Origin of the sequence: Paenibacillus sp. LBL, assembly GCF_029893715.1 — a bacterium.
In the GTDB taxonomy this organism is placed as follows: domain Bacteria; phylum Bacillota; class Bacilli; order Paenibacillales; family Paenibacillaceae; genus Paenibacillus_AQ; species Paenibacillus_AQ glucanolyticus.
This window is the reverse complement of the sequence record NZ_JARXYU010000013.1, coordinates 1-115,343: the sequence shown is the minus strand read 5'-3', so window position 1 is coordinate 115,343 and position 115,343 is coordinate 1. Positions and strand designations below refer to the sequence as shown.

Sequence of the window (115,343 nt, the reverse complement as noted above, 5' to 3'; positions counted from 1 at the left end):
ATCTCAGCTGCTGCTCATAATGGTCCTCGATCAGATGCTTCTGTACCACAGCCATTTTGTTAAACGACTGGATAAGAAAACCGAACTCGTCCTTTCGCTTGGTATCAACGTGGATGTTCAGCTCCCCGCTGCTGAGCCGCTTCATTCCGCGTGCCAATTTGAGTACAGGGGACGCAATTCCACTGTAAACCACCCACGAAATAATGATGGCCAGCAGGACGCTAAGCACGATTATCGCAACCGTGAACAAGCGCAGCTGATCGGTTTCTTTATACAGCTCACTCTTCGGCTGGACCAGCTCAAGACGCCATGTTGAATAATCCGAGTCAATGGTGACGGTCATCTCTTTGTCGGAGATCTCCTCCTCGTACACTCTGCCGGTCTCCACCACCACTTCTCCCTTTTCGTTTAACAGGGCAATCCGGCTGTTCTCCGAAGGCAGCAGCGTCTTGATAATATTCAACAGCTTGCTCTCGCTGAAAGACACGACCAGCAGGTTCGACTGCCGTTCACCGTTATATAAGTCCATGGCCCGAATCAAGGAAATGCTGTCCGTGTTGGTCATCTGACCAAAAGAGACGCCTTCCGCCACAGGGTATTCCGACATAACGTAGGAAATCCCCGTTCCGTTTCTCCGGGCAGCTTCGACGAGCCATTCCTGCTGAGTTTCGCCCATCAACCTTTTTCCTCCGTAATGGGTGGAAATAAACATGTTGGATGCCTGGTGGTACACGGTAATCTGGGACACATACCGGTTCACCGACACAAAATCCGATAACTGATCCAGGATATAAGAAAAATCCACAATCGATTGAGGTGAGAAATTGGTGCTGTTTTTATTGAGCAGCTCGTTCATTCTAAGATCACCAGAGATTAGGGAAGAGATCTCCTCCACATTTTGCAGTGCCAGATCAAAATGATTCATCGCAGACGATAAGGCCATCTCTGTCCGTTCGACGGCCTGTTCATAGAGAATGGCTCTGGACCGCTCTACCGCAAACAGGCTGATGATGACCAGCGGCAGCAGGATCAGCAGAAAATAACCGGTCAGCCGGGTTTGAATATTTTGCGAAAATCGATCCCTGATCCAGCGAAACATCGCCATCATTCCATCTCCCCCTCTCTCGCCCAACTCGTCCTCATGGTTTGGCATACCATTCATTAACTTCCTTCGTTATTTCATCTCCTCCTTCTTCCTTCCACGTCTTCACATAGTCATCGAAGGCATCCAGGGGCTCAAGTCCCATAATGATTTTCGTAAACACATCCTCCAGATTTTTAAGCTTATTGTTATACTTTGTCATGGCAGGTGTAGGGACTCCGTAGAATGCGTTGGGAATGATATGATGATTAATCATCTGCAAGTTGTTGTATAAATTGAAGTCTCCGAGCGAGTCAAGCCGTTCCTTAAACAGCAATTCATCCGGCACGTCGACCAGGGACTGGTAGATCCCGCGATATAAATGCTTGTCATGAAGCGTAAAATCCGTAACAATCTCCCCGTCCTCCCACTTCCAAATTTCATTCTCGAAGCCCAGCTTCAGCGTTTTGTAATCACTGGCGATAAAATCCAGCATCTTGATCACCTCGGCAGCATTTTCCGAGCTGGCCGGAATGACATTGTAGCCGCGGATAATATCCTTGCCTTCCACCCCTTTGAAACCGGAAGGTCCAGTCGGATATGGAAGCGGAATCCATTCTGCCTCCGGATCCTTGTTCATGTTGGCCGCAATCGGCCCCCGCGTGTCATACCATGCCGCGGAGAACAGCCCTACCGTGCCATTTTCTATTTTTTCGAATAGATTGTTCTGTAAATTCAAAGGGAATTCCCGATCCAGTAAATTCTCCTGATACAACTTGGCAAAAAATGCGAGGGTCTCCTTCGTTTCAGGCAAAATGTTTCCGTTCACAAGCTGCCCGTCCCGTTCAAACCACATATTCCGCTGCGTACCGAAAGCACCGAAAAACGGGGAGGAGCGCCCCAATTTCGAGGTAAGGGTTAACCCGATCGTATCCTGAAGGCCGTTGCCGTCCGGATCATCCAGGGTAAAGGCGCGGATGACTTCATAATATTCCTCCAGCGTTTCAGGAGGTTTCAGGCCGAGCCGATCGAGCCAATCCTTGCGCGCATACATGAGCTCTGCTCCGGTCACTTCATTCAAGCTGGGAACCGCATAGATTTTGCCGTCATATCTCACCCGATCCCACACCTCCGGCGGAATTTTCTCTCTCAGATGGGGACCATACTTGTCAATTAACTCGTCCAGCGGCATAAACGCTTTCTGTTTGACATAGTTGTCAAACCATACCGGCTCATAGGTATGAAGCATATCCGGCAAATTGCCTGAAGACATAATCACATCAAGCTTCTCGTTGTATACCTCAGGCGGCGGCAGATTAACCCCAATCTCAAGTCCGGTACGCTCTTCAATGTAATTTAAATACGGATTGTCATTCTCATCCATGCCTGCAGGGAACGTCATCCCGAGACTCGAAATGACGATGTTGATTGAAGCACTCTTCGGTTGATTTTCCGGCGGGCTGTCCTCCTCTGCAGGATTTGGACCGCTGCATCCGGCAGCAAAGAATATCAGAAATACACATAGAAGAATTAGAACGTTACCTTTTAGCAGCCTTGACCCCTCTCGACCCACTCGTTGAATAAACTCATCATTACAGGCCTTGTTCTTCGGCATATGTCCTCACTCCCTCTAACTGGTAAGCTAATACTACTATATAACGATTTTATGGTGAGTTAGATCACCTTTATAATCATTCTGTAATGAAATGCGGCTTCCTTCACCCAGGCAAAAGAAAAGAGCCGATACCCCGGTCATTCCCGAACCAGGGTACGGCTCTACATGAAGCAACAAATATGGATCCTGTCATACTCCAACTACTATTTCGGCTCCTCTTGGTCTCGAGTCTCCTCCAGCAAGGGGATTTCTTTGCGCAACTCTTCCGATTGCACTTGGATCACTTCGAACGTACGACCGCAGTGGGCACAGAATTTGGCGTTGAGCGCTGAGCTGTTGCCACAGCCTCTGCATACCTTCTCATCCGTAAGATTGGCGATGTGAAGCAGATTTTGCTCGATTTCGAAATTCAATTGATGGATCTTGGCTACATAGCTTTGGATGCTCTCCTCTTCGGGCGGCCATTGCCCCGCCTCAGTTGCAGCAAATACAACTTTTCCGATTTCCAGCAGCTGCTCATCGATATCACTCTTCTTACCGTTGTTTTGCAGCTTTAACCGATTAACTTCAACCAGGATTTTGGCTTTGTTTCCGGCGTCTGACACGCCGGCCTTAAATTTATCAAAAAAACTCAAGCTGCACTCTCCCTCTCTGTTTGACTTCTTTTTCGAGCTGTCATCATTTTATTCCTTCAGTGCGATTCTCAGAATTTTATCATGGTCCGTGTAGTTAATGCCAGCACCAAGCCCTCTTGCGAATACCTGAACAGGCACATAAGTCACGCCATCGATGACCTTGGGAGCAACTGCCACGGTCTCCGATTTACCGTTGTAATATATCGTTTTGCTTCCGATCGTAAGCGTTATTTTATGATTCCCTCTTTGCACACCAATGCTGGCAGCTTCACGATTCCAGGTGACCTTAGCCCCCATTCCCTCTGCAATTTCCCGCAGCGGCACCAAGTTGATGTTGTTATACACCAAGGGCTCACTATCAAATTTCACCAGGCCGCCGTTGACATAAACCTTAAGACCGGACTTGGCATAGGCCGGAGCAGCCGGCTTCGGCGCGGACTTAGGCGTGCTGTTTTGCGATGATTTCGCCTTGGGTGCGGATGAAGACGACTTGCTGCCGGAAGAGCTTCCTCCCCCGTTATGATAATGATACTCCCCATATGACAGCCCCCAGCGTTCACAATTGGTTCGGCAGGTGTGCCCGCCGTTGGCATCCGTTCTTCCCGGATGTGCTGATACGACCGAGCCTGATACAAGCAGTAAAGCAAGGGTACAGCATAACATTTTTTTCTTCATGACATCGTAACCCCCTGGTATAATATCCCTCCAGTACATTCTAGCATATTCCTATATAGGAGATTCATATATGTAATTACATTATATAGAAGGAAAAATTTTTCCATTCTGCTTATGCCTTCATTGTTTCACTTTCTTCCCCTGCGTTTATTCGTTACATAGAACCGATCCTTTTGAGCCAAAATATTGCCAGAAAGGAAAGTGATCCTAATGAGCAAAAAGAAACCCGAATTCGACGGACAATTCCCTGGCGTTGACCCCATTCCCGAGCCAGACCGTCCGGATCAAGCCGCAACCGACAACATCGATGATCTTGTCCTTGGTATTTTGGAGGATAAGGATGAAACGAAACTCGATATCGAACCCCAGACAGAAAATTACGATAAACTTCGGAAAAAGTAGAATTAGACAAGCTTCAATATAATGTAAAAAATATAATCGATCTGTAAAAGTGTTTGAAAATTATTTATCGTTCTCATTTTGAGAACGATTATTTTTATGTTATGATTAACATAGAAGCTTGGGACGAAGGGGGGAGTAACTGTGAACCGTTTCTTAAAAACAGCAAGAATCGTATGGATGCTGATACTTGTTTTGGTTACGGCATTTGCTCTTTACATTCCCGTCCAAGAGTATTACAGCAACGAAATTGAAGATGATCGGTACGTCTACAAGAACGACCTTCATCTGAAAGCGGCTGTTCTGAAACACTCTCAAATTCTCTCCAAACTTAAGGCAGCTGGCAACTCCTTGCCATTGTTCTTAATGTTTTCGGCCGTCCTTCTGCAGCAGGCTCCCAGAACACGTCTGCCCTATCGGCCGATTATTCCACTTCGGCTCCGGCTTTTATTATTATTCCCCATTAAATACACATCCATATTCGTTTAGTTATTCCTCCCTTTCGCATTCAAACTGACTGCGGTTTCTTAAATTCGCCAATTTTTCATCACTCATGCAGCAACACAACGAGCCTGTGCTGATTGACCTATGCACTTAGGTTTATATAAGACTGTGCAGAACATCATGAATGGATTGTTTTATTTGGCTACTCGTAATTTGGATATCCGTGTGACGTTGGTCTACCCATAACTAAAAGTGTATTTTCTTAGGAGGATTTTAACCTATGCATGTTCGCGAAACGGATTTACCCGGAATTGGAAAAAAATTTGTAATCGATACCCGTGGTGGTGATAAGCTGGTCATCATCATTCATGACGACGGTCGCCGTGAAATGTACCATTATGAATATGACGATCCGGAAGAAAGCATCTCCATGATCTCCCTGGATGATGATGAGGCTCGTCAAATTGCCGCCATCGTTGGCGGTCTGACCTATAAACCCAAGGCGCTAGAAACAATCGATATGGCGCTGGACGAATTGATTATTGAGTGGTACCGCATCGAGCCCCACTACTATGGGGCAGGCAAATCCATTGGTGATCTGGGCGTACGTCAAGCTTCAGGTGCAACCATCATTGCGGCAGTTCACAAAAACAGCAAACATATCAATCCCGGGCCTGACGTTATTATCACGCCGGATTCGACGCTTGTCGTCGTTGGCGAACGTCAACAACAGCGGCTATTTAAACAAATCTTGATGAACGGACGTGGTTGATGAATGGATCATTTGGTTTTAGAAGTCGGACTGGCGATTGCGTTGATCGCCCTGGCGGGGTTGCTATCAGCTAAACTCCGGTTTTCCGTCGTCCCTTTCTATATTCTTGTAGGGATGGCGGTAGGGCCCCACGCATTTCATTTTGGATCATTTGATTTTCGTTTTATAGAAAGTGCTCCGCTCATTGATTTCATGGGGCGGATCGGCGTACTGTTTCTTCTGTTCTACCTCGGCCTGGAATTCTCTGTCGGCCGGTTAATCAAATCAGGCAAATCCATCGTTGTCGGTGGGAGCATCTATATTGCCATTAACTTTACACTTGGACTTATGATCGGAATTTTTTCCGGATTTCCGGTGGCGGAAACACTGATTGTTGCAGGAATAACCACAATTTCATCAAGTGCTATCGTAGCCAAGGTGCTCGTTGACTTGAGAAGGACAGCTAATCCGGAGACCGAAATGATACTCGGGATTATCATGTTTGAGGATGTATTCCTGGCCGTATATATCTCTATTCTGTCCGGTCTCGTATTAAGCGGATCTTCTTCGCTGGGTGGAGTATTGATATCTGCGGTTATTGCACTCGGGTTTATGCTGCTTGTCATTATTCTGGGCCGAAAAGCCGTGCCGCTTCTGAATCGGGCGCTGAATATACGGTCTAACGAATTATTTGCACTGGTTGTTTTTGCCGCATTGTTCCTGCTGGCAGGCTTCGCTGAAACGATTCATGTTGCGGAAGCCATCGGTGCACTGCTTGTCGGGCTTGTCCTGGCAGAGACAGAGCATCGTGAACGGATTGAGCATTTGATTTTGCCATTCCGCGATTTCTTTGGCGCTATATTCTTCTTTAGCTTCGGTTTAACGATCGTACCATCCGAGCTTGGTGGAGCTGTATGGTTATCGTTGATCGCCGTTGTCATCACGCTGTTGGGTAACTTTATTGCAGGTATGCTTGCCGGACGCAGTGCCGGATTGTCTTCCAAAGCGTCCTCCAATATCGGTCTGACGATTGTCTCCCGCGGGGAATTTTCCATTATTCTCGCCAATATGGGTAAAGCCGGCGGGCTAGCTGCCTTCATTCAACCGTTTGCAGCCTTGTATGTGCTCATTCTTGCCATACTCGGACCATTGCTGACCAAGGAATCCAAGCATGTATACAACTTCTTGAACAAAATATTTAAATTTAAAGACCATAAGGAGAAGAAACCGGTTAAACCGAAGCTAAAGGATGAAAGTCTTGGCGGATAAAGGAGGGTACATTGCCTATGGTTCAAGTCCCGGTTCGTGTCACGAACGGTGCACAAGACGCCGCAAGCAAGGCAAGTACACCCAGAAGATTGATCATGGCTGCCATCGGAGGGCTGATTGCGGCGTTCGGCTTAGATCTGTTTCTTGTACCTAGCGGAATCATTGCAGGCGGTGTGACAGGAATTTCAGCACTCGCTTCGCATCTGACAGGGCTTCATACAGGCATGTTTCTATTTGCACTCAATTTACCTTTGCTCCTGCTTGTTTATTACAAGTCCAATCGGGAAAAAGCCATTGCGGCAACGATCGGGCTGCTGACCTTTTCCATATGCTCGATCCTGTTCTTCCCGATGCCTGCTCTACTGGACAGCAAGATCGGGAGTGCAGGCATTGGCGGCATTTTCCTTGGGCTTGGCATCGGGATCTGCCTTCGTTACGGGGTTGTCCTCGATACCCTTCAATTACCCAAGATGCCGCAGCAGCTATCCCATCTGCTGACCCGGTTGAAGCTGCCCCACAACCATATCTTTATCAATATCATGGTACTGACATTGGCAGGGCTGCTGCTTGGCTGGGAACATGCGATGTATTCTGCCATCGCATGCCTGATGGCGCTGGAGACGGGTCGCATTACGACCTCCCGTCTTCCGCTTAAACGGGAGGTTCGGATTGATAGTACGAGTGAAGCAGAGATCAAACACAGTATGAAAGCCATCATGGGATATGAACCCCAAACGGAGAGTTTGAATGAAGATACAGGATTTGAGAACAACTCATTAAAATCCTCCCGGCTTGTCTACCGGGTTCATATTCTGGAGATGCCCAGACTAAAAGCGATCGTGAGAAGCCTTGATCCGAATGCGGAGATTACCATCATTCAGAAGTAAGTGTTCTCTCTTCCATGGAAACAGGCCGGCTAAGGGTTTGCCCTAGCCAGCCTGTTTTTTTAGATATCAGAGAGTGTAAACTCCGAAGTTTAGGCCTTCCTGATATCACAAGAAAAACATCCCCTAACCGCGGTCAGTCTTCTGAGAAAATACGTCGATAGACGTTTTTCTTATGAATTTCGTTATTTGCGAAACTGCTGGATCAGAAACAAAATCAAGGAGCCCACCACGCTGATGACTAAGCAGGTTACAATCGGAAAATAGATTTTGACATTGGGCTTATCCACAACGATGTCGCCTGGCAGCCTGCCGACAAATCGGCCAATGACAGGCCATAGCAGCCCAATCACGATCAGGGCGCCCCCTATCCATAACAGTGCCCTTGTTACAGGATGCAAACTATTTCACCTCATTCATCAAATCAATTCATCATACGAAAGGTTTCCTTGTATCATAATGGATTTGATGGACTCGCCGCAAGGTACGCGCCTCGACTTCGACTGTGTTCTAGCCTTTCACTGCTCCGGCCGTCATCCCGTCGATAAAATACTTCTGGAAGCCCATAAACAAGATGAAGATCGGAATAATCGAGAAAAAGGAGCCCACAATCAACAAATCATAGTTGTTCCCGTAAGGGGTCAGCAGTGTCTTCAAGCCAATCGGAAGGGTATATTTGCTGTCATCGCTGAGTACCATGAACGGCCACAGGAAGTTGTTCCAGCTGTTCATCCCGTTCAGGATCGCCATGGCTGCGAAGGATGGCTTCATCACCGGCAGGATCAACCGCACATAGATCCCGTATTCCGTAGCACCGTCCACCCGCCCTGCCGCAATCATTTCTTTTGGAATCCCTCTTAAATACTGCCTGAAGAAGAAGATCGTAGCCGCGCTTGCAATCCCCGGCAGCACAATGGCCGAGTATGAGTTCATAAGGCCGAGATTGTAAGTCAGCGAATACAGTGGAAGAAGAAGAATTTCAAAAGGAACCATCATGATGAGCAGCACGCATATAAACAGGAAATTCTTGCCGATGAAATCATAAGCTGCAAAACCATACGCAACGGTTGCACTCACCAGCAAAGTTAATGTAACCTGTACCACCGTAAGCAGCAAGGAGTTGAAAAACCACATAAAATAAGAATGATTCCCTGTAAACAGATACGTGAAATTGTCCAGGTTCATTACCGACAGATCGAACTTTAAATTCAGGCCATAACGAATCAAGTCCTCACCGGGCTTAAAGGACGCGATGGTAACGGCGTAAAAGGGTACCAGGATCAGAAAACACAGTGCGGAGAACAAAATCAAGAGGATCACTTTGATCAGTGTTTCTCTTCTCATCCTCAATCCTCCTTCTTGAACATTCCTGAGAGTTTCAGCTGCGTCAGATTAATGATCATGGTAATGGCCAGAAGCACAATCCCCACAGCGGCCGCATACCCCAGATTGTTCTTCTCGATGCCTTGACGGTACAGGTAACCGACAATCGTAAGGCCGATATTTTTGGGAGAATTGTTGCCGTTCCACAGCATCATACTCTCAATAAACATAGCCAGCCCTGCATAAATGCTGATCGTTAATACATAAATCGTGGTCGGTTTCAATAATGGCATCGTGATTTTGGTAAACTTCTGAAAGGCCGAAGCCCCGTCGATGGATGCCGCCTCATAATAGTCATCCGGGATGTTCTTGAGTCCGGATAAAAAATACAGCATATTAACCCCCGTCCACCGCCATGTGGCCAGAGCCACCAAAGCAATGAAGCCGGTAACCTGTCCCTTCAGAAACTTCACCGGTTCCACCCCGAACCAGCCCAATATGCTGTTGATGAGCGACCCTTCCATCTCTCCAAACATCAGCCGGAAGATGGTACCCGCCACAACAACCGACGTCAGTGCCGGAAAGAAAAAAGACGATTTGAAAAACTCTCTTCCCCACATAAACTTGTTGTTGATCAGCACGGCAAACAGCATCGGAAACGGAATCAGAATAAGGAGTGTCAGCAGCATATAAATCGCACTGTTCATGACCGCCTTCAGAAAAATGCCGTCCCCCATCAGCTTCTCGTAATTAGCCAAGCCGATCCAATCAGCTTCCTGACCCAGCTGGATCTTCTGAAAGCTCATGCCAAATGAGCTGCCTAACGGAAGTACCCAGAACACAAGGAAAACCAGAATAAACGGCAGCACAAAAACATAAGGAGCAACCTTTTGAGAGTACAGAAATTTTTTAATCATCACTTTACTCCTTTGATAAGAGCCGCCCATCGTATGAGCAGCCCTTCGTTATGGTTACCGATGAGCCGGAATCATTTTAATTCCTGTTCGATTTGCTTCTGGGCATCGTTCAAAGCTTCTATAATGTCCTTGCCATCCTCAAAAATCTCATTAAATGTCGTTGTGCACAGGACGTTGTTGATGGTGGGCGAAGCGGAGGTCGATTTGATTAACCGGATTTCATCCCGGATCTCATTCAGAACATCAAACGGGTTGTTCACAAAATATTGGACAAACTGATTCTCAGGGTTGTGCGTGACATCCTTCATATCCCAGACATCCATATTGACCGGATCAAACCCAAGCGTGTTCCATATCTCTTTGTTGGCATCCAGCGACAATTTGGCAAACGCCAGGAAGTCTTTCGCCAGTTGAACATCCTTTGCGGTCTTGGTAACAACGGTACCGGTTCCGCCGCCGCCAACGGATCTTGGCATGCCTTCTTCAATTACCGGGATCGGTGCGATCGCTATTTTTCCTGATAAATCGGACATGTAGTTGGTGTATCTGGACATTTGCCACAGCGGCATGAAGGCGGTAGCATAATTCCCTGCATTAAACTCGCCATAAGCCTCTTCCGTATCAGGCTGACCACCGGCGATAGTCGCAATGGCATTGCTGTCCTGCAGATCCTTGAGCAGTGTCATAGCCTTGATCATGGGCTCCGAATTCACGACCGGATTGCCGGAATCGTCGGTGAGGTCGACCCCTTGCTGCGCCAACAGCATGGATGCCTGCCAGGCTGCACTTGTATCCGCCGTTCCCATATATTTGCCGGTTTTTTCATAGACCTGGATGCCGGCCTGCTTGAAGTCCTCCCAGGTCACGATATCCTGATAGTTAACACCAGCCTCCTCCAGGATTTCGGTATTATAGAAGGCCACGGAGGCTCCAACATGAGTTGGGACGCCGTAATTCACGCCATCCTTGCTGTAAAGATCAATCCGGGATTTGACGATGGTATCTCGGTATGGATCAATAACGTCATTGAGCGCTTCCAGCTGCGGAGTTCCAGCTAGAAAATCCGGGAATTTGCCTAACTCGATATCGGCAATATCAGGGGCACCCGTGCCGGACTGAACCGCGATGGATAGTTTATTGTGCATGTCGTCATATGGCATGACCGTCACGTTCAGCTTAATCTGGCGATCCGGATTCTCGGCGTTCCATTTGCCCAGCATCTTCTCAAAATGCTGTCCGTGCAGCTCAACGAATGTCCAATAGGAAAGCTCCGTGGCGCTTTCTCCCGCCCCTCCGTCCAGAACCGAGGTTTCTCCCCCTGCATTGTTCGCTTTACCGCATCCCCACAGGAACAGCGTCATGCCTAACACCATAAGCACCATTATCCATTTTTTCCTCATCATACGGGACCTCCCTCAATTTTCATTCCTATATCCTCTACACTCGAAAACAGTACTTCAGCCTTTAGTTCTTCAGTCTTCAGATCTTCAATACTTTAGTTCTTCAATACTTCAGCTCTTCAGTACTTCTGTATCCTGCTGAATAGAAAGCGCTTTCATATTGTGTGTAATTTGATATGATTTTGAGAGATGGAGCAGCCCTTGGGACCGCTCCATAAGTTAACTCAGGCCTTTTTCAAACGAATAACATTCCAGGATGCCTTGGCAAGTCGTGCCGTCACATGTCCGCTGTCAAGTTTGGCTTCTCCCCGGTTGTGGGGTTTTACCGTTTCCTCCGACGCGGTATTCACGGCCTTGAGGTCGTCATGCTCCATTACGATATGCTCGATAAGCCGGTATCCTTCAAAGCTGCGCACATCGCATTCGAGGTCCAATGCTTCCTCCAGATGACGGTTCACGGCAAAGATCGTAATCTCTTCGTCGGCTTCGTTATGAACAACCGCACTATCCAGGTACGGAACATCGGTAAAGTCCTTGGAATCATACTTCGGCGAGTCGACGATCGGCAGCAGCGATACACCCCGGCCATACTTCGAAACGTGAAGATATGGATAAAATATCGTCTGCTTCCAGGCGCGTCCCCCATTCTCTGTCATGATCGGAGCAATCACGTTCACGAGCTGCGCCAGACAAGCCATCTTCACCCGGTCTGCATGACGCAGGAACGTAATGAGCATGCTGCCCACCAGAATGGCGTCCTCGAAATTGTACACATCCTCCAGCTGAGGCGGAGCCACGCTCCAAGGATCGATCTGCCTGTCTGCATCGTTGGAATGATACCAAACATTCCATTCATCGAAGCTGAGGTACATCGTCTTTTTGCTGCGTTTCTTGGCCTTGATATAGTCGCAAGTGGACTTGACCGTATGGATAAAGTGATCCATATCCAGCGTGAGCGCCAGGTAATTGGCCGTATCGTTGTCGCGGTTACCGTAATACTGATGCAGGGATATATAGTCCACCGCCTCATACGTATGATCCAGCGTTGCGGCTTCCCATTCAGGGAATGTTGGCATGCCGGTGCTTGAGCTGCCGCACGAAACCAGTTCAATCGCGGGATCAACCAGCCGCATCGCTTTTGCCGTCTCCAGTGCAAGCCTGCCATATTCCGCAGAGGTTTTGTGTCCAATCTGCCATGGTCCGTCCATCTCGTTGCCAAGGCACCACGTTTTGATCTTGTGCGGCTGTTCATAGCCGTGACTGCGTCGCAGATCGCTCCAATATGTACCTCCAGGATGGTTCGTGTACTCCAGCAAATTTCTGGCAGCATCAATACCCCGGGTGCCCAAATTCACAGCCATCATGACCTCCGAACCAACCTCCTTGGCCCAGGAAATAAACTCGTTCGTGCCTACCTCGTTCGGTTCCAGCGTCCGCCAGGCCAGCTCCAGCCGTTTCGGCCGCTCGGTAACGGGTCCAACTCCATCCTCCCAGTTGTAACCGGAGACAAAGTTCCCGCCGGGGTACCTGATAATGGGGACATTCAGTTCCTTAATCAATTCCTTCACGTCACTTCGAAAGCCCCCTGCATCCGCCGTCTCATGACCGGGCTCGTAAATCCCTCCATACACAGCACGACCAAGGTGCTCAATGAATGAACCATAAATGCGGTTATCAACTTGCGCGATTCGAAACGACTTATCCACGATCATCCGTGCCTTCATTTTCTCAGCTGCCAAGTCCTTCACCTTCCGTCAAAATAATTATGAAACATTTTAAATAAACATGAATGAATTCGTTTTCAGATATAAAATATCATATGAGGAGTGCTATGTAAATATACAAATATAAAATGATTTATATAAATAAATAATAAATGAATTTTCAGTAGAGAATTTAGTTTATTTTTGTCGAAATTCGCTTATTTTGTTGATATCCATGCTTGTTATTTTGATATAAACCTCAAATAAAAAAAGTGTCTGCTATCAAAATGATCTTTTTCTTCACAAGATTCTCGAAGATTTGGAACACATCTTTATTTCGCGCTGATGTTGATTTATAATTATTTGAAATAAACATCATTCCCTGTACACATCGTTATTTAATCCCTTAATCGGAAGAAGGTTCGAGATAAAATGATCTACATTAAAGATTTAATGAGCGGGCTTGATATCTTTAAAGCCCTTAGCTCCGAAATTCGCATTCAAATTCTGGAGCTGCTGGCCAAGAACCAAAGCTTGAACCTGAACGATCTGGCAAATAGGCTGAACCTCAGCAACGGTGCCATCACCATGCATATCAAGAAATTGGAGGAGAGCGGTCTGATCGAGATCAACACCACAGGCGGGAAGCACGGCATACAGAAGATTTGTTACTTGAATAAAGACACACTGATGGTTGATCTTCGCAGCAAGGACATTGATAATTTGTACGAGGTGGAGATTCAGGTTGGGCATTACAGCGACTACCAAGTCATTCCGACCTGTGGATTAGCCACCAAGGACAGTATCATCGGGGATTTTGACGATCCACGCTATTTTGCAGATCCAGAGCGGATTCATTCGGAAATCATCTGGCTTACCGAAGGTTTCCTAGAATACCGGATTCCGAATTATTTGAAGTCGAACCAGTCATTCCGCGAGATCCAATTCTCGTTGGAGCTCGGTTCTGAGGCTCCGGGATATTGCGATAACTATCCATCGGATATTTTCTTTTATGTCAACGGCATCGAGATTGGCAGCTGGACAAGTCCCGGTGATTTCGGCGACAAACGCGGCACCTTCAATCCCGAATGGTGGCCGCCCCATTTGAACCAGTACGGCATGCTGAAGCTAATCCGGATCAACAAGGAAGGCAGCTTCATCGATGGATGCCGCATTTCGGACGTAGGCCTGGACCAGATTCAACTGGATTACAAGAGCGAGCTCACCTTCCGGGTTGCTGTCAACGAACGATCGGTCAACAAGCGCGGCTTAACCATTTACGGCAAACATTTCGGCAACTACAGCCAGGACCTGCTGGCGCGTGTGCTGTATGATGTGAAGGAAGAGTAAGGGTACATGATGGGGAAGTTCTGCGTAGGCAGCTTCTACTCAACATCGGACATATGAACAAAACAGCTGGATGCAGGGAAACCCTGCTCCAGCTGTTTTTCTGCCGAGGGTGGCCGGCCTCTGGCGAGAGCGGTGGACTCTGCTGTAGGTGGCTGACCTCTGGCGAGGGCGGTGGACTCTGCTGCAGATTGCCGGCCTCTGACGAGGGCGGTGGCATCTGCTGTAGGTGGCTGACCTCTGGCGAGGGCGATGGACTCTGCTGCAGATTGCCGGCCTCTGACGAGGGCGGTGGCATCTGCTGTAGGTGGCTGACCTCTGGCGAGGGCTGCTAACTCTGCTGCAACTCGTGGATTTCTCAGGGCTAACGGACTGAGAATCCGTTATTCACGCCAAATGGCGTTATTTAGAAAACTAACGGACACGAAAGTCGTTAATCTGTAGAAATTGCCGGAAATCAAACTGATTTTGTGATAATAAGGACTCCTGAGTCCGTTAAACTCGAAATCGGAGTCGATTATGAAGAATAAGAGCAATGGAGTCCGTTAACGCGCCGGGGGACGCAAAGAGAACGCAAAGAGCAGAGCTAACAAGGATCCTTGAACAGCACGCGAGCGATCGAGCTGCCTTCATCGGTCTATGACTTTCTGGAGGAGATAATATGGTGCAAACAGTGACAGGTAGAACAGTAAAATAAGGAGTATGACTAGAGGAACAGTCACAGAAAGACAGCCACAGGATGAACAACACTGGAGGGAACATAACTGAAGGAAAAGTGGCATAAGGAATAGTTACTGAAGGAACAGTTGAGGAACACAGGAGGGATAGAACACCTATAGGAGGAGCAACCACAAGTCATCGATCACAAGTCGAACTGCCTCAATTCGAACAACCACATGTCAAACTGCCTCGAGTCATACAAAACTCAAGTCGAACAACCACGAGAGTAACTGTATGATAGTATAAGAGCGACTAAACAGAACAAAAAGGGGCATCCACTAGAATGCAGATCTTTTGGACGCCCCACCTCATTAACCAAACAAACGATCTCTCATATATGGTCGCCAGCATCGAGCCTGCCCTTGACCACGCGCCGTGCGCAGTGGGAAGTTGCATCACCACGCGCAATGTGCGTACAGGGAGCCCCGTCTGCACCAATTCACACCGTACGTACAGGGAACCGTGCATACAGGAAACCGTGCATGCAGGAAGCCGTGTGCACCATGAACACACACGCACAGGGAACTGTACGCACCTCGCACAAAATGCAAACGAACAGCCAATCCCATTTCCAAGTTATACTCAGTCCAGTTAATTTCAGTACCTGTAGTCACCAGTCAATCATCCACTATCATGTTATCTCCCTATCGACTTGCCCCAACTTTTTCCTCATTTAAAGCCCTTAAAATAGTATGGCGGTCACGGAGCGCGTGCGCCTCCTTCAAGCTCTGATGAAACAGCTCCTCATCGATTCCAAGCTCCTGGAGGCTTGAAGGTCCTCCAGCCTGCTGCAGTAAGATAGCAAGCTCTTCCTTCGCAGGAACCTTTCGCAGCCATTCCTGAACTGACGTTCGGTACTGCTCCCAATCTGTAGGCTCGGCATACGGATAAACTCCGTGATCTGCCGCATCATGATAAAGGCTTGCAATCTCGCTGCAAGCCACCCCCACCTTGGCACCATGAAGGAGCGCGCGCTTGCCCAGGCGCAAATACGCCATCTCCCAATAATGGGACAGATGATGCTCCGCCCCTGAGGCGGGATGGGACTGTCCGAACAGCAGCATCGCGATGCCGGATTCAATCAAGGCCGTCATCAGAATGCGGATGCCTTCCTCCGTGCGATCACCGATGGCCTGCACATGCTTGACGCAAGCCTCCAGCGCCTGTTCTGTAATGGCGGCCACTCCTTCATCATAGGGCTCGCCTGCCGTGGTAGAAGAGAATTTCCAATCCAGCAGCGATGTATATTTGCCAAGCATATCGCCAAAACCGGCGGCAACCAGCGGCTGGGGTGCCTTAACAAGTATATCCAGGTCAGCGAATATGGCGAGGGGAGCCGTAGCCGCAAAGGTCTGCTTGATTCCCCGGACTACAATCGGCGCGCCTGCTGAAGTAAAACCATCCACAGAAGGAGCCGTAGGTACCGAAATGAACGGCTTGCCGGTCCGGTGAGCTACAAAGCGGGTAATATCATGAATCGTGCCAGATCCCACAGCGATCAGGCATCCTGTCCGCTCCGGCTCCACTTCAATAAGCAGCTGCATCAGCGAGCGTTCATCCGCCACAACGTCTCCTTGCTCATCGGGCTTGATCAGACACAGCCGGGAATTCACACCTGCTGCTTCCAGGCAGTTCATCAACGTTTGTCCGGCAGCTTCATATGTGTTCGTATCCGCTACCAAGACCGGTGACTGAAGACCCTGCCGAATCAGATACAGAGGCACATCAAGAATAACTCCCCGCTCAAGCGCCATATCATCAAGACCACGGAACGTTGGCTGGACTTCCTTCATCTGACTCATCAAACGTTTTGCGTAGTTCAGAGATTCCGTCATGCAGTTCCTCCCCTTCATTCTATCCATGTATGATCCTTGCCAATTTCTCTCGATCTATTCCCATCCTGACAGCAGAGCTGACCTTGCGAAGCTATAACCCGATAGCCATCCCCGGTATCCCACGCTCAACCCTTCCAGCTGTTTCTACCTGCCTATGGTTTATTCAGCCGACTGCTTAATCCGCTTCAGCCGTTTCATCACGTCATTTTCGCCCCGTCCAAAATAATCATGCAGCTTGCTGTACTCCCGATACAGCTGCTCGTACACTTCCACATGCTCCGGAATCGGTTTAAAGGTTTCTTCCTTCACCCGAGCCATCTTCGCGGCAGCATCGATAATCGAATCATATCCGCCCTGTGCCTGACCCGCAGCGACAGCGGCAAACATGGCAGCCCCGAGCGCCGGTGTCTGCTTGGAGTCGGCCACCACAATTTCACGGTTGGTGACATCGGCATAGATTTGCATTAAAAGGTGGTTCTTCTGCGGCAGTCCGCCGCAGGCATAGAGGACGTCCACCGGCACGCCATTCTCGTGAAAGGCGTCCACGATTTTGCGTGTACCAAACGCCGTTGCTTCCAGCAAGGCACGGTAGATTTCCTGCGGCTTCGTCAGCAGAGTCATCCCTAATATCAGCCCGGTCAGGTCTGTATCCACCAGCACCGAACGGTTGCCATTCCACCAGTCCAGCGCGAGCAGACCGGTTTGGCCCGGCTTGTAGGCAGCCGCTTCCCGCTCCAGCCACTGGTGAATGCCGATTCCGTCTGCAGCCGCAGCTTCTGTTACATACGCGGGAAGCGCTTCCTCAACGTACCATTCAAAAATATCGCCGACCGCCGATTGTCCCGCTTCATAACCGTACAATCCCGGGATAATGCCGTCTTCCACGACCCCGCACATCCCCTCAACCCGCTTCTCTTCGGTACCGAGGATCATATGACAGATCGACGTTCCCATCGCCATGACCAGCTTGCCTGGAGTAACCACACCGACAGCCGGAACCGCCGCATGAGCGTCAACGTTGCCCACTGCAACAGCGATACCGGGGGTTAAACCCATCACCTCGGCCATGGTTTCTGTAAGTCCGCCCGCTCGGCTCCCAAGGGGTCTGACCTCGCCCCGGAGCTTGGTTTCCGCCAGATTCTCCAATCTCGGATCCAGTGCTTTAAAGTAGGCCTTGCTTGGGTATCCATCCTGCTTATGCCATATCGCCTTGTAACCAGCCGTACAGCTGTTTCGGACCATATTGCCAGTCATTTGGGAAATGACCCAATCCGTCGCTTCCAGAAACATATCCGCACGTTCATATATAGCCGGCGCTTCATCGAGAATTTGCCATACCTTAGCCATCATCCACTCGGAGGAGATCTTCCCGCCGTAACGCGGCAAAAAGGATTCTCCGCGCTCAGCGGCAATGGCGTTGATCTTGTCAGCTTCGGGCTGCGCGGCATGATGCTTCCACAGCTTCACCCAGCTGTGCGGCTGATCCGCCAGCTCCGGGTGGAAGCAGAGCGGCTCGCCAAGCTCGTCAACCGGCAGCATCGTGCATGCCGTAAAATCAATGCCGATGCCAATCACATCCGCCGGATCAATACCGGATTGTTCAATGACAGCAGGCACGGAGACCTTCAGAACCTCCAGATAATCCCCCGGATGCTGAAGCGCCCAGTCATACTCAAGTTTCTGTCTGGAACCCGGCAAAAACTCATCGATGACATGATGCCGATATGGCGTAACATGATCCGCGACTTCCTGCCCGTCTGCCAGATTAACCAATACCGCACGTCCGGACTGCGTCCCGTAATCGACGCCAATGGTATACTTTTTCCCCATCTCATTTCCCCCCACAGATGAAATCATGAATGATGATGACCATGACAAATTTTACTTTTGACCGTAATAGGCATTAATCCCATGCTTCCGCAAAAAGTGACGATCCAGCAAATTCTGATCCATCGGTTCAATAGCAGGGTTGATTTGCTGCATGCGAGCCGCAATCTTCGCGCACTCTTCCAGAACCACTGCATTATGCACCGCATTATGGGCATCCTTGCCCCATACAAACGGCGCATGAGAATGGACAAGCACGCCGGGCACCCGATTCGGATCCAGATCCGCGAAACGCTCCACGATGACGTTGCCCGTCTCCCGTTCGTAAGCCCCTTCGATCTCTTCACGGGTCATGGGACGCGTAACCGGAATCTCCCCGTAAAAATAGTCGGCGTGCGTTGTTCCATAGGCAGGAAGCGCGCGTCCGGCTTGGGCCCAGCTCGTTCCCCATGGCGAGTGGGTGTGCACAATCCCGCCAATCTCTTTAAAATTCTGATAGAGCACCAGATGAGTCGGCGTATCGGAGGAAGGCCGTAAATCGCCTTCAACTACGTTTCCCTTCAGATCGAGCACGACCATGTCATCGATTGTCAGCTCTTCATAAGGCACGCCGCTGGGTTTAATAACAAACATCCCGCGTTCCCGATCAATGCCGCTTACATTCCCCCATGAAAATGTGACAAGTCCGTACTTCGGAAGCTCCAGATTTGCCTCCAGCACCTGCTGCTTTAAATTCTCCAGCATGAACAATCTCTCCTCTCTATATTTGAAAAATATAGTTGTACGTACAAGTTGGCATGCAGGGGTCCGTCTTTCCGGACCTCAAATCTTCTATAATGACCTACTGTTTTTTCACTGATTCTCTCTCCACCAGCTCAGGCTCATAAATCGTATCGGAAATTTCCGTTTGATTCTCGATCATACTGATCAATTGTCTCGCGGCGGTGATCCCCATCTCCGTCTTTGGATGAGTCATCGTTGTCAGTTTCACACCGGAAGCAATCGCAAGTGTCGAATCATCGAAGCCGACCATGGATACATCCTGTGGAACCTGTAGTCCGCATTGCCCCGCGGCCTCCACCAGAGACACGGCCAGCTCATCGTTGTAACATACGAGCCCTGTCGGGCGCTGCTCATCCGACTGCTTCAGCAGTTGTACGGCCTGATCGTAAGGGAAGCTCCCCTTCTGCTCGGTTGTGTAGGTAACCACCCGCTCCGGCGATACGGGAATGCCCGCCTCTCGATGTGCCTGCAAGAAGCCTTTTAGCCGATTCACGCCCTGAAGATCGTCCCGCTTGAAAAACCCGGCAATCGCCGTGTGTCCGTTCTCGATCAAATGGCACGCTGCCTTGTAACCGCCTAGTTCATCATCAAGCTTGAGGCAAGGACAATCCAGCTCCCGATACTTCTCGTTAATCATCAGAAACGGAATTCCCTTCTCCTGCAAGGATAAGAAATACGACAGGTTTGGATTGCCTTCCGCACTCTTGGTCGGTTCAATAATCAGCCCGCTAAGCGGCTGGCTGGTCATAAGCTGAAGGCTGTCCATCTCCTTATCCTTGTTATTATCCGTGCTGGAGAGCAGCAGGCGATATCCCTTGCTTCGCAACTCGGCTTCGGCTCCCCGGACAATATGCGGAAAGATGTAATCCGAGATGTACGTCGTAATGATCCCGATCGTCTTGACCTGCTCGCTCTCCCGGCGCTCCGGATTTCTTGCAAACGTTCCTTTGCCCTGTATCCGTTCCAGCCAACCTTCCTTCTCAAGCTCGCCGAAGGTCTGGCGTACCGTCTGCCGGCTTACGCCGAACTGATCCGCAATTTCATGCTCCGAAGGGACCTGTTTACCCACCTGAAGCCGGCCCGATTCAAACCAGGAGAGCAGTTCGTTTTTTAATACAATATATTTGGGTATCCGTCTATTATTCATCATTCACCTCTAGCCTCACGCACTCATTATGTTAGGATTTGGAGTAATCCCAAGTTATCTCGCTATTGTAACACAGGCCAGGCGAATGCCGACAGAACCAGTTACCGCAGGCGATAGGCCGCTTCGCTCCAGCGGAGCTCATTCTTAAACCGCTGCAAGGTGGTATCCTTGTCAATAATAACCGCTTCAATACCCGCCATATCGGCCCAATCGCTCAGATGCTCAGACGTCATTGCATAAGAGAGGACGGTGTGATGCGCCCCGCCAGCCAATATCCATGCTTCTGCAGACTCGCGAAGGGATGGCTGCGGCTTCCATAACACGCGGGCCACGGGCAGCTTCGGCATCGGCTGCTCTACCTTGACGCCATCGACCACGTTCACGAGAAGTCTGAAGCGATGTCCGAGATCAATCAGCGAAGCGTTGACTGCCGGACCGTCCTGGCCGTTGAACACAAGACGGGCCGGGTCTCCCTTTCCTCCAATTCCGAGCGGATGAACCTCCAGCGTCGGCTGATCCAGGGCGATGGTCGGGCATACCTCCAGCATATGAGATCCAAGAATCATATGGTTTCCCGGCTCGAAGTGATAGGTGTAATCCTCCATGAAGGAAGTGCTTTTATTGCCCGCAAGGACCTTGAGTACGCGCGTCAAAGCCGCTGTCTTCCAGTCCCCTTCGCCGCCGAAGCCGTAGCCGGATTCCATCAGCCGTTGAACGGCCAGTCCCGGAAGCTGCTTCATGCCGTGCAGATCCTCAAAGGTCGTCGTAAATGCGCCAAACCCGCCCTCTTCCAGGAAACGGCGCAGTGCAATCTCGATCCGGGCTTGATACGCAATGGAATCACGCACATGCCCCTCGCTAAGCCCTTCTTTTGCTATCGAATACCGCTCTGCATATTCATTCAGGAGCGCCTTTACATCCTCATCTCCCACTTCATTCATGGATTGCACAAGATCGCCAATGCCGTAACCGTTGACGGACCAGCCAAGCTTAATTTGGGCCTCCACCTTATCTCCTTCGGTTACCGCGACCTGGCGCATATTGTCACCGAAACGCGCCACTTTCAGCCTGCGGCTTTCGGCATAAGCCGCGGCCGTCCGCATCCAGCCGGCGATGCTGTCACGAACTTCCCCATCTTCCCAATGACCCACAACCACCTTGCGGGCAATGCCGAGACGGGCACCGATATGACCATATTCACGATCACCGTGGGCGGACTGGTTCAAGTTCATAAAGTCCATGTCAATCGATTCCCAAGGAATATCCCGGTTGAATTGGGTATGGAAATGAAGGAGCGGCTTTTGAAGTTGGGATAGGCCTGCAATCCACATCTTGGCCGGAGAGAACGTGTGCATCCAGGTCATTATGCCTGCACAGGACTCATCGTTGTTGGCCTCCAGAATCAGATTGTATATTTCATCCGGTGTCGTTACGATCGGTTTGAACAGAATAGGGTACGAAAATACAGGATCTTTCCCCATCTCCGTTGCCACAATGCGGGAATGCTCAGCTACCTGCTCCAGCGTTTCAGGACCATACAAGTGCTGGCTTCCGGTAACAAACCAAAAAGAATGCGGTTTCAATTTCATGATTAGAACGCCTCCTGAATGAATGCTTTGTCACTATCTTGTACATACCTATGATTAAATTATTTGTTTTATGATAAATTGTACGTACAAGTAGAATCACTCACATTCTACCCCCGCTCCTGAAAAATAGCAAGACGAAAATAAAAAAAGAACTGTCCCATAGGCTGAAAATGCCGGCCTATATGACAGCCCCTGCTCCCTCCCTCAAACTGCATGTTCCCGGTCGCGATAACCTAAGATTCAAGCAGCTCTATACCGTCAAATAATGCTCGAACTGCTCCATGTCAATGGCATCTTGAACGCCTTCGGCTACAACCGTGCCTTTATCCATGACATAAATATAATCCGCTACGCTCCGCACAAACTCGATGCTCTGCTCCACCAGGATAACCGACGTTTCTCCTTTGGCTTTGATCCCGCGGATCACGTCTTGAATTTCCTCCACGATGGACGGCTGAATGCCCTCCGTCGGCTCGTCAAGCAGCAGCACCTTGGGCCGAGAGGCCAGCGCCCTTGCAAAGGCGAGCTGCTGCTGCTGTCCGCCGCTCAAATCTCCGCCCTGACGATGGTACATTTGCGGCAGTACGGGAAACAAGGCTAACACATCCTCCGGAAAAACCTTGCTCCTGGGCACGCATGGCTCAAGCCCGAGCAGCAAATTCTCTTTCACGGTGAGCTGAGGGAATATCTCGCGCCCTTGCGGGACATACCCGATGCCTCCACGCGCTCTTTTGACAGAATCCCAGCCGGTAACCTCCTGTTCTCCCAGACTCATCCGCCCCTGACGGATCTTCAGCTGTCCGGTTAAAGTGCGCATAAGCGTAGTCTTTCCAACGCCGTTGCGTCCGATCAGACATACAACCTTCGCCGGGTCGACTACCATGGATACGCCGCGCAGGACGGCGCTCTCTCCATAACCCGATTCAATGCCCTGCAGCTTGAGCATTGGCCTCCCTCCTTTTGCCCAGATACACCTCGGCAACCATCGGATCGCGCTGAATTTCCGCCATGGAGCCTTCCTTCAGCAGTTTCCCTTCATGCATCACCGTAACCTTCGCGGCAAAAGAACGAACGAAATCCATATCATGCTCAACCACAACAACGGAACATGCCTTGGCGATATCCTGAAGAAGCATTCCTGTCTTCATCGTCTCCTCATCCGTCATTCCGGCTACCGGCTCATCCAGCAGCAGCAATCGCGGCTTCTGAAGCAGCAGCATGCCGATTTCCAGCCACTGCTTCTCCCCATGCGACAGAGAACCTGCCCGAACATGGAGCCGATCAGGAAGCCCGATCTGCTCCAGGACCTTCTTCATCTCGAACGTGGTGCATCGATTTCTCCTTACCTTAAGCGCCCGAAACACACTTCGATCGGGATCGACCGTCAGTTCCAGATTCTCTTTAACACTCAAGTTTGCAAAAATCGAGGGTGCCTGGAATTTCCGCCCGACACCGAGACCTGCAATTTCATAATCCCGCTTTTTAGTAATGTCCAGGCCGTCCCCCAGCAGCACGCGTCCGGCAGCAGGCCTTGTCTTCCCGCAGATCACATCCAGCATCGTGGTTTTTCCAGCACCGTTTGGGCCGATAAGAAAATGCAGTTCATTCTTGCGAAGCGCCAGATTCATGCCGTTTACCGCCACGAACCCGCCAAAAGTCACCGTGATATCCTCTGCGGACAACACGATTGGTGAAATGCCGATTTCTCTCACTTCTCCACGGACTGGGACGGAAAAATCAACCTTCTTTGCGTACGGCTGCATGGACAGTACCTCCTCTTCGGGATAATGACGAAACCACCTTGCTCCATACTCCTGCCAATCCTTTTGGCATCACCACAACCACAATGACAAACAAAGCGCCCAATACGAGCAGCCAGCCTTCCGGGTAGGCTTCGCTGATCCCGGTTTTGGCCGAATTCAGCAGCACTGTACCGATAATCGCGCCGATAAGTGTCCCCCTCCCGCCCAGAGCCACCCATAATACCATTTCAATGGACGGGACAATCCCCATCATGGAAGGGGATATAATGCCTACCTGAAGTACAAACAGCATTCCGGCAAGCCCGGCAAGCCCGCCCGAGACGGCAAAAGCAAACGTCTTGTAACGGGAAGGGTCAAATCCGAGAAACCGCACCCGGTTCTCTCCATCCCTTGACGCTTCCAGCACCTGACCCACGCGGCTGCTCACAATCCTTCTGCACAGCACATATGCCCCTGCCAAAGCAGCCAGCGTGATGAAATACAATCCGATTTTGGTTGACGGCGTGTTCAGGTTAAAGCCCAGAATCGAAGGGTATCCCGTCAGTCCGTTCGTGCCCCCCGTCCACTCCTGCTTGCCTACAAACAGCGTGACTACAATCATGACCAGAGCCTGGGTCAGAATCGTAAAGTACACGCCCACGATCCGGTTGCGGAACGTAAAGAAACCGAGAATCAAAGCGAGCAGCGCCGGAAGCAGCATCGCGAGTATCAGGGCAGCGGGAAACGACCGGAAGGGTTCCCAGAACCAGGGCAGTCCCTCCACACCGCTCCAGCTCATAAAATCGGGCAGGGACGTCCCGCTGGCCTCGAGCTTAAGATACATCGCCATAGCATAAGCGCCAAGTCCGAAGAACACGCCGTGTCCAAGACTTAGAATACCGCCATATCCCCAGATCAGATCAAGTCCGACCGCCAGAATCGCCAAAGCCAGAAATTTTGTCAACAACCCCAAGCGAAAAGGGGTCATGAACAAAGGAGCCATACACATGAGAAGCAGCAGAACACTCCACAGAATCCGTTTTGTCCGGCTGCCGGGATTTCCTGTCAACCATTTCAGCACCATACCATCCCCTCCTCTCTAATCCAGACTGCGCGTTCGAAGTGCAACAAGCCCGCGAGGCTTCCACTGCAGGAAAGCCACGATTAAGGCGAACACCAGCACTTTGCCGATGGAAGCCGAAGTGTAGGTCTCAAACAGCGTATTAAACATACCGATTCCCAGCGCCCCGGCAACCGTTCCGATCAATTTTCCAACACCGCCAAGCACGACCACCATAAAGGCATCCACGATGTAGTAGGTTCCAATAGACGGACCGATGGGTCCGAGTAGCGTCAATGCGCAGCCGGCAATACCCGCGATACCCGAGCCAATCGCGAACGTGAGACCATCCACACGCCGGGTTGAAATGCCAAGGCATCCCGCCATGTTCCGGTTCTGCATCACCGCTCTCATCCGCCTGCCCTGAACCGTTCGATAAATATAGAGATACATTGCCGTCAGCACCAAGGCCACCAATACAATAATGAACAACCGTTTATAAGGAAGCACGATGTTTGAAGTGATCGCAAGCCCTCCGTTCAGCCAGGATGGGCTGGTTACGGCCACGTTCGGAGCGCCGAAGATGAACCTTGCGATCTGCTGCAGCATCATCCCGACACCCCATGTAGCCAGCAAACTATCCAGCGGCCTTCCGTACAGGTGCCGAATCAGAATCATCTCAAGCAGCCAACCGATGAGGGCAGCAACCACAAAGGAAACCAGCAGCGCCGCTATGAAATAAGTATCAAACCAGGATTTCGGCATATACGCGGTAAACAAGCCCTGGGTGACATACGTGGAATAGGCGCCGATCATGATCAGCTCGCCATGGGCCATATTAATAACATTCATCAATCCGAACGTCACCGCCAAGCCAAGTGCAATCAATAATAAAATCGAGCTGACACTCAATCCGTTGAACACCTGCAGGATTGTCATTTCCATTTCGGGAGCCTCCTTTCACGAAAAGGCCCGGGAGCCTTTTCGTGCCTACTGCTTTATTCTCCGCTTAACCCCTTCGCCCAATCGTACGTTTTCAGATACGGATCGGGTTTAACAGGTTCTCCCGAGTTCCAGAGCTCTTTAAACTGACCATCTGCCTGCACTTCGCCAATGCGCACCGTTTTGTAGATGTGCTGATTGTCGCCGTCAATAGTGACTTTGCCTTCCGGTGCAGCAAACTCGATGCCTTTAGCCGCTTCCTTGACCTTGGCTACCTCTGTTGAACCGGCCTTCTCTACCGCAGCCTTCCATAAGTACACAGCGGTATATCCCGCTTCGATCGGATCGGCTGTAACCCGGTCGGAACCATACTTCGCTTTGTATTTATCAACAAAGGCTTTGTTCTCCGGCGTATCCGTAGACTGATAATAGTTCCAAGCTGCCAGATGCCCCTCAAGAATGTCAGCGCCTATTCCGCGAATTTCCTCCTCCGCCACGCTTACGGACAACGTGGTCATATCCTTGGAAGTGATGCCCGCATCCTTCAGCTGCTTGAAGAATGCCACGTTACTGTCGCCATTCAGCGTGTTATAGACGATATCGGGTTTCGCCTCTTTGATCTTGGCAATAATCGTACTGAAATCGGTATGACCCAGCGGTGTATATTCCTCTCCCGCAAGCTCCCCTCCCTCTGCAGTCAGCTGTGCCTTGATAATTTTGTTGGCCGTCCTCGGGAACACATAATCCGATCCGAGCAGGAACATTTTGCTGCCCCGATTCTCAAGCAGCCAGGATACCGAAGGCACGATTTGCTGATTGGTTGTTGCACCTGTATAGAAAATGTTAGGGGAAGATTCTAACCCTTCATATTGGACCGGATAAAATAAAAGACCGTTGTTTTGTTCGAAAACAGGGAGCATCGCTTTACGGCTGGCGGAGGTCCACCCTCCGAACACGGCAGCAACCTTATCCTGCTGCAGCAGTTTGCCCGCCTTCTCGGCGAAGGTCGGCCAATCCGAGGCACCGTCCTCGATCACAGGTTCGATCTGCTTGCCCAGCACACCGCCTGCCGCATTAATTTCTTCGATCGCAAGCATTTCGGCATCCTTGACGGATACCTCGCTGATCGCCATCGTTCCGCTTAGGGAGTGAAGAATGCCGACCTTGATTGAATCACCTTTGGCTTCGATTGGCGCGCTGCCGTTATCCGCTCCGGCATTCGGAGCAGCTTCCTTTTCCGTAACACAGCCTGACATCAAAATGGCGCATAATACAAAAGAGGCCCATCCCTTTACAATTACGCTCTGTTTCTTCATACGCTCCCAACTCCCTTTTTCTGTTTCCGAACATTCTGTCTGCATCTTCTTATCTCTGTTCGTTAATCCACATTATAGTTGCCTTATATTTCCTGTGTCAATAATACTCACATAAATTTATTTATTTTTTTCGTTTTTAGTAAAATCGTCGCAATTTTTCAATATTAAATGTTAATTAACATAACATGAAATCAAAATTACAAATCGAATGATCGTCAATTTTTAATTTATGTAATATATTATTACACAAAAATAAAACAGCCTTTTCTTAAAAAGGCTGTGGTGTAGAGACTATCTATAAAGGTTGTTTATGTTTTTGACTATCGGATGGTCTTCCTGTTCGTAATTGAGATAGGTACCCGATCCGGATAATCCGTAATGATTCCGTCTACGTTAATCTGAAGCACATACGGAATTTGCAGCATATCCCGAATGGTCCAGACAAAGGTTTTCATCCCGGATTGATGGATCTTTTGAACTAATCCCTTGGTGACAAGCCTCATCGAGACATTCACGTATTCCGCGTAAGCTTTCATATCCTGCATTCGCTCTCTGGACAACTCGCCTGAACTGGTGATGACCACACCAAGCGGAATATCTGGCATCAGTCTATGAAACCGGAGCAGCGCATCCGTGTCTGCCGACTGGACAACAACCATTTCCTTATATCGCTGAGGTCCGTTAGCACCCTTCATAACCTTTTTCAGCCCATCTGCAACCCCCTGCTCAATGCCTGGGTACAAATCAGGCGATTTCAATTCGATCAGCAGCCCGATTCGTCCCCCGAAATGCTCAAGCACCTCCGACAGTGTCGGAATCAATTCGCCTTTGTATTCCGATCCGTACCATGAGCCGGCATCCAGCTGCCGCAGCTCCTGAAAGGTTAAATCCCCCACATTTCCTTGACCGTTCGTCGTCCGATCAACCGTCGTATCGTGGATGACCACCATTTCTCCGTCCTTGCTCATCTGGACGTCCAGCTCCAGCATGTCTGCTCCCATATCAAAAGCTTTGGCAAAGGAGGCCATCGTATTTTCAGGAGCGGCGCCCGACGCCCCCCGATGAGCGATATTGATCCAGGACTGATTGGCGTCACCCTCGGACCCGATCCAGGCTGCCTGTTCTCTTATGTCATGCAAAGGATAATTCGGCACATCGGCAGATATTCGGAAACCGGTAACCATGAGCGCAGCCGTCATGATAACGATCATTTTTTTCATATGCTATCAATCTCCTATTGGATCGAACCCTGCTGATTCATAATAGATACCTAGCTTACACTCAAGCTGAACCAGCTTTCGTTATCACTTCTGATGCTAATTCTTCCCTATACAGCCGAATTTCAGTCAGCCCGACTTCCCCTTACAGATAGATCGTGCAGAGCCTGGAGGGAATCATTTTTGTGCAATTAATATTTTTGGTATTGTAATATGAACGTAAATGGAGTAATTTGTACTTATATGAACATTATTTGATTTATTTACAATAGAATAACGAGGAGATGAATGATAATGGAAAGACGTTATGCCTCACACCCTAATGAAGTGAAACAATTTGACACGGACCGGCTCCGCAAGGAATTCCATATTCCCGCCCTGTTCACACCTGACAAGCTGGAGCTTGTCCTTACCCATGAAGACCGTTTGATTATTGGCGGTGCTGCTCCGGTTCGGGAACCCATCACACTGGAAACCGACCTTAAAGAGCTGGGCGTTTCCTCTTTCCTGGAGCGTCGTGAGCTTGGCATTATTAATATTGGCGAACATGGAACCGTACGGGTGGACGGCACGGAGCACGAGCTCAGCAACAAAGAATGTCTCTACGTTGGCATGGGGGCGGAAAAAGTCATTTTCACAAGCACGGATCCTGAACATCCTGCCAAATTCTATTTGAACTCGGCTCCGGCGCATCAAACCTTCCCGACTGCCAAAGCTACCCTTGAAGAAGCCGATTCCAGCGCATTGGGCGATATCAAAAACTCCAATGATCGTGTCATCTATCGGTTTATTCACCAAAAAGGCATTCAGAGCGCCCAGCTCGTGATGGGTATGACCCTGCTGAAGGAAGGAAATATGTGGAACACCATGCCTGCCCATACCCACCCAAGACGCATGGAGGCCTATCTGTATTTTGATTTGCCGGAAGATGCGGTTGTCATCCATCTCATGGGTCAGCCAAACGAGACACGGCACATCGTGATGCGCAATGAACAAGCCGTGATTTCGCCAAGCTGGTCTATCCACAGCGGAGTAGGCACAAGCAATTACACCTTTATCTGGGGTATGGCCGGAGATAATAAAAGATATGATGATATGGACCCCGTGTCCATGAAGGATTTAAAATAGAGGGGATTCATCATTAAGCTACGGAAGAGTTGAGATTCATATGAACCCGTTACGACGCTATGAAAAAATAATGGAATTCCTTCTCACCCACAAAGAAGTGACTGTCGCGGATTTGAGCCAGCAGCTGCAAGTGACAGGGAAAACAATTCGCGAGGATCTGACCAAGCTGGAGGAACAAGGCCTTATCGTTCGTGTGCACGGCGGAGCTGTCCTCGCCCACAGCGATCAGTTTGGCATCCTGCCATCCAAAGAGCCGCTGGCAAAGAATCGGGACGAAAAGACCGAGATTGCGCTAAAAGCACTGGCCCATATCAACATCGGCGACATCATTGCGCTGGATGGAGGCAGCACCACACTAGAGATTGCCCGCAGACTGGATGATGTGCCCTTAACAGTCATCACGAACGATGTGTACATCATCAGTGAGCTGGCCACCAAGAACAACATCCGACTTGTGGTTCCAGGCGGCTACCGGGTAAGGAACATGCTTGCAGGTCCTGAAGGCGTATCGTATGTGAAGCAGTTGAACATTCAAAAAGCCTTTATCTCGGCCACCGGCGTTCATCTTGATCATGGATTGTCCATTTACACCGGGGATCTGATCCCCTTCAAGCGTGCTTTAATCGAAACCGCGCTTTCGGTTTATGCCGTTGTTGACCACCATAAATTCGGTCAAACCGCACTGAGGACCTTTTCCACCCTTCAGGAAATAAGCGGCATCATTACCGATACAGGCCTGCCCTCCGATACGATAAAACAATATGATGCAGCGGGTGTCACCATGCTGTAACTCGCTTGCTTGAAAGGAAACACTCGAGCAAGCCACTTAATTTCAACCTTATGAATTGAACAAAATGAGAGGGGATGCTGTGCATGAACAGGTTTGATTTATCTGGCAAAACCGCAATCGTAACCGGATCTGCTCGCGGTCTTGGGCAAGGAATCGCGATTGCCCTTGCCGAAGCCGGTGCGGATATCGTCGCCGTGTCCATGAATGCGAGCGCGGAAACAATTGAGGCGATCACATCTTTTGGCAGAAAGGCTTCTGAGATCAGGGTGGACTTAAGTGACCAGAGCCAACTGCAGCATACCTTCGACCAAGCGCTGGAGCTGACGGGACACGTGGATATTCTGGTGAACAACGCCGGCATTATCCGCCGGACGCCGGCCAAGGATCATGCTGCCCAAGATTGGCTCGATGTAATGGATCTGAATCTGAACACCGTATTTATGCTGTCCCAACTGGCAGGCAGACATATGATTGAGCGCGGCAGCGGTAAAATCATCAATATTTGCTCCATGCTTTCCTATCAAGGCGGAATCAACGTACCCGGCTACACCGCAAGCAAACATGGTGTCGCCGGTTTGACCAAAGCGCTGGCTAACGAATGGGCGGCCAGCGGCATCCAGGTCAACGGGATTGCCCCGGGATACATTGAAACCGATAACACGGCAGCTATCCGCCAAGACGAGGACCGCCGCGCTTCCATAACGGATCGCATCCCAGCCGGTCGCTGGGGTAAACCTGAGGATATCGGCGGACCTGCTGTCTTCCTAGCTTCCGCCGCTTCGGATTACATGAATGGACATGTGCTTTGCGTTGACGGCGGATGGATGGCCCGCTAACATCAATACACGGTTCAACCTGAACCTGACGTTATCATAAAGCTCCTACTGTACGGACGTTTATAAGGTTACGCCTTCTGCTGCTATTATGCGCAGAGATAGCGTAACCTCTTTTTTTTGTAATTGCCCCCTCTCTTTAAATGATTCAACTCTCCCGATCCTCACTAAAGTCCTGACATTTCACGAATATACGAACCATCCTTTGGGACATGCTAACTTTACGATATGGGCCTCGAAGGACCTTGAATAAAGAAAGGATGGTTTGGGCGTCATGCGCGGAACAAAATCGATACAACGTATCCGTTTGCTCTCCCTGTTCACACTGATCGGTTCCATTATGCTTGCCGGATGTACGGTCAACAGCAACGACCGGGTGCCAACCCCGAATATGGGTGTAAATCCGTACCGGGTGAACACCGGCTACCTGCTTCGGAATGCCGTGGAGCGCGGAACCTTGCGAATTGCGACAGAACGGGATTATCCCCCCTTCAGCTACCATGGAACAGGTGGAAGACTAACCGGGTTTGATGTGGAGGTTGCCGAAGAGGTTGCACGTCATATGGAATTAAAGGCAGAATTTGTGGAAACCGAGTGGAAGAATCTGCTGCCGGGTTTAACGGAAGGCAAATATGATGCGGTATTTAACCAAATCGAAGACCGCCCCGACCGGAGGGCACTTTATGATTTCTCCGTAGCTTATCTGTCCTCTACTCCGGTTCTGCTCGTGCGTTCAGACGAAGATCAGGTCCGTACCTTCCCGGACATTAAGGGAAAGCGCGTTGGTCTGAACCCAACAGGAACCTATAATGATATTGCCAAGAAACATGGGGCGATAATCGTTCCGGTCAAATATATATATGACGCAGCCCGTATGCTTGCAAGAAGCGAGCTTGACGCCATAATTTCAGACCCGCTGTCTGTGACCAACCTGAAGCAGCAGTTTCCGGATATGCCGGTTACTACCGTTCAATCGGCCAACCAGGCGTTCGAGGTCTCTGCCGCCTTCGTAAAAGGCAATCCGGATCTCGTAGCCGCCGTTGATAACGCTCTGGCTACCATGCAGCAGGACGGAACCTATCTGACCATATGGAACAAATACTTTGGAGATGCTCCATCAAGTTACAAAGGCATTCATGATCGCAAGAATAAGTAAAAATGGCTAGTGAATCTTGAGGACAACCATGCACCACTTTCAAAATTGTCATCTCACCAAAAATAAGACGCCTGCTCCGCTGGTTACCAGCAAAACAGGCGTCTTTTTATCGTGCATATTAGGATTCTTCGGTTGTCTCTTCCGCATTCGCTTCCTCAGTACCTGCGTCCTCGGTCTCTGCAGCCTCCACAGCGCGGGGCACGATGACACTTGCCAGCACTTCCTCCTCCGATGCGTGTAAGGTAATGCCCTTCGGCACTTTGATATCCGCAACGGTGAGTTTGTCCCCAATCTCCAGAGCGGATACATCCACTTCAAGGGTCGAAGGCAAATCACCCGGCAATCCTTCTACGTCTATCGCATTCAGCTGGGTTTGCAGAATACCGCCCGACTTGGTGCCGACAGCAGTCCCCTGAAAATCCACTCCAATGCTGACGCGAACCGGCTTGTTCATCGAGATCCGCAGGAAGTCCACATGGGAGACATTGCCGCGTCTCTTCTGAATGTCCTTAATCAACACCGGGATTTTACCGGAGCCTGGAATATCAAGCTGGAACACCTCTGAGCGGCCCGTATGGAACAGCTTGGACGTATCTTTGAAATCAACAGCTACAGGGATGCTTTCCTCACCCGCACCGTATACGACACCGGGAATTCCACCATTCTCACGAAGCACACGGCGAGAAGCCCGCGTAAATTCATTTCGAACATCGGCTTTGAGTTGAACGTTGTTTCCTTTTGACATGAGTGACATCCTCCTTTATCGAAAACAAAGTCTATCTCATTATTACCCTATTTAGCTGCTAACTAATCATGCAAAAAAGATGTTTTGCAATTCAAGTCAGAGGGTAATACATGGTACCCCTTTTGAAAATATAAAAACGGGAGCCCCCTCTTCAAAAATGAAAAGGAGGCTCCTTATTTTTTGCGCTGAAGATGTTTCAACTGGCCATATCCCGCTGACCTTTGTTGAATCCTTCGTCCTTCCCGCTTCGAAGTGAAAACCGGACTTCCACTTCATCTGGCGGAATATCGATAAACCAGTCATTCTCACCTTCCCGATCCTCCCAATCGTTAAGCCTGACGATGCAGCCGACCCGCTTGGTTCCGGAAGCGACATGGAAGACCACCCGGGCTTTACCGCTGCTGCCCTGGGTAAACAGCACGCTGCCATCCTGTACACCCGTTCCCCATACCCATACGTTCCAGCCATCATACGCCTGGTCACGTCTCTCGTACTCAACCTCAACGGTGACGAGCCCCTTCTTCATTTCGGTTCTATCCTCATATAAAACCATCAGGGATAGTCCTGGCACGGTGACGGCCCCTTGATCCGACGTCTCAATCGTCTCGGTTCCTGCATGTTGTTCATTCACAACGATATTCCAGCGATACAGGGTCGGCGGGAGATCAACCGACATTTCATGTTCATTCCCGTTAACGACAACCACGATCTGGCTCCAGCTGTCACCTGCAGCACTATTCATGAGCCGATAGGCGATAATCCGGTCGCTGCTGCGCAGCACCTCCATATGCTCTTCGATCTCTTCTCTTGTGGTCATACGAAATGCCGGGTGGGCTTTCCGCAGGGCGATAAGACCCTTGTAATAGTCAAAGACGGGTCTGAAGCGTTGTTTGTTGCTCCAGCGGATCGCATTAATGGCGTCCCCGCTGCGGTAGCTGTTATGATCGCCGAATTTCGTGCGAAGCAGCTCATCACCGGCATGCAGCAGGGGAATCCCTTGGGAGAGAAGCACGATGCCATTAGCCAGCAAGCTGCGGCGAACAGGCACTGCCCGCATCACATCTTCATCCGATACACCGGCATATGGATTTGAAGCAGCCGTTGCCTGCCATACATCGCCGCCGTCTGGCAGCTTCCCGTCCATCAGATGCAGCAGACCCGCCTGCTGCTCCATCCCTTCTGCAATTAAGATTTTGTCCCACAGGTTTAAATTATCGTGAACTGTGACGTAATTAACCGTCTCGCTCGGATGAAGGGCAAAATCATGGATGGACCCCATCATCCCTTCCACAACAGCCCCTTCATACCACGGCTCGCCAGTAGCAAACCCCCGGCCCCGCCCGTCATTGTCGCCCTTGATGGCATGCCGGAAATGATCATTGAATACAGCAAAGCCTTGATCACGCTGACTTCCCTTGACGGTCTGCTCCGTCAGCGGGCTCATTCCCCCTGTCCAGGGCTCACCATAAAACAGAAGAGAGTTATCCACCTCATGACGCAGCTCGCTTACAATCTCTCTCATCGTAGTGGTATCGATCAAAGCCATCAGGTCAAACCGAAATCCGTCGATATGAAATTCTTCGGCCCAGTATCTTAGAGAATCCTTAATATATTTGCGCACCATCGGTTTCTCCGTGGCCAGCTCATTCCCTACGCCGGAGCCATTCGACAGGGCACCGCTTACGTCCTTCCGGTAGAAATACCCCGGAGCCAATCGTTCAAAGGGACCATCATCCACTGTATACGTATGATTGTAAACCACATCCATCACGACACGGATTCCCCTCGAATGCAGAGCCAGGACCATTTCCTTCAGCTCCCGAATGCGCGAGGCAGGATCTGTGGGGTCTGTGGCATACGATCCTTCAGGCACATTGTAATTCTGCGGATCGTATCCCCAGTTATACTCTCGACTCAAATGGCCTGTTGCATATCCATCCAGCTCGTTAACCGTTCTAAAATCAAATATCGGCAGCAGGTGCACATGCGTTACGCCCAATTCTTCAAGATGGTCCAGCCCAACCGCGTTCCCGCCCATATCCCGCAGGCCGCCCTCTGTAAAAGCCTTATACTTTCCTCTATATTTCATTCCCGAATCGGCATGGATCGAGAAATCGCGTACATGCAGTTCGTAGAGCACCGAATCCGTAGGCTTAAGCAGCTCGGGTCTAACATCCAGCTCCCAGCCTGGAGGATTGCTTTTTGCCAGATCAATTACAGCGCCGCGGCTGCCATTAGCCGAGACGGCTGTTGCATAAGGGTCAACGGCATAACGGACAGCACCGTCCGTTGACTCGATTTTGAACATGTAATAGGTTCCATGCAGATCCCCGTTCACTTTAGTCGACCATACACCTTCATCATTCCGGTCCATACCGTATAAGGTACCGCCCTCGTGATCTGTCACGAACCCCTGAGGATCATACTCTCCTGCACCTTCATACAAAGCCAGCGACACATGAACCGCATCCGGAGCCCACACCAAAAAGGCAGTCCCTTCTCTGCGATAAATCGCTCCCAGCTTCAGACTCGTGCAGCTCTTGATCATGTCCATACTCATCATCACCGTCACTTTTAAGTAGATTTACTTCCTAGTATGGGCGCCTGAATCATAAGACAGACCTCTAGCACATGAATTTTAGAACGCTTTCATATATCATGGTATGCCAAAAGCCCTGATTTGGTTTGGGTTTGAAGCCAAGTCACTATATATTTAGGCTATTATACTAGCAATTATGCCAGCTGTCTTTCTTTTGATCAAAAAAAACATCTGCCCAATGGACAGATGTTATCAAGGTCATATTTTTAAACGTGGAAAAAGTTTTGTAGAGTCCCTGGAGAAAACCCGGTTGCTTCATCAGGTGTTCCAAATTCTTCGATCGTCCGCCTTATTCGGCTGCAGCCTCTATGGATTCGACCAGAGATACAACTTCCTCTGCGGTACCCATCTCGAGCGCTTTGGCTGCGAGGGCCTGCATATCGCCGCGGGACAGCTTCCCGATCTGGCTTCGCGCTGGCAGAATGGATGTGGCGCTCATGCTGAACTCATCCAGACCCAGACCGAGCAGAATCGGAATCGCTGTAGAGTCACCAGCCATTTCGCCGCACATCCCAACCCAGCGACCCTCGCGATGAGCGGCATCGATGACCATTTTGACCAATCGCAGAATCGCCGGATTGTATGGCTGGTACAGATAGGCCACCCGTTCATTCATGCGGTCAGCCGCCATCGTATACTGAATAAGGTCATTGGTTCCGATGCTGAAGAAATCAACCTCTTTGGCAAACTGATCGGCCAGCACGGCGGTGGATGGAATCTCCACCATGATCCCCAGCTGAATCTCCTCGGATACCGGAGTGCCTTCGCTCACAAGCTTGGCCTTCTCTTCTTCCAAAAGAGCTTTCGCTTCACGGAATTCACTCAGTGTCGCTATCATTGGAAACATGATGCGCAGGTTGCCGTGGACGCTCGCACGCAGCAGCGCGCGCAGCTGTGTTCTGAAGATATCCTGACGGTCCAGGCACAGCCTTACGGCGCGGAATCCGAGGAACGGGTTCATTTCCTTCGGCAGATCCAGATATGGCAGCTCCTTGTCCCCGCCGATATCGAGGGTACGGACAACAACCGGTTTGCCTTCCATTTTTTCCAAAACCGATTTATAAGCGACATATTGGATCTCTTCCGAAGGAAGTTTGTCTCTGCCCATGTACAAGAACTCGGTGCGGTACAGTCCTACTGCTTCCCCGCCATTATCCAGTACGCCAGCTACGTCATTCGGTGTCCCGATGTTGGCAGCCAGCTCCACATGGATTCCGTCCTTGGACACGGTCGGTTCAGAGCGAAGTTTCTTCCACTCCTCGATCTGTTTGGCGTAGGCTTCCTGCTTCGCACGGTATTGCTCCAAGATAGCTTCAGTGGGATTAATAATGACATCCCCTTCAAGTCCATCAACGATGATCCAATCCCCGTTTTGAACCGAGGAGAGCACGTTCTTCGTTCCGACAACGGCCGGAATTTCAAGGGAACGGGCCATGATGGCCGAATGCGAGGTACGTCCGCCGATATTCGTAGTGAATCCCTTAACGTACTTGCGGTTCAGCTGTGCCGTATCCGACGGAGTCAGGTCTTCTGCAACCACGATGACTTCTTCGCTGATCTCCGAAGGGCTGACATAATTCAGTCCCAGCAGATGCTTGAGAATCCGTTTGGTTACATCGCGCATATCGGCCGCCCGCTCCTGCAAATAGGCACTCTTCATGTTCTCGAACATTTGAATGAATTGGGTAGCCGTTTCATTCAATGCAAACTCAGCATTAACCGATTCGGAAGCGATTTTTGCCTTGACCGGCTCAATCAGTTCCGGATCATTCAGGATGAGAAGGTGAGATTCGAAAATCTCCGCCTTCTTCTCCCCGAGCTCCTGAAGTGTGCGGGCTTTGATCGCCTCGAGCTCAGCCTGAGACTGAGCCAGTGCTGCATCCAGCTTCGCGAGCTCGGCATCCGTATCCGTCACTTGCTTTTCGGTGACGGAATAGTCAGGATGCTCAAGTGTAAACGCCCGTGCAATCGCGATGCCCGCAGATGCCGCGATTCCTTTCAGATTATTCATGAACCTCTCCTAACCCTTCGTTCACCATCACTTCTTGAAGTGCTGTAAGCGCCTCGCTCTCATTGCCGCCTTCTGTGATCAGTGTCAAAGTGTCACCTTGCTCCAGTCCAAGAGACAGAACGCCCAGAATGGATTTCAGTGTTACTTTTTTGCCGTTAGCTTCAGCGAATGAATTCGTGTCTTGAAATTTATTAGCTGTGTTTACCAATGCCGTTGCCGGGCGTGCGTGGATTCCATCTTCGTCAATAATTCTGAATGTTTGTTGCATGTTCATCATCCTACTTTCGTAAAGTTATTTTTATGATTCCTTAATATCCATGTTGGGCTAAGGTTTCGTTATGGTTATGATTCCTTGTTCGCCACGTTTTACTTCACCCGTCTTGTTCAGCTTCACAGAAGCACCTTCCGGCAGATTTGAGAAAATAATAGGAGAAATAATCGATTTTGCATTCTCCTTCACATATTCCAGATCCACCTGCATGATTGGTTGGCCCGCGGATACCGAATCGCCTTCCTGTACAAGAACTTCAAATCCCTGCCCCTTCAGCTTAACCGTGTTGACACCGATATGGACAAGGACTTCTTTGCCGCCATCGGACATAATGCCGACAGCGTGCTTACTAGGGAACACATTAAATACCGTTCCTTTCACAGGAGAAGCAATGGTTCCGTTGTGAGGAATAACCGCAAACCCATCCCCGGTCATGCGTTCTGCGAACACAGGGTCAGGCACGTGGGAGATATCCACCAACTCTCCGTCGACAGGGGATACAACTTCCTCCATCACAAGCGTCTCGCCATCCTGAGTCGCCTGGAATTCCTCACTGGCTGCCGGCATGCTTTCTGCTGGGGCTGCTTGAGGTGCCGAGGACGGTGTTATTCCGGACATAATGTCCTGAATTTGCGACTTAATCGTATCGGAACGGGTTCCAAATATCGCCTGGATATTATTCCCCACCTCCAGCACGCCTGACGCACCGAGCTGCTTCAGCCTAGCCTTGTCAACACTGCCCTTCTCCTTCACCTCAACGCGGAGACGGGTAATACATGCATCCAGATGCGCGATGTTCGACTGGCCTCCAAGTGCAGTCAGAATGTGAAGCGGCAGATCATCTCTACTGCTTCCTCCTGCTGACCCGGATCCGGACTCCGCAGCCGATGCAGATGCTTCCTCCCGGCCCGGTGTTCTCAGATTGAATTTCCGAATGACAAAACGGAACCCAAAGTAATAGATCACTGCCATGATAACACCAACGATGAGCACATTCCACCATGGCGTCCGATTCGGAATGACACCGAATATCATGTAATCGATCAGGCCGCCGGAGAAGGTCATGCCAATCTTCGTGTCCAGAATATGCATCGTCATGAAGGAAAGACCCGCAAACAGAGCATGCACGGCGAACAGGATCGGCGCCACAAACAGGAATGAGAACTCAAGCGGCTCCGTGATTCCTGTCAAGAAAGAGGTCAGTGCAGCAGACCCCATAATACCTGCTACAAGCTTTTTGTTCTCTGGTCTTGCTTCATGATAGATGGCCAGGGCGGCCGCAGGAAGACCAAACATCATAAACGGATATTTCCCCGTCATGAATGTACCCGCGGTAAACTCCACGCCGTCCCGAAGCTGAGCCATGAATATATTCTGATCACCGCGTACCATTTGACCTGCCTGGTTCACATATTCACCGAACTCAAACCAGAATGGGGAGTAAAAAATGTGGTGCAGACCGAATGGAATCAATCCGCGTTCCACTACGCCGAACACAAAAGCGGACAGCGTCAAATTTTGCTCCAGCATGAAATGGGATGCCGTGTTAAGCGCCGACTGAATCGGTGGCCATATAAACACCATCAACAGACCAAGCAACACCGAGGTTGCGGCTGTCATAATCGGGACAAACCGTTTGCCTGCAAAAAAGCCCAGATATGACGGAAGCTCTATTTTGTAAAATCGTCGGTACATGCTTGCAGCCAATATACCGACGATGATCCCGCCAAATACTCCGGTTGCCAGTGTCGGAATGCCCAGTACGCTGGCATATTCGTAATTCGTGCCGATCATCGATGGCGTCACGCCAATGACACTTCCCATGGTTACGTTCATAACCAGGTAACCGATGATGGCGGCAAGTCCGGCCACCCCTTCTCCGCCGGCTAAGCCGACGGCAACGCCGACTGCGAACAGCAGAGACAAATTCGTGAACACGATTTGACCCGCGTTCATCATGACTGTTGCAGCCGCTTGCACCCAAGCTGCGTTCAGCCATGGAGCATACTGCAGGAAATCGGGGTTAACCAGCATATTTCCAAGACCCAGCAAAAGTCCGGCCGCCGGCAATATTGCCACTGGCAGCATCAGAGCTTTACCGACCCTTTGCAGTACGCCAAAAAGCCGTTTGAACATGAAGTTTCTCACCCTCTGTCTAGTTGTTGTCACAAGCGAATGTAAAAGGCACAGTAAAACAAACAAACCAAAAAAGGCATGAGTAACCACGGGAAATGGTGGTCTAATCTCATGGATTAGATTACCCAAAAATGGGTAATTACAACCAATTTCCTGCTGTACTCATGCCTGATCGAATCAGTTACACGTTAATTTGATGTTTTACTTAATAACTGATCGTATTGTAACACCGTTCATTTATCGTTGCAACCACATGAAGAGGACTTAATAAAATCTTCACATTTGCTCGTTCTGGCCTTTGCGCTGCATCAGCCGCTCCAGATGGATGGTCAGATAACCAGCCTCTGCTGGATAGACAGGCTTCTTCAGCCGCTGCTCCATGATCTTCGTCAGCTTCCACGCCAAGGAATATGTCTCAGGATATTCACGCTTCAGAAGACCGTCCAGCGAACTCGTCTCATTCACCGCTTCCCCCCGCCTTATCCGCTCCAGCGCGAACCGAAGATGGGTCAACAGGCGGGAATAATCCAGCGTATCCTTCGGTATGGCATAATCCATCTGCTGCTCCACGGTATGTACGAGATCCGCGATCAGCTCCGAATGCTTGCGAACTTCCGAAATATGCTGGTTCGTAAGAGCGCCATGAAAATGAAGGGCTATAAATCCGATTTCCTCTTGACCCAGATCCACCCCGAGTTTATCCCGAATGGTACGGACTGCGTATTCTGCCATCTCATACTCTTCAGGATACATCTCGCGGGTTTCATATAAGAAAGGATTATGAATGTAAAGCCCCTGGGCGTGACGTTTAATAGCAAATGCGATATGGTCGGTCAACGCAATGTGGATATGCTCATTCAGAGGAGCCTCACTGGATTTCGCAGCATTCAGAATAATATCATTCATCGCCTCAATCAGCTTCTCATCGATATGAGGCACCAGCTGCTTATACTGCTCCTGCTCCTCCGGTTTAGTCAAAATGAACATTTTCTCGGCAGCGGAGGCCGGGATGCTGTCTTTATTCCTGCGATTAAAGCCAATTCCCTTGCCGATGACAACAACCTCCCCGTGCTGAGGATGCCGCGCTATGATTACATTGTTGTTCAACACTTTAGCCACTTGTAAGCTGCTCACATTCGCACCTCTTTTTGATTCAAACGCGTATACTCGGATATCTTATCAGAAATATGAGAGCACAGCAAAATCATTTGTGGTTGCCAATGTATTCAAGGTGCTGTACCACTGCCTGTCAACACACATGCCCCGATTCAAATCGCATCTAACTGCGTTTAAACGATTATGATTCTTCCTTCGCTGCGCTTGTTTCTACAGGAACCGGCACTGGCACCAGCTCCGGCTCGACCGCAACCGACTTATGGACAGCTGCTGGCTTCTTGGTCAATCCCTTGATCAGCTCTTCCACATCAATTCCCGATACGCTCTTCAGCATTTCAGGCGCCGTAGACATAAGCTCGGTCACATAATTGCTCACGCGAGCCGCTCCTTCGCCTTTACCTGTATCGACAACCGTCAGCTTATCGATGGACGAGATTGGCTGAGCAATCTTGCCAGCAAGCTCAGGCAGCATTTTTACAATGATGTCGAGCACCGCAGCTTCTCCGAACTTCTGGAACGCTTCGGCAAGTTTTTCTTTGGCATCGGCTTCGGCAATACCCCGAAGACGAATGACTTCAGCTTCAGCCGTACCTTTTGCACGCTCTGCATCAGCGACCGCCATACCATCCAGGCGCTTCTGTTCGGCAGAAGCTTTTGCCTGTGTCTCGATGGAGTACTGCACGGCATCCGCTTCGCGCATCTTGCGGGCTTTATCCGCTTCGGCTGCCTGCTCCACCGCGTAGCGATCCGCTTCGGCTTTTTTCTTCACGTCCGCATCATACTGCTTCTCGCGAACCATGATTTCTTTTTCCTGAAGATCGATTTCACGTTCCTTGCGGACGAGCTCGACCTTCATCTGCTCTTCAACCACTGTTTGTCTGGCACGGGCTTCCTGGATATGGTATGCCTGGTCGGCTTCCGCCTTCGCCGTATCCTGCTCCTTCTTAAAGGAAGCGACCTTCAGTTCTCTTTCCTTCTCAGCTTCCGCGATATTGGTATCGCGAACGACCTCAGCCTTCTGTCCTTCTTCTTCCGCACGGGCTTTCTGAATCCGCGCATCCCGAACCGCTTCCGCTTCGGCAATCTCTGCATCCCGCTTCACCGTGGCAATCCGCGGCTTACCTAGTGCTTCCAGGTATCCATGCTTATCGCGAACGTCCTTAATGGTGAAGGATACGATCTGCAGACCCATCTTCTTCAAATCTCTTGCCGCAACGCCTTGAACCTCCTGCGCAAACTTGTCGCGGTTACGGTATACTTCCTCCACCGTCATCGAACCCAGAATGGCACGCAGATGACCCTCAAGCACTTCCTGGGCTTCGCCTTTCAGCGCTTCAATCGGCTTGCCCATGAACTGCTCGGCTGCGGTCGCCACGTCTTCAATGGAGCTTCCGACTTTAATAATGGCAACCCCATCGGCCATCACCGGCACGCCCTGCTCCGTGTACACTTCAGGGGTCATGACATCCAGCTTATGGGATAAGAGCGATACGAATTCGGAACGTTGAAATACGGGTAGTATAAAAGCGCCGCCGCCGCGTACGATTTTGATTTTGCGGCCGGATTCATCCTCCGATAAATTTTTGCTCCCCAGGAATGAACCGGTTACAATCATCGCTTCATCCGGACTCACCGTTTTGTAACGAGCCCAGAATGCAAGTCCCAACACAACAATAACGGCTACGACAATGGACGGAATTACTAAGTACTCTGGCATTGAATCAATCATCTCCTTTTCGTTCTTCCAGTTCGGACACTCTCAGGACACCATCAACAACGTCGATAACTACCACGCGGACACCTGCGGGAAGGATCTGACGATCAAAGCTGGACGCAATGTGCATGGTGTTGCCTGCTCCAATCTTGACCATTACTTCACCAAATCCCTCTGCAGGGAGCGGTACAGTTACAACGCCAATCCTGCCCGCCAGCTCTTTAATAGAGAAGCCTGTCGAGTTCTCGCTGTTCTCCATCGGTTTGACATACCCAAAGTAGACGAGAATCGAGATGACGATAGCTGACAGGATAGACAGCGTTACATGGGCACCTGCTGCCAAATTCGTGTATTTCATCAGCATGATTCCGGTACCGCCAAATACGGTGATTCCCCCAGCGATTACAACCGGATTGAAAAAATCCACTGACAAAAAGTCCAACAATCCGTCAAGTGCCGAGCTGAGTATGTCACCAAGCACCACGGTTACGATGGCGAATAAGACGCCTCCGATCAGACAGCCCCAATATAACGCTTCCATGTTGATTGCCCCCTCTGGAATTCCTTACTGTGTATAACAAGTAATACGGCAAAATGTTTGCTAAAGTTTCAATTATTTGCCTCAAACGTATGAAAATCTCTGCATATCTATATTCCACACGCCATCGCAAGAAGCCTGCTCGGTATGAACCGGCAGGCTTGCATCGTCCCCCCTGCTATGCGAGCAACAGGTCAGGGCGCATTAAAGCGACATTTTATAAATTTCAACAACGTCTTCGCGCTGCAGCTTGCGGAAATTGCCAAACGGTCCAAAACGCATCGCTTTGTCGGCCATAGCCTCGATCTCGCGATCGTCGATATTGTAAGCTCCCAATGTGCTAGGTGCGCCGATGGAAGTCCAGAAACTGCGAAGGGCTTCAATGCCTTCCAATCCGATCTCCTCATCGGTCTTTCCTGTCGGATCAACTCCGAACACATTCACAGCAAGCGACTTGAAGCGCTGAGGATCTGCGCTAAGATTGTATTTCATCCAGTTCGGGAAGAGTATCGCCAGGCCGCCGCCATGCGGAATGTCGTATACGGCAGATACCGCATGCTCAATATTGTGGGTAGCCCAGTCTCCCGCCATTCCCATATTGATCATGCCGTTCAGGGCCATCGTTCCACAGTACATCGTCGTCTCGCGAAGCTCATAGTTCTCCAGATCCTCTACGAGCTTGGGTGCTGTCTCTATCATGGTGCGAAGTATCGTTTCGCAGAATCCGTCTTGCACCGGCGTATTCGTATCTTGGTGGAAGTAGTGCTCCAGCACGTGAGACATAATATCAACGACACCATACACGGTTTGGTCCCGTGGAAGGGAGAACGTATGTACAGGATCCAGAATTGAAAATGCAGGGTAGGCGTGCGGGCTTCCCCAGCCCATCTTCTCCTGGGTCGTCTCATTGGTAATAACGGAGCCGCCATTCATCTCCGAGCCCGTGGCAGCCATCGTGAGCACGGTCCCGAGTGGAAGAGCCCCTTGCGGAGCCGCCTTGCGCTCTACGAAATCCCACATGTCGCCGTCATATTTGGCACCAACGGCAATCGCCTTGGAGCAGTCAAGCACACTTCCTCCGCCAACAGCCAGAATGAGGTCAATGTTATGCTTCCGGCACAACTCAACGCCCTTATGAACCGTGGACAGACGCGGATTCGGTTCCACTCCGCTCAGCTCTGTTACCACAGCATTCGCTTCTTGCAGCAACGCGATGACCTGGTCATACAGCCCGCTGCGCTTGATGCTGCCCCCGCCGTATACTAGCAATACATTCTGGCCGTATTTGGCCACTTCACTACTTAAAGCGCTCAGTTTGCCCTTGCCAAATATCAACTGAGTCGGATTATGAAATACAAATGGTCTCATATTTATTACCTCCATCGCATCGTGTTTGCAGCTATTATTCAATCATGCATGCTCATTCATTTTATATCATTCCTCCTGTGTAAAACAAACAACCGTTCCTCTCTGCGGAAAGGGCCGGCTGTTTTTGCTATTAACGCAGTTAAATGGATATTTTTTATCACGGAGAACTACATGCTCTCACGCTGGAATCCCATACGGCTTAGAAATTGCTCAAAAGCCTGCTGTCCGTCTTCCGTCTGTTTGTACACACCGGCATGCTCCAGGATCGTAGTGAACTTCTTGCCAACTTCCTGGCGGATCAGCTCCATAGCCTCAGCCTTGTCGGACAGGGCGGCTCCCCGTTCCCGCAGCTCTTCGATCCAATCGCCGTGAACAGCAAGCGGATGGTCTGGGGCCTGGCTGTCCGCATACAGTTTCTCGTTCCCGACCAGAACCTCGGCAATTTGGTCCAGCTCTTCCTTGAGCCTGCCCGGCAGGATCGCCAGCCCCATAACTTCGATCAAGCCGATATTCTCCTTCTTGATATGAAACATCTCCCGGTGAGGATGAAAAATCCCTTCGGGGTGCCGTTCACTGGTCCGATTGTTCCGCAACACCAGATCCAGCTCATAGATGCCTTCGTCATTTTGCCGGGCAATCGGCGTAACCGTATTATGGCGGACTCTCTCTCCCTTCACCTCGCTGAACGCTTCAATGTCTTGCGAAGGGTCACTGTAGAATTTCCAATTCTCATAGATGCTGTTGGCACATTCAAGGAGCAATCCCCGATCACTTGAGGCCAGCCGGATAACCGACATCGGCCACTTCACGATGCTGACGGACACGCCGGGATAAGCCTCATGTGAGAAGCCCGCCACCTTCGGTGCTTTCTGAATCGGGAAGGAATGACGGCCTCCTTGGAAATGATCATGCGTAAGAATTGAGCCCCCCACGATCGGGAGATCCGCATTCGACCCGAGAAAATAATGCGGGTACGCATCCACAAAACTCAAGAGGCGGGCAAGCGTCTCCCTGGTCAGCTTCATCGGCACATGATCATGATGGAACACGATGCAATGCTCGTTGTAGTATACATAGGGCGAATACTGGAAGAACCAGCGCTCCCCGTTTAACTCCAGCGGGATAATCCGCAAGTTTTGCCGTGCCGGATGATTGACCCTGCCAGCATAACCGACATTCTCACGGCAGAGCTGACATTTGGGATAAACAGGCGGTGGCAGCAGCTTTGCCATAGCGATTTCCTTCGGACTTTTCTCCGGTTTGGATAGGTTAATCGTGATCTCAATATCGCCGTACGCGCTGGCATGTCTCCAATATTCATTCTTGGCTACCCGATCCATGCGAATGTAGTTGGAATCGATGCACAGATCATAGAACTGTTGAGTAGCTGCAATGATCCCCTGCTCCTGCTGGGCTGCTCGAAACCGGGCTGTCACTTCCGAAGGCCTTGCCATAAGACGGCCCATGATTTTGGCATCCAGCAAATCCCGGTACGTATCCGTGTTCTCCGGTATGAGTCCGTTCGCCGCACCGTAATCGATCAAAATGTCCAGCATGGCCTGGGGTCCATCCGGAATCTGCTCATTCACTTCGTCGCCATACGGCTCGCTGAAGCCGAAGTCCTCCAGCAGCAGATTGCGGCTGTAATCCACATCGGCTGCCTCGATAAGGCCTTTATGCAGGGCAAATCGCACCAGCATTTCTATCGCATGCAGAGCCTGCTTCGATTGCTTCGATTCGGGAGTTCCTGATGGTACTGATTTCATCGCCGTAGTCCCCCTTGGATTAATTGTCTCCGTAACCGTGCGGATGACTGCTGTGCCACTTCCATGCACTATCGATAATCTCTTCAAGCGACGTTTTGGATGGTGTCCATCCAAGGACGGTACGCGCTTTATCTGAAGAGGCTACTAATACAGCAGGGTCGCCGGAACGCCGTGCCTCCATGACAACCGGAATGTCAGCGCCAGTCACCCGCTTCGATGTCTCAATAACTTCCTTCACCGAGAAACCGAGCCCGTTGCCGAGGTTAAATACATTGCTGGGTTCCCCACGGCGGAGATACTCTACCGCGCGCAGATGGGCGTTCGCAAGATCGCTGACATGGATATAGTCACGCACGCATGTTCCGTCCGGCGTAGAATAATCATCGCCAAACACGGAGATGCTTGGGCGCTGCTTCAAAGCGGTTTGCAGCACAAGCGGGATCAGATGGCTCTCCGGGCGGTGATCCTCTCCGATGGAGCCGCTGGCATGGGATCCGGCAGCGTTGAAGTAACGAAGAGATACATATTTTACACCGAGCACGGTATCAAACCAGGACATCATCCGTTCCATCATTAGCTTGGTTTCCCCGTACACGTTCGTTGGCTGCGTCCGGTCCGTTTCCTCAATAGGCACCTTCTCAGGCTCACCGTAGGTAGCAGCCGTTGAGGAGAAGACGATTTTGCGTACACCTGCTTCATTCATCGCTTCCAGCAGACAGAGCGTTCCGTATACGTTGTTGTCGTAATACTTCACCGGGTCCTTCATGCTCTCGCCGACCAGTGAATTCGCAGCAAAGTGGATAACGGCATCGATATCATTCTCCGAGAACAGCTGGTTTAGCAGCGTCTTGTCGCGCAGATCGCCAACATACAGCTTTCCGCCAAGGAGCGCTTCGCGATGCCCGGTCTCCAGACTGTCGATAACAACAACCTCTTCTCCCTTCTCAAGCAGTTCCGCCACAGTGTGAGAACCGATATAACCTGCACCGCCAGTTACTAAAATCGCCATATTATTTGCCCTCCTTCACTTCATGCACACCTTGACCAACGCCGCATACATAGAAATCCGGCTTCAGTCCGGTTCTGCTTTCATACTGCTGCCCCACTTCCGCTATGAAGCGTTCCACCGCATCCTCGTGGACCAAAGACACCGTGCAGCCCCCGAAACCGGCCCCCGTCATCCGGGAACCAAGCGTTCCTGGGATGCGCTGGGCTTCCTCAACGAGCGCGTCCAGCTCATCGCCTGTCACTTCATACAGATAACGCAAGGAGTCATGGGACTGGTTCATATACTGACCGAACGATTCCAGATCCCCGTTCTTCAATGCTTTCACGGAATCAAGAACGCGCTGGTTCTCCTCCACGACGTGCTGGGCGCGTCTTCGGACCGTTTCATCCTGGATGTTGTCCTGTAATGTTACGAATTGATCCGGGTTCAGCTGTGCGAGATACGTTAGTGCAGGAAGCTCATTCTGCAAAATCTCCAAAGCACGGTCGCACTCACTTCGGCGTTCATTGTATTTGGAGTCGACAAGCCCCCGTCGTTTATTGGTATTGGAAATCACGATTTTATATGGTCCCGTCTGGAACGGTACAAGCTCATACTCAAGGGTATCGCACATTAACAGAATGGCATGATCCTGCTTGCCGTTAGCCACGGCAAATTGATCCATGATGCCGGAATTGACGCCAACGAACAGGTTCTCCACTCTCTGTGAGAGCTTCGCGATCTCCACGGTATCCGCTGCCTTGCCCTCCATGCTCAAGAGCGCGTAGGCTGTGACCACTTCGATGGAGGCAGAGGAAGACAGACCCGCGCCGTTAGGAATATCCCCATGGTAGAGCAGGTCATACCCGCTGCTAAGATTGGAGCCTATTTTATGCAATTCCGTAATGACGCCAACCGGATAATCCGTCCATTGATCGCTTTTGTAACGGTAATCCTCGTCCAGGCTGATCGTTAATTCATAAGGGATATTGGTTGAAGAGAAGCTTACCTTCTTATCGTCACGCGGACGGATAATCAAGGTTGTGCCAAACTCCAAGGCTGCCGGAAGAACGTAACCTCCGTTATAGTCCAGATGCTCCCCGATCAGATTCACCCTGCCGGGTGCGTTAAATATCCGAACCTCATGTCGGCTTTCTCCGTGCTTGTCCATGAATCTTTGCATAAGCTGTTGTGTAGTCACTGCCCATCACTCCATCCTGTACATATGGTAGTTTTACTGTCTTCAGTATAATGGAAACCTCGTTTAACGATAATGAAATCTTGTGTGTTACATATGGATTTATGTGACTTTAAGAGGTACAATAAACTCATAATTAAAACAAATCTGCAATCCCGTATTTTCCCAATCCTATTCTAAAGGAAAAATTATGATGAAACCAACCTATTCTGTTGCCTCAAATCCTGCCCAGCAGGGCAGCGGGTGGCTCCACGTCCGATTTGCGGGGGAAAGCCAGACCAGACCTGAGCATGCCCTGGGGCCGAAAATATACGATCATTACTTGCTGCATATTATCGAATCAGGATATGGCATATTTCGAACGGAAACCGATATGTACCAGCTGGGTCCCGGCGATTGCTTTCTCATCCATCCCGGTCAGATTGTCAGCTATGAATCTGACGCGAGTTGCCCGTGGCAATACCGGTGGGTCGCCTTTGACGGAGAGCATGCCGGTGAAGAAATGAATCGCCTGGGGCTCACGCCCGACAAGCCCGTCCTGCATCTCATGGAGGCGAACAACCCGATTCCCGGATATGTCTCCCTCATCCAGAAGCATTTTCAATCCAGGGAAGAAAGCTCCCACATCGCCGCCATTGGTTACCTGCATCTGATCTGTGCCGAGATCCTGAACCGCAGCGACCGCCCGTCGCTGCTGTCGCTTGCAGAGCCTCAGGTTCAGCGCACAGTGAAGCAAATGATCAATTACATGACTTCCCAATATGCCCACCCCGTCTCCATCGAACAGATGTGTGCGAGCCTGGGTTACAACCGCGCTTACTTGTCGCGCATATTCAAGCAGGAAACAGGCATGACCCCGATTACGTACCTGCTCAAATTAAGGATCGACCAATCCAAGCGGCTGCTGCGCGAACGTCCCGATTTGTCCATCGAGCAGGTCTCCGCATCCGTAGGTCTGACCGACCCACTTTATTTCTCGCGCCAATTCAAACGCCTTGTCGGCCGATCGCCAACACGATACCGGAAGGACATCATGTCCGCAGCAACACCAACGGAGCCATAAGCGAGTTCATGATCATATTTGCACCAAAAAAGGAGCGCATATCAGGCCGGGTAATACATCCTGAGGCGCTCCTTCTTCGTTTCGCTAGGTTTAGTTTGGCTATTGCATCAATTATTCTGGCCCTCTGCAGTTGATCCGTTCTCCGTCCTCAGAATCGCTTCAATGCGATCCAGCTCTTCTTTCGAGAACTCCAGATTGTTCAAGGCAGCCACATTGTCTTCGATCTGGCTTACCTTGCTCGCGCCGATGAGGGCAGATGTCACTCTGCCGCCCCGAAGCACCCACGCCAGGGCAAATTGGGCAAGACTTTGGTTCCTCGCTTGCGCGATCTGGTTCAGCGCCCTGATCTTGCGCAGCACCTCAGGCGTGATGTTGCTTTCGTTCAAGAACACGGACGCGCTTGCCGCACGCGAATCGCCAGGTACGCCGTTCAGGTATTTATTGGTCAAGAGTCCTTGGGCAAGCGGGGTAAACGCGATGCTTCCCACACCATTCTCGTCCAGAACATCGAGCAAACCGTTCTCCACCCAGCGGTCCAGCATGGAATAACTCGGCTGGTGAATAAGCAGCGGAGTGCCCAGGCTTTTCAGAATGGAGATCGCTTCCCGCGTCTTCTCCGGCGAATAGTTAGACACCCCAACATAAAGCGCCTTGCCGGAACGTACCAGATGATCCAAGGCGACCATGGTTTCTTCAAGCGGCGTTTCCGGATCCATCCGATGATGATAGAAAATATCGACGTAATCCAGGCCCATCCGCTTCAGACTCTGATCGAGACTTGACACCAGATATTTACGTGAACCATGGTCCCCGTATGGCCCAGGCCACATGTAATAACCCGCTTTGGATGAAACAACGATTTCATCGCGGTAGGCTTTGAGGTCACGGGAGAGAATTTTGCCAAATGTCTCTTCGGCAGATCCTGCAGGCGGTCCATAATTGTTCGCCAGATCGAAGTGGGTAATGCCCAGATCGAAGGAACGCGTAACCATGCTCCGCCCGTTTTCATACGTGTCGATACCACCGAAATTATGCCATAATCCAAGAGAGATTGCCGGAAGTTTCAGCCCGGAACGCCCCACACGGTTATATTTCATTCCTTCATAGCGGTCTTCGCTAGCCACATAGGTCACTTGCAATCCCTGCCTCTCTAAAGTGAATAGATCCATTGCTAAATTCATCTTAACGTGTTTCGCTGGACTTTGACAAGAAAACGATTACAGTTATGCGTGCAGCAACACGCCGCAGCTGTCGCCGCTACGTGCTGATCAGCTTATCCACTTGTGTCATGACCTGCCCGATCCGATCGGCGATCAAGAGGCCGGCCCGGTGATCGTACGGGGTCGGATCTGCATTCAGCAGAGCCACCTTGCTTCCTTGAAAATAGGATATCAGCCCAGCCGCAGGATGAACCGTCAGGGAAGTCCCGCCGATGATCAGCAAGTCCGCTGTCGATATTTCCTGAATCGAGCGCATAATAATGTTCTGGTCCAGCTCCTCTTCATACAGCACGACATCCGGTCTGATCAGCCCACCGCAATCCTTGCAGCGCGGGACAACTTCCTTAATGTCCATAATATCCTGCAGGCTGTAGAACCTTGCGCAATCCATGCAATAATTGCGGTGTACAGAGCCGTGAAGCTCCATCACATCGGAGCATCCTGCGCTCTGATGGAGTCCGTCGATATTTTGCGTAATCACCGCTTTCAGCTTCCCGTCAAATGCAAGCCTCGACAATAGCCGGTGACAGCCGTTTGGCTGTGCATTCGGATGAAGCATCTTGCTTCGGTAAAAATCATAAAACACGTCCGGATGCTTCATAAAAAACGTGTGGCTAAGCATAACCTCCGGCGGATATGGCGATTGATGCTCGCTCTGGTAAAGCCCGGCTGCTGAACGGAAGTCAGGTATTCCGCTCTCCGTGGAGGTACCGGCGCCCCCGAAAAAAACAATGTAGTCGCTCGCTTCGATCCATGTTGCCAACTGCTCGATCTTCTCCCTGTTCTCCACTCTAAACACCTCCGTACAGCCCTAAAAATATCACGTCTACCTGTGCACGTCTAATTCATTATAATCGGATATGACAACATCGGCATCTGTTAGATGTGATGTGTCCCCTTCATCCGTCAACAACCCTACGGCCAGGGCCGCACCTGCTTGTTTGGCCATCTGCATATCCCCATTGCTGTCACCGATGACAACCGTTTCTTCCGGCTTCACTCCGAGGAGACCGCATGCCGTTTCGGTCATCTCCGGATGCGGCTTACCGTTTCCAACCTGATCTCTTCCTATAATGACGGTAAAATAAGAGCGCAGCCCCATCCACTCCAGCTGTTCCAGTGCACCCGAGGTCTGATCGGACGTGACCACTGCCATTTTCACAGAGGCCAAACTGCATTTCCTCAGAAAATCTTCCAGCCCCGGCATCGGAAATGCCGGTTTTCGCTGACGAACTTCATACATCGCATTTTTCGTGATCTGATTGACCTGCACAATGGCTTCGTTCCAAGGCATTCCCGCTGCGTACAGTTGCCATGCCAGCAGCCCCGTCGTCTCTTCCACGGTCCCCATGGCGAGCGGCCCCCTGACATCGTAACCGGACACGCGCCCGCTTACATCATGCTTTGTGCCCAGCACCTTCTCTGTGGGCAGCGTGAAGCCGGCTCCCATCAGCCCCAGCCGCTCCTCCATGTACTTGAGGACATACTCGACCCAGCCTCCCCACAGCGCCATGAAATGGAGCAGCGTACCGTCTTTATCAAACAAGATCGCTTTGCAGGGAATGGAGTGTCCCTTCACTTGAAAAAACGGCAATGTCATAAAACCTCCCTATCCTATTCATGATCATACTCTTATTAAACCATGAAATAAACTCTGATTTAAGCGGAATTGCCGCTTTCCTTCAGAAATTCATCCCAAACTGACATTTACCAATCTTTAGTCGATTGTTTTGATTCATGACAAATAAGTCGTGGTAAGTAACATATACGCATAGCAAATACGACGGAAAAGGAGTGATTTGTGATGGCACAAAACGGCAATCGCAAGATGACCCGCGAAGAAGCTGGACGTCTTGGCGGCGAAGCGACAGCAAAGAATCATAGCCGCGAGTTCTATAAGGAAATCGGCAAAAAGGGCGGCAAAGCGACGTCCAAAAACCACAGCCGCGAGTTTTACCAGGAAATCGGTCAGAAAGGCGGCGAAGCCACCTCGCGGAATCATGATCGTGAATTCTATCAGGAAATCGGCCGCAAAGGCGGCAAGAAATAATGATAAACACTCGAATGAGCAGCCTGCTCCCATTCATGGGACAGGCTCTTTTCATGCCGCAGCAACAGGCCTCCCTCCATTGTTTCCTAATTAATATCATGTAGAAAAACCTACCTTTTTGTGATAGACTCATTTAAAACCTATTCGCTGTTCACAGGTACCCGGCTGCTTTGCCGGAAGACCGCGCTAAAGCGCAACAATTTTATAATAGATCTGGGGGGAAATCGACATCATGGCAACCAAAAAAATGCGTTCAGACATGATCAAGAAAGGCTTTGACCGCGCACCGCACCGCAGCCTTCTGCGTGCAGCAGGCGTTAAGGAAGAGGATTTCGGCAAACCGTTTATCGCCGTATGTAACTCCTACATCGACATCGTTCCCGGTCATGTGCATCTGCAGGAATTCGGAAAAATCGTGAAAGAAGCGATTCGTGAAGCGGGCGGCGTTCCATTCGAATTCAACACCATTGGGGTTGATGACGGCATCGCCATGGGACATATCGGCATGCGTTACTCACTGCCAAGCCGCGAGATCATCGCGGACTCCTTGGAGACGGTCGTATCCGCTCACTGGTTCGACGGTATGGTCTGCATTCCGAACTGCGACAAAATCACGCCGGGCATGCTGATGGGCGCCCTTCGCGTTAACATCCCGACAGTTTTTGTCAGCGGCGGACCGATGAAAGCCGGCGTGGACAGCAAAGGACGCAAATTGTCCCTGACCTCTGTATTTGAAGGAGTCGGAGCTCACCAGGTTGGTAAAATCAATGATGATGAGCTGCTGGAATTGGAACAATTCGGATGTCCCACTTGTGGATCATGTTCGGGCATGTTCACGGCCAATTCCATGAACTGCCTTGCCGAGGCGCTGGGTCTGGCTCTGCCGGGCAACGGTACCATCCTTGCCATCGCTGAAGAGCGTAAGGAATTCGTAAAACAATCAGCTACACAATTGATGGAACTTGTGAAAATGGATCTCAAGCCGCGCGATATCGTAACGGTTGAAGCGATTGACAACGCGTTTGCACTGGATATGGCCATGGGCGGTTCCACCAATACGGTGCTGCATACGTTGGCACTTGCTCATGAAGCTGGTCTCGATTATCCGCTTGAGCGTATCAATGAAGTTGCCGACCGTGTTCCTCACATCTCCAAACTCGCTCCAGCTTCGGATTACTTTATCGAGGATGTACACTTGGCAGGCGGTGTTAGTGCGGTCCTGCACGAGCTCCTCAAGAAACCGGGTGCATTGCATGGAGATCGTATCACCGTAACCGGCAAGACGCTGGCGGAGAACGTGGAAGGCTGTGAAATCCAGGACACCAACGTTATCCATCCGATTGACAGTCCTTATTCCGAGCGCGGCGGACTCGCTGTCCTGTACGGCAACCTGGCTCCTGAAGGTTCCATCATCAAGGTCGGCGCTGTTGATGCGTCGGTTGGCGGGTATCATAAGGGGCCTGCCATCTGCTTCAACTCCCAGGATGAGGCGCTTAGTGGCATTGCCAACGGCAAAGTTAAGGAAGGCCATGTGGTTGTCATTCGTTATGAAGGTCCTAAAGGCGGTCCGGGTATGCCAGAAATGCTGGCACCAACCTCGCAAATCGCCGGTATGGGTCTTGGAGCCAAAGTCGGCCTGATCACGGACGGACGCTTCTCCGGTGCTTCCCGTGGTATCAGTATCGGTCATATCTCGCCGGAAGCTGCCGAAGGCGGACCTATCGCATTCGTTGAAGATGGCGATATTATTGAGCTTGATCTGATCAACCGCACCATTCAATTGCTGGGCGTCAGTGATGAAGAAATGGCGATTCGCCGCAGCAAATGGGTCGATTTCGAGCCAAAAGTTAAAACCGGTTACCTCGCCCGCTATTCGAAGCTTGTAACGAATGCAAGCTCAGGCGGCGTATTGAAAATCTAATTACAGCATAGCAAAGGGGGTTATTCCTCGCAGGCATTGAACAGCCTGCGGGAATAACCCCCTTTTTTATATCGATGAACATTCAATGTAATAATCAATCATGATAGCAGTAAAAAGTCCAATCTATCCACTTACATTCCTTGCGATGCGCTGGCAACTGCCAAATCCCCCATCTGTTCCTGCTGCAATTGCTGCGGTTCCTCCTTTGGAGGCTGAACCTGTGTCTTCTTCTCAGCATAACGTTCGATCAGAACGTCCACTGGCATCATGAGCATTTTCGGCTCCATCATCTGGCTTCCTTCCTTCAGGCGGGCCTGACCTTTGGGATGAATAACACTGAGCAGCAGTTTAAGATACAGTCTGGTCGAACTTGCGAACAGCCCCCGCGGTAAATCCATGACATGAAATCCGAACTGCTCCGGTCCCCGTGAAATCATGGTAACGGCATACAAACCTTTGACATCCTTGAATTCGGGACGCTCCAGCACCATATTGGCGAGGGAAGGCAGATCGTTCTGCACGGCGCGAATCATTTTAATCGCAAGCTGCACCTCCGAACGGGAGCGGCTGCCAATCTCGAACAATTTTTTGTTGTCAAAATGAAGCTCAAGGACCTCGTCTCCCTTTTCCAGGCGGCTCCCATCCTCCATCACGACGGTTTTCCCGGCAAACGGCCGTTTACGGAAATGGAGCATCGGGTCTGAAGGAGAGACCGTTTCGAGTGCAAACACGGCATGAAAGACTTTTTCCCACAAAAGCCACAATGAAACCATCACGCGCTTCAGAGGAGACAGCTTCCTCGCTTTCGCTTTGCTCTCCTTAGCCATCATATCGTCGATTCGGATACTTCTCATCCCCTTCTGCTCTGCGGCATTCAGTACACGCTCCAATGCGATGAGCATCTGCTCCGGTGCGTCCGGGTTTGCTCCCATGGTCGTCCCGCAGTCATGAAGCAGCATCACCTCGCCGCCGCGAAGCTTGGCTAGCATTCGCTGAGTCAGTTTGTCAGCGCCGATCTTGCTGCGCCAGTCATTAAACATGGATGACCACAAGATGATGCGACAACCGGTATTCTTGGCAAAATCGAACAGATTCACAATTCCCCAAGGCGGTCGGTAATAACCTGAACGTTCACCAGTTATGGTGTAGATAATATCATCCGTTCGCTTTACTTGCTTACGAACCGTCACAGGTCTCATCAGCCAGTTGCTCTTGTGAACATAGTTATGGATCCCGATCAGATGGCCTTCGTGATGAATGCGTTTTACAACTTCTGGATGTTTCTCTGCATGGGAACCAACCAGGAAAAAGGTCGCTTTCATATCATACTGCTTCAGAAGATCCAGAAGCCTTGGCGTATAGAGAGGATCAGGCCCATCATCAAAGGTTAAGGCGAACTCATTTGTGCCTGTGCCCCTGCGAAATACTCGGAAACCAAATATTCGGGTCAGGATGCCGGGAATAAATGCATAAAAAGATGAAAGGTAAAACAACCATAGCAGTAATGTTTGCATGCTAACTCCCCGCTTTTTCTTTCTTTTTCTAATTAACACACTATTATTATTTTAGCATAGCACTTAAAGAAATAGGCTTTTTTTTCACAAATCGTGTACAATGATATCAATTAATAAAGTATAAAGGAGCCGATATTCCACTATGCTTCCCTTGTATAAAAAATATTGGAGAACCGCTTTCGATATTGGATTAATCGTACTTACGGTTTACCTGGTCATGTACATATTCAGCAAGCTTTACCAGATTGCGGCTCCCGTGTTTTTATCTTTCCTCGTTTTCCTGATTATTGAGCCTTTATCCAAATTCCTGCACCGCAGGGGTCTTCCGAAGCCGTTTGCCGCCGCGATATCCGTTCTGCTCTTCCTGCTGATTATCCTCGGCATCTTGTTCGGAGCAGGGGCACTCATTGTATCGCAGTTCATGAACCTGCAGGAGAATTTGCCGGCTTACACCGCAACGATTCAAAAACATTTCTCCGAGGGTCTGATCTTCCTGCAAAGCAAGCTCGAGGCACTGCCGCCTGATCTGACAGAACGGGTTAACGGCTATTTTCAAGACATTACCGCTTTTGCTCAAGGGGCTGCCGAGTCGTTCTTTCATTATATCGTTGGTTTCATGGGTTCATTCTCCTCGTTCATCACCAGCTTCGGGGTAGCGATCATTCTCGCCTTTTTCCTGAGCATTGAGATTGGCAGCTGGCGGAGAATCGCAAAAGAAAAAACGCCCAAAACCTTCAAGATGGCCTTTGTCTTTCTGAAGGAAAATGTATTTAAGGCGATCGGTTCTTATTTAAAAGCTCAGATGAAGCTGGTCAGCATTACGTTTGTTATTGTATACATAGGGCTGTTGATATTAGGTACAGGCAACTCGCTGTCCATTGCGCTTATCTGTGCTGTATTCGATGTATTGCCGCTGCTGGGTGTTCCCGTTATTCTTATTCCGTGGATTGTTTATTTGTTTATTGTCGGCAATACAGGGCTTGCCATTGGACTAATCGTTCTGCTGGCGGTTGTCATGATCTCCAGACAACTGCTTGAACCGAAGATTACAGGCAACTCAATTGGCGTCTCATCTGCATTTTTGATGTTGTCCTTCATGATGATTTCGCTGTCCATATTTGGAGTTGCCGGTTTGATTCTGGCTCCGATCCTGCTGATTCTCATTAAGGAATTGCTTACACAAGGATACCTGCAGCAATGGATTCATCTGCCGAGAGAAGAATTCGATGTGTCTCCTTGGGACATGTCCCGCTCTTATGCGGAGCCCGAGCCCGAGGGCGATTCAACCGAAGCCAAGAAGTCAGAAACCTGACCGAATATCTCCGTCGCCTGATTGCTGCTGCTTGGACTCCGATTCTCCACCAACACAGCCACAGCGTATCGTGGCTTCTCCACGGGGCCGTAACCGACAAACCACTGGTTGTTTCGGGGACGGCCCTTTACGGTTACCTGAGCCGTTCCAGATTTCCCTGCAAGTGTCCATTTCCGGTTTTTCAAAGAACTGCCTGTCCCCTCTTGAACCACATCCTCCATCCATTCCAGCAGAATGGATGAGGTTTCCCGGGAAATACCTTGTGCTGACTTACGCTCCTTAAGCGGATGGGTATCCTGAAGCAATTGGCCATTAGCGTACCGAATCTGTTGTAGAATACGAGGTTTGGTCTTTACACCGCCGTGAAGCAGAGTCACAATCGCATTTGCCGCCTGCAGCGGGGACACGGCCGCATCCCTTTGCCCTATGCTAGTCTGTACCCTAACCCCTGCATCAGAAGCATCCACGGAGTCCGAGAATACCGTCCCCTTCTCCTCATGGTCCAATGGAACAAAAGAACGAAGACCTAAGAATTCCTGTGATCTCCAGCCCACAGTTTGCCCAAAACCAAGCGCCGATGCCGCATCCGCTATTTGCTGTGCGGATAATCTTTCCGCAAGGGTAGCGAAGACGACATTACATGATTCGGCAAAACCCTCGCGAAGCCCAATCGTTCCATGTCCTCCCTCTTTCCAGCAGGAAAGTCCGAACTTGCCGTATTCGCCGTCACAATGGAAGTGCTCTTCAGGGGAGCTTAAATCATGCTCAAGAATTGCAGATGCCGTGACAATTTTGAAAATGGAGCCAGGAGTTGCCGCTTTCAAGGCACGATTTTCCCACTGCCCGTCCTTTGGATGAATCTGCTCCGGATTATAGAACGGCCTTGAGACCATAGAAACAATATCGGCATTGTGCGCATCCAGTACAACAACGGCCCCTTCCTTCATGCCCGCTTTCTCCGTTATAGCTTCGATCCCTTTTTGAATATCAATATCAATCGTTGTGGATACCCTCAAGGGATAGTACGGATTATCCGGCGCCTTTACCATCGGCTTGATATCCTGTATCACCTCATTGGTACTGTTGACTGGAAAATAAACGATGGTAGGACCTTCTCCCCGTATCAGTGAATCCATCGTTTTCTCCAAACCGCTCGTCCCCGTAACCTCCGGATAATCACGAAAAAACAGATTCTCCTTCCGCTGGCCGGATACAAAACCAAGCCACTGCATGCCCGATTGGCGATTGCCGTAGCGCTGCTCATAAGGAAGAACCTTCAGTTTGGGAAGTTCAAGCTCTTGGATCTGCTGGATCTGAGCTTTGGTTAGGGTACGAGGAATGACCGTATTCTCTCCATGCCACAACTTCGGCTCCTTTAGCTTGCCCCATGTCTGTACCAAACGATCCTTATTTGTCCCCAGGATGCGGGCCAGCTGAACTAACTGATTATGGGAGTCCTTCAGCTCTTTCTCGCTTACCGGGAACAACACCACTGTCCAAACCAGCTTACCCGTGAGCGGCTTTCCGTTCCGGTCTGTAAATTGACCGCGGCCAGAATCCAGCACAATGCCTCGTTCGCGCTGTATGAGGGAGGCCTCAACCATCGTATGCCGACTGCCGGGGACCCGCTGATGTTTCATCACAAGCTGCACCCATGCGAGTCTTAGGGTCAAAATGGCGATAAGCATCGTCAATATCAGCCATCCGTATGTAATTCGCTTATTTCGGATCAGCCTCATGTCCTGCTCCTCCAATTAGTTCTTTGTTTCTCCATTATTTCCATGTGGAACCTGAATCAATCACATTGAACTGATAGGGGAGGATTATCAGAAGGTAATGAGTGAGCCGGGTAGACAAAAAAGACTGCTCCATCAGTCTTAACTGATAGAGCAGTCTATGAATGGAATATTACAGTCTAAAGCGAGACAAGGTCTCTTTAAGCTCATTCGATACATTTTCCAGCTGTGATGACAGATTAACCAACTGACTGCTAACACTTTGCTGCTCCGTTGAGAGAGAAGCTACCTCTTCGGAAGTCGCCGAGGATTCCTCGGCAACCGCACTGACGTTGCTCATCGCTTCAGAGAGCACATTCTGGGATTCGTTCAGCTCATCAATGGAATGCGTTACAGAATCCAAACGTTCGATAAAGTCTACCATCTGCTGCTGGACGGATACGAAGATGTCATTCGTTTCCTTCACGGCATCCATCTGGCCTTTGAACAGCGGATTTGCATCCAGCAGTACCTGAACGGTTTCATTCATTTCGGTCATGATACGGTCTGTGATCTGGCTAACCATATCTATGGATTGCCTGGACTGGTCCGCCAACTGGCGGATTTCATCGGCGACAACCATAAACCCTTTGCCCGCTGCTCCTGCACGGGCCGCTTCAATCATTGCATTCAAGGAAAGGATGTTCGTTTGCTTCGTGATGTTCTGAAGTACATCCAGCACTTTGACAACCGAAGAAGTCGTTTCCTTCAAGCCATCCACCTTGTGCATCATGGAACGTGTCATATCCTCGGTCTGGTGTGTCTTGTCGAGCAAGTCGCTCAGATGCTTCGTGCCCAGCTCACTGGAGCTTTCCACATGACGGGCCGATTTGCCCATCTCATCGTTAGCCGTAACAACAATTTGCATCTGCTTCGAGATATTGTTGGTCAGATCGCTGCCGCGCTCGGCTTCAACTGCCAAGCTGCTGGCTCCGTTCGCAATCTCCTCGGTGGCAACGGCAATTTCTTTTGCAGAGATGGCCGTTTTCTTCGAGGCATCACTTAACTCTGCAGCCGTCTTGAGTACTTCCTGAGCCGTATTGCTTGTTTGCTGCACGAGGCCGGTAATCTGCTCCATCATATCGTTAAAACTTGCGGAGAGCTGACCGATTTCATCCTGGCTCTTATGGTCTGTGCGAACATTCAGATTACCTTTTGCGCCTTCCTTCATCAGGAGGTTGAGCTTGCCTAATGGACGGGCAATCATTCTCACCATCCAAATACCGATCAGTATGGCGAATATAACGTCAACGGCTGCCACTATCAGCGTAATTGTCAAAATGCTCGTTGCATCCTTCGTCAGTTCACTGGTTTGAACCGATCCCACAAGCTTCCAATCATTGGTGCTCAGCGTATTATAAACGGCCAATACCTGCTTGCCGTTCTCATCCTTGGTTCTTACGTTATCCGTCTTCGTTTCTGCCTTGAATTCCTTTGTAAATGCCCAAGCTGTCTCTGAACCCACGATCGAACTCTCACTGGAGGATACAATCGTGCCCTCTGGGCTGATCAACTGCAGCTGGCCGTTTTCACCCAGGTCAATCCCCTTCAGTTGCGTATCCAGTACGGAAGCGTTAAGTTCAAACATAACAACGTACGTAGAAGTCAGATCATTCATTGATCCAAGAGAGCGTGCAATCGTAAAGTACGGAGCTCCGCTGTTCTGCGTTGTTGGCAGCCACACAATCTTTTTGTCGCCATCCTTCAGCTCTGTATACCAGCTTTGTTCAAGCACGGTTTTGGAGGTCTCCGAGGTTTGCCCCGCCGAGATCATCTTCTCACCTTTGTCAGGGATCAGATAAATAGCCCTGATGGACGAATCTGACGTGATTTGGTTAGATAGTTTATCCCGAATGCTGCGTTCTACGGTAAACGAATCATAATCACTCAAGTTTTTATCCGAGTACTCTGACAACAGCTTCTGCAGTTCAATATCATAGAAAATTTGCCGTCCAGCGTTCTCGTACTTATCCAAGATGATGTCGATTTTCTCAGAAGTTTGAATGATCGTCTGCTGATTGCCGTTGGCAGCATTCTTCTCAATGGTGCTCTTCGCTTTACTGTAAGAGAGATAACCCAACACGATAACAAAAAATACGATCGCTGACAAAAAGATTAAAAACAACCGGATCCCTACGGATTTTGCCGGGTTCACAGGCATTCGGCTGATGGCCGTTCCCATGTTTGAAATGAACGACTTTGCATTATGTATTCCCGTTGATGCCGAAGGTGCTTTCTTTTTCTCTTTGTTTCCCCCGAGCTTCTTGTCTCTTTTCGGCTTCTTATCATGCTGTTCGACTTCTGACATTAGCTGTTCACCTACCACAATCATAATATTAATACGCCGGCTAATCTCTTGAACGTATTCGTTACTTTTTATTTCGACAATTGGAGGTGTTTTCCTTTGGGTTTTCGCAAAAAAATAATCCATTACTCCTAATTTTTTTGAAAATAAAAAGAATCCAAGGTCCATCCACGGACCCGGATTCTCATATGTGTAGTTATATAGAACTATATCTTTTTTACCCTTTGCGCTTTCGCATCATATCAAAGTTACGCACCGGCTGATCCACTTGCAAGCGAATAAGCTGTAAGGGATGCCGTGCCGCGTTCAGCTCATTTCCATCCTCATCCTGAATAGGGCCAACTACCTGCTTGAAGAAGGTACCTTCTGGGCCAAAAAACTCAATTTCGTCACCAGGCTTAAAATGGTTTCGCTGCTGTATTACAGCTGTACCTGAGTGCTTGTCATACGCCATAACCAATCCGGCAAAATCATAAGGCACGGCCTTCTCTTCCGGTTCATAGATATGGTCCTCATGATCCGGGGTATCATAGAAGAATCCGGTATTCAGCGGTCGATTGGCCGCTTTGTTGATTTCCTCGATCCATTCCGGCTTCAGCACGTAATGTTCAGGGTCTGCCATATAGGAATCAATCGCCTGTCTGTACACATTAACAACCGTAGCTACGTAATGAATGGATTTCATCCGGCCCTCAATCTTGAAGCTGTCAATGCCGACCTCAATCAGGTCCGGAATATGCTCCAGCATGCAAAGATCCTTCGACCCCATGGTAAATTGGTTGTCCTCCGGTTGAAACAACGGAATCTGTGTAACGCCCGGCTTGAATGGAGACGGCCTCGATGCCCGCTGTTCCATCATCTGCACCTCTTCGGATACCCAGTTGCCGTTATCTTCTCTTCCATCCTCAAACAAATCGTATTTCCAGCGGCAGGATTGGCAGCAGCCGCCCCGGTTGGAGTCACGATCCGTAAAATGATTTGACAACACACAGCGTCCGGAGAAGGAGGAACACATCGCACCATGAATAAAGGCTTCGATCTCAATATCAACATGCTCTTTAATCGTTGCAATTTCTTCTATGCTCGTCTCGCGGCCCAGCACAACCCTTGGTAATCCTTCATCCTTCCAGAACTTCACGGCCTGCCAATTAAGCGTAGACTGTTGTGTGCTCAGATGAACCTCAAGTTTGGGCGCGGCACGCTTGGCAACCTCAATGATGGCCGGATCTGCGGCTATAATCGCTGCGATGCCCGCTTCCTCCAAGCTGCGCAGATAGGATTCAATCCCCTCTACGTCCTCATTATGCGCGTAGATATTGGTTGCCACGAATACTTTAGCACCGTATTTCTTGGCGAACTCCACGCCTTCCTTCATTTCCTCGAAGCTGAAATTGTCCGCGTTCGAACGAAGACCGTATTTCTGTCCTCCAATATAAACTGCATCGGCGCCGTAGTGCACCGCAAATTTCAACTTTTCCAAATTACCAGCCGGGGCGAGCAGTTCTGGCTTGTCCAGGCGATAGCGTTTGCCCTTGTATTTTGGCTGTGCCATTGCTTCCATGCTGTACACTCCTTAATAAACTTGTTCCTTATAGAAAAATCCAAACGATAACTCTCGCTCCGGATCCTGAATGGCACGAATTTCATCCATCCAATCCTCCTGAAATGCATAGGAAGAAGGGTCCGCAGTATATAAATCAATCGCCTTGCGGTAAATGCTTATCACAAGCTTATTATATTGGCGCGGCTTCAGCAGCGTCTCCACCTTAAAGCTGTCAAGACCGGCTGCCATCAACAGATGCAGATCCTCGAGGATACAAATATCCTCCGAACTCATAATATGAGTTCCGTTGACGTCTTCGTAAATGGGATATTTCTCGTCTTGGCGCTCAGCCTCAATGAGAAACAGTCCCCGTTCCTTGTCCAAACTGCCTTCATTTACGGGTCTACCTTGCTGCGACATATAACTGTTCACCAGACGCCGCTTGGAATGGTAGATATTGGTCATGCCATGGACCTGAACCTGTGCTTCCACTTGAAGCAGCGGCTTCATGTCCGTTACTTCATCCATATTTAATTCACGCGCAAGAATGACCCGGGATGCGCCTTTGCTCCCCCAGTAATTGGACGTTGAGTAGTTTGTGGCCGTCATTTCCGCATTCCAGTGCAGTTTAATCTGAGGAGCTAGCTCCTTCACCGCAGTAAGTACGGACGGATCGTTAAACTCCACCGCATCCACGCCGATTTCACCCAGTGCCTTGACATAAGCAGGAAGCTCAGGCAGCAAATCATTGGTCATCAGGTTATTTAAGCTTACATACACTTTACTTCCCTGTCCATGCGCATGCTGGACTACTTGACGAATGTCGTTCAAGGTCAGACTGCCGGGCAGACGCATGCCAAAACGATCTTCACCAACCAGCAAAGCATCCGCTCCCGCTTCCAGGTAAGCAGCAGCATCTTCCAAGGAACCAGCAGCCGCCAATAATTCAGGTTTGATACTCATGAAATATTTCCTCCCTATTCGGGGTTGTCCAAAAAGGATCCTGTCTATTGAATTCGGATCTTTTGATCAAGTCATATTATGGTTGTGCCATTTTCTTACTCTTCTCAATGTTTTTCAAATGCTCTTTATACGTTTTAGCAAACAAATGCTCTTGCGTACCGTCTTTCTTGGTTACGTAGAACAAATAGTCTGATTTCTCCGGATTCAGAGCGGCCTGAATGGACTCCAAACTCGGGCTCGAGATTGGACCGGGCGGCAGCCCCTTTTGTCGGTAGGTGTTATACGGGCTTTCAACCTCCAGATCAGCATAAAGCAACCGTTCCTTCGGTTTATCTAACAGGTATTGAACAGTCGCATCAATCTCAAGCCGCATATCTTCTTCCAGCCTGTTATAGATAACGCCGGCTACAAGAGCTCTCTCCTGTTCTGCAACCACTTCCCGCTCAACCAGTGAAGCAATGGTCATGAGCTCATGGAACGTCACGCCGCGTGCCTCCAGTTGGCTCTGCAAATCAGGAATTTCCGCAAGACGTTTCTCGGTTTCCTTGAGCATGGTCTCCACAATGCCTTTAGCTGTTAGATCCTTCTTCGGCACATCGTAGGTTGCAGGAAACAAATAGCCCTCCAGATGGTGCCTGAGATCCGTTCCTTCCGGGATCTCACCTACAATCGGTACGTCCCAACCGGTAGTCTGATCCACAGCATCCAGAAATTCCTTCTCATCGATTCCGCTCTCACGAGCGATGGTTTCTGCCATCTGGAGAATGGTGTAACCCTCAGGAATGGTGAACCGGACCATTTCCTCCGCCTTCACTTCACCGTTGCTCATCTTGGACAGCAGCTCCTTGAAGGGGGTTCCCGGTGTAGCCTCATATGTGCCGGCCATAAGCCGGCTGCCTTCGTTCGTAATCTTCAGATAACCTTTAAGTATAAGGGCGTTCTTGATCAGACCCTTGCCCTCAAGCAGATCGGCAATGGATGATGTGCTCATTCCGGACTCCACCGTGAATTCAACCGGTGTTTCAGAGGTTGTAACAGGCTGTAAACCGTTCCAAATGTAGAACAAGCCTCCGCCGGCAATAAGGATCAGAACCAATACCGCAATAGCCAGTTTCTTCAATCTACTCATCCCTTCACACCAAAAGGGGCGGACAAGCTCCGCCCCTTCCTGAACTTTCATTTGAAAACGTAAGCACGTGCCTCTTACGAGAACAATTAATCCTCGTCTCCCTCGGGAAACGTCAGCTCATCGTACAGCTCCGATACGTTCTCCCATTCCTCGTCATCATCGATGGTTGAGAGTTCCAATCCGCCATCCGCATCCTTTACGATACGAAGCACCTCGTACTCCTCATCCGTACGGTCCGGCTGAACCAGAATGGCATATCCTTGGCCATCCACTTCAAATTCGGCGGCAATATCATATACCTCGATATGGCCTTTGTCGTCCTCAAGCTCCACACTCTCACCGAATGCTTCCTTAAGTACTTGGGTCCATACGATATTTTCAACCGAAAAATCAGTCATCATTCGTCTCTCCCGTCCAGCTCATCCACGAGCGTATTGAAGGTTTCCTCAACAATGGCCCATTCTTCATCGTCTTCAATCATAAACAATTTCAGATCTTCTCCATCTTCCTCATAACGGAAGGCGTAGACCTCGTCTGTTTCTTCGTCTGCGGACTCTCTTGGTACAACCATCATATATTTAGCATCCGAGCCATCAACCTCGAATTTCATGATGACTTCGAATTCTTCCTCGTTGCCTTCATCATCGGGAATATAAATAATTTCCGGTTCTTCTTCCATACCAATATGCTCATTAGCCATTGTTATCACCCTCACCTTTACCTTTTAGAATCCAAGTAGTTTTGCAAAATCAAGCTTGCCGCCATCTTATCTACAACCTGTTTTCGCTTCTTTCGGCTGACATCGGCTTCAAGCAATGTCCTTTCAGCGGATACTGTTGATAGCCGTTCATCCCAAAGGTGAACGGGCAAGGATAGGGACTCTCGCAATGTATTTGCGAATTCCATGCAGATTTCGCCCCGTGGACCAATCGTGCCATTCATATTTTTAGGCAAGCCGACTACAACCTCACCGACCTCGTTCTCTTTGACGAGTGTGGCAATCCTGACCAGCTCACCTTCATCACGGCGGCGTTCGATAACTTCAACCCCTTGGGCCGTCCATCCGAACACATCGCTTATGGCAACACCGATTCTGCGGTCCCCGTAATCTAATCCCATGATTTTCTTCATCCCTGTGTACTCCTAACGGTGACTGGCTAAATAGAACCGGACCAGTTCTTCAATCAATTCATCTCGCTCTTTCTTCCGGATCAAACTTCTGGCATTATTGTGCCGAGGTATATAAGCTGGATCCCCGGACAAAAGATACCCTACGATTTGGTTAATCGGATTGTACTCCTTCTCTACCAGCGAATCATATACCGAAAGTAGAATGTCCTGGGCGGAAGCCTCCTTCTCATCACCTTTTACATTGAACTTGACTGTCTTATCCATGGAGTCCATGTGTGACACACCTCGCTTCTTCAAAGAACATGATTTACCATGCTTCGTCGAATAAATATTTACCAGCTTGATCTAGTTATATCATAACATAACCCTAAGTCTCTACGGAAATCCAAAGCGAAATATTTAGGAAGTGTTCCAAAAAATTCAGGATTGTGTACAGCAAAAATATTGATTCCGGTTTGCTGTACACAATCTGGACAAGAAAGGTTATACGCCCTTGGCCACAAGTTCCTCTGCGTGCTGCAGCGCTTGGGCAAGCTTGGAAGCATCCTTGCCTCCGGCTTGCGCCATATCCGGACGGCCGCCACCGCCACCGCCGCATACCGAAGCCACTTCCTTAACGAGCTTGCCTGCATGGTAGCCCTTTTTCACCAGATCCTGCGGAACAGCTACAACAAAATTCACCTTGTCGTCTGCCTTGGAACCGAGTACCAGAATGGCATCCGGCAATTTGCCTTTCAATTCGTCGGCGATACCCCGAAGTCCGTCCATGCTGCCTGCCTGTACTTCCACAGCAAGCAGAGGCGTATTTCCAACCTGCTTCACTTTATCGGTCAATTGGCTGGCCTCAATGGCTCCCAACTTGCCTTGCAGGGACTCGTTCTCGCGGGCAAGATCCTTCACTTGTTGATTCAGGCCCTCAATCCGCTTCGGCACATCCGTAAGATTGCTCTTCAGCAGGCCGGCGGCTTGTTTGAGCAGATCCAACTGTTCCTCCAGATGCTCGTAAGCATAGCGGCCCGTTACCGCCTCAATCCGGCGTACGCCCGATCCGATCCCGCTCTCGCCCAGCAGCTTAAAGATTCCGATCTGGGACGTATTCCCCACATGACATCCGCCGCAAAGCTCGATGCTGTAATCGCCGACTTGAACCACTCGGACGATGTCGCCGTACTTCTCTCCGAACAAAGCCATGGCGCCCATTGCTTTTGCTTCGTTAATGCCCTTCCGTTCGATGACAACCGGGATGCTCTTCCATACCTGCTCATTAACCCGGCGCTCAATATCGCCAAGCTCCTCTTGCGTGATGCTGCCAAAATGGGAGAAGTCAAAACGCAGACGCTGCGGCTCAACCAGGGAACCTGCCTGGTTCACATGATCGCCCAACACTTCTTTTAACGCTTTGTGCAGAAGGTGAGTCGCCGTATGGTTCTTGACGATATCATTGCGCATGGAGGCATTCACCTGCGCTGTCACGGTATCGCCCACTTTAAGCTCGCCGAGTTCTACAGTTACAAAGTGTACATGCTGTCCATGAGGAGCCTTGAAGAGACCTTCGACTCGGGCACGGACAGATCCGCCCTCCAAAACACCCTGATCGCTCACCTGACCGCCGCTTTCGGCATAGAACGGCGTAGCATCCAGAATGACTTGACAGGTCTGGCCTTCGCTCACGCTGTCGGCAAAACTGTCATCGGACACGATGGCGAGTACTTTCGCCTCGCGAACGGTGTCATTATATCCAACAAATTCACTTTTAACCGTATAATCGGAAAGAACGCCACCTTGTATCTTCATGCTTTCCGTCTCATGACGGGCTGCACGCGCACGATCGCGCTGTTCCTTCATCGCGGCGTCAAAGCCTTCGCGGTCCACGGTCAAACCGTTCTCAGAAGCATAATCTTCCGTCAAATCAAACGGGAAGCCATAGGTATCATACAATTTGAATGCGTCGCTGCCGCTGATCACCGATTTTCCCTGCTTTTTGGCTTCAGCGCTGACCTCCGCCAAGATGCCGAGCCCATCCGAAAGCGTTTTGTGGAACTGTTCCTCTTCCGTCGCAACCACCTTCTCAATGAATGCGCGTTTCTCCACGACCTCCGGGTAGTACACTCCCATAATATCGCCCACGGTTTCAGTCAAGGTGTACATGAACGGTTTGTCCAGCCCCAGCACCTTGCCATAACGCACCGCACGACGGAGCAAACGGCGGATCACGTAACCGCGTCCTTCATTCGAAGGCAACACGCCATCACCTACGGCAAACACAACCGTGCGAATATGGTCGGCAATAACCTTCAGGGCCACATCATACTCAGGAGAATCATTATATTTCACGCCAGCCAGTTCCGCCGTTCTCTGAATAATAGGCTGGAACAAATCGGTGTCGAAGTTGGAGTCTACATTTTGCAGAATGGATGCAAAGCGCTCCAGACCGGCGCCCGTATCAATATTTTTGTTGGGAAGCGGCGTATAACTGCCGTCCTTGTTCAGGTTGAACTGGGTGAATACCAGGTTCCACACTTCAAGCCAGCGTTCATTCTCTCCGCCAGGAAACATCTCCGATTCCGGAGTGCCCTTGCCGTATTCTTCGCCACGGTCATAGAAAATTTCGGTACAAGGGCCGCAAGGACCTTCGCCAATCTCCCAAAAGTTATCCTGCAGCTTAATGATGCGGCTCTCCGGCAGACCTATTTTTTCATTCCACAATTTAAATGCTTCTTCGTCTTCGGGATAAACAGTGACAGAAAGCTTCTCGGGATCGAATCCGATCCACTTCTTGTCGGTCAAAAATTCCCAGGCCCACGTGATAACTTCTTCTTTAAAGTAGTCTCCGATGGAGAAGTTGCCCAGCATTTCAAAAAACGTATGGTGACGGCGCGTCTTGCCGACATTCTCAATATCGTTGGTACGAATACATTTTTGCGAGTTTGCAATTCTCGGATTCTCAGGCTTCACGCGCCCGTCAAAGTAAGGCTTGAGCGGAGCCATACCTGCATTAATCCAGAGCAGGGACGGGTCATTATGCGGTACAAGCGATGCACTCGGTTCAATATTGTGGCCTTTCTCAGCAAAAAACTCCAGCCATTTGGAACGGATTTCACTAGCTTTCATCTCTACACATCCTCCAGTCGTAATATAGGGATCGGATTGACTTGCATCCAAACACAAAAAACGCCCCTGAAATAATTCAGGGACGATGTTCTCGCGGTACCACCCTGGTTATCGCCCATTTCAGCTCCAGACTGTTCCCTGGAGAAGCACGTGACGATCGCCTTGTTGCAGCTTGATAACGGGGGCCAGCCGGTGAATTTGACTCACACTCAAAAATTAGCTGTTCAGCTTGGGACACTTCCAGGTTCTCGCAGCCAGACGGATGATTGCCCGTAAGGAACCTGTTCTCTGAGCAAGGTACTCTAAGCCTACTTGATTTTCTCATCGATTTGTACGGTTATGGATCTAACATTTCAAGTATATCTAGGGTGAATCTATCTGTCAATGCAGGAGCATGACAAGTCTGTATTGGAGCAATCAGCCTGATTTCCTTCTTACATAATAGGCAAAAAAATGCTGCAGCAGCACTTTGATGACAGCAAAAACGGGCACAGCCAAAATCAAGCCCACCGTTCCTGCCAACTGCCCCCCGACTAACAGGGCAAAAATGATCAACAGTGGATGCATATGCAGCTTTTTTCCCACCACTTGGGGTGAAATGACGTTGCTCTCCAGCGTCTGACAGATCATATTCACAACCACCACAAGCAGCACCATCTTCCATGAAATGGTGGATGCCATCACAAGCGCAGGAGCCGCGCCGAGAAAAGGGCCTAAATACGGAATGATGTTGAACACCGCCACGATGCTGGCCAGCAGCAGTGCGTAAGGCATGCCCACGATAATATACCCCACGTAAGCCAGAACGCCGATGATCAAGCACACCAGAAACTGCCCGCGGACATAATTCCCAAGCGCCGTGTCGATCTCCTTAAGCAGCATGACAATTGATTTGCGATGACTCCGGGGCAGATACGATACGGCGGTTCGCTGGAACACCTCAAAATCTTTTAATATGTAAAAGATCAGGAACGGAACAATCAATACATTAAACAGGATGTTGATGGTGTTGCCGATATTGTCCATAAAAGCCGTGATGCCGCCAGCGAGCCTCGATTCCATCTGAAAGAACCAGCTGTTCATCCCCGTGCGAACCCCAGGCGGCAGCAGCCTGCTATCCAGATTGGTCATGAGACTTTGAGCATTCATTGTTAATTCGGGCAGATGCTCATTAAGCTCTTCCAGCTGCCGAATCAGCATCGGAATCATATTAATCAGAATGACCGCGAGCGAGGTCAGAAAGACGGCATAAATGATCAGCACGGCCATGCTGCGGGGAACTTTGCGGTCGGAGAGCATGCATACAACCGGATTGAGCACATAAGATATGATCATGGCAACCAGAAATGGTGCCAGAACAGCCTTGAGAAATCGATAGACATCCAGAAACAGCGGACGCAGCAGCCAGACAAAGTAAAGAGAGATCAATCCAAGCATCAACCATACCAATAATCGAAACCACTTGCTCTCCGTCAGCTGTTCCACAGGGTACCCTCCTTTTTCGCAAGCTATCCTGTAGTATATGTACAAGCTTCCAGAAATAAACTAAGATTTCCAGCAGCGGACATGAAAAAAGACTCCTGCTATACAGCCGCATCGGCCTTTGGCAAGGAGTCGTTTATCTTGTAATATGTACGCGCACTTTAAGAGGACGCGTGTATTTGAGGGAAATCCGGCTGCATTTCATCGCCGAAGAACAGGTCATCCAGCGAGCTGAGCGTGCCGTCCTCTTCTACTTGGTATACTGACATTTTCTCTCCGTTGACTGTCAATTCGATAAAGCAACCCCAGCAATAAAACTGGTGGGAGCCAATCTTTCCGATATCTTTGGAACTACAGTTTGGACATTTCATCCTACCTCACCCTATCCGTTCACAGAATTAATGGCTTTTTCCAGACGCTGTTCGCTCATCGGGGGTACCATGACGGCACTCTCGCCGATAGCCATTTCCGCTGTGCAAGGCAGCCATTTGCGACCTTCGATCAAATCCGATACAAATCCATCAGATATTTCTAACCCTAGTATTGTATTGCCCTGTTCCTGCTCAAAATAAACATCCGATATACGTCCAAGCAGGATTCCATCCTCGGTCAAGACCTGCATCTCTTTCAGTTTGCGCTTGCCCAACAGGTACGTAAGCGGTATATCATTGGCGCCCAGCTTTCGGACAGCCTCCTGGTTGCGAATCATGACGGCATCTTCCCCATAGGCTACAATATCTTCCCATGAGACGCTTTTCACATGAGTGGAAAACAAAGCCTTGCCGTCCAGTTCCAATCCGGTGATCAACCAGTTCTCATCTAGTATAAAATCGTGGATTTTGCCGATTTCCTTACCGTTCTCCACGTCGAATACAGCCAGTCCAATCATTTCTTGAAGTTTCATAATACGGTGGACACCTCCTCATCCTCCATGGGTTTAAAATCAACCGCCGGTCAAAACGACATCCGACTAACGGCCAATCTCAAAGGATGAAATGGACGAACGCATACCCCCTTTTCCTTAGAAGGAGAAATCCCTTAACATCTATTTACGTAACCGATTAAGGATGGTTCCAATTTTTTGGGCAGTGTACTCCATTTCTTGAGTAGTATTACCCAAACCGAAACTAAAACGAATCGCAGAGCGCAAAACAGGGTCAGAAAGTTTCATGGATTGGAGTACATGGGATACTTCCAGAGATCCCGACGTGCAGGCTGAGCCGCTTGCTGCCGCAATCCCTTCCATATCGAGGTTCATCAGCATAGACTCCGTGTTGGAACCAGGAAAGCTGATATTTAGGATGTGAGGTAGGTAATGATCCAGGTTTCCGTTGATCACAAAAGAATCCTCGCCAATCTCCTGACGAAGACCCTGAAGCAGGGTTGATCTCAGCCCGCTGTAATGCTGAATACGCTGCTCCATGTTTCTCACGGCCAATTCCACAGCCGCTGCAAAACCGGCTATTCCAGCCATATTCTCGGTTCCGGCACGACGTTTCTTCTCCTGCAGCCCTCCGAACAGGCGTGGGGATACACTGAGTCCTCTGCGGACAACCAAAGCCCCAACGCCCTGCGGCCCGTTGATTTTGTGAGCGGAGAAGCTCCACATATCCACCGGCAGGTCGCGGCATGAGATTGCCTCTGAGCCCAGAGCTTGCACAGCATCACTGTGGAACACAATTCCCCGGCTGCGGCATACCTCGCCGATCTCAGCAATCGGTTGAACAGTGCCTACTTCATTATTACCGTACATAATCGTCACAAGCACCGTGTTGTCTTTGATCGCGCCGACAATGTCCTCCACGGACACACGCCCTGTACTGTCTACAGGGACATAGGTCACCTCACAGCCCTGCCGTTCCAGCTCATGGCATGTATGAAGCACTGCATGGTGCTCGATCGCTGATGTAATGACGTGTTTGCCCTTCGTTCCGAGCGATTCCAGCATTCCCAAAATAGCCAGATTATCGCTTTCGGTTCCGCCTGCGGTAAACACCAGCTCGTCCGACTGGCATCCTAAAAGGGCCGCGATTTGATCACGCGCCCCGCTTATAATCTTCTTCGCTTCTCGTCCAAAGGCATGGACGCTTGAAGCGTTGCCGTATTGGCCTGTCATCACATTCATCATCCGCTGGGCAACTTCCGGGTGCACCGGAGTTGATGCGGCATGATCCAGATATATCGATTTCATAATAGGTCACCCTTAAATGTACAACATATATCTGACAGGATCTACAAGACTAAAGTTCATTCTACAACAACCCTTTCAGATTCAAGATTTTAGTGTCTTCTATAATAGTACAATCTATAAAGACAAACAACAACCTACAAGCTTTTTGTGGTTGAGGTGTGGGTACTAATATTTATTGAAGTGCAATGAAAAAGGACTCCGCCGCTAAGAACTGGAGTCCTTTTTTTTCGATTTCTTTTTGATCAATTTGCCGAAACAATCTCGTCGATCTTAATCCAATGCCATTCTCCCTCAGGCATGGACAACTTGATTTCTCGACTAAACGTGTGGATCAGTACGACAATACCTGTTAACTTGGTGAATAATTGAATTTCCAGTTATTTGGAGTTATTCAAAGTCTAATCTAGTTATTCAGCGGATATAAGAGCTTATTTCTCTTCATCCTCTTTGATGAGTATAAGGAATATTTAGTAAAGTTTATGCAACTTATAGATAAGGAGGAATTACATTGAAGAAAAAGAAGTCAATTATCACTACCCTTGCCATGGTAATGTGTCTCTCGTTCCCAATAGCCACCTCCGCATCAACTACGTATCCAGATTCAACAGTTTCAATTATCTACAATAGCTCTACTGATGTGTACAGAGCAAGTGGCTCGGGAGGCGATGCTACAACACAATTTTTGTTATCCCCCACTGTTGGTTTAAGCAATGGAAAAACTATTTCAACACTTTTCACAATGGAGAACACAAGTCGTGGAGGGATTGTCCCTAGTCACTGGATAGGACTTCCAAACACTCATTTGCAGTTTAAAAACATGTACGCTTCTAGCGGAAATGATTCAGATGCATCAACATGGAGTGTAAATATTTCTGTTAGTGGAACTACCAGTACTTACCGGTATACTTTTGGAGATAATAACACCGGTGATTTCATAAACCCTGGTCAAAGTGTAAACGCTTGGGTAGATTATAACTGGACGGGGACATCAAATACTTCAATCAGCAATCTAATGCTTGCTCATGGAAATGAGAATTGGACATTTCTAAATGGATGGACGGCCTCAGGCTTGTTTGCAATGGACGCACAAATCGGGAGCAAATCAAGTATGTATCTGGAAACTGGTAGCAGACTCTCAGCAGAAAAAAACAATGCTAACGATCTTCCAGATGCTGAATTATTGAACATTAAAGAAGAACGAAAACAATTAGATTTAGCGATTGAATCAGGACAAGCCAAACCGATCAATCCAAAAGTAACAGTAAACGATGAGTCAGGTAGAGAAATCTGGTCGGGTAAAGCTGATGAATGGAATAAAGTCCAAGATGAGGTATTTAAGCAAAATAAGTTAGGAATATATTCAACCAACTAAGATATCAACCTTCATGAACTCTTTTCCTCGGAAATCATACAATGATTTCCGAGGTGCTTTTTTATTTCATTCGTAAGGAGGGGTTAAATAAAATTGAGGAAAATCATCACATTCCTTGTTGTCGGAGTAGTAATGTTTTTTATTTTACTCGCTATTGATCATTCCTACGTATCCATGAACAAATATATTAATGAGCTGTCCCCTGCAGCAAATATGGAGCGTTTGAAAATTATTTTGCTCAGTCTTTGTCTAGGTATTGTTTTCGATTGGTCAAATGTCATTAAGCTTGTAAAAAAGAAAATAAGCATACACTATTCATTAATATTTCCTTTTCTAGTCTCATTATTTTTAGCAATGCTCCCCGCATTCTTTATAGATATTGAACCCTCATTTTTCACAAACATCTTTATGAAATTACACGTTAATATAATATTCGGAATACTGAGTGGTATAATACTTACTAGAATTTTCGTGAAAAATGAATCATAAAAAATAAAGACCCAACATAGGGTCTTTATTTTTTATGTGCTTATGTGGTATTCGATATCCTGCAATACAAAGGGCAGGACCTGAGGAAGATACCGCTACTCCTGCGTAAAGGGATTCTTAACACTTATCTATCTACATGTCACCCAAAATCGTCAGTTAAAAATTGCAGATGATTTTGAATGGGCCTTAAAAACTAAGTGTTGTGGGTAACTTGTGGGTAACGCTTTTCCTCAATAACTCTCAATCCCTTTGAATAGTCGGGATTTCAAATCCCTGTCAAATGTAAAACATGTAATTGTCTGCAGCAGACTGTTCATGATAGTTGATCAGGTAATCCAGAGTTGTGGAATCCAGAACTTCAGCAATGCTGTCGCGGATGCGCAGCCATAGATCCCGCTTCGCCGGATCGTCCTCTTCCGTAAAATCCACAGGGGATATCGGGCCTTCCAGCACGCGAATCACATCACCCGCCGTGATGGTAGCCGGGTCGCGAGAAAGGATATATCCTCCGTACGCGCCGCGAATGCTTTTGACCAAACCCGCATTCCGAAGCGGTGCAATCAATTGCTCCAGGTAATGCTCTGATAGCTGGTTCTTCTCGGCAATGCTCTTCAGTGAGGTTGGGCCTTCGCCAAACTTGGCAGCCAGCTCCATCATAATCGTTAATCCGTATCTTCCTTTAGTTGATATCTTCAAGGGGGTGACACCTCTTTCGGTAATTTGTATATTGTGTTCATCCTGTACATAAATTGTAGGTGGTTGGGTGAAGCGATCATACGGCTCGCACAGCGAAGGATACACCGAATTCTGTGTTTTTCTCCGTATTCCGATCATTACCCTCAGCTTATGGTAACATATCCTGAACCTCAATGGGTAATATTCCAGCTGGAAAACCAAAAAATGTTCACCCTGAGTGGACAAAATGAAGCGTGTGAACCTTGTTCCAATATGTTAAAATACGTCCATGGGCATAATTCAATATGAAAATGGTGATAACGATGGCAAATGAAAATCATAACACTCGTATCGTTGTCGGCATGTCAGGAGGAGTCGACTCCTCCGTAACAGCGCTCCTGCTCAAGCAGCAGGGCTATGAAGTGATCGGCATCTTTATGAAAAACTGGGATGACACCGATGAGCTTGGCTACTGCACAGCCGAAGCGGACGCTGAAGACGTGCGCCGCGTGTGCGAGCAGCTCGACATTCCCTACTATACCGTCAATTTCGAGAAGGAATACTTTGATAAAGTATTTTCCTATTTTCTTGATGAATATAAAGCCGGGAGAACACCGAACCCCGATGTCATGTGCAACCGTGAAATCAAATTCGGTGAATTTCTGAACAAGGCAATGGATCTGGGAGCCGATTATGTGGCCACCGGCCATTATGCCCGTGTCATCGAAGCAAACGGACAATACCGTTTGCTGCGTGGTGTCGACAGCAACAAGGATCAAACCTATTTCCTCAATGCACTGAGCCAGGAGCAGCTCTCCAGAGCGATGTTCCCCATCGGGCATCTGCCTAAGCCGGAAGTTCGCCGTCTCGCAGAGGAAGCAGGACTGTATACCGCCAAGAAAAAAGACAGCACCGGCGTCTGCTTCATCGGAGAACGGAATTTCAAAGAGTTTCTTGGACAATACCTCCCCGCTCAGTCCGGGGATATGGTAGACATTGTAACCGGCGAAGTGAAGGGCCGTCATGACGGTTTGATGTATTACACGCTGGGACAACGCCAGGGTCTGGGAATCGGCGGTTCCGGCAACGGAGAGCCATGGTTTGTTGCCGATAAGGATTTGACTAACAATATTCTTTACGTAGTTCAAGGCGATCATCCGAGTTTGTATTCAACCGGACTCGCTGCCTCCGGAATCAACTGGATTGCAGGTCAAGACGCTATGCCCAAAGACGCCTACACCTGCACAGCCAAATTCCGTTACCGTCAGCCCGATCAGGAAGTAACCATAACCCCGCGCGAAGACGGAACCGTTCATGTTGCTTTTGCCAAGCCGCAAAAGGCAATCACGCCTGGACAAGCCGTCGTCTTCTATCAAGGGGATGAGTGCATCGGCGGTGGAACGATCGAAACGGCGGATAAAGTGCCTTATTGATCGGCTGGTTTAAACTTGAAGAGCACACACTTCACCCGGAAGGTTTCCGTTCCGAGAAGTGTGTGCTCTTTTTATATAAGAAGAAATATTATCGGAGAACCCATTCCACAACGTCTCCATGCTCCACGCTGGCCGCTACATCAATTAATCGCTGATTCGAGCTGCCTCTGAAAGGAAGGGAGACATCTCTCAGCTCCATTTGAAATTTGCCATCCACGATCACGTCGCACAGCAAAGCCAATTCACGCCGCTTCGGCTGCCTCATCAATGCTTCAAAGGTGAATCCCGTATAAGCCCATACATTTTTCCCGGGACACAGCTTCCTGAAGCTGTGCAGAAATGCACTGCATTCCTCCGGAGAGAAGAACGGATCCCCGCCACATAAGGTCAAGCCATCCAGCAATGGATTATCCAACACTTCTTGGAGTATTCTCATGGACATCGCTTCTGTAAACGGTTCCCCTGCTTCAAAATCCCAGGAAGCCGCATTAAAACATCCTTCGCAGGCATGACGGCACCCGCTGACAAAAAGAACGGCCCGAAGCCCGGCTCCTTCATTGATGCTCTCAGGCAAATATCCGCACACATTCACAGATGTTTCACCCGGTCCCTGACCTCAGCCTGCTTGGCGGAATTGAAGCGCTCGGTATAATTGCCGGTTAAATACCCCGTCACCCTGCGCAGCCGCTGGAAGTTCCCATCTGCTTCCGAAGCACCACACCCGGGGCAAGCACTCCCGATAATCCCCTCATAATTGCATGCGGGGCACCGATCGACAGGGTGATTAACAGAGAAATACCCGATATTCTGCTGCAAGGCAAACTGCACGACCTCCCGAAAAGCAGCCGTATTCTGTCTCGCATTCCCATCCAGCTCTACATACGAAATGGCTCCTGCATTACACAGCTCGTGAAAGGGTGCTTCCGAGCGGATTTTTCGATAGGCTGCCATCGGATGGTAAACCGGAATATGAAAGGAATTGGTGTAATACTCGCGATCGGTTACCCCCTTGATCACGCCGAAGGTATGGCGATCCAGCTTCGTGAATTTTCCGGATAACCCCTCTGCCGGTGTTGCAAACAAGGAGATGTTCAGATTGTATCTTTCACTGGCCTCATCGCAAAACTGCCGCATATGCCTTATGATCTCAAACCCCAGCCGGTGGCTGGTCTCATCCTCCCCGTGATGCTGTCCGGTTAACGCCTTCAGGCATTCAGCCAGCCCGATAAATCCAAGCGCAAGGGTGCCGTGTTTGATCAAATCCCGCACCTTGTCCTCCGGTGACAACACTTCGCCGCCTTCCCACACGCCTTCCCGCATCATAAAATCAGATGCTTTAGCCGGTTGATCCGCTTGCAGCTCATAACGATGAATCAGCCCCTCCACCGCAATGGCCATATAATGATCCAGCTGCTTGAAGAAGTGGGTCAGATCCGGTAAGTCCCGCTTCCCTTCGAGTATTCCATGCTCAATGCCAAGCCTGACCAGATTAATGGTGTTGAAGGACAAATTGCCTTTTCCACTCAGGCGATTTCGCCCAAAACGGTCTGCAATCGTCCTTGTTCGGCACCCCATGGTGGCAATGATTGTATCCGGATCGTCCGGGCTGTAGTAGGCAAGGTTAAACGATGCGTCCACATTGACAAAATTCGGGTACAGCCTGCGGCTGGAGCATTCTACAGCTTTCAGGAACAGGTCATAATTGGGATCTCCTTCCCTTTGATTGACCCCTTGCTTGCACTGAAATATATGCTGTGGAAAAATCGGCGTCTCTCCCCCGCCAAGTCCCCTCATCGTGGCGTCAAGCAGGGCATGGGACACCAGACGCCCTTCGGTGGACGTACACATGCCGTAGTTCAGCGAAGTGAAGGGAATCTGACCGCCTGCCCGGCTGCTCATCGTATTCAAATTATGGATCAAGGATTCCGCAGCCTGCTTCACTTCATTCACCGTCTCATTGTAGGCGTATCGGTAAGTTCGAGGGTATGTTTCCTTCAGCTGCTCATTGTCTATGTATAATTCATTGTCCGGAAGAATACCTGCCATCGATGTTCTCTGTGCTGCCTCCTCCAGATAGGCCAAACCCTTGCGAAAATGCCGACGAAAGGATTTACCGACATACGGTGCCAGATCCCAATCGATTTTACTGCCCGAAACACCGCCGAACTGACTGTTTTGCTGGGATTGAAAAATAATGGCTACCAGCGCCATTGCCGTCATAATACTCTGCGGCGGCCGGACGGATCCGTTTCCGGTATTAAAGCCCCGCTCCAAAAGACGATTGAATGGGATGAATATACAGTTCGTCGTTCCGAGCGCATACTGATCCAGATCATGCACATATACATAACCGTCCTTGACAGCTCTCATAAGCTCCGCCGGGAGAACGAAATGACTTGCCATCCACTTGGCATATTCGGAGCCGATACGGCTCATTTTTCCGCTGAAGGAATCCCCGTTCAGATTTGCATTCTCCCGCAGCAGATCGAGATTGGCTACCCCAATCACATCCCTGCTGATTTTGTACAGCTCCCCCCGGCGAACCCGCTCCAGGTCACGGATTTCCCTGTATTGCTGATAGGCCGCGGCTACCTCTGTATAACCGCTGCTCTGCAAATGTTCAACCACGATGTCCTGAATCTCCTCCACCGTCACCTGATCCATTCCCGCCGCTATATGGGCTGCCCGAACGCCAATCTCTAACGCAGCTTGCTCCCGGGAAGCACCCTCTACCGCTATAAATGCTTTATCCACCGCCTTCACAATCCGGCTCATCTCAAAATTCACCAGGCATCCGTCTCTCTTCATGACTTTCATGAATTCGGTCAACTCCTTATAGATAGATCAAGATCACTATCACACTATATATAGTTTCGTTAAACAAATTTACATCTATATATAGTTTGGCGCTGTGATATAGATCACGGTTCAGGAGAGAGTCATGTAGGGAAAATGACAAATGAGAAAGAAGACCGCCCAAGCAGCCAGCTTGCCGAAGTAAATCCGGCGAACGAAAAAGATGCCACCTACGATTCATGAATCGCAAGCGGCATCTTCTGAATTTTCATTCCTTTCATTCCAGTAACCGATCAGCTTGCAGCTGGCGGCATTGGAGTTGGCGTCGGTTTGGCATAACCGGTGCTGTATTTCTCGTCGATGGCAGTCCGGATATCCGTCAAACTCATGCCCTCGCTGCTCATTTTTGCAGATTCTACGGCGATGTCCAGGCACACTCCACAGCGGGTACCATGATCATCCCATACCACGGTCCCATCCTCTTGAATCTCATCGATAAAACAGTTCAGGTTACTCTCATGACCGGCACTTTCCCCGCACCCGCAATAGCAAGGAATATATTTCAGCACATCACTCACTTGTGCAGACAGCGCATAAATCGTTTGAAGTTCGCTGGTCTGATTCTTCAAAAAATCAGGCAGCTCGTCAATGGAAGCCGTCGCCTCCTGAATATCCCCGTTCGTCAGCTGAATCTGGTGCCCATGCTCATGCGCCGCTTCCGCAGCCTGCCCATTTGTGACCTGCTCCTGGACGCTTTTTCCCGAACAGCCGCTTAGCAATACACCAACAGACAGCAGCAGGATGACAAACCGTTGTTTCCCTGTTCTCATTACTCTTATCCTCCAATTAATTAGCGGTCGCAGGGCTGTTGCTCAGCCGTTCCGCTATTCTTCGCGTCGTAGTCTCTGATTGTGGGCGATCTTCGATTCGTTCCCCTGCTCGGTTGCCTGATAAAACACCCTGCGGGAGAGCTCCTTCGGTAAATAATCCTGCTTCACGTAATGGCCTGGATAATCATGCGGGTATTTGTAGCCGATATGTCCCAATTTCACGGCTCCCTGATAATGTGTATCACGCAGATGAAGCGGAACCTCTGCTGATTTCACCTCATCCATGGCCGACATGGCACGGGAGATGGCGGATACAACGCTGTCCGATTTCGGGCTCTCCACTGCAAACAGAATCGCCTGGGCGATATTCAGTTTCGCTTCCGGCCAACCGTTATTCCGGTACGCATCCAGCGCACTTACCGCCTGCACCATCGCTTGCGGGTTGGCTAAGCCGATATCCTCACTGCTGGCGGCAATCAAACGCCGAATGAAAACCATCGGATCCATCCCGAGCTTTTCAACCGCGTACAAAAACCAGAACAGAGCCGCATCACTGGACCCCCGAATGCTCTTATGAAAGGCTGACAGCACATCATACTGTGTCGACTCATCGGCACGCACGATGGGCCTGCGAATCGATTCCTCCGCAACATCCAGCGTAATATGGATCGTACCGTTGGCATCCGGAGGCGTAGTCATGGCTGCCAGCTCCAGCGCATTCAGCGCGCGCCGGATATCGCCGTTCGCCATGGTTGCAATGTGATCCAGCGCTTCCTCTTCCGCTCTGAGATCCATAAATCCGAGGCCTTTGTCTTGATCTGCCAGAGCACGCTGCATTGCAATCATGGAATGCTCCTTGGTCAGCGGCTGCAGCTGGAATAAGGTCGATCGGCTCATCAAGGCCCCATTCACATAATGGAAGGGGTTCTCGGTCGTAGCACCGATAAATATAATCGTGCCGTTCTCAACGGCGGGCAGCAGCGCATCCTGCCTGGAACTGTTAAAGCGATGAACCTCATCCAGGAACAGTATCGTTTTGGTCCCATACAGACTGCGGTTGCTCTGAGCCTGCTCAATGACTTCCCTAACGTCCTTAACGGACGCCTCCACCGCATTAAGGCGAACGAAATGTCCCTTGGTTTGCTGGGATATGATATGGGCGAGGGTTGTTTTGCCGCAACCCGGCGGGCCATACAGCAATATGGAAGAAACCTGATCCGCCTCAATGGCCCGCCTAAGCAGCTTGCCCGGTCCAATAATATGTTCTTGTCCTATATATTCATCAAGCGACGAAGGGCGCATGCGATCGGCCAGCAGCCGGGAATCCCGGTCCCCTTCACGCCCGATACTGAATAAATCCATTGCTACACTTCCTTGTCTGATATCAATGCAATCCTAAGCCGGTTTCAATAAAATCCGTCACTCTCTATCATATCATATTCGATTTAACTGTGCCTGTGGAAGGCAATGACTTCATAATTTGTTGATCTGATAACACTGATGAATAACTGCTTGCTTTGACAAAAAGTCAAACTTTTATCTTTCTAAAAGCGTTTAAGATTAAGCAACGTATGATTAGAATCAACCACGACCGGAGGATATGAAATGAACCGTAAACCTGTACGAAAGAAAATAACTCTGATCATCCTGCTGCTTGCCGCTTTCTCTATTCTCATCGTTTGGACTTTGATTCGATTTATCGATCAGTTGGGTTCCTCCTACCAAATGCTTGGATAAGCGCAGCAAAAAGCCTCGTCGGGATGAGCACATGATGCATGCATGTATCACCCCAAAGAGGCTTTTTTTCTGTTAATTTCGATCACCTTAACATCCGTGATGTTACATCATTACTCCACAGGCCAACCATTGAGAGTAATCTCCGACGTTTCCGTCATGACATAGGAAGGCAGCGGCTCTCCATGCAGCAGCCACAGCTCATGCAATGCCCGGGTGCAGCCCACATACATCAGCTTGGCATCCCAAGCTTTCTCCGCATAATGTGCCGCATCCGCATCCGCCACGACAACGGCATCAAACTCCAGCCCTTTGGACAAATACACAGGGAGAATGGAATAGCCGCCCTGATAGGTTCCTTTGTTGCCATCTATCAGGTTCAGGTCGGGCCAATCGGTACTTAATTGCTCATGTAAATCTTTCGCTTCCCGTAGGGTGCGGGTAAGTATCGCAACGGTCCGGTATTCTTTGGAGATGAGCGTATCCAACGCCCGTGCTAAGTCACCTGTTCTGGAGTCCTTGGAATCATATGGTATAAGACGGACGGCATCGCCGCTTCGGAATACGGGTACAGCCAGCAGGTCACTGCTGACCCCCTTCTCCAGTATGTCGTTAGCAAATTCAATAATCTCCATCGTGGAACGATAGCTGCGCGTCAGAGCAAAGTAAGCCGTCTCCTCTTCCTTGAAGAGGGAGCTCATCTCTTCCCAAGCATGAACGCCACGATACGCATGGATACCTTGCGATAAATCACCTAATATCGTGAAAGAATGTCCTCTCACGAACAGGTCCAGCACGGCTACCTGAAATGGAGAGAAATCCTGCGCTTCATCAATCACGATATGGTCAAACCGCTGATCCCCGGAAATATCATTCAGCAGGCAGTGGAAATACAGCAGTGCCGGGAGATCCTCTTCCCGGATCACGTTTTTCTTCAAATCTTTGCGCGTTGCAGCAAGCACGCCGGAAGGGATAAGGGCCGACAGCTCTTCAAACCACGTACCGGCCGCTTTAGCCGCACCGAACAATTGTTTATATAATGAAACCGGCTCGAACCTCGGCCATCGATTGCCATAAGCCTTTTCGCGTTGAGCCGCCTTTTTCTTCCGTTCTTTCATCACGGCTGCCGAAGGAGACTTCTTCAGCTCCATTTCTACCCAGCGGTGTAATCTTGCCAGCAGCCGTTCCTTGCGCTTCGCTAACGGATAAGGCTTATATTCCTGGTAGAACCATTCGGCTATCGTCTCCTGTTTTAGAACGGCTCCATCCCATGGGGAGAAATCGTCATCAGGGAGCGCCTCGGTTTCCAACGATTCCACACAGCGGCGAATAAGCTCCATCAGCCTTAGTGAACCTTTGTAGCGGCCGCTGACATTGTCATCAATGTCCGGCGTTCCCTGCCCTGGTTCTGTCTCAAACCATTGATTCAGCGTCTGCGCATGATCTTCCGAGGAGAGCTGAATATCCAGTAACTCCGAAGCCCAGTCGCCGAATGTACGCTGCTGAATGTCGCCAACCCCAAGCTCAGGCAGCACATCGGATATGTAATCCAGGAACATCAGGTTTGGCGCAAAAATAATCATTTTCTCCGCAGTAACCTGCTCCTTGTACTGATAGAGCAAATATGCCAGTCGGTGCAGCGCTACCGTTGTCTTGCCGCTTCCCGCAACCCCTTGGATAATGAGGGCGGTGTTTTTCGCTGCCCGGATGATTTTGTCCTGCTCGGCCTGTATCGTGGATACGATATCCCGAAGCCGGTTATCCTTATTTTCCCCGAGACGGTAGACCAGGAACTCATCGGATACAGCGGGTCCGCCGCTATCCCGATTGTACGTGTCGGAGACCCGCTCCAGGATCTGCTTACGGATTACTACGTTGCGTTTCAGATACACAAGACCTTCGATGATTCCTTCGGGTGCTTCGAATGATGCTGGATCGGCACCGCCCGTAAACGAATAAAAAAGACTCGCGACAGGAGCGCGCCAGTCAATCACCATCGGATGATCCCCGGCATCTGCTTTATCGAAGCCTATCTTCCCAATGTAGAGCGGTTTCTTCGCTCCGTTTCCGTTTTCTTGAAAATCCAGCCTTCCGAAGTAAGGCTCCGGCAAACTTTTGGCGAGGGCTTGCCGTTTCTCTTCCCGTCCTGCTTCGAGCACCTGCTCCGTAAAATCATGACCCGTGTATACGGGAATGCCGCGCAAACGCTCAAGTTGACGGTCAATCTCGACTATAACCTCGTTTAGCCTTGACTCTTCTTCTTGATAGGCACTTTGAAAAGATTCTGACACTTTCAGTTACCTCCTAAGAAACATATTATTTTCGCATCGGAATTCTGGCTTTATAACTGACCGCGACACAAAAGGAGTTTCATTGTAGCACAACTTGCCTGGATATACTAGCACAGCTCTGCCGCATGAATTACGCTGTGTTTGTTCAGCTACATAAGCATTCCTTCAATCGCAGCAAAAAACGCAGCATCCCCTGTTCGGATACTGCGTCTTTATATATTTTTAAATTTTTGCGGCTGTTGCTGAAAGCCTCGTTTACAAGGATACGCCGCCTTTTTCGAGCAGCTCTTTCACGGTTACGCTAACCATGATCAGACCGGCTACAGGAGGAACAAACGCATTGCTTGCCGGTGGCTGCTTCGCCTTCCGAATCTCGGGTGCATTCTCGGGCACAATCTTCTCCGTAACGTCCTTACGGGGTTTCATCGGCTCCTCTAGAGAGAATACCACCTTGACCCCTTTTTTGATGCCGTCTTTACGCAGCTTGGTGCGCACAATTCGGGCAATCGGGTCCATGGAAGTTTTGGATATATCAGCTACCTGGAACTTCGTTGGGTCCATTTTGTTGGCTGCACCCATACTGGAGATGATCGGAATGCCGCGCCGCAGGCACTCCTTAATCAGATGCACTTTATAAATAATCGTGTCCGAAGCATCAATCACATAATCCAGCTCATACTTGAACAGCTCTTCATACGTCTCTTCGGTGTAGAACATGTTCAGCGCAATCGCTTCACACTCCGGATTGATCAGTTTAACCCGATCCACCATCAGATCGGCTTTCTTCTGACCCACCGTTGTGGTTAACGCATGGATCTGACGATTGATATTGGTGATGTCCACCACATCTTTATCGATCAGAATGATGCGGCCAACCCCGGTACGGGCAAGGGCTTCCACCGCGATGGAACCCACGCCGCCAATACCGAGCACAGCCACCGTACTGTTCTTCATCACTTCAAGGCCCTCAGGGCCGATGGCTAATTCCGTTCGGGAAAACTGATGCAGCATAATTCAAGCAACCTCCTTTATCGAGAACACCTGGCTTATTTCTCGTCGCCCGGCTTCTTGGCAAGTTTGATATGCAGCTGCTCCAGCTGTCCACCGTCCACTTGGGAAGGAGCATCCATCAACAGATCCGTTGCGCTGGCCGTTTTCGGGAATGCAATCGTTTCACGCAGGTTGGTGCGCCCTGCAAGGAGCATGACCAAACGGTCAAAACCGAAGGCGATTCCGCCATGCGGAGGCGTACCGTATTCAAACGCGTCTAGCAGGAAGCCGAACTTCTCATGAGCCTCTTCCGGCGACAGTCCGAGTGCGGCGAACATTTTTTCCTGAATCTCTCGCTGATAGATCCGCATAGAACCGCCACCGACTTCATACCCGTTCAACACGATATCATAGGCTTCCGCGCGTACGGCAAGCGGGTCCGTGTCCAGCAGCTCCAGATCTTCATGTTTTGGACGGGTGAACGGATGATGCTCGGCTACATAACGCTTCGCGTCTTCGTCATAGCTGAGCAGCGGGAAGTCCAGCACCCAAGCAAATTTGTATTCGTTATCGTCAATCAAACCAAGCTGACGTCCGATTTTGAGACGGAGTGCACCGAGAACATCCGCAACCACTTTTTTGTTGTCAGCGGAGAACAGCAGCAAGTCACCATCTTCGGCTCCCGTACGTTCTCTTACGGCTTCAATCTCCTCTTCGCTGAAGAACTTCACGATAGGCCCTTTGAATTCGCCTTCCTTCACTTGAATCCATGCAAGACCCTTCGCTCCGTAACGGGCGGCATACGGTCCCAGATCGTCAATCTCTTTACGGGTCCAAGTACCGCAGCCCTTAGCGTTCAAACACTTCACTTCGCCGCCCTTTTCGATGACGGAAGAGAATACTTTTACACCGCTGTTTGCTACGATATCGTTCATTTCGATCAATTCCAGACCGAAGCGAAGATCCGGCTTATCCGAGCCGTATTTGCTCATGGCTTCAGCATGACTGATACGCTGGAACGGCGTTGCAAGCTCGACACCTACGGTTTCTTTGAACAGCTTCACCATCAGCTGCTCCATCATGGTCAGCAGATCATCACGTTCCACGAAGGACGTCTCAATGTCGACCTGGGTGAACTCCGGCTGACGGTCAGCCCGCAAGTCTTCGTCACGGAAGCAGCGCGCAATTTGGTAATAGCGCTCAATTCCGCTCACCATGAGGAGCTGCTTGTAAATTTGCGGGGATTGCGGAAGCGCAAAGAATTCGCCTGAATGTACGCGGCTTGGCACAAGATAGTCACGTGCGCCTTCCGGCGTGCTCTTTGTCAGAATAGGTGTTTCCACATCCACGAAGCCTTCCCCGTCAAGGAAGTCACGGAAAATTTTTGACGCTTTCGAGCGCAGCATCAGCGTTTTCTGCATCTCCGGACGACGCAGGTCCAGATAACGGTATTTCAGGCGAAGCTGCTCATCTACCTCCACACCGTCCTCGATAAAGAACGGAGGTGTTTTTGCTGCGTTCAGCACTTCGATGTTAGTCACTTGAACTTCAATCTCGCCTGTTGGCAGATTCGGGTTGAACGTTTCAGGATCACGCTTTACGACTTTACCGGATACAGCCAGTACAAACTCGCTGCGAACTTTGTCGGCAACTGCCAAAGCTTCGCCTGAGAAATCCGGATTGAATACAATCTGCATAATGCCGCTGCGATCACGAAGATCGATGAACAGCACTCCACCCAAGTCACGGCGGGTTTGTACCCAGCCGTTCAGTGTTACATTTTCTCCAATGTGCGCGGTTGTCAGGTGACCGCATTGATGCGTCCTTTTCATCGGTTATCATTCCCCTTTAGTATAATTAAGTCGCTAAATCACGACGATTAAACGAACTCTTGAACCAGACTATCCAATTTCACGATGCGCTGCTCGCCGGTTTCCATCGACTTCAGAGCGATTTCTCCGCGCGCCAGTTCATCATCGCCCAAAATAGCAGCATACCTGGCTTGCAGACGGTCAGCGGATTTCATCTGGGCTTTCATTTTGCGGCCGAGATAATCCCGCTCCGCAGAAACGCCCTTGCTGCGCAGCTCGTAGATCAATTTTGCCACTTCCCGCTCAGCCGCTTCGCCCAGTGCCACCAGGTAGACATCCAGCGGCTTCGCAGCCGACAGGTTGACGCCTTGATGCTCCAGGATCAATAGAATCCGCTCAAGACCAATCCCGAACCCGATACCCGGCTGATCCGGTCCACCGATCTGATCGACCAGTCCATTAAACCGTCCGCCTCCGCCTACCGTGTCAATTGCGCCGATCCCCTGTGCTTTGAATTCAAATGCGGTGTGCGTATAGTAGTCCAATCCCCGAACGAGTCTTGGATTGATCTCATACTCAATGCCCATGGCATCCAGATACCCTTTTACTTTCTCGAAGTGTGTGCTGCACTCCTCATCAAGGCTATCCAGGATCGAAGGAGCATCATCGAACTTCCCTTGATCCTTCTTGCAATCCAGCACACGCAGCGGGTTGCGCTCCATTCGAGATTGGCAGTCCGAGCATAGGCTGTCTTTCATCGGTTCCAGGAAGGCCAGAAGTGTGTTTCGGTAAGCCGCCCGAACCTCTGGCGTACCTACAGAGTTAATCTCCGCTTTAACTCCGTTAAGCCCAAGCTCCTTGTAGAAGCTGTATCCGAGTGCAATAACTTCGGCGTCAATGGCCGGTTCCGCAGTCCCGAACACCTCTACCCCGAACTGATGGAATTGACGGTACCTGCCAGCCTGCGGCCGCTCATAACGAAACATCGGCCCGATGTAGTACAATTTGGATACGTCAGGTTCACCATAGAGCTTGTTTTGCACATAAGCCCGAACGACGCCAGCTGTTCCCTCAGGACGCAGAGTCATGCTGCGATCCCCTTTATCCTTGAATGTGTACATTTCCTTCTCCACGATATCGGTGGTTTCACCTACCCCGCGTTTGAACAGTTCGGTCTGCTCAAACATCGGCGTGCGAATTTCATGGTAATTGTATCTCCGGCACAGATCCCGTGCCTTCTCCTCGATAAACTGCCATTTCTCGACGGCTCCAGGAAGTATGTCCTGCGTGCCAGTCGGCTTTTCAAATTTCTCGTTTGCCATCTTCATCCCTCCACGTCCTTTGACATCTTCACGACTGAACATGTCCATGCCTTGATCTCTGTTATAAAACCAAAAAATCTCCCGCCCCGCTGTCCTAAGACAACAGGGACGAGAGATGTTCATGACGATATCACCCGTGGTACCACCCACATTCCGGATATGACACGCATTAGGGCGTGTTCAAGCATCCGCTTCATCCGTTTAACGCCCGGCCGCGCAGTTCGGCTACTGTCTATCCCACCGGTTACCCGGTGCTTGCTTCGCCGTCTGTTCTCGGGGAGGTCATTCGTCCACTCATCAAGCGAATCCTTACAGCCAGGGGATTCTTCTCTGGTCTTGTGGGGATGGAGTACTTGTTCCCGTCATGAAATCCGTTATTCATAAAATATAGTATACCCAAAACATTATATTTTTAGATTCTAATGAACCGCCGCACTAAAGTCAAGAAACTTTGTAGAATTTACCCGAAAAAAGAAAAAAACCTACAAACCACTGTTGTAGGTCCAAAACATATATTATATAAAAAAGGGGGTCATGCTGTTATTATAAACAGCGAATATTAAAGGAACATTGAACAAACATTACAGTTATATTACAAGCGAGAAAGCGCTTTTATTGAAACGGCTTCAAAGGGGCTGCTCCAATGACGGAACAGCCCCTTTACGTTAATGGGATATGCCTTCTTCGCTTGCTGCAATCATTATCATCCAATAGGATTGCAATGCTAGGCTATCCTTTATTATTTAGTCAAAACGCTCCACGTAAGCGTTATTTGCCCGCAGATCATGCACAATCTGATCATAATCCTCGTCCCTTACTTTAACGGACAATACGTATCTCAGATCATCATAGTCGCGGTCCGTCACATCCGCCTCGCGCCAGCCGTCTCCGTTCATATCATCGCTGTCAGGCCGATCCTCTGCCCGGTCGCGGCTTGCTTCCCGCGAGCCCACAATGACGCCTGGAGCGCCTACTACTCCGCCGGGTGCACCCATCGTCGTGGCACCCGCAGTTGCTCCGCCTGTGCCTGAATTACCCCAAGGCACGAGCGGGACAAGAATATTCCCTCCCCCTCGAACCGAATCCTGCAGCTGTCCTACCTCAAGCTGCTCGGTACCGTAGGTCAACAGTGTCGTCCTTGCGCCCTCGGCGTCGTCTTCCGTTCTGAAATAGGCTTGAATTTGTCTAGACATGTCCATTCCTCCTTTTTATCAACCAACTTGTTTGAAAGAGCGGTATAACATAGACAACCCATACAGCTATTTTTCCGTTACAGTGCCTTTAGCAGCTCACGCACGAAGGCTGGCTCGTCTTTCGGCGTTCGGGAAGTAATGAAGTTTCGATCTACGACCACTTCTTCATCCTTAAAGGTTGCACCAGCGTTCACCATATCGTCCTGAAGCGGAGGATAGGAAGTGATGGTGCGTCCCTTCAGCAGATCGGCACTTGCGAGAATTTGCGGCCCATGGCATATCGAAGCAATCGGTTTGCCTGACTTGTCCGCTGATGTGACGAACTTCAATATATGGGAATCCAGACGTAAATTTTCCGGAGAAGATCCACCTGGAATAACCACCGCATCATAATCGTTTATATTGACGTCGGCAATGGCCTTATCCGTTGTATAGGAAGCCTTGCCCTGTTTGCCCTTTACCTCTTGTCCTTGTTTCAATCCAATGATATCTGCTTGATGTCCCGCTTCCTTCACGGCATCATAAGGAGTCTTCATCTCGGAATCTTCGAATTGGTCAGCTAGTAGAAATGCAATTTTACTCATCTGGCATATCTCCCTTCATGATTGTCCTCGATTTGTTATTACCCTGTAATGTCTTTTTTATAACAGTGGAATTATTGAAGCGGGTAAGGGGGTGCCTTTTTAGAAGGGAACAGAAAAAGCCCGAGTTTATCTCACCCAGGCTCTGCTTATCAATGCAATATCATCCTTATTCACTGCGGCTATATTCTAGGATCTCGGCAGCTGTTTCCGAATATTTCCCTTAATGTTTCTTTCCTGTGCCGGTTCCTCTGAAACAGCAACCATGCGTTCCATGCTGGCTGCTTCCCTTATGTCTCCTGAACCGACCAACACAGGCAAACTGCTCCATATCGAGAATTTGGGGGATTGACGCATAGGCAGCATGACTCCTTTTCCAAAGAGAATAATGGACCTGCGATTACTCACACAGGATGCCCCATCTCTCTGATATCATGCATTTGCATATGCGATTCTAGATTTATGACTTGCTGTCGATAATCAGCGTGACGGGTCCCCAATTGGTCAGCGACACATCCATCATCGCTCCGAACACCCCTGTCTCAACCTGCAATCCCTTCGCCGAGAGCTCACGATTAAAGAACTCGTACAAGGCATTGGCTTCATCCGGCTTTGCCGCAGCCATAAAGTTTGGCCGTTTTCCCTTCCGGGTATCGCCATATAGAGTGAATTGGGAGACAGAGAGAATGGCTCCGCCAACGTCCTGAACACTTAAATTCATCTTTCCGTCCTCATCCTCAAAAATCCGCAGCCCTGCCACCTTGTCGGCAAGATATTTGGCATCCTTCTCTTCATCGCCGTGGGTCACACCCACAAGCACCATCAAGCCCGCTCCAATCTTGCCAACAACTTCATTGTCGACCGTCACTTGTGCATGCTTGCATCGTTGAATAACAACTTTCATATCGGAATATCTCCTTATCTCCATATAATAAAACGGCCTGTCTCCCGCAGGATAACAGACCGCATTCATATAATAATCCGTGCTGTCATGAGGCCCGGGGCCCCTTAACAGAACGACCATGCCAACATTCCAATCACTGCATGATTCGATGAACGGTATATACATCCTTTACCCGCTTGATCCGTTCCACAACGGATTGGAGGTGATCCGTATTGCGTATTAAAATCGTCATGTGGATCATCGCCATCTTATTCTTGTCGGATCGTCCGGTTACGGCAGATATATTCGTCTTGCTCTCTGACACGGCCTGGAGGACCTCGTTCAGCAATCCGTTACGATCGTGACCGGTCACTTCGATATCGACGCTGTAATTAGCCTCAATGGTCGATTCCCATTCAACCTCAATCACACGTGCGGCATCTTCGCCTTCATCCGTAGTTGGCAGGTTCGGACAGTCCGATCGGTGAACCGATACCCCGCGTCCCCGGGTAACATAACCGACAATGTCGTCTCCCGGGACAGGATTACAGCATCTCGCAAATCGCACAAGCAGGTTGTCTATGCCCCTCACCCGTACCCCGTTGGTCGGACGGCTGCGTTTCTCTGCCGGCTTGATCTCCTTCATCTCAGAAGTCAATTCAAGCTGATTCGCTTCCTCCTGCTCCTTGCGGAGCTTCTCGGTCACTTTGGTGCATATCTGCGCGGCGGTGATACCCCCAAAGCCAACGGCCGACAACATATCCTCGATGTCATTAAAAGCAAACTTCTTGGCCGCTTCCATTAATTTATCATCGGTCATCCATTCGGATACCTCAAGACCCAGACGCTTGATCTCGCGCTCCAGCATCTCGCGTCCCTTCTCCACGTTCTCTTCCCGCTTCTCCTTCTTAAACCACTGCTTGATTTTGCTGCGGGCGTGAGAGGATTGGGCAATCTTCAACCAGTCTTGACTCGGGCCGTACGAATGCTTCGAGGTCAAAATTTCCACGATATCGCCGGTCTTAAGCTGATAGTCCAGCGGAACGATCCTTCCGTTAACCTTGGCACCGATGGTGCGGTTACCTACTTCCGTATGAATCCGGTAGGCAAAATCAAGCGGTACGGAGCCTGAAGGCAGCTCGATGACTTCGCCTTTGGGTGTAAATACAAAAACCAAATCAGAGAAAAAGTCCATTTTCAAAGATTCTACAAACTCTGAGGCATCCTTCGTTTCATGCTGCAGCTCCAATATTTCACGGAAGAACGTCATCTTGTTGTCGAAGCTGCCTCCGTTGCCTCCTGAGCCTTCCTTGTAGGCCCAGTGTGCCGCGATACCGAACTCTGCCGTACGATGCATCTCCCAGGTGCGGATTTGAACCTCTGTCGGCTCCCCGTTCGGTCCAACCACGGTCGTGTGGAGGGACTGATACATATTTGTTTTTGGCATGGCGATATAATCTTTGAAGCGGCCAGGCATCGGCTTCCAGAGGGTGTGAATGATGCCGAGCGTAGCATAACAATCCTTGATGTTGTCCACAATAATGCGGATTGCAAGGAGATCGTAGATTTCGTTGAATTGCTTGTTCTTTACGGTCATTTTCTTAAACACGCTGTAGATATGCTTGGGTCTGCCGGACAGATCGGCTTGAATGCCCATTTCATCCAGCTTCTCCCGGATACAGACAATGACGTTGTCGATGTACTGCTCCCGTTCAGCCCGCTTCTTGTGCATTAAATTCGCAATGCGGTAATACTGCTGCGGATTCAAGTAACGAAGCGCGATGTCCTCCATTTCCCACTTGATCGCGGAAATACCGAGACGATGGGCAATCGGGCAGAAGATCTCTAGTGTTTCATAGGAAATGCGACGCTGGCTTTCCTCGGACTGGTACTTAAGAGTGCGCATATTATGAAGACGGTCCGCCAGCTTAATCACGATCACCCGGATATCCCGTGCCATCGCGATAAACATTTTACGATAATTTTCGTTTTGCTGCTCTTCCTTGGACCGGAATTGGATACGTTCTAATTTAGTCAACCCATCCACCAGCATTGCACACGTATCCCCGAAGCGCTCGCGAATCTGCTCAAGTGATACAGTTGTATCCTCAACGACATCATGAAGCAGTGCAGCAATAATAGACAACGTGTCCACCTGCATGTTCACCACGATGTCTGCAACCGCAAGCGGATGAAGAATATAAGGTTCTCCCGATTTCCGCACTTGTCCGTGGTGGGCTTGCTCCGCAAATACATACGCTTCCTCAATGCGGAGAAGATCGGGTTCTTTTATATAGGCGCTGGCCTTTTCGAGTAATCGCTCTATGCCCATTTTGGAGTCCTTCTCTTCCCTTTCTATATAAAATGGAACCCGCCCTTGTCAAAACGTGCAGGTTCCCTCGTGATTGTTTTCCTATCATTATGACGCTTGTGGCGTTATACGTCAACATGTGCAGCATCCTGACACTTATAGTATGCCCGTTTCCGGCGCGGAGACATCAAAACTTGACATGAATTGGATATTTTGACGAACTGTAAAAATTATTGTTGAAAAAACGAACGATTGTATTTAATCTATTAAAGATCGTACGCGAACGGTCCTATATTTAAAGTCCTATAGAGGAGTGAAATGGTTTGCAACGTGAAATTCAAGTAGATGAGAAACTTCCGTTTGGTCCAGGCTTCCTTCTGAGTCTGCAGCATTTGTTTGCCATGTTCGGAAGCACGGTGCTTGTACCGAACATATTCGGCGTGGACCCCGGCATGATCCTGCTGATGAACGGTATTGGTACACTGCTCTACATTTTCTTATGTAAAGGAAAAATCCCGGCCTACCTCGGCTCCAGCTTTGCGTTTATCTCGCCGGTTCTGATCGTACTGGCCGGTGACCCGGAAGCCAACTATGGCAAAGCATTGGGAGCCTTCATCGTCACGGGGATCATCTTCTGTCTTGTGGCTCTCATCGTTAAATATGCAGGAACCAAATGGATCGACTTCGTATTTCCGCCTGCGGTTATGGGTGCCATTATCGCGATGATCGGACTTGAGCTTGTTCCTGTTGCTGCTGGCATGGCCGGCTTTTTGCCGGAAGAGGGACAGGCCATTGATCCTAAAATCATTACCATCTCGCTCGTTACGCTCGGCGTCACGGTATTCGGTTCCATCCTGTTCCGCGGCTTCTCCAAAATCATTCACATCCTGATCGGAATCGTAGTCGGGTATGCACTCTCCTTCGTTCTTGGAGTGGTAGACACAGAGAAAATTGCGAATGCAACCTTCTTGTCAGCACCGCAGCTGACCACACCGGTGTTCGATAACGGAGCGATCTGGACCATCATTCCGGTTGCGATCGTTGTTATCGTTGAGCATATTGGCCACTTGCTTGTAACCAGCAATATTGTGGGCAAAGACCTCTCTAAAGATCCCGGCCTTCATCGTTCACTGCTTGGCAACGGTATATCCACTATCCTGTCCGGGTTTGTAGGCTCAACACCGAATACCACCTACGGTGAAAATATTGGTGTCATGGCGCTTACAAAGGTATACTCAATATTCGTGATTGCCGGAGCAGCCGTTATTGCGATCATACTCTCCTTCTCCGGAACGTTCTCTGCCGTTGTAGCGAACATTCCTACACCCGTAATGGGCGGCGTATCCCTGTTGCTGTTCGGAGTTATTGCAGCTTCCGGTCTTCGAATCTTCGTTGAGCAAAAGGTCGATTTCTCCAAAGCAAGCAACATGATTCTGGCTACACTGGTGTTGGTAACAGGAATTAGCGGCGTAACTTTGAAGATCAATACCGTCGAACTGAAGGGTATGGCATTGGCAACCATCGTAGGTGTCGTTATGGCTCTGCTCTTTAAAGTATTCGAAATTACCGGTCTCTCCAATGAAAAAAATGATGGACCGATCGTGGAGAAAACACCAGATTGATTTCATCATAACTGGATCTCAAATCAAAAAACGCCCTGAGCTTATAGCTCAGGGCGTTAATATTTCCCGGGAAAATCAGGAAGATCTTTGTCGTTTACTCGTATTTCATGAGTGTAAATACATCGATTCCATCCAGCTTCGAACGGCCATTCAAATCGGTAAGTTCGATCATGAAGGCAGCTCCAACCACATTGCCGCCCAATTGACGGATGAGGTTAATTGAAGTTGCAATGGTCCCGCCAGTTGCAAGGAGATCATCCGCAATCAGAACATTTTGCCCCTTCTCGATGGCATCGGTATGCATCGCCAAGCGATCTTTTCCATACTCGAGGTCATATCCCACTTCAATCGTTTCGTATGGAAGCTTTCCGCTTTTGCGAATGGGAGCGAATCCGACTCCAAGGGCATACGCCAGCGGTGCACCCACGACAAATCCGCGAGCTTCGGGACCAGCTATCACATCGATCTTAAGATCGGACACCATGACCTTCAATTCTTCGATGGATTTGCGATATGCCTCACCGTTCTTCAGCAGTGTGGTAATATCTTTGAAGCTGATCCCCGCCTGCGGAAAATCGGGAATGACACGAATATAATCTTTAAAATCCAAAATAATCTCCTCCTGTATGGTTGCGGCTAAGATACACCTTTTGTGCGGGACATCATCCACTGGGTTAATTGTTCGGTACCGGCATGAAGCAGATGCTGCTCCATATCCGCCAAATCGCTTAATTCCCTGAAGTGACGGGAAGCATCCAGCGGTTTTTTCTCCGGCTTCGGTATAAAAGTAATTTGTCCCTCGACACGCTGAATGAACGCCAATTCTTCAAACACGTCCAGCACTTTGACTAACATGCGTGGAGACAAGGAAGCCTGCTGCTGCAGACGCGCAACAACCTCGTTCTCCGGCATGGGACTGGACGTCATTCCAGCGAGTGAAACGTACAGCTTTTTAAACTGTTCCCGGTCCGGAATTAGCAATCGTTCACGCTGACTCCGGGTCGGATGTAACATGAATATATTGGGAACGGAATGGAAGGCTGACATGAACCCATCCAGCTGTTCAGCCGTCTCCGGTACGTCCAGTACGAACAAAACGGAAATGTCTTCTTGATTGTGGTTCTCAGCAATTTCATTATCCGGCAAGACGCCAGCATTCCTATCATATACCCAAAGGCACATATCATACAATTGGGTTTTTATTTCCGGGTGTGAATCTTTTGCATATACCACTGCCGAACGGGCAGCCGGACAACGGAGATGCGGTTCCAGATCCGCTCTCCACCTCTGAATTTCTTTCAAAGGCTCTTGGATTCCCCGATAATCAAATACCTGCTGATAGGAGGCGCGAATGTCCTGAATCATCAGCTGCACCTTGCGGCTGCCGTTCCATTCATTCACGGAGAGCTCTCCCAACACGTCCACGATAGTGCCTACGGGCAAAATATCGGCAAGATGCCCCCATCCAAATGAGATGGCATCCATCACTTCCCGCTTCTGCTGGATACGAAGCTTCAGGTGTTTTCCTTCCTTGCCGATTTTCCGAACATCCTTAATGACAACATCACGAAAGACAATCTTGGGTACAGCATTCGCCATCCCAAATGGTCCTAACTGTTCGATTTGCTCCAAAACAGGCACAGATATCTCCGACATGCTGGCTTCGAGGTCTGCATCACATACGGCAATGAGATGCTCTGCATCAAGTGCTTCTTCTGCATATACATGAAGTCCCCGTTCAAACTCCTCCAAGCGGTCCCGCTGGAGGCTCATGCCGGCAGCAGAATGATGACCGCCAAAATGGTCCATCACGTCCCGACAGGAGTGTAAAGCCGCATAGATATCGAATCCTGGAATCGAACGGGCAGAGCCTTTGCAATTCCCCGTATCGGGGTCAATCCCGAGTATGACAACAGGTCTGTAGAATCGCTCCAATATTTTGGAAGCCACAATTCCAACAACACCAACATTCCAGCCTTCACCGGCCAGCACGATGACGGGAGGAATCTCCCGCCCTCCCCAGCGGGTCTGCACCATTCCAAGGGCTTCCTCAACAATGGTCTCAACCACTTGCTGCCGTTCCTTGTTCAGTCCATCCAGCTCCCAGGCTAAACGCTCCGCTTCTTCCCTGTGCTCTGTTGTAAGGAGCGTAACCGCACGACCTGCATGATCGAGGCGGCCGCTGGCATTAATTCGTGGTGCCATAGAAAAAGCCACGTTTACTGCGGTTACCTGCTCCACGTGAACCCCCGATACCTCGAGCAAACATCGAATGCCTTCATAACGAGTGTTCCGCATCGATTCAATTCCGTGCTTCACCAGCACCCGATTCTCTCCAGTGAGCGGCATCAAATCAGCTATCGTCCCGATGGAAACGATCTGGAGCCATTCCTCAGGCGGCTCCCCCACAAGAGCCTGAGCCAGCTTGTACGCCACGCCTACGCCCGCCAAACCCTTAAAAGGATAAGGACATGTGGGAAGCTTCGGGTTGATCAGTGCATAAGCCTCAGGCAGCGTCTCAGGCGGCTCATGATGGTCTGTGACAATCACGTCGATGCCCAAGCTGTTCGCGTACGCAATTTGCTCGACTGCACTAATTCCCGTATCTACGGTAATCACCAGACTCACCCCTTGTTGATGGGCCCAATCCAGTGCATGATTATGTAAACCATAACCTTCATTGGAACGATGAGGTATATAAATATCATAGGATGCGCCCAAATGACGCATCAGATGAATCATCAACGATGTGCTGGATACTCCATCTGCATCGTAATCGCCATAGATCAGAATATGCTCACGATCCTCCAGCGCTTTGCGTATTCGCGGTACTGCCTCTTGCATTCCCTGCATGAGATAAGGATCATGCGTCAGCTCAAAGGTACCATGTAGAAATCTGTGTCCATCCTCGGCCGATTGTATCCCCCGCGAAGCCATAAGTGAAGCCACAATGGGCGACAACGACAGGTCCTGAGCCAGCCTATCGGTGATTGATGACTCTGCCGGGTGTATTCGCCATTCGTATTTGGAATACAGCACAGGGACTCACCTTCCTTTTCCTGCCTTTTTCCTGCTGTCTTAGCCTGTAACTCATCCGTTACTGCGTCAGTGTCGGCATATCATTGTCCATCAAGTCATAATTCGATTTATACGGATAACCCGGTTCATAGGGAACTACGGCAACCTTGGCATCCGTAACCTGAATGAAGCGATGGGTTAAAAGCTTTCGGATCCGCTCGGCAATTTCCTGTGCCTCCAATACGGAAGTACGCGGATTCACGGTGATTTTCACCTCGATGTTCACATGGCGAAACTGTCCGTATTCCTGAACTTTCAGTTCCGTGACCGTTATGACACCGTGCACACGCTGAATCGTATCCATAAACTCCGCTTCATGCTCATGTCGCTTCTCTTCTAAAAGCGTTCCATAAACGGAATGAACGATCAGTATATACCCTTTTCTCACTACGAGACAAGACACAATAAGAGCTGCAATCGAGTCCATGTATACCAGCGGAGCCAATTCGAAATAAAAGCCTCCCATGGAAAGAGACACCCCGACCAAGACCGTAAGAGAAGAATATAGTGCGAATCGGTGGTCAGCGGACAGCATCGCGTGCCTTGGATCATTGTTTCTTTTGATCTGCCGGTATTGGTACTGAAATACGGCTTCATTTACTGCCAGTGAGACAAGGACTGCAATTATTGCGCCTTTGGTTGGCGGCTGGAGGTTGCCTGATGCCATGTGCTGAATGGCTGAAATAGCAATTTGGATGCCGCCCATAATAAACAATACGGCAAACAAGATCGAAATTACTGGCTCCGCCGTTTCAGGTGCATCCCGTTTGCTCCGAATGGAACTCTTATAGCCAAAGATTCCTGTGCTTGGCATCCGGTTCACCAATAAAGTTACTGCGTTCGCCGCAGAGTGCATAGCATCTCCGATTAGAGCCTTGCTGCCGGATAAATAACCGACAATGCCTTTGCACAATGCCAATGCAAAATCAGTTACAATGCCTGTCCAGACGATAGTTTCGGTATGATTCAATCGTTCATTGTTCACTTGAGGCCCCCCTCAATCGTGTCCAGTCAATCCTGCACATGATCATGCTGTTAACTTTAGAAAGCCGCGTCGCCTACGACGCGGCTTTCACTTGTATAGGATCTCTGCTGTCTAGATTGCAACGCCATCAGCCCATTGGATTAAATTTCAATTTTATCTTTGTTTGGTTTAGGTGCATTCGGTTTATTGCTGACATTACGTTTTTTTAGCACAAGCCACAACGGACTCGCAATAAAGATCGAAGAATACGCACCGAAAGCCAAACCGATACAAATCGCCAGCGAGAACATCTGAATCGACTCACCGCCAAGCAAGAGCATGAAGAACGCAGCGATGAATACGGACAAAGCCGTATAAATCGAACGACCGAGCGTCTGGTGCAAACTTTTGTTTACGAGATCATTTAGATCCGATGATCTTTTAATCTTGGCAAACCTTAAGTTTTCCCGTATCCGGTCAAAGATAACAATCGTATCGTTAATCGAATAACCGATGATCGTCAGAACGGCAATGATGAACGTTAAATCCACTTCCAACCCGAGAATCGAGAAAATACTGATAACCACAAATGCATCATGCAGGAGCGCTACAATCGCTGCAATCGCAAACCGCCATTCAAAGCGAATGCTGACATAGATGATAATCCCGATACATGAGAGAAGTACGGCATATATTGCGTTCCGTCCAAGCTCCTTAGCCATCTCGGGGTCAACCGTATTGATCTCGAATGTTGCCGTGTCATCCAGCTTCTCGATGCCGGATCTCAGCTTCAAATCCTGATCCTCGGTGAGTACCTGGCTGAACCGGATGTTCACACGATCATTACCCGGCGTAACACTTGCATCTTCACCGATCCCTGCTTCTGCTAGCACGGATTCAATCTGCTCCGTTGTCAACGGTTTGGAGAGTGAGATATCCACGTTGGAGCCTGATTGGAAGTCAACCCCATAGTTAAGCCCTCGAGTCAGGAGAAATACCAACCCCAGAATCGTAATAGCTATGGATAGTATATAGAAAAATCTGCTTTTGCTTACGAAATCGTATTTCTTAAAGCTCACGAATGTCACGCTCCTTTACGCCATAATGGCTCGGTTTGCGGGCCCAACCAATATTCACAAGCAGATTGAGCAAGAAACGGGAGAAATAAACGTTCGTGGCAATACTTACGATAATCTCCAAGATCAATACGAGCGCAAAACCTTTAACCGCACCGGTACCAAACCCGAACATTACAGCGGCAACAAGAATCGTTGTCAAGTTAGAGTCCATAATCGCCCGCAGGGACGACTTACCGCCCGATTTCACTGCGGATGGCACACTCTTACCTGTCTTGATCTCTTCCCTAATACGTTCATAGGTAATGATGTTGGCATCAACGGCCATACCAATACCAAGTATGAATGCCGCGATACCTGGAAGCGTCAAGGTAAAGTCAGCCCATACGAAAATAAGAATCAGCAGCCATGTATGCAAAATGAGTGCAAAACTTGCAAGCAAACCTGGTACACGGTATCTAATGATCATGAATAACAGAATCGCAGCAGACGCTATAAGACCTGCTTGCAGCGTTTTAGTAAGAGACTGCATACCGAGTGTTGCCCCTACGCTCTGGGAGTATTTCTCTACCAGTTTCAGTGGCAAAGCACCGAGATTAATCGTATCCCGGATCTGTTTTGCTTCATCTAGGGAGTAATTCCCTGTAATTTGCGCAGTGCCGTCTGTCAATACAGCTCGTACCGTCGGAGCCGACAGAAGTTGGTCATCCATGAAGATAGCGAGCTCTTGACCAAGAAGACGTTCTGTAATTTCAGCGAACTTCCCTTTGTCCTTCACTTTAATATCTATCATAGGCTGATTAAGCGTGTCATAGGCAACCGATGCGCCATTCTCGACAAAATCGTCGCCGCGGAGCTCTATTTTACAAAACTCCTCGCCTTCTTTACAGCCGTCATTGCTTCGGAATGTGAGGTTTGCAGGTTCTTTCATTGTTTTTCGAACTTCGGCCTCATCCGTTACGCCCGCCACTTTCAGGCGAATCCGGTTTGTCCCTTCCGGCGTAACCTCCGGCTCTGACGTTCCCATCGCATCAGCGCGCTTTTGCAAGCTCTTCGCTGTTTCCTGCAGTGCTTCTTTTGTGACTTGCTGACCTTCCATTAATGGCTCGGCTTCATAAAGGATTTCAAATCCACCCTTTAGATCCAAACCAAGACGGACCTCTTTCAACAAGCCTGGAGTTGTAACGGCCATTAAAATAGTGATCACGAGCACGGTTCCAACGAAACTGATAATTCTCTTCATGCCGTCCCTTGTTCCCCCTTTTTACTCAATATTCCTATTATAGCGATGTCATAAAACCCAGTCAATTTATCAAAATTTGTCGGGCTTATGGATGAACCCTTATTCCGCAAGGCAAAAGGGACCTCTCCGATTAATCGAAAGAAGATCCCTTATATGCTGATATTGTCATATAGTTCATTAATGCTGTTGCCTTCAAGGACAGAATGTCGTTGACCAGTTTGTGGAGGGATGGGACGCCTTCCTTCTCATACTTGCTGCTGACACAGTTCCAAATATCATCGCTGGTCACATATTCGTACCCGATCAGATGCATTTCTTCAACTTTGCTCAAGCATACCATCTCAATGGTGCTCATCAATTCTTCCTCGCTCATTTGCTCGAGTTCCATGCATATGGCCTCCTCACTGACTCCCTGTTGTCCCTAAAATACATTCGACATCCTACTTTGCTTTCCTTCTATTCCTACCATGTCCTGAAAAAAAAGTAAAGTCATCAGATGGGACAGGTAGGGCATATCCATAAGAATAGCCATGTTGTGTCATCGTATTCAGTCTTAACCAGGGAGTGGGATGGACAGTGAACAAGCAATCATTTATTAAAGGAACGCTGATCTTACTTGCAGCCGGCATATTAAACCGCCTACTCGGGTTTATTCCCCGTATCGCCCTCCCCCGGATCATTGGACCCGAGGGTGTCGGCATTTACCAGTTGGGGTATCCCTTCTTTATCGTGCTCGTAACTATCATTACGGGCGGAATTCCGCTGGCCATTGCCAAAATGGTTGCTGAAGCCGAAGGAGCCGGGAAGCAGGATGCCTCCAAGCAGATTCTTCATGTAAGCCTTATGCTGACCCTGATAGCAGGTACCCTCTTTACAGGACTCAGTCTGCTGCTTGCTCCTTGGGTAACCGGTGTTCTTTTGCCGGACGAGCGTGTATATCAAACCTTCATCAGCATGACACCCATGCTGATCATCATTGCCGTTTCGTCCGTGTATCGAGGATACTTCCAAGGAAAACAAAACATGATTCCCTCCGCAAGCTCCTCTGTGATCGAGACGATTGTCCGAATTATTTGCATGCTTTGGTTTGCCCATCTGTTGATGCCCAAAGGTATCGCATACGGCGCGGCAGGAGCCATGCTCGGCACAGCTGTCGGAGAGCTGATCGGGATGATTGCACTGCTGCTGCAATATTCTGGTGAGGGACGCAGAACCAACAAACTGATGCCGAGATCACCACAAGAGGCAATCACGGCACCGATTGTGAAGGAAACGCCCCCCACCAATAAAGGCATCCTGAAACGTTTATTCGGTATCGCTTTACCTGTCACCGGCGGTAAAATGGTTGGCTCCTTCTCTTACTTGCTGGAGACCATTCTGACGAATCGCAGTCTGGCCATGGCAGGTATTGCGACATCCGTAGCTACCGCCCAGTATGGAGCTCTCCAGGGCATGATTATCCCGCTTCTGCTATTGCCCGGTGCCCTGACCGTCTCTCTCGCCATTTCCCTTGTTCCTTCACTCTCAGAAGCAGCCGCGCGTAATGATCGGGCTACCATACACAAACGGATGAACCAATCCCTTCGGCTTGCCCTTGTCTCAGGCGCTCCCTTTGCTATCCTCATGTTTGTTTTGGCCGAGCCGCTATGTCTGCTGTTATACGACAATAGCGAGATTAGCGATATGCTCAAAATCATGGCACCCTTCGCTCTGTTTTTGTACGTGCAGTCCCCCCTGCAAGCTGCACTGCAGGCACTCGACCGACCAGGTCGTGCTCTATTGAATACTCTGGTCGGAGCTATCATCAAAATGAGCCTCATCGTTTATTTGGCATCCAATCCGGCCTTCGGCATCAAGGGTGCCGTGATCGCCATCATCGTAAACAGCATCGCTGTCACTTTGCTGCATGGATTTAGCCTGTCGAGACTGATCGGCTTTCGGTTCCGCCTGCTTGATTATGTGAAAATCGGAGCCGTTATGATCATTATGGGCGCCTGTGTTCTGTATGGCTATAAACATCTTCCGTTTGCATCCTTACCGTGGCTGCAATTCCTGGCCTCTGCAACGGTTGGAGTCATGGTCTATTTGATCGTGATTTTTATGACCAGGCTGGTCACTCCTCGTGACCTGGAGCGTGTTCCCGTCGTTGGTTCCTGGTTCAGCCGATTGAGCCGCCGTTAATCCCGATCCTTGCGGTCAATGTAAATACGTCCTTTATGGTCAATCGAGCACAAAAATATATCTTTAAAATCTTTGGCACCATGATTTTGAATCTCGTTTTTAAGCCAGAATCGTGTCTTTTCAATTAATTCCAGATTTTCGTCCTGTACCTTTCCATCCAGTATAAGCGGAATGGGAAGCCCTTCGTACGTAATTTTGTGGTATGGAATATCGACGACGGTTGGATCTACTTCCTTGGATGTGGATTTGGATGAAGAAGAACCGGAAGAATTTGCGGAACTCGGGGTCTCTGATGAACTTGAAGAGTGGCTGCTGCTGTTGGAGCTATTCGAACTGCTGTCAGCATCCTTTGGAATGACGGTGAGCTGGCCGGAAGTTTCGAGAATCGCAAACTCCACATCCGCCAGGCTGTCGATGTCTTTGCCTCTTAGCTGCTGCATCAAATCATCCAGATTATAGCGCAATTTTGTCATCTCTTTGCGGTGCAGCTTGCCACGGGACACCAATACGCTTGGCCTTCCGTCTGCAAACAGGCGTATCTTTCGATTCTTCAAGCCAATGTAAGCAAGCCCTACCTGAATGCCCACCAGAACGGCGATAGGAGCAAGCCCTTCCCAAATCGGTTTATTGACATCTTCCAGTACAAAAACGGCAATTTCAGCGATCATGATGGATATGACCAAATCGAAGATGGACAGCTTTCCGATTTCCCTTTTGCCCATGATTCGCATGGTGACAAAAATGACCACATACATCAGAATGGTCCGCAGAATCAGAATAGTCATATGAGACATAAACAATCCCTCCCTAGCTTGTCGAACATTCTCATGTACAGCTATTCTGGCCTGCTGCACCTCTTCCCATTCGATTACAATTGCTTAATTAATGGTAATCATGCAAAACCGGTTGCAAAATGTTCAGTTTGTACTATATGTACAGGCTTGGCCATACAATGTTTAATAATCAAGATTAGTTAAGGGGGACGATTCATGGAACCAATCCGGCGAGTATTTACCTTTAGGATCTCCAATCCGATTCTTTCAGGTCTTTTGTATTCTTTTTTCTGGATGTTTCTCGGTGCACTGGCTTTATCACTGCTTCTATGGAGCAGCGGGCTGGCTGAAGACGACTTATCCTTTTATACGTTTCTCGTACATGCTATCGCAGCGTTTATCGGTGGATGTGTAAGCGGGAAGCGAGCAGGAAACAAAGGCTGGTATTACGGCTGCCTCACAGGGCTGTTATACGGCGTTACACTGCTCGTCATTGGCTTTCTTGCCCTGGATAGCTCCTTGTCTCTTGGAGACTTGACACTGATTGCCATGGTTTTTGCTGCTGGCGCAATCGGGGGAATGTTCGGGGTCAATTTGAAGAAATAACACACTTCCTAAATCTTCCATGAACAGTCCATTGCTACACTTTTACTCACAAAAAAAACAAAGGCCGATTCCATCAGGAACCGGCCTTTGTTATGGCTGTCATATCTTCACGATTACATCCCGTATGTAAGTGAGACGTGATTATGCATCCGTGCTTACACTGTGGCTGATCGAGTTGCGGTCGAACGTCAACTTCGTTACATCGTTCACTTTCAAGACCACAATATTGTCGGTAATCTCCACGATCGTGCCGTGAAGTCCTCCAATTGTTACCACTTTATCGCCTTTGGACAAGGCGCTAAGCATTGCGTTTCTAGTCTTCTGTTTCTTCTGCTGTGGACGAATAAGCAGGAAATAGAAGATAACAAACATCAATACGAATGGCAAGATCAGACCTAATATGCCGCCACTGCCGCCATTCGCCGCTGCTGCTAAATCAAAAGTTTCTATCATATCTTTCCCCCCTTTCATAAAACTTATCATGATGGCCATGATTTTGCTTTAAAACCCTTTTTTATTATCATGTAGGCCGTACTTATCAAAAAACTCATCGCGGAAATCAAGCAGACGGTCTTCCATAATACTCTGGCGTACGCCCCGCATCAAATTGAGCAGGAAATGCAGATTATGATACGTCGTCAATCTCATTCCGAACGTTTCATCGCTCTTGATCAGATGACGCAAATAAGCACGCGAGTAGTTACGGCAAGTGTAGCAGTCGCATTCCGGATCCAGCGGTCCGTAATCCCTGGCATATTGAGCATTTCGAACGACAAGACGGCCTTGACTTGTCATCGTTGTCCCGTTGCGGGCAATCCGAGTCGGAAGCACGCAATCGAACATATCCACACCACGAATCGAGCCCTCAATCAACGCATCGGGTGATCCGACTCCCATCAAATAGCGAGGCTTATTGTTCGGCAGCAGGGGTACCGTGTGATCCAGCACTTCATACATCAGCTGCTTCGATTCTCCCACACTAAGTCCACCAATAGCATAACCCGGGAAATCCATGGAAGTCAAATCCCGGGCGCTCTGGCGGCGCAGATCCTCATGCATGCCTCCCTGGACGATCGCGAACAGGGCTTGATCTTCCGGTCTGGCATGACTCTTAAGGCAGCGTTCAGCCCAGCGGGAAGTACGCTCAGTGGATTGTTTCACATATTCGTACTCCGCAGGATAAGGCGGGCATTCATCAAAGGCCATCATAATATCAGATCCCAGCGCGTTCTGAATCTCCATGGCAACCTCGGGAGAGATGAACAGTTTATCTCCGTTCAGATGGGAACGGAAATGTACGCCTTCCTCCGTTATTTTCCTCATTTCTGCCAAGCTGAATACCTGAAAGCCGCCGCTGTCGGTCAAGATCGGCCGGTCCCAGTTCATGAATTTGTGCAGTCCGCCTGCTTCCTTGACGATGTCATGCCCGGGACGAAGAAAGAGATGATAGGTATTACTCAAAATAATGTGAGCATCCATGGCTTTGAGTTCTTCCGGGCTCATGGTTTTTACGGTTGCCAATGTTCCGACCGGCATAAAAGTCGGTGTATCGATCACACCGTGAGGAGTGTGCACCCTGCCAAGCCTAGCGCCTGATTGTTTGCACGTTTTAATATGTTCATACGTAACAGCTGCTGCCATTGTGATTACCAACCTCCGAAGTTAATAGATAAACATAGCGTCGCCAAAGCTGAAGAAGCGGTACTTGTCTTCAACTGCTTCCTTGTACGCTTTCATAATGTGTTCACGTCCAGCCAGCGCACTGACCAGCATAACCAGCGTGGATTTGGGAAGATGGAAATTCGTGATCAGTGCATCCACGACCGTAAACGAATACCCGGGATAGATAAAAATACTTGTCCAGCCGCTGCTCTCCCGGAGAGGCTCGCCGTTCATCTGTGAGCCTACCGTTTCCAGCGTTCGGCATGAGGTCGTTCCAACAGCTATGACCCGGCCGCCGCGCCGCTTCGTTTCATTAAGCAGATCTGCCGTCTCCTGAGAGAGAGAATAATACTCTTCATGCATGACATGATCCTCGACCACATCCACGGACATCGGACGGAATGTTCCCAGTCCCACATGCAGGGTGATGAAGGCGATGTCCACCCCCTTGGCACGGATCTGTTCCAGGAGTGCCTCTGTGAAGTGAAGGCCTGCTGTCGGTGCAGCTGCGGATCCTTCGTGCTTCGCGTATACGGTCTGATAACGATCCCGGTCATCCAGCTTCTCTTTAATATAAGGCGGGAGCGGCATTTGACCCAGCTCATCCAGAATCTCCTGAAAAATCCCTTTATAAGAGAAGGAAAGGGTGCGAGCACCCATCTCTCCTTCCTCCTCAATAACCGCTTTTAATTTGCCATCACCAAAAGAAATCACATTTCCCTTTTTCAACTTCTTGCCGGGTTTCACCAGTGCTTCCCATCGGTCTTGCCCCATACTCTTCAGCAGAAGGACCTCTGCCTTGGCACCGGTATCTTCCTTTTCGCCGAACAATCGTGCAGGAATCACCTTCGTATCATTTAATACAAGCGTGTCTCCCGCATTCAGGCTGTCTATGATATCTGCGAACGTTTGATGACTGATTTGCCCGCTCTCTTTGTTAAGGGTGAGAAGTCTTGACGAACTTCGATCAAGCAGCGGTGTCTGCGCAATCAATTGTTCGGGTAATTCAAAATCATACAAATCTACATTCATGTCGGTCAGTCCTTCGTAATAATCGTGTTGCGGTAATAGTGTTGGAGTATCTGCTTATAATCATACCCTTCATCGGCCATTCCTTTGGCACCCCACTGCGACATGCCGAGTCCATGACCGAAGCCTTTGCCGGTAAATTTGAAGCCGGAAGAGTTCTCGATTACACGTGCTTTCCCTGTTCCATTCATCACAACGGTCCCGGAGCCTCTAACATTTCCGTTTCCGCTTCCAGAGATGACCGATACCGTTTGACCGCTTGAAACCGTTGATACCGCACCATTCGCGCTCAATACAGTATAACTTCCGGTTGATTCAATATCAAACAGTGTGCTTGGCAGACCGTTGAAAACAGAGCGGAACATATCCGGATATTTGACGTCCAGCACTTGTCCATTAGCTTTAACCGTAAGGGCACGCCCGGATGGGCCTCGCTCCGTTACATCCAATGAAGAAATAGAGGCAGGCAGGCTGTTAGTTGTTTTTCCTTTTAGAGAGGCCAGCAATTCGTCTGAAGTATAAGGACCGCGAACCCAATCATAACTGTTGGACTCCGCCACCTTTTCAAGAATAACGGCAGTGTCTCCCGGATTCATCTTGCCCACAGGCTCAACGTTCGATTGGATTAACGGCAATTGCCGCACATTCGTATCCTTGGAAGTGACGGTCATGTACAGAAGCCCTGCCGAGGTTTTATTGCCGGTTTCTTTTGCATTGTCCTCACGGACATAACCGGTAACCCCGCTCGGAAGGAGCACATGATACCATGACTTGAGCGCAGCTTGGGACGAAGAATCCCCGGGGCTTTCCACTGCTGTAAACAGATCGTTCCGGTTTCCCCATACCTCAGTGGAGTCCGCCGTCATCCCCCCGCTGTTGGAGGAAAATACGGTTTCCACGAGCTTGCCGTCCTTCAAAACAACTTCGCCTTCAGTGGCATCTACAGCCTGAATAATGCTGGCATACTCATAGGCTGTTCCATAATAGGCTTGGCTTAATGTTGTATCCACCACATGTGCTACTTCAAACTTGCTGCCTTGGAATAGAGCATAACTGCGCGCTGCAACGGCTTGAGCTTTCAGAGCCTCTGCTCCCCAGGAAGACGGCACTTCGGCGCCGACAACGGAATACAGGTACTGCTGGAACGGCAATTCATTCACAAGATAGAGTTGGCCGTTCTTTTGCCCGATCTCAAATGTCCCTCGATAAGAACGATCCGTGCGCTCTTTCACATTTGTTGCGGCCCCTGTCTTCCCTTCCAGGCGCAGTGTGGACTGAGCGCCCGCCAACATGTAATGCTGTGTTTCTTGAGGGGTTGCCAGGTTCAGGCTGACATCGCGTCTCAGAATCAGTCCTGAAGTATTAGCACCCTGTTCGACAAGTGCAGCAGAAACTTTTCCCGCTTCCTGTTTGATTGCTGCCAAATCCGATGTGTTCGCGGCTTCCCCTACCCATACCTCATAAGTAGAAGCTCCTCCCGCCGGCACCAGCACGTTGAATGCATCAATGCCTGCATCCGCAAACGATTTACGAACCGTCTCCGCCTGGGCTTCTGAGCCATACGATCCAGCCGACAGATGCAATCCGCCTTTGACGGAAGGGGTCTGTCCGTTCAGATGAGCAGCCGCAGTCTTTGCTGTTCTCGCTGCTGCTTCAATAGCTGATTTCTCGGTTCCATACATACCGGCATACAGTTTATATACCTTGCCATCAATAAACAGCATCGGTTTGTCGCTCGTGCCCTGCAGCTTCTTCGCTGCTTCTGAAGCTGTTTTCCAATCCGTTGTCTCAAGCACCTTGACGCGGTATGTATCCACACTCATCCGAACCTGCTGATTGGCAGGAATATTTACGAGTGTTTCCAGAGTGCCAGCAGCAAGCATTGAAGCCGTTAAAGCTTCCATGGATTGCAGAGTAACTGCATTCGTTGTTGACTTATACTGACTTCCCAGATCCAAAAACATCGCGACTCGTATCGTATCCAATGAAGGAGCAGCCGCATGCACGGCTGGTGCGCTCCATACACTTCCTGCAATTGTCAGTGCCAAGAATCCTTTTGCGGACCAGCGGAATAATGATTTCGTCCAGTTCCTATCCATTTGCGTCTTTCCTCCTGTAGCTATTAGGATGTAGTATGAATTTCATGACTCTATAAACTAACGGCGGTCCTCCGGAAAAGGAATGCCTAAATGTTGATATGCTGTGGGAGTAACGACCCTGCCTCGCGGTGTCCGCTGCAAAAAGCCAATCTGCAAGAGATACGGTTCATACACATCTTCAATCGTTTGACTCTCTTCTCCGATCGTTGCCGCAATCGTATCCAGACCCACTGGCCCGCCTCGGAAACTTCGAATCATAGCATTAAGCATTTTATGATCGATAAAATCCAGACCCATCGGGTCAATCTGGAGCATCTTCAAAGCCTCTTGAGCAATGGCTGGCGTTATCATCCCATCGCCGCGAACCTGGGCGTAATCACGTACACGCTTCAAGAGCCGGTTAGCGATACGAGGCGTCCCCCTCGATCTCAGGGCAATCTCGTCAGCGGCATCACCTAGTATCTCGATCCCCAAGAGATCCGCATTGCGTGACACGATGTAACTTAGCTCGTCCACCGTATAGAATTCCAACCGGCTAACCACTCCAAAACGGTCCCTAAGCGGCGCAGAGAGCAGCCCAGCCCTGGTTGTGGCGCCTATTAACGTGAACGGCGGCAGATCCAGACGCACCGAGCGTGCGCTTGGCCCTTTGCCAATCATAATATCCAGCGCAAAATCCTCCATGGCCGGATACATCACTTCCTCTACCGTCCGGTGCAGGCGATGGATCTCATCAATAAACAAGACATCCCCTTCCTGCAGATTGGTAAGAAGTGCAGCCAAATCTCCCGGTCGTTCGATTGCCGGACCGGACGTCGTCCGTAGATTAACACCAAGCTCATTGGCAATAATATTAGCCAGGGTCGTTTTGCCAAGCCCCGGTGGACCGTACAATAACACGTGATCAAGCGCTTCGTTGCGCATTTTTGCAGCTTCGATATATACCTTGAGATTTTCCTTAACCTGATTCTGTCCTATATATTCAGCCAAATAACGCGGACGCAAACTAAGCTCGACAGCCTGTTCGTCCATCATCAGATTGGCGGAAATAATTCGATCGTCCATCTACAAAACTCCTTTCCTGCAGCGATTTCTCTATCTAACCGGCAAATAGCTGCTGCAGCGCCCGTTTCATCAGCACATCGACGGATTCACCGCTGGCCCCAGAATCCTTAATCTTGAGCCAGACCTTGTCCAGTTCACTATCCGTGTAACCCAGAGCCTTCAATCCCTCGCGAGCCTCTGACCATGCCGAACCATCATTCTCCGCTTCCGGTTCCTGTATTGCAAAAAGTCCTGTCATCATCGTCGCATTGCCGAATCCTTCGAGTTTATCCTTAAGATCCAGAATCATGCGCTGCGCTGTTTTCTTACCGATTCCTGGCAGTTTGACGAGAAAGGATACGTTCTCCTGATAGATCGCTGAAACAACATGGTCCGGAGACCCCCCACCCAAAATGCCAAGGGCCACGCGCGGTCCGATCCCCGAAACCTCAATGAGTTTACGGAATAATTTTTGCTCCTCCCTTGACGGGAAGCCAAACAATAGGATCGCATCATCACGCACATGATGGTGTGTATACACCGTCACTGTCCCTTCGGTTTTCGCAAAAGCATACGGATTCGGGCAGAACACGCGGTATCCGACTCCCTGAACATCCAGTACAATATATTCACTTTCTAAGTGGACAACCTGTCCCCGTAAAAAATCGATCATTTTCGCAATACCTCATTTAACATGGAATTAAGTGTATATGAATGCGCATGACAAATCGCTACCGCCAATGCATCTGCCACATCGTCAGGTTTAGGGATGCTCTGCAGCTTCAGGAACATCCTGACCATCTCCTGAACTTGTTTCTTCTCTGCCTTGCCATAACCGACGATCGCCTGCTTCACCTGCATCGGTGTATACTCTGCAATCGGAAGTCCCCGCTGGATGGCAGCAAGAATGAGAACACCTCTGGCTTGGGATACCGACATGGCCGTCGTTACATTGCGGTTAAAGAACAATTTCTCAAATGCCACAGCCTCAGGCTCGTATTTATCAATAAGCTGCTGCATGCCTTCATATACATGAAGCAGCCTCTCCTCATCCGGTGTATGGGCTTCCGTCTGGATGCAGCCATACTGCACCGGAGTCACCTTGCTCCCAACCTTATCTACAAACCCGAAACCCACAATCGCAATCCCCGGGTCGATCCCTAAAATACGCAAAACCAATCTCTCCTCTGATGAAGCGAACATATGTATCGTTCTCTCATTATAACAAAAGATCGACTTCAGTTGAGGAAAAACTTTAAACCTTTGATTAGCCGTAATATAACTTTCATATTTGCTCTCTCCGGCTGTCCCGGAAACGCAAAAAACTGCCCGAATGATTCGGGCAGTTTTTTATCTTAATTCGGCAAATACGAAAACAGAAACTACTTAAGGGCTTGGCTTCATGACATTCTCGGCCATATCCCGAGCGTAGTCGCTAAAGGTTGACAGTACACTGTTATACTCTTCAATGTCCTGAATACGAATACCGTCTTCTAATTGCTTAATGACATCCTTAGGCAAAGAAGACTCCATCGAACCGACATCGAGCTGAAAAAAGGTTCGCATGACCTTCTCCTCTTCCGGCGGACCATCAAACAGCGTTAAATTGCCTTTGGAATCGACGCTAATATATGCTTGTCTCTTACAAGCTGGCGAAAGATCTGAAATGGTTTGCTCCAGCCAGACTTCGCCTTTGTCATCCAACCGTCCCTGCCATAAAGGATTTTTATTCATCAATTCATAAATACCGTCTGGCGTGAGCCGTCCCAAATCTTGTTCTTCGGTGCCACACACATACGTTATGCGAACGTGAACCTGTTTCTTACCCTTTGACGTATTCAACTTCTGCATGAATTCCCTTTGATCCTCTATGCGCTCTTCCTGCTTGTCGTCTTCAATCTTCAGGTAGTGCATCGTTTCCACAGCCAGTGGTGTTTCATCTGATGTAGCCGTGAGCAGCTTCTTCATCTGATCTTTTATATTCTGGCCGGACCATATCACGACACCTGCGATCAGAACGATCGCACAAGACCAAATGGCGCGTCTCCAGCGTCTCCAGCGTTTTCTGAACAGTTTCTTGAAAAAATGAAAAACACTCAAGGTAATCCCCTTCTATTCAATGTTTTTCATATTGTGACCGGGACGCTGCCAAATTATTCAGCAGAGCATTTATAATTAGAATTATTTTCTACCTACAACAAAGAAAGACTGCATTCAGATCATCTGAAAGCAGTCTTTCTATTTGAATCGGGATGACACGATTTGAACATGCGACCCCCTGGTCCCAAACCAGGTGCTCTACCAAGCTGAGCTACATCCCGTTAATAAATGCCGGTGAAGGGACTCGAACCCCCACGGTTTCCCTCACGATTTTGAGTCGCGCGCGTCTGCCAATTCCGCCACACCGGCATAATGAAATTTCGTATGAATCAAATATTTTAATAGTTTTTTAAGAAAAATGGCACGCCCTGAGAGATTCGAACTCCCGACCTTTTGATTCGTAGTCAAACGCTCTATCCAGCTGAGCTAAGGGCGCATAATGGAGCGGACGACGGGAATCGAACCCGCGACCCTCGCCTTGGCAAGGCGATGCTCTACCGCTGAGCCACGTCCGCAATGTAATATGTACTCCATCCTGTACTCACATTGGTAAAAATGGTGAGCCATGAAGGACTCGAACCTTCGACACCCTGATTAAAAGTCAGGTGCTCTACCAACTGAGCTAATGGCTCTTATTACTAAGAGTAAAGAATGGCGGAACTGACGGGATACTCTCTCTTCGTTCGAGACTGCGAAGTCTATGCTAACGAAGATGATGCTTCGACGAACCCAAGTATATGAGTTCTCATCCCTGAAGCTTGTAAGAATGGCGGAACTGACGGGATTCGAACCCGCGATCTCCTGCGTGACAGGCAGGCATGTTAGGCCTCTACACCACAGTTCCATGAGGCTTAATCACTTATTCTAGTGATAAAATTGGTTGCGGGGGCAGGATTTGAACCTACGACCTTCGGGTTATGAGCCCGACGAGCTACCGAACTGCTCCACCCCGCGTCATTAAAAGGTGTATATATGGTGGAGGCTGAGGGGTTCGAACCCCCGACCCTCTGCTTGTAAGGCAGATGCTCTCCCAGCTGAGCTAAGCCTCCAACTGTATTTCATAATGATAGGATTCTCATCCCCAGAAGCAATATAGATAATGGTGACCCGTAGGGGATTCGAACCCCTGTTACCTCCGTGAAAGGGAGGTGTCTTAACCCCTTGACCAACGGGCCATATATGAAGTCCTTGCTGGCGGAGAGAGAGGGATTCGAACCCTCGAGACGCTTTTGGCGCCTACACGATTTCCAATCGTGCTCCTTCGACCAACTCGGACACCTCTCCGTATGGCTCCCCGAACAGGACTCGAACCTGTGACAACTCGATTAACAGTCGAGTGCTCTACCAACTGAGCTATCAGGGAATATGTATTCGCTTGGCGACGTCCTACTCTCCCGGGACCCTGCGGTCCAAGTACCATCGGCGCTGGAAGGCTTAACGGTCGTGTTCGGTATGGGTACGCGTGGA

98 protein-coding genes, 11 tRNA genes, 1 rRNA gene and 1 pseudogene (1 of these 111 running past the window's edge) are annotated in these 115,343 nt (G+C 49.6%); 20 read left to right on the top strand and 91 right to left on the bottom strand.

What is annotated here, in order from left to right:
* From M2277_RS23095 to M2277_RS23080, 4 genes are all read right to left on the bottom strand, one after another.
* Positions 1 to 1,108: the 5' portion of a sensor histidine kinase gene (locus M2277_RS23095; protein ID WP_063479770.1), read on the bottom strand. 686 nt of this gene lie to the left of the window's left edge; 1,108 of the gene's 1,794 nt are visible here — the first part of the coding sequence; its start codon is at positions 1,106 to 1,108; its stop codon lies off the left edge, out of view.
* Between the two features lie 31 nt (positions 1,109 to 1,139).
* Positions 1,140 to 2,696 carry an extracellular solute-binding protein gene (locus tag M2277_RS23090; RefSeq protein ID WP_006208928.1) on the bottom strand — a complete coding sequence of 519 codons (1,557 nt, stop codon included), beginning with the start codon at positions 2,694 to 2,696 and terminating at the stop codon, positions 1,140 to 1,142.
* A gap of 203 nt (positions 2,697 to 2,899) precedes the next feature.
* Positions 2,900 to 3,331, bottom strand: a complete 432-nt coding sequence (locus tag M2277_RS23085; RefSeq protein ID WP_006208927.1) for a hypothetical protein — start codon at positions 3,329 to 3,331, stop codon at positions 2,900 to 2,902.
* 48 nt (positions 3,332 to 3,379) lie between these two features.
* Positions 3,380 to 4,006: a stalk domain-containing protein gene (locus M2277_RS23080; RefSeq protein WP_006208926.1), complete on the bottom strand. Its 627-nt coding sequence runs from the start codon at positions 4,004 to 4,006 to the stop codon at positions 3,380 to 3,382.
* 210 nt (positions 4,007 to 4,216) lie between these two features.
* Here M2277_RS23080 and M2277_RS23075 point away from each other — a divergent pair, with 210 nt between their 5' ends.
* The 5 genes from M2277_RS23075 (at position 4,217) to M2277_RS23055 (ending at position 7,756) form a co-directional block, all read left to right on the top strand.
* Positions 4,217 to 4,408: a hypothetical protein gene (locus tag M2277_RS23075; protein ID WP_006208925.1), complete on the top strand. Its 192-nt coding sequence runs from the start codon at positions 4,217 to 4,219 to the stop codon at positions 4,406 to 4,408.
* 141 nt (positions 4,409 to 4,549) lie between these two features.
* The gene (locus M2277_RS23070; protein WP_006208924.1) at positions 4,550 to 4,894 is read left to right on the top strand and encodes a hypothetical protein; all 345 of its coding nucleotides are present in this window, start codon (positions 4,550 to 4,552) and stop codon (positions 4,892 to 4,894) included.
* 235 nt (positions 4,895 to 5,129) lie between these two features.
* The gene (locus M2277_RS23065; RefSeq protein ID WP_006208923.1) at positions 5,130 to 5,621 is read left to right on the top strand and encodes a cation:proton antiporter regulatory subunit; all 492 of its coding nucleotides are present in this window, start codon (positions 5,130 to 5,132) and stop codon (positions 5,619 to 5,621) included.
* A 3-nt stretch (positions 5,622 to 5,624) separates the two neighbouring features.
* Positions 5,625 to 6,869 carry a cation:proton antiporter gene (locus M2277_RS23060; RefSeq protein ID WP_006208922.1) on the top strand — a complete coding sequence of 415 codons (1,245 nt, stop codon included), beginning with the start codon at positions 5,625 to 5,627 and terminating at the stop codon, positions 6,867 to 6,869.
* A gap of 17 nt (positions 6,870 to 6,886) precedes the next feature.
* Positions 6,887 to 7,756, top strand: a complete 870-nt coding sequence (locus M2277_RS23055) for a YitT family protein (protein ID WP_148247934.1) — start codon at positions 6,887 to 6,889, stop codon at positions 7,754 to 7,756.
* 182 nt (positions 7,757 to 7,938) lie between these two features.
* Here the strand turns inward: M2277_RS23055 and M2277_RS23050 are convergent, their stop codons facing one another.
* The 5 genes from M2277_RS23050 to arfA form a co-directional block, all read right to left on the bottom strand.
* Positions 7,939 to 8,154: a DUF2905 domain-containing protein gene (locus M2277_RS23050; protein WP_006208920.1), complete on the bottom strand. Its 216-nt coding sequence runs from the start codon at positions 8,152 to 8,154 to the stop codon at positions 7,939 to 7,941.
* Positions 8,155 to 8,263: 109 nt separating this feature from the next.
* Complete coding sequence (locus tag M2277_RS23045; RefSeq protein ID WP_036643029.1) at positions 8,264 to 9,097, bottom strand: carbohydrate ABC transporter permease; 834 nt, start codon at positions 9,095 to 9,097, stop codon at positions 8,264 to 8,266.
* 2 nt (positions 9,098 to 9,099) lie between these two features.
* Complete coding sequence (locus M2277_RS23040) at positions 9,100 to 9,993, bottom strand: carbohydrate ABC transporter permease (protein WP_280755589.1); 894 nt, start codon at positions 9,991 to 9,993, stop codon at positions 9,100 to 9,102.
* Between the two features lie 71 nt (positions 9,994 to 10,064).
* On the bottom strand, positions 10,065 to 11,393 hold the full coding sequence (locus M2277_RS23035) for an ABC transporter substrate-binding protein (RefSeq protein WP_280755602.1): 1,329 nt from the start codon (positions 11,391 to 11,393) through the stop codon (positions 10,065 to 10,067).
* Positions 11,394 to 11,617: 224 nt separating this feature from the next.
* A complete protein-coding gene (gene arfA, locus M2277_RS23030; protein WP_370511131.1) occupies positions 11,618 to 13,105 on the bottom strand; it encodes an arabinosylfuranosidase ArfA in 1,488 nt (495 codons plus the stop codon).
* Positions 13,106 to 13,528: 423 nt separating this feature from the next.
* Here arfA and M2277_RS23025 point away from each other — a divergent pair, with 423 nt between their 5' ends.
* Entirely contained in the window at positions 13,529 to 14,446 is a 918-nt protein-coding gene (locus tag M2277_RS23025) for an ArsR/SmtB family transcription factor (protein ID WP_006208915.1), read from the top strand.
* A 1,361-nt stretch (positions 14,447 to 15,807) separates the two neighbouring features.
* On the opposite strand, the gene M2277_RS23020 is transcribed toward M2277_RS23025, so the two are convergent.
* From M2277_RS23020 to M2277_RS22970, 11 genes are all read right to left on the bottom strand, one after another.
* On the bottom strand, positions 15,808 to 16,998 hold the full coding sequence (locus M2277_RS23020) for a sn-glycerol-1-phosphate dehydrogenase (RefSeq protein ID WP_280755588.1): 1,191 nt from the start codon (positions 16,996 to 16,998) through the stop codon (positions 15,808 to 15,810).
* Positions 16,999 to 17,157: 159 nt separating this feature from the next.
* Positions 17,158 to 18,828, bottom strand: a complete 1,671-nt coding sequence (locus M2277_RS23015) for a ribulokinase (protein ID WP_280755587.1) — start codon at positions 18,826 to 18,828, stop codon at positions 17,158 to 17,160.
* A 51-nt stretch (positions 18,829 to 18,879) separates the two neighbouring features.
* On the bottom strand, positions 18,880 to 19,569 hold the full coding sequence (gene araD, locus M2277_RS23010; protein WP_280755586.1) for an L-ribulose-5-phosphate 4-epimerase: 690 nt from the start codon (positions 19,567 to 19,569) through the stop codon (positions 18,880 to 18,882).
* A gap of 97 nt (positions 19,570 to 19,666) precedes the next feature.
* A complete protein-coding gene (locus M2277_RS23005; protein ID WP_280755601.1) occupies positions 19,667 to 20,755 on the bottom strand; it encodes a GntR family transcriptional regulator in 1,089 nt (362 codons plus the stop codon).
* 101 nt (positions 20,756 to 20,856) lie between these two features.
* Complete coding sequence (araA, locus tag M2277_RS23000) at positions 20,857 to 22,344, bottom strand: L-arabinose isomerase (protein WP_036643022.1); 1,488 nt, start codon at positions 22,342 to 22,344, stop codon at positions 20,857 to 20,859.
* A gap of 250 nt (positions 22,345 to 22,594) precedes the next feature.
* Positions 22,595 to 23,290 carry an urea ABC transporter ATP-binding subunit UrtE gene (gene urtE, locus M2277_RS22995; protein WP_006208907.1) on the bottom strand — a complete coding sequence of 232 codons (696 nt, stop codon included), beginning with the start codon at positions 23,288 to 23,290 and terminating at the stop codon, positions 22,595 to 22,597.
* Positions 23,268 to 24,107, bottom strand: coding sequence for an urea ABC transporter ATP-binding protein UrtD (gene urtD / locus M2277_RS22990; protein ID WP_280755585.1), 840 nt, complete (start codon positions 24,105 to 24,107; stop codon positions 23,268 to 23,270). Before urtD ends, urtE begins: the two co-directional genes overlap by 23 nt.
* Positions 24,082 to 25,170, bottom strand: a complete 1,089-nt coding sequence (urtC, locus tag M2277_RS22985) for an urea ABC transporter permease subunit UrtC (protein WP_280755584.1) — start codon at positions 25,168 to 25,170, stop codon at positions 24,082 to 24,084. The genes urtD and urtC overlap by 26 nt, the downstream gene beginning before the upstream one ends.
* 15 nt (positions 25,171 to 25,185) lie before the next feature.
* Positions 25,186 to 26,091, bottom strand: a complete 906-nt coding sequence (gene urtB / locus M2277_RS22980; protein WP_280755583.1) for an urea ABC transporter permease subunit UrtB — start codon at positions 26,089 to 26,091, stop codon at positions 25,186 to 25,188.
* A 53-nt stretch (positions 26,092 to 26,144) separates the two neighbouring features.
* Positions 26,145 to 27,404, bottom strand: coding sequence for an urea ABC transporter substrate-binding protein (gene urtA, locus M2277_RS22975; protein WP_063478896.1), 1,260 nt, complete (start codon positions 27,402 to 27,404; stop codon positions 26,145 to 26,147).
* 320 nt (positions 27,405 to 27,724) lie between these two features.
* Positions 27,725 to 28,624 (bottom strand): glycerophosphodiester phosphodiesterase, encoded by a 900-nt coding sequence (locus M2277_RS22970; protein WP_036643018.1) that lies wholly within the window; start codon positions 28,622 to 28,624, stop codon positions 27,725 to 27,727.
* A gap of 291 nt (positions 28,625 to 28,915) precedes the next feature.
* On the opposite strand from M2277_RS22970, the gene kduI reads away from it, so the two are divergent.
* The 4 genes from kduI to M2277_RS22950 all read left to right on the top strand — a co-directional run bounded on the left by kduI (position 28,916) and on the right by M2277_RS22950 (position 32,528).
* Positions 28,916 to 29,749, top strand: coding sequence for a 5-dehydro-4-deoxy-D-glucuronate isomerase (gene kduI, locus M2277_RS22965; protein WP_148247937.1), 834 nt, complete (start codon positions 28,916 to 28,918; stop codon positions 29,747 to 29,749).
* Between the two features lie 40 nt (positions 29,750 to 29,789).
* A complete protein-coding gene (locus M2277_RS22960) occupies positions 29,790 to 30,539 on the top strand; it encodes a DeoR/GlpR family DNA-binding transcription regulator (RefSeq protein ID WP_280755582.1) in 750 nt (249 codons plus the stop codon).
* Positions 30,540 to 30,622: 83 nt separating this feature from the next.
* A complete protein-coding gene (gene kduD, locus M2277_RS22955; protein WP_280755581.1) occupies positions 30,623 to 31,375 on the top strand; it encodes a 2-dehydro-3-deoxy-D-gluconate 5-dehydrogenase KduD in 753 nt (250 codons plus the stop codon).
* Positions 31,376 to 31,646: 271 nt separating this feature from the next.
* A complete protein-coding gene (locus M2277_RS22950; protein WP_036643011.1) occupies positions 31,647 to 32,528 on the top strand; it encodes a transporter substrate-binding domain-containing protein in 882 nt (293 codons plus the stop codon).
* 118 nt (positions 32,529 to 32,646) lie between these two features.
* Here the strand turns inward: M2277_RS22950 and M2277_RS22945 are convergent, their stop codons facing one another.
* From M2277_RS22945 to M2277_RS22890, 12 genes are all read right to left on the bottom strand, one after another.
* Positions 32,647 to 33,273: a 50S ribosomal protein L25 gene (locus M2277_RS22945; RefSeq protein ID WP_006208898.1), complete on the bottom strand. Its 627-nt coding sequence runs from the start codon at positions 33,271 to 33,273 to the stop codon at positions 32,647 to 32,649.
* Positions 33,274 to 33,469: 196 nt separating this feature from the next.
* Positions 33,470 to 35,821 (bottom strand): type I pullulanase, encoded by a 2,352-nt coding sequence (gene pulA / locus M2277_RS22940; protein ID WP_481857785.1) that lies wholly within the window; start codon positions 35,819 to 35,821, stop codon positions 33,470 to 33,472.
* Between the two features lie 340 nt (positions 35,822 to 36,161).
* Positions 36,162 to 37,883 (bottom strand): phosphoenolpyruvate--protein phosphotransferase, encoded by a 1,722-nt coding sequence (gene ptsP, locus M2277_RS22935; protein ID WP_006208896.1) that lies wholly within the window; start codon positions 37,881 to 37,883, stop codon positions 36,162 to 36,164.
* Entirely contained in the window at positions 37,876 to 38,151 is a 276-nt protein-coding gene (locus M2277_RS22930; protein WP_006208895.1) for an HPr family phosphocarrier protein, read from the bottom strand. Before M2277_RS22930 ends, ptsP begins: the two co-directional genes overlap by 8 nt.
* Positions 38,152 to 38,208: 57 nt before the next feature.
* Positions 38,209 to 40,290 (bottom strand): glucose-specific PTS transporter subunit IIBC, encoded by a 2,082-nt coding sequence (gene ptsG, locus M2277_RS22925; RefSeq protein ID WP_006208894.1) that lies wholly within the window; start codon positions 40,288 to 40,290, stop codon positions 38,209 to 38,211.
* Positions 40,291 to 40,566: 276 nt separating this feature from the next.
* The gene (glcT, locus tag M2277_RS22920; protein WP_006208893.1) at positions 40,567 to 41,424 is read right to left on the bottom strand and encodes a glucose PTS transporter transcription antiterminator GlcT; all 858 of its coding nucleotides are present in this window, start codon (positions 41,422 to 41,424) and stop codon (positions 40,567 to 40,569) included.
* Between the two features lie 163 nt (positions 41,425 to 41,587).
* Entirely contained in the window at positions 41,588 to 43,123 is a 1,536-nt protein-coding gene (locus M2277_RS22915; RefSeq protein ID WP_006208892.1) for a flotillin family protein, read from the bottom strand.
* Positions 43,124 to 43,127: 4 nt separating this feature from the next.
* Positions 43,128 to 43,661 carry an NfeD family membrane protein gene (locus tag M2277_RS22910; RefSeq protein ID WP_036643002.1) on the bottom strand — a complete coding sequence of 178 codons (534 nt, stop codon included), beginning with the start codon at positions 43,659 to 43,661 and terminating at the stop codon, positions 43,128 to 43,130.
* 201 nt (positions 43,662 to 43,862) lie between these two features.
* On the bottom strand, positions 43,863 to 45,026 hold the full coding sequence (locus M2277_RS22905) for an iron-containing alcohol dehydrogenase (protein WP_063478892.1): 1,164 nt from the start codon (positions 45,024 to 45,026) through the stop codon (positions 43,863 to 43,865).
* Positions 45,027 to 45,193: 167 nt separating this feature from the next.
* Positions 45,194 to 46,792, bottom strand: a complete 1,599-nt coding sequence (locus tag M2277_RS22900; RefSeq protein WP_280755579.1) for a UDP-glucose--hexose-1-phosphate uridylyltransferase — start codon at positions 46,790 to 46,792, stop codon at positions 45,194 to 45,196.
* Positions 46,793 to 46,811: 19 nt separating this feature from the next.
* The gene (gene galE / locus M2277_RS22895; protein ID WP_036642995.1) at positions 46,812 to 47,801 is read right to left on the bottom strand and encodes a UDP-glucose 4-epimerase GalE; all 990 of its coding nucleotides are present in this window, start codon (positions 47,799 to 47,801) and stop codon (positions 46,812 to 46,814) included.
* Position 47,802: 1 nt separating this feature from the next.
* On the bottom strand, positions 47,803 to 48,981 hold the full coding sequence (locus M2277_RS22890; RefSeq protein ID WP_280755578.1) for a galactokinase: 1,179 nt from the start codon (positions 48,979 to 48,981) through the stop codon (positions 47,803 to 47,805).
* Positions 48,982 to 49,168: 187 nt separating this feature from the next.
* Between M2277_RS22890 and M2277_RS22885 the strand changes: the two genes are divergently transcribed.
* The gene (locus M2277_RS22885; RefSeq protein WP_063478888.1) at positions 49,169 to 50,041 is read left to right on the top strand and encodes an AraC family transcriptional regulator; all 873 of its coding nucleotides are present in this window, start codon (positions 49,169 to 49,171) and stop codon (positions 50,039 to 50,041) included.
* Positions 50,042 to 50,148: 107 nt separating this feature from the next.
* Here the strand turns inward: M2277_RS22885 and mgrA are convergent, their stop codons facing one another.
* From mgrA to M2277_RS22870, 3 genes are all read right to left on the bottom strand, one after another.
* Complete coding sequence (gene mgrA / locus M2277_RS22880; RefSeq protein ID WP_006208885.1) at positions 50,149 to 51,174, bottom strand: L-glyceraldehyde 3-phosphate reductase; 1,026 nt, start codon at positions 51,172 to 51,174, stop codon at positions 50,149 to 50,151.
* Between the two features lie 124 nt (positions 51,175 to 51,298).
* Positions 51,299 to 52,051 (bottom strand): NAD-dependent protein deacylase, encoded by a 753-nt coding sequence (locus M2277_RS22875; RefSeq protein WP_006208884.1) that lies wholly within the window; start codon positions 52,049 to 52,051, stop codon positions 51,299 to 51,301.
* A 36-nt stretch (positions 52,052 to 52,087) separates the two neighbouring features.
* Positions 52,088 to 52,855, bottom strand: a complete 768-nt coding sequence (locus tag M2277_RS22870; RefSeq protein WP_006208883.1) for an HAD family hydrolase — start codon at positions 52,853 to 52,855, stop codon at positions 52,088 to 52,090.
* A gap of 210 nt (positions 52,856 to 53,065) precedes the next feature.
* Here M2277_RS22870 and M2277_RS22865 point away from each other — a divergent pair.
* Together M2277_RS22865 and ilvD are read left to right on the top strand one after the other, a co-directional pair.
* Positions 53,066 to 53,305 (top strand): annotated as a pseudogene (locus M2277_RS22865) (KGG domain-containing protein); the annotation flags it as partial.
* Positions 53,306 to 53,543: 238 nt separating this feature from the next.
* Positions 53,544 to 55,232 carry a dihydroxy-acid dehydratase gene (gene ilvD / locus M2277_RS22860; RefSeq protein ID WP_063478887.1) on the top strand — a complete coding sequence of 563 codons (1,689 nt, stop codon included), beginning with the start codon at positions 53,544 to 53,546 and terminating at the stop codon, positions 55,230 to 55,232.
* Between the two features lie 131 nt (positions 55,233 to 55,363).
* Here ilvD and M2277_RS22855 read toward each other — a convergent pair whose 3' ends face one another.
* Positions 55,364 to 56,746 carry a polysaccharide deacetylase family protein gene (locus M2277_RS22855; RefSeq protein WP_063478886.1) on the bottom strand — a complete coding sequence of 461 codons (1,383 nt, stop codon included), beginning with the start codon at positions 56,744 to 56,746 and terminating at the stop codon, positions 55,364 to 55,366.
* Positions 56,747 to 56,888: 142 nt separating this feature from the next.
* On the opposite strand from M2277_RS22855, the gene M2277_RS22850 reads away from it, so the two are divergent.
* Entirely contained in the window at positions 56,889 to 58,058 is a 1,170-nt protein-coding gene (locus tag M2277_RS22850; protein WP_006208878.1) for an AI-2E family transporter, read from the top strand.
* Here M2277_RS22850 and M2277_RS22845 read toward each other — a convergent pair.
* The 14 genes from M2277_RS22845 to M2277_RS22780 form a co-directional block, all read right to left on the bottom strand.
* On the bottom strand, positions 58,001 to 59,797 hold the full coding sequence (locus tag M2277_RS22845) for a peptidoglycan D,D-transpeptidase FtsI family protein (protein WP_063478885.1): 1,797 nt from the start codon (positions 59,795 to 59,797) through the stop codon (positions 58,001 to 58,003). The genes M2277_RS22850 and M2277_RS22845 overlap by 58 nt on opposite strands.
* Before the next feature lie 169 nt (positions 59,798 to 59,966).
* Positions 59,967 to 62,141 carry a methyl-accepting chemotaxis protein gene (locus tag M2277_RS22840; protein WP_280755577.1) on the bottom strand — a complete coding sequence of 725 codons (2,175 nt, stop codon included), beginning with the start codon at positions 62,139 to 62,141 and terminating at the stop codon, positions 59,967 to 59,969.
* A 214-nt stretch (positions 62,142 to 62,355) separates the two neighbouring features.
* Complete coding sequence (locus tag M2277_RS22835) at positions 62,356 to 63,699, bottom strand: peptidase U32 family protein (protein WP_280755576.1); 1,344 nt, start codon at positions 63,697 to 63,699, stop codon at positions 62,356 to 62,358.
* A gap of 12 nt (positions 63,700 to 63,711) precedes the next feature.
* The gene (locus M2277_RS22830; RefSeq protein ID WP_006208874.1) at positions 63,712 to 64,644 is read right to left on the bottom strand and encodes a peptidase U32 family protein; all 933 of its coding nucleotides are present in this window, start codon (positions 64,642 to 64,644) and stop codon (positions 63,712 to 63,714) included.
* Positions 64,645 to 64,720: 76 nt separating this feature from the next.
* Complete coding sequence (gene mltG, locus M2277_RS22825) at positions 64,721 to 65,764, bottom strand: endolytic transglycosylase MltG (RefSeq protein WP_280755600.1); 1,044 nt, start codon at positions 65,762 to 65,764, stop codon at positions 64,721 to 64,723.
* A 95-nt stretch (positions 65,765 to 65,859) separates the two neighbouring features.
* On the bottom strand, positions 65,860 to 66,171 hold the full coding sequence (locus M2277_RS22820; RefSeq protein WP_006208872.1) for a DUF1292 domain-containing protein: 312 nt from the start codon (positions 66,169 to 66,171) through the stop codon (positions 65,860 to 65,862).
* A complete protein-coding gene (locus M2277_RS22815) occupies positions 66,171 to 66,473 on the bottom strand; it encodes a DUF1292 domain-containing protein (RefSeq protein WP_006208871.1) in 303 nt (100 codons plus the stop codon). The genes M2277_RS22820 and M2277_RS22815 overlap by 1 nt, the downstream gene beginning before the upstream one ends.
* Before the next feature lie 17 nt (positions 66,474 to 66,490).
* Complete coding sequence (gene ruvX, locus M2277_RS22810) at positions 66,491 to 66,904, bottom strand: Holliday junction resolvase RuvX (protein ID WP_006208870.1); 414 nt, start codon at positions 66,902 to 66,904, stop codon at positions 66,491 to 66,493.
* 12 nt (positions 66,905 to 66,916) lie between these two features.
* On the bottom strand, positions 66,917 to 67,177 hold the full coding sequence (locus M2277_RS22805) for an IreB family regulatory phosphoprotein (protein WP_006208869.1): 261 nt from the start codon (positions 67,175 to 67,177) through the stop codon (positions 66,917 to 66,919).
* A gap of 210 nt (positions 67,178 to 67,387) precedes the next feature.
* A complete protein-coding gene (alaS, locus tag M2277_RS22800) occupies positions 67,388 to 70,015 on the bottom strand; it encodes an alanine--tRNA ligase (protein ID WP_280755575.1) in 2,628 nt (875 codons plus the stop codon).
* A gap of 417 nt (positions 70,016 to 70,432) precedes the next feature.
* The gene (locus tag M2277_RS22795) at positions 70,433 to 71,500 is read right to left on the bottom strand and encodes an AI-2E family transporter (protein WP_006208866.1); all 1,068 of its coding nucleotides are present in this window, start codon (positions 71,498 to 71,500) and stop codon (positions 70,433 to 70,435) included.
* Between the two features lie 158 nt (positions 71,501 to 71,658).
* Positions 71,659 to 71,868, bottom strand: a complete 210-nt coding sequence (locus tag M2277_RS22790; RefSeq protein WP_006208865.1) for a hypothetical protein — start codon at positions 71,866 to 71,868, stop codon at positions 71,659 to 71,661.
* Positions 71,869 to 71,879: 11 nt separating this feature from the next.
* Positions 71,880 to 72,401, bottom strand: coding sequence for a PRC-barrel domain-containing protein (locus tag M2277_RS22785; protein WP_006208864.1), 522 nt, complete (start codon positions 72,399 to 72,401; stop codon positions 71,880 to 71,882).
* A 141-nt stretch (positions 72,402 to 72,542) separates the two neighbouring features.
* Positions 72,543 to 73,688 carry a cysteine desulfurase family protein gene (locus M2277_RS22780; protein ID WP_280755574.1) on the bottom strand — a complete coding sequence of 382 codons (1,146 nt, stop codon included), beginning with the start codon at positions 73,686 to 73,688 and terminating at the stop codon, positions 72,543 to 72,545.
* A 508-nt stretch (positions 73,689 to 74,196) separates the two neighbouring features.
* On the opposite strand from M2277_RS22780, the gene M2277_RS22775 reads away from it, so the two are divergent.
* Positions 74,197 to 75,060, top strand: coding sequence for a hypothetical protein (locus M2277_RS22775; RefSeq protein ID WP_006208862.1), 864 nt, complete (start codon positions 74,197 to 74,199; stop codon positions 75,058 to 75,060).
* A 765-nt stretch (positions 75,061 to 75,825) separates the two neighbouring features.
* Here M2277_RS22775 and cymR read toward each other — a convergent pair.
* Complete coding sequence (gene cymR, locus M2277_RS22770) at positions 75,826 to 76,245, bottom strand: cysteine metabolism transcriptional regulator CymR (RefSeq protein WP_006208860.1); 420 nt, start codon at positions 76,243 to 76,245, stop codon at positions 75,826 to 75,828.
* Between the two features lie 302 nt (positions 76,246 to 76,547).
* On the opposite strand from cymR, the gene mnmA reads away from it, so the two are divergent.
* Complete coding sequence (gene mnmA, locus M2277_RS22765) at positions 76,548 to 77,657, top strand: tRNA 2-thiouridine(34) synthase MnmA (protein ID WP_280755573.1); 1,110 nt, start codon at positions 76,548 to 76,550, stop codon at positions 77,655 to 77,657.
* Positions 77,658 to 77,745: 88 nt separating this feature from the next.
* Here mnmA and nrdG read toward each other — a convergent pair whose 3' ends face one another.
* From nrdG to M2277_RS22745, 4 genes are all read right to left on the bottom strand, one after another.
* Entirely contained in the window at positions 77,746 to 78,249 is a 504-nt protein-coding gene (gene nrdG / locus M2277_RS22760; protein ID WP_006208859.1) for an anaerobic ribonucleoside-triphosphate reductase activating protein, read from the bottom strand.
* Positions 78,246 to 80,474, bottom strand: coding sequence for an anaerobic ribonucleoside triphosphate reductase (locus M2277_RS22755; RefSeq protein ID WP_280755572.1), 2,229 nt, complete (start codon positions 80,472 to 80,474; stop codon positions 78,246 to 78,248). The genes nrdG and M2277_RS22755 overlap by 4 nt, the downstream gene beginning before the upstream one ends.
* 272 nt (positions 80,475 to 80,746) lie before the next feature.
* Complete coding sequence (locus M2277_RS22750; protein ID WP_006208857.1) at positions 80,747 to 81,283, bottom strand: PCYCGC motif-containing (lipo)protein; 537 nt, start codon at positions 81,281 to 81,283, stop codon at positions 80,747 to 80,749.
* Between the two features lie 54 nt (positions 81,284 to 81,337).
* Complete coding sequence (locus tag M2277_RS22745) at positions 81,338 to 82,645, bottom strand: replication-associated recombination protein A (RefSeq protein WP_148247953.1); 1,308 nt, start codon at positions 82,643 to 82,645, stop codon at positions 81,338 to 81,340.
* 243 nt (positions 82,646 to 82,888) lie between these two features.
* Here M2277_RS22745 and M2277_RS22740 point away from each other — a divergent pair, with 243 nt between their 5' ends.
* Positions 82,889 to 83,020: a hypothetical protein gene (locus M2277_RS22740; RefSeq protein ID WP_255308661.1), complete on the top strand. Its 132-nt coding sequence runs from the start codon at positions 82,889 to 82,891 to the stop codon at positions 83,018 to 83,020.
* Between the two features lie 110 nt (positions 83,021 to 83,130).
* On the opposite strand, the gene M2277_RS22735 is transcribed toward M2277_RS22740, so the two are convergent.
* The 9 genes from M2277_RS22735 to M2277_RS22695 form a co-directional block, all read right to left on the bottom strand.
* The gene (locus M2277_RS22735; protein ID WP_280755571.1) at positions 83,131 to 85,308 is read right to left on the bottom strand and encodes a HelD family protein; all 2,178 of its coding nucleotides are present in this window, start codon (positions 85,306 to 85,308) and stop codon (positions 83,131 to 83,133) included.
* A 255-nt stretch (positions 85,309 to 85,563) separates the two neighbouring features.
* Positions 85,564 to 86,319, bottom strand: a complete 756-nt coding sequence (locus M2277_RS22730; protein ID WP_006208854.1) for a tRNA threonylcarbamoyladenosine dehydratase — start codon at positions 86,317 to 86,319, stop codon at positions 85,564 to 85,566.
* A gap of 35 nt (positions 86,320 to 86,354) precedes the next feature.
* Positions 86,355 to 88,130: an aspartate--tRNA ligase gene (gene aspS / locus M2277_RS22725; RefSeq protein WP_280755570.1), complete on the bottom strand. Its 1,776-nt coding sequence runs from the start codon at positions 88,128 to 88,130 to the stop codon at positions 86,355 to 86,357.
* A 47-nt stretch (positions 88,131 to 88,177) separates the two neighbouring features.
* Entirely contained in the window at positions 88,178 to 89,431 is a 1,254-nt protein-coding gene (gene hisS / locus M2277_RS22720) for a histidine--tRNA ligase (protein WP_036644829.1), read from the bottom strand.
* 743 nt (positions 89,432 to 90,174) lie between these two features.
* Positions 90,175 to 90,624 carry a hypothetical protein gene (locus M2277_RS22715; protein WP_006208852.1) on the bottom strand — a complete coding sequence of 150 codons (450 nt, stop codon included), beginning with the start codon at positions 90,622 to 90,624 and terminating at the stop codon, positions 90,175 to 90,177.
* Positions 90,625 to 90,701: 77 nt separating this feature from the next.
* The gene (locus M2277_RS22710) at positions 90,702 to 91,208 is read right to left on the bottom strand and encodes a type 1 glutamine amidotransferase domain-containing protein (protein WP_076153246.1); all 507 of its coding nucleotides are present in this window, start codon (positions 91,206 to 91,208) and stop codon (positions 90,702 to 90,704) included.
* A gap of 186 nt (positions 91,209 to 91,394) precedes the next feature.
* On the bottom strand, positions 91,395 to 91,613 hold the full coding sequence (locus M2277_RS22705; protein ID WP_127502952.1) for a hypothetical protein: 219 nt from the start codon (positions 91,611 to 91,613) through the stop codon (positions 91,395 to 91,397).
* Positions 91,614 to 91,665: 52 nt separating this feature from the next.
* Complete coding sequence (gene dtd, locus M2277_RS22700; RefSeq protein ID WP_280755569.1) at positions 91,666 to 92,109, bottom strand: D-aminoacyl-tRNA deacylase; 444 nt, start codon at positions 92,107 to 92,109, stop codon at positions 91,666 to 91,668.
* A gap of 133 nt (positions 92,110 to 92,242) precedes the next feature.
* The gene (locus M2277_RS22695; protein WP_006208848.1) at positions 92,243 to 94,420 is read right to left on the bottom strand and encodes a RelA/SpoT family protein; all 2,178 of its coding nucleotides are present in this window, start codon (positions 94,418 to 94,420) and stop codon (positions 92,243 to 92,245) included.
* 302 nt (positions 94,421 to 94,722) lie between these two features.
* Here M2277_RS22695 and uraA point away from each other — a divergent pair, with 302 nt between their 5' ends.
* Complete coding sequence (gene uraA, locus M2277_RS22690) at positions 94,723 to 96,021, top strand: uracil permease (RefSeq protein WP_036644832.1); 1,299 nt, start codon at positions 94,723 to 94,725, stop codon at positions 96,019 to 96,021.
* A gap of 94 nt (positions 96,022 to 96,115) precedes the next feature.
* Here uraA and M2277_RS22685 read toward each other — a convergent pair whose 3' ends face one another.
* The 6 genes from M2277_RS22685 to M2277_RS22660 form a co-directional block, all read right to left on the bottom strand.
* Complete coding sequence (locus M2277_RS22685) at positions 96,116 to 96,631, bottom strand: adenine phosphoribosyltransferase (RefSeq protein WP_152828200.1); 516 nt, start codon at positions 96,629 to 96,631, stop codon at positions 96,116 to 96,118.
* A 26-nt stretch (positions 96,632 to 96,657) separates the two neighbouring features.
* On the bottom strand, positions 96,658 to 99,060 hold the full coding sequence (gene recJ, locus M2277_RS22680) for a single-stranded-DNA-specific exonuclease RecJ (protein ID WP_280755568.1): 2,403 nt from the start codon (positions 99,058 to 99,060) through the stop codon (positions 96,658 to 96,660).
* A 58-nt stretch (positions 99,061 to 99,118) separates the two neighbouring features.
* Entirely contained in the window at positions 99,119 to 100,084 is a 966-nt protein-coding gene (locus M2277_RS22675; RefSeq protein ID WP_280755567.1) for a cation diffusion facilitator family transporter, read from the bottom strand.
* Between the two features lie 140 nt (positions 100,085 to 100,224).
* The gene (secF, locus tag M2277_RS22670; RefSeq protein ID WP_076153243.1) at positions 100,225 to 101,142 is read right to left on the bottom strand and encodes a protein translocase subunit SecF; all 918 of its coding nucleotides are present in this window, start codon (positions 101,140 to 101,142) and stop codon (positions 100,225 to 100,227) included.
* Positions 101,132 to 102,382 (bottom strand): protein translocase subunit SecD, encoded by a 1,251-nt coding sequence (gene secD / locus M2277_RS22665; RefSeq protein WP_006208842.1) that lies wholly within the window; start codon positions 102,380 to 102,382, stop codon positions 101,132 to 101,134. Before secD ends, secF begins: the two co-directional genes overlap by 11 nt.
* A gap of 130 nt (positions 102,383 to 102,512) precedes the next feature.
* Positions 102,513 to 102,770, bottom strand: coding sequence for a post-transcriptional regulator (locus M2277_RS22660; protein ID WP_006208841.1), 258 nt, complete (start codon positions 102,768 to 102,770; stop codon positions 102,513 to 102,515).
* A gap of 188 nt (positions 102,771 to 102,958) precedes the next feature.
* On the opposite strand from M2277_RS22660, the gene spoVB reads away from it, so the two are divergent.
* Positions 102,959 to 104,563: a stage V sporulation protein B gene (gene spoVB, locus M2277_RS22655; RefSeq protein WP_063478874.1), complete on the top strand. Its 1,605-nt coding sequence runs from the start codon at positions 102,959 to 102,961 to the stop codon at positions 104,561 to 104,563.
* Here spoVB and M2277_RS22650 read toward each other — a convergent pair.
* Complete coding sequence (locus tag M2277_RS22650; RefSeq protein ID WP_280755566.1) at positions 104,560 to 105,357, bottom strand: DUF421 domain-containing protein; 798 nt, start codon at positions 105,355 to 105,357, stop codon at positions 104,560 to 104,562. The two genes, spoVB and M2277_RS22650, sit on opposite strands and share 4 nt — an antisense overlap.
* A 195-nt stretch (positions 105,358 to 105,552) precedes the next feature.
* On the opposite strand from M2277_RS22650, the gene M2277_RS22645 reads away from it, so the two are divergent.
* Positions 105,553 to 105,942: a TIGR04086 family membrane protein gene (locus tag M2277_RS22645; RefSeq protein ID WP_006208838.1), complete on the top strand. Its 390-nt coding sequence runs from the start codon at positions 105,553 to 105,555 to the stop codon at positions 105,940 to 105,942.
* A gap of 141 nt (positions 105,943 to 106,083) precedes the next feature.
* Here the strand turns inward: M2277_RS22645 and yajC are convergent, their stop codons facing one another.
* The 20 genes from yajC to rrf all read right to left on the bottom strand — a co-directional run.
* Positions 106,084 to 106,395, bottom strand: a complete 312-nt coding sequence (gene yajC / locus M2277_RS22640; RefSeq protein WP_280755565.1) for a preprotein translocase subunit YajC — start codon at positions 106,393 to 106,395, stop codon at positions 106,084 to 106,086.
* A gap of 48 nt (positions 106,396 to 106,443) precedes the next feature.
* Positions 106,444 to 107,583 (bottom strand): tRNA guanosine(34) transglycosylase Tgt, encoded by a 1,140-nt coding sequence (gene tgt / locus M2277_RS22635; RefSeq protein WP_006208836.1) that lies wholly within the window; start codon positions 107,581 to 107,583, stop codon positions 106,444 to 106,446.
* 21 nt (positions 107,584 to 107,604) lie between these two features.
* Complete coding sequence (gene queA / locus M2277_RS22630) at positions 107,605 to 108,636, bottom strand: tRNA preQ1(34) S-adenosylmethionine ribosyltransferase-isomerase QueA (protein WP_148247959.1); 1,032 nt, start codon at positions 108,634 to 108,636, stop codon at positions 107,605 to 107,607.
* 5 nt (positions 108,637 to 108,641) lie between these two features.
* A complete protein-coding gene (locus M2277_RS22625; RefSeq protein WP_280755564.1) occupies positions 108,642 to 110,732 on the bottom strand; it encodes a SpoIID/LytB domain-containing protein in 2,091 nt (696 codons plus the stop codon).
* A gap of 57 nt (positions 110,733 to 110,789) precedes the next feature.
* Positions 110,790 to 111,797: a Holliday junction branch migration DNA helicase RuvB gene (gene ruvB, locus M2277_RS22620; protein WP_006208833.1), complete on the bottom strand. Its 1,008-nt coding sequence runs from the start codon at positions 111,795 to 111,797 to the stop codon at positions 110,790 to 110,792.
* 34 nt (positions 111,798 to 111,831) lie between these two features.
* Positions 111,832 to 112,449 carry a Holliday junction branch migration protein RuvA gene (gene ruvA, locus M2277_RS22615; protein ID WP_036644842.1) on the bottom strand — a complete coding sequence of 206 codons (618 nt, stop codon included), beginning with the start codon at positions 112,447 to 112,449 and terminating at the stop codon, positions 111,832 to 111,834.
* Complete coding sequence (ruvC, locus tag M2277_RS22610) at positions 112,446 to 112,949, bottom strand: crossover junction endodeoxyribonuclease RuvC (protein ID WP_036644844.1); 504 nt, start codon at positions 112,947 to 112,949, stop codon at positions 112,446 to 112,448. The genes ruvA and ruvC overlap by 4 nt, the downstream gene beginning before the upstream one ends.
* Before the next feature lie 213 nt (positions 112,950 to 113,162).
* Positions 113,163 to 113,876, bottom strand: coding sequence for a BofC C-terminal domain-containing protein (locus tag M2277_RS22605; protein WP_280755563.1), 714 nt, complete (start codon positions 113,874 to 113,876; stop codon positions 113,163 to 113,165).
* Positions 113,877 to 114,023: 147 nt separating this feature from the next.
* Positions 114,024 to 114,097: transfer RNA gene (locus M2277_RS22600), tRNA-Pro, on the bottom strand.
* Positions 114,098 to 114,105: 8 nt separating this feature from the next.
* Positions 114,106 to 114,185 (bottom strand) — tRNA-Leu (locus tag M2277_RS22595).
* A gap of 50 nt (positions 114,186 to 114,235) precedes the next feature.
* Positions 114,236 to 114,312, bottom strand: a tRNA-Arg gene (locus M2277_RS22590).
* A 4-nt stretch (positions 114,313 to 114,316) separates the two neighbouring features.
* Positions 114,317 to 114,391: transfer RNA gene (locus tag M2277_RS22585), tRNA-Gly, on the bottom strand.
* Between the two features lie 41 nt (positions 114,392 to 114,432).
* Positions 114,433 to 114,508: transfer RNA gene (locus tag M2277_RS22580), tRNA-Lys, on the bottom strand.
* 135 nt (positions 114,509 to 114,643) lie between these two features.
* Positions 114,644 to 114,720: transfer RNA gene (locus tag M2277_RS22575), tRNA-Asp, on the bottom strand.
* Positions 114,721 to 114,753: 33 nt separating this feature from the next.
* Positions 114,754 to 114,830: transfer RNA gene (locus tag M2277_RS22570), tRNA-Met, on the bottom strand.
* 19 nt (positions 114,831 to 114,849) lie between these two features.
* Positions 114,850 to 114,925, bottom strand: a tRNA-Val gene (locus M2277_RS22565).
* Positions 114,926 to 114,976: 51 nt separating this feature from the next.
* Positions 114,977 to 115,051: transfer RNA gene (locus tag M2277_RS22560), tRNA-Glu, on the bottom strand.
* Between the two features lie 17 nt (positions 115,052 to 115,068).
* Positions 115,069 to 115,160 (bottom strand) — tRNA-Ser (locus M2277_RS22555).
* 3 nt (positions 115,161 to 115,163) lie between these two features.
* A tRNA-Asn gene (locus tag M2277_RS22550) sits at positions 115,164 to 115,239 on the bottom strand.
* A 10-nt stretch (positions 115,240 to 115,249) separates the two neighbouring features.
* A 5S ribosomal RNA gene (gene rrf / locus M2277_RS22545) occupies positions 115,250 to 115,343 on the bottom strand; the annotation flags it as partial.

Bases quoted from the DNA above. Each gene is read 5' to 3' on its own strand.
- M2277_RS22915 (WP_006208892.1), bottom strand. From the start codon at position 43,123: ATGCCAGAGTACTTAGTAATTCCGTCCATTGTCGTAGCCGTTATTGTT.
- ptsP (WP_006208896.1), bottom strand. From the start codon at position 37,883: ATGAATAATCTGAAAGGAATCGCGGCATCTGCGGGCATCGCGATTGCA.
- urtA (WP_063478896.1), bottom strand. From the start codon at position 27,404: ATGAAGAAACAGAGCGTAATTGTAAAGGGATGGGCCTCTTTTGTATTA.
- M2277_RS23025 (WP_006208915.1), top strand. From the start codon at position 13,529: ATGATCTACATTAAAGATTTAATGAGCGGGCTTGATATCTTTAAAGCC.
- M2277_RS22625 (WP_280755564.1), bottom strand. From the start codon at position 110,732: ATGGATAGGAACTGGACGAAATCATTATTCCGCTGGTCCGCAAAAGGA.
- M2277_RS22790 (WP_006208865.1), bottom strand. From the start codon at position 71,868: ATGAAATGTCCAAACTGTAGTTCCAAAGATATCGGAAAGATTGGCTCC.
- M2277_RS22695 (WP_006208848.1), bottom strand. From the start codon at position 94,420: ATGGGCATAGAGCGATTACTCGAAAAGGCCAGCGCCTATATAAAAGAA.
- M2277_RS22900 (WP_280755579.1), bottom strand. From the start codon at position 46,792: ATGAAATCAGTACCATCAGGAACTCCCGAATCGAAGCAATCGAAGCAG.
- M2277_RS22850 (WP_006208878.1), top strand. From the start codon at position 56,889: ATGCTTCCCTTGTATAAAAAATATTGGAGAACCGCTTTCGATATTGGA.
- M2277_RS22785 (WP_006208864.1), bottom strand. From the start codon at position 72,401: ATGAAACTTCAAGAAATGATTGGACTGGCTGTATTCGACGTGGAGAAC.
- M2277_RS22755 (WP_280755572.1), bottom strand. From the start codon at position 80,474: ATGAAAGTCATGAAGAGAGACGGATGCCTGGTGAATTTTGAGATGAGC.
- M2277_RS22855 (WP_063478886.1), bottom strand. From the start codon at position 56,746: ATGCAAACATTACTGCTATGGTTGTTTTACCTTTCATCTTTTTATGCA.
- M2277_RS23045 (WP_036643029.1), bottom strand. From the start codon at position 9,097: ATGAGAAGAGAAACACTGATCAAAGTGATCCTCTTGATTTTGTTCTCC.
- M2277_RS22740 (WP_255308661.1), top strand. From the start codon at position 82,889: ATGAACCGTAAACCTGTACGAAAGAAAATAACTCTGATCATCCTGCTG.
- M2277_RS23040 (WP_280755589.1), bottom strand. From the start codon at position 9,993: ATGATTAAAAAATTTCTGTACTCTCAAAAGGTTGCTCCTTATGTTTTT.
- queA (WP_148247959.1), bottom strand. From the start codon at position 108,636: ATGAATGTAGATTTGTATGATTTTGAATTACCCGAACAATTGATTGCG.
- mnmA (WP_280755573.1), top strand. From the start codon at position 76,548: ATGGCAAATGAAAATCATAACACTCGTATCGTTGTCGGCATGTCAGGA.
- M2277_RS23055 (WP_148247934.1), top strand. From the start codon at position 6,887: ATGGTTCAAGTCCCGGTTCGTGTCACGAACGGTGCACAAGACGCCGCA.
- M2277_RS23065 (WP_006208923.1), top strand. From the start codon at position 5,130: ATGCATGTTCGCGAAACGGATTTACCCGGAATTGGAAAAAAATTTGTA.
- M2277_RS22960 (WP_280755582.1), top strand. From the start codon at position 29,790: ATGAACCCGTTACGACGCTATGAAAAAATAATGGAATTCCTTCTCACC.
- M2277_RS22750 (WP_006208857.1), bottom strand. From the start codon at position 81,283: ATGAGAACAGGGAAACAACGGTTTGTCATCCTGCTGCTGTCTGTTGGT.
- M2277_RS22730 (WP_006208854.1), bottom strand. From the start codon at position 86,319: ATGCTGCATCAGTTTTCCCGAACGGAATTAGCCATCGGCCCTGAGGGC.
- M2277_RS22820 (WP_006208872.1), bottom strand. From the start codon at position 66,171: ATGACTGATTTTTCGGTTGAAAATATCGTATGGACCCAAGTACTTAAG.
- M2277_RS22660 (WP_006208841.1), bottom strand. From the start codon at position 102,770: ATGGAACTCGAGCAAATGAGCGAGGAAGAATTGATGAGCACCATTGAG.
- galE (WP_036642995.1), bottom strand. From the start codon at position 47,801: ATGGCGATTTTAGTAACTGGCGGTGCAGGTTATATCGGTTCTCACACT.
- M2277_RS22930 (WP_006208895.1), bottom strand. From the start codon at position 38,151: ATGCAACAAACATTCAGAATTATTGACGAAGATGGAATCCACGCACGC.
- ruvB (WP_006208833.1), bottom strand. From the start codon at position 111,797: ATGGACGATCGAATTATTTCCGCCAATCTGATGATGGACGAACAGGCT.
- M2277_RS23020 (WP_280755588.1), bottom strand. From the start codon at position 16,998: ATGACGGAATCTCTGAACTACGCAAAACGTTTGATGAGTCAGATGAAG.
- ruvX (WP_006208870.1), bottom strand. From the start codon at position 66,904: ATGAAGAAAATCATGGGATTAGATTACGGGGACCGCAGAATCGGTGTT.
- M2277_RS22905 (WP_063478892.1), bottom strand. From the start codon at position 45,026: ATGAGACCATTTGTATTTCATAATCCGACTCAGTTGATATTTGGCAAG.
- M2277_RS23075 (WP_006208925.1), top strand. From the start codon at position 4,217: ATGAGCAAAAAGAAACCCGAATTCGACGGACAATTCCCTGGCGTTGAC.
- M2277_RS23035 (WP_280755602.1), bottom strand. From the start codon at position 11,393: ATGAGGAAAAAATGGATAATGGTGCTTATGGTGTTAGGCATGACGCTG.
- M2277_RS22645 (WP_006208838.1), top strand. From the start codon at position 105,553: ATGGAACCAATCCGGCGAGTATTTACCTTTAGGATCTCCAATCCGATT.
- M2277_RS22910 (WP_036643002.1), bottom strand. From the start codon at position 43,661: ATGGAAGCGTTATATTGGGGCTGTCTGATCGGAGGCGTCTTATTCGCC.
- urtE (WP_006208907.1), bottom strand. From the start codon at position 23,290: ATGCTCAAGCTGCAGGGCATTGAATCGGGTTATGGAGAGAGCGCCGTC.
- M2277_RS22715 (WP_006208852.1), bottom strand. From the start codon at position 90,624: ATGTCTAGACAAATTCAAGCCTATTTCAGAACGGAAGACGACGCCGAG.
- pulA (WP_481857785.1), bottom strand. From the start codon at position 35,821: ATGATCAAGAGCTGCACGAGTCTGAAGCTGGGAGCGATTTATCGCAGA.
- M2277_RS22840 (WP_280755577.1), bottom strand. From the start codon at position 62,141: ATGTCAGAAGTCGAACAGCATGATAAGAAGCCGAAAAGAGACAAGAAG.
- M2277_RS22885 (WP_063478888.1), top strand. From the start codon at position 49,169: ATGATGAAACCAACCTATTCTGTTGCCTCAAATCCTGCCCAGCAGGGC.
- M2277_RS22650 (WP_280755566.1), bottom strand. From the start codon at position 105,357: ATGTCTCATATGACTATTCTGATTCTGCGGACCATTCTGATGTATGTG.
- alaS (WP_280755575.1), bottom strand. From the start codon at position 70,015: ATGAAAGCTAGTGAAATCCGTTCCAAATGGCTGGAGTTTTTTGCTGAG.
- kduI (WP_148247937.1), top strand. From the start codon at position 28,916: ATGGAAAGACGTTATGCCTCACACCCTAATGAAGTGAAACAATTTGAC.
- M2277_RS22815 (WP_006208871.1), bottom strand. From the start codon at position 66,473: ATGGCTAATGAGCATATTGGTATGGAAGAAGAACCGGAAATTATTTAT.
- M2277_RS23060 (WP_006208922.1), top strand. From the start codon at position 5,625: ATGGATCATTTGGTTTTAGAAGTCGGACTGGCGATTGCGTTGATCGCC.
- M2277_RS23005 (WP_280755601.1), bottom strand. From the start codon at position 20,755: ATGAATAATAGACGGATACCCAAATATATTGTATTAAAAAACGAACTG.
- tgt (WP_006208836.1), bottom strand. From the start codon at position 107,583: ATGGCAGCAGCTGTTACGTATGAACATATTAAAACGTGCAAACAATCA.
- aspS (WP_280755570.1), bottom strand. From the start codon at position 88,130: ATGAAAAGGACGCATCAATGCGGTCACCTGACAACCGCGCACATTGGA.
- M2277_RS22830 (WP_006208874.1), bottom strand. From the start codon at position 64,644: ATGAGTATCAAACCTGAATTATTGGCGGCTGCTGGTTCCTTGGAAGAT.
- M2277_RS23090 (WP_006208928.1), bottom strand. From the start codon at position 2,696: ATGCCGAAGAACAAGGCCTGTAATGATGAGTTTATTCAACGAGTGGGT.
- M2277_RS22845 (WP_063478885.1), bottom strand. From the start codon at position 59,797: ATGAGGCTGATCCGAAATAAGCGAATTACATACGGATGGCTGATATTG.
- ptsG (WP_006208894.1), bottom strand. From the start codon at position 40,290: ATGTTCAAACGGCTTTTTGGCGTACTGCAAAGGGTCGGTAAAGCTCTG.
- urtB (WP_280755583.1), bottom strand. From the start codon at position 26,091: ATGGAAATGACAATCCTGCAGGTGTTCAACGGATTGAGTGTCAGCTCG.
- kduD (WP_280755581.1), top strand. From the start codon at position 30,623: ATGAACAGGTTTGATTTATCTGGCAAAACCGCAATCGTAACCGGATCT.
- secD (WP_006208842.1), bottom strand. From the start codon at position 102,382: ATGAAGAGAATTATCAGTTTCGTTGGAACCGTGCTCGTGATCACTATT.
- M2277_RS23080 (WP_006208926.1), bottom strand. From the start codon at position 4,006: ATGAAGAAAAAAATGTTATGCTGTACCCTTGCTTTACTGCTTGTATCA.
- M2277_RS22970 (WP_036643018.1), bottom strand. From the start codon at position 28,624: ATGAAAAAAATGATCGTTATCATGACGGCTGCGCTCATGGTTACCGGT.
- yajC (WP_280755565.1), bottom strand. From the start codon at position 106,395: ATGATAGAAACTTTTGATTTAGCAGCAGCGGCGAATGGCGGCAGTGGC.
- araA (WP_036643022.1), bottom strand. From the start codon at position 22,344: ATGAAATTGAAACCGCATTCTTTTTGGTTTGTTACCGGAAGCCAGCAC.
- M2277_RS22945 (WP_006208898.1), bottom strand. From the start codon at position 33,273: ATGTCAAAAGGAAACAACGTTCAACTCAAAGCCGATGTTCGAAATGAA.
- arfA (WP_370511131.1), bottom strand. From the start codon at position 13,105: ATGATCGTGGATAAGTCGTTTCGAATCGCGCAAGTTGATAACCGCATT.
- M2277_RS22835 (WP_280755576.1), bottom strand. From the start codon at position 63,699: ATGGAAGCAATGGCACAGCCAAAATACAAGGGCAAACGCTATCGCCTG.
- araD (WP_280755586.1), bottom strand. From the start codon at position 19,569: ATGCTGGAGAATTTAAAGCAGCAGGTGCTGGAGGCAAATCTGGAGCTT.
- dtd (WP_280755569.1), bottom strand. From the start codon at position 92,109: ATGAAAGTTGTTATTCAACGATGCAAGCATGCACAAGTGACGGTCGAC.
- M2277_RS22745 (WP_148247953.1), bottom strand. From the start codon at position 82,645: ATGGATTTATTCAGTATCGGGCGTGAAGGGGACCGGGATTCCCGGCTG.
- M2277_RS22950 (WP_036643011.1), top strand. From the start codon at position 31,647: ATGCGCGGAACAAAATCGATACAACGTATCCGTTTGCTCTCCCTGTTC.
- M2277_RS22780 (WP_280755574.1), bottom strand. From the start codon at position 73,688: ATGAAATCGATATATCTGGATCATGCCGCATCAACTCCGGTGCACCCG.
- ilvD (WP_063478887.1), top strand. From the start codon at position 53,544: ATGGCAACCAAAAAAATGCGTTCAGACATGATCAAGAAAGGCTTTGAC.
- M2277_RS23015 (WP_280755587.1), bottom strand. From the start codon at position 18,828: ATGGGGAAAAAGTATACCATTGGCGTCGATTACGGGACGCAGTCCGGA.
- hisS (WP_036644829.1), bottom strand. From the start codon at position 89,431: ATGGCAAACGAGAAATTTGAAAAGCCGACTGGCACGCAGGACATACTT.
- urtD (WP_280755585.1), bottom strand. From the start codon at position 24,107: ATGCAGCCGTACGCAAAGAAGGTTGATTTTTCCGTCCCAGTCCGTGGA.
- M2277_RS22805 (WP_006208869.1), bottom strand. From the start codon at position 67,177: ATGGACTCCATGGATAAGACAGTCAAGTTCAATGTAAAAGGTGATGAG.
- M2277_RS22710 (WP_076153246.1), bottom strand. From the start codon at position 91,208: ATGAGTAAAATTGCATTTCTACTAGCTGACCAATTCGAAGATTCCGAG.
- urtC (WP_280755584.1), bottom strand. From the start codon at position 25,170: ATGGTGCTGAAATGGTTGACAGGAAATCCCGGCAGCCGGACAAAACGG.
- ruvA (WP_036644842.1), bottom strand. From the start codon at position 112,449: ATGATCGATTTTTTACGGGGACAGGTTGTCCACTTAGAAAGTGAATAT.